The organism is Gulosibacter macacae (assembly GCF_003865375.1).
GTDB lineage: Bacteria > Actinomycetota > Actinomycetes > Actinomycetales > Microbacteriaceae > Gulosibacter > Gulosibacter macacae.
Map to the genome: position 1 here is coordinate 57,672 of NZ_RQVS01000002.1, position 115,343 is coordinate 173,014.

97 protein-coding genes, 1 tRNA gene and 2 pseudogenes (2 of these 100 cut by a window edge) are annotated in these 115,343 nt (G+C 64.8%); 50 read left to right on the plus strand and 50 right to left on the minus strand.

Translation table 11 applies throughout. The annotated features are described in order from the left end of the window. Positions 1-1,395 carry the 3' end of a bifunctional metallophosphatase/5'-nucleotidase gene (locus EG850_RS01830; RefSeq protein ID WP_124969267.1) on the plus strand. It extends 1,407 nt beyond the left edge of the window, so only the last 1,395 of its 2,802 coding nucleotides appear in the window; its start codon lies beyond the left edge, outside the window; its stop codon occupies positions 1,393-1,395. An 82-nt stretch (positions 1,396-1,477) separates the two neighbouring features. On the opposite strand, the gene radA is transcribed toward EG850_RS01830, so the two are convergent. After that, positions 1,478-2,815: a DNA repair protein RadA gene (radA, locus tag EG850_RS01835; protein WP_124969269.1), complete on the minus strand. Its 1,338-nt coding sequence runs from the start codon at positions 2,813-2,815 to the stop codon at positions 1,478-1,480. A gap of 62 nt (positions 2,816-2,877) precedes the next feature. Between radA and EG850_RS01840 the strand changes: the two genes are divergently transcribed. Continuing rightward, positions 2,878-3,819 carry a diacylglycerol/lipid kinase family protein gene (locus EG850_RS01840; RefSeq protein ID WP_124969271.1) on the plus strand — a complete coding sequence of 314 codons (942 nt, stop codon included), beginning with the start codon at positions 2,878-2,880 and terminating at the stop codon, positions 3,817-3,819. A 74-nt stretch (positions 3,820-3,893) separates the two neighbouring features. On the opposite strand, the gene EG850_RS01845 is transcribed toward EG850_RS01840, so the two are convergent. Then, positions 3,894-4,595: a TetR/AcrR family transcriptional regulator gene (locus EG850_RS01845; protein ID WP_124969273.1), complete on the minus strand. Its 702-nt coding sequence runs from the start codon at positions 4,593-4,595 to the stop codon at positions 3,894-3,896. Between EG850_RS01845 and EG850_RS01850 the strand changes: the two genes are divergently transcribed. From EG850_RS01850 to EG850_RS01865, 4 genes are all read left to right on the plus strand, one after another. Continuing rightward, positions 4,594-5,028, plus strand: a complete 435-nt coding sequence (locus tag EG850_RS01850) for an ester cyclase (RefSeq protein ID WP_124969275.1) — start codon at positions 4,594-4,596, stop codon at positions 5,026-5,028. The two genes, EG850_RS01845 and EG850_RS01850, sit on opposite strands and share 2 nt — an antisense overlap. Positions 5,029-5,092: 64 nt before the next feature. After that, a tRNA-Ser gene (locus tag EG850_RS01855) sits at positions 5,093-5,183 on the plus strand. Between the two features lie 202 nt (positions 5,184-5,385). Further along, positions 5,386-7,269, plus strand: a complete 1,884-nt coding sequence (locus EG850_RS01860) for an FAD-dependent monooxygenase (RefSeq protein WP_124969277.1) — start codon at positions 5,386-5,388, stop codon at positions 7,267-7,269. Between the two features lie 9 nt (positions 7,270-7,278). Beyond that, entirely contained in the window at positions 7,279-7,716 is a 438-nt protein-coding gene (locus tag EG850_RS01865; RefSeq protein WP_124969279.1) for a MarR family winged helix-turn-helix transcriptional regulator, read from the plus strand. Between the two features lie 178 nt (positions 7,717-7,894). On the opposite strand, the gene EG850_RS01870 is transcribed toward EG850_RS01865, so the two are convergent. Then, positions 7,895-10,306, minus strand: a complete 2,412-nt coding sequence (locus EG850_RS01870) for a M28 family peptidase (protein WP_124969281.1) — start codon at positions 10,304-10,306, stop codon at positions 7,895-7,897. A 423-nt stretch (positions 10,307-10,729) separates the two neighbouring features. Here EG850_RS01870 and EG850_RS01875 point away from each other — a divergent pair, with 423 nt between their 5' ends. Continuing rightward, the gene (locus EG850_RS01875) at positions 10,730-12,049 is read left to right on the plus strand and encodes an LPXTG cell wall anchor domain-containing protein (protein ID WP_214609492.1); all 1,320 of its coding nucleotides are present in this window, start codon (positions 10,730-10,732) and stop codon (positions 12,047-12,049) included. Positions 12,050-12,133: 84 nt separating this feature from the next. On the opposite strand, the gene EG850_RS01880 is transcribed toward EG850_RS01875, so the two are convergent. The 8 genes and pseudogenes from EG850_RS01880 to EG850_RS01915 all read right to left on the minus strand — a co-directional run bounded on the left by EG850_RS01880 (position 12,134) and on the right by EG850_RS01915 (position 17,920). Continuing rightward, complete coding sequence (locus tag EG850_RS01880; RefSeq protein WP_124969285.1) at positions 12,134-12,637, minus strand: macro domain-containing protein; 504 nt, start codon at positions 12,635-12,637, stop codon at positions 12,134-12,136. 5 nt (positions 12,638-12,642) lie between these two features. Then, positions 12,643-13,002 (minus strand): cupin domain-containing protein, encoded by a 360-nt coding sequence (locus EG850_RS01885; protein WP_124969287.1) that lies wholly within the window; start codon positions 13,000-13,002, stop codon positions 12,643-12,645. A gap of 130 nt (positions 13,003-13,132) precedes the next feature. Further along, positions 13,133-13,393, minus strand: a complete 261-nt coding sequence (locus tag EG850_RS01890) for a DUF6458 family protein (protein ID WP_124969289.1) — start codon at positions 13,391-13,393, stop codon at positions 13,133-13,135. Positions 13,394-13,633: 240 nt separating this feature from the next. After that, positions 13,634-13,780: pseudogene (locus EG850_RS01895) on the minus strand (amidohydrolase family protein); the annotation flags it as partial. Positions 13,781-13,792: 12 nt separating this feature from the next. Further along, positions 13,793-14,605, minus strand: a complete 813-nt coding sequence (locus EG850_RS01900; RefSeq protein WP_124969293.1) for an ABC transporter permease — start codon at positions 14,603-14,605, stop codon at positions 13,793-13,795. A 5-nt stretch (positions 14,606-14,610) separates the two neighbouring features. Further along, positions 14,611-15,438: an ABC transporter permease gene (locus tag EG850_RS01905; protein ID WP_124969295.1), complete on the minus strand. Its 828-nt coding sequence runs from the start codon at positions 15,436-15,438 to the stop codon at positions 14,611-14,613. Positions 15,439-15,567: 129 nt separating this feature from the next. Then, on the minus strand, positions 15,568-16,752 hold the full coding sequence (locus EG850_RS01910) for an extracellular solute-binding protein (RefSeq protein WP_124969297.1): 1,185 nt from the start codon (positions 16,750-16,752) through the stop codon (positions 15,568-15,570). Positions 16,753-16,858: 106 nt separating this feature from the next. Further along, positions 16,859-17,920 (minus strand): ABC transporter ATP-binding protein, encoded by a 1,062-nt coding sequence (locus tag EG850_RS01915; protein ID WP_124969299.1) that lies wholly within the window; start codon positions 17,918-17,920, stop codon positions 16,859-16,861. Positions 17,921-18,076: 156 nt separating this feature from the next. Here EG850_RS01915 and EG850_RS01920 point away from each other — a divergent pair, with 156 nt between their 5' ends. Together EG850_RS01920 and EG850_RS01925 are read left to right on the plus strand one after the other, a co-directional pair. After that, positions 18,077-18,856: a FadR/GntR family transcriptional regulator gene (locus EG850_RS01920; RefSeq protein ID WP_124969301.1), complete on the plus strand. Its 780-nt coding sequence runs from the start codon at positions 18,077-18,079 to the stop codon at positions 18,854-18,856. A 28-nt stretch (positions 18,857-18,884) separates the two neighbouring features. Next, positions 18,885-19,589: a cache domain-containing protein gene (locus EG850_RS01925; RefSeq protein ID WP_124969303.1), complete on the plus strand. Its 705-nt coding sequence runs from the start codon at positions 18,885-18,887 to the stop codon at positions 19,587-19,589. 59 nt (positions 19,590-19,648) lie between these two features. Here EG850_RS01925 and EG850_RS01930 read toward each other — a convergent pair whose 3' ends face one another. Next, positions 19,649-20,488 (minus strand): DUF1684 domain-containing protein, encoded by an 840-nt coding sequence (locus tag EG850_RS01930; protein ID WP_124969304.1) that lies wholly within the window; start codon positions 20,486-20,488, stop codon positions 19,649-19,651. Positions 20,489-20,603: 115 nt separating this feature from the next. Continuing rightward, a complete protein-coding gene (locus EG850_RS01935; protein ID WP_124969306.1) occupies positions 20,604-22,043 on the minus strand; it encodes an LssY C-terminal domain-containing protein in 1,440 nt (479 codons plus the stop codon). A gap of 104 nt (positions 22,044-22,147) precedes the next feature. Here EG850_RS01935 and EG850_RS01940 point away from each other — a divergent pair, with 104 nt between their 5' ends. The 6 genes from EG850_RS01940 to EG850_RS01965 are packed head-to-tail and all read left to right on the plus strand — an operon-like array spanning position 22,148 to position 30,548. Continuing rightward, positions 22,148-23,269 carry a PLP-dependent cysteine synthase family protein gene (locus EG850_RS01940; protein WP_235829171.1) on the plus strand — a complete coding sequence of 374 codons (1,122 nt, stop codon included), beginning with the start codon at positions 22,148-22,150 and terminating at the stop codon, positions 23,267-23,269. A 38-nt stretch (positions 23,270-23,307) separates the two neighbouring features. After that, on the plus strand, positions 23,308-26,013 hold the full coding sequence (locus EG850_RS01945) for an ABC transporter substrate-binding protein (protein ID WP_124969308.1): 2,706 nt from the start codon (positions 23,308-23,310) through the stop codon (positions 26,011-26,013). Further along, entirely contained in the window at positions 26,010-27,026 is a 1,017-nt protein-coding gene (locus tag EG850_RS01950) for an ABC transporter permease (protein WP_235829172.1), read from the plus strand. Before EG850_RS01945 ends, EG850_RS01950 begins: the two co-directional genes overlap by 4 nt. Further along, a complete protein-coding gene (locus EG850_RS01955; protein ID WP_124969310.1) occupies positions 27,023-27,883 on the plus strand; it encodes an ABC transporter permease in 861 nt (286 codons plus the stop codon). The genes EG850_RS01950 and EG850_RS01955 overlap by 4 nt, the downstream gene beginning before the upstream one ends. Beyond that, complete coding sequence (locus EG850_RS01960; RefSeq protein ID WP_124969312.1) at positions 27,880-29,454, plus strand: ATP-binding cassette domain-containing protein; 1,575 nt, start codon at positions 27,880-27,882, stop codon at positions 29,452-29,454. The genes EG850_RS01955 and EG850_RS01960 overlap by 4 nt, the downstream gene beginning before the upstream one ends. Further along, on the plus strand, positions 29,451-30,548 hold the full coding sequence (locus EG850_RS01965; protein ID WP_124969314.1) for a peptidase C39 family protein: 1,098 nt from the start codon (positions 29,451-29,453) through the stop codon (positions 30,546-30,548). Before EG850_RS01960 ends, EG850_RS01965 begins: the two co-directional genes overlap by 4 nt. Here EG850_RS01965 and EG850_RS01970 read toward each other — a convergent pair. Further along, the gene (locus EG850_RS01970; protein ID WP_124969316.1) at positions 30,472-31,602 is read right to left on the minus strand and encodes a flavin-containing monooxygenase; all 1,131 of its coding nucleotides are present in this window, start codon (positions 31,600-31,602) and stop codon (positions 30,472-30,474) included. The genes EG850_RS01965 and EG850_RS01970 overlap by 77 nt on opposite strands. A gap of 90 nt (positions 31,603-31,692) precedes the next feature. Between EG850_RS01970 and EG850_RS01975 the strand changes: the two genes are divergently transcribed. The 5 genes from EG850_RS01975 (at position 31,693) to EG850_RS01995 (ending at position 39,134) form a co-directional block, all read left to right on the plus strand. Continuing rightward, the gene (locus tag EG850_RS01975) at positions 31,693-33,543 is read left to right on the plus strand and encodes a BCCT family transporter (protein WP_124969318.1); all 1,851 of its coding nucleotides are present in this window, start codon (positions 31,693-31,695) and stop codon (positions 33,541-33,543) included. A gap of 83 nt (positions 33,544-33,626) precedes the next feature. Then, positions 33,627-34,700: an enoyl-CoA hydratase/isomerase family protein gene (locus tag EG850_RS01980; RefSeq protein WP_124969320.1), complete on the plus strand. Its 1,074-nt coding sequence runs from the start codon at positions 33,627-33,629 to the stop codon at positions 34,698-34,700. 189 nt (positions 34,701-34,889) lie between these two features. Further along, positions 34,890-36,329 carry an MFS transporter gene (locus EG850_RS01985; RefSeq protein WP_124969322.1) on the plus strand — a complete coding sequence of 480 codons (1,440 nt, stop codon included), beginning with the start codon at positions 34,890-34,892 and terminating at the stop codon, positions 36,327-36,329. A 260-nt stretch (positions 36,330-36,589) separates the two neighbouring features. Continuing rightward, positions 36,590-37,999 (plus strand): MFS transporter, encoded by a 1,410-nt coding sequence (locus tag EG850_RS01990; protein WP_124969324.1) that lies wholly within the window; start codon positions 36,590-36,592, stop codon positions 37,997-37,999. A 184-nt stretch (positions 38,000-38,183) separates the two neighbouring features. Further along, entirely contained in the window at positions 38,184-39,134 is a 951-nt protein-coding gene (locus tag EG850_RS01995) for a LysR substrate-binding domain-containing protein (protein WP_124969326.1), read from the plus strand. Positions 39,135-39,153: 19 nt separating this feature from the next. Here the strand turns inward: EG850_RS01995 and EG850_RS02000 are convergent, their stop codons facing one another. Together EG850_RS02000 and hpaH are read right to left on the minus strand one after the other, a co-directional pair. Continuing rightward, entirely contained in the window at positions 39,154-39,978 is an 825-nt protein-coding gene (locus EG850_RS02000) for an HpcH/HpaI aldolase family protein (RefSeq protein WP_124969328.1), read from the minus strand. Beyond that, positions 39,963-40,748: a 2-oxo-hept-4-ene-1,7-dioate hydratase gene (gene hpaH, locus EG850_RS02005; RefSeq protein WP_124969330.1), complete on the minus strand. Its 786-nt coding sequence runs from the start codon at positions 40,746-40,748 to the stop codon at positions 39,963-39,965. The genes EG850_RS02000 and hpaH overlap by 16 nt, the downstream gene beginning before the upstream one ends. A 194-nt stretch (positions 40,749-40,942) precedes the next feature. Between hpaH and EG850_RS02010 the strand changes: the two genes are divergently transcribed. Together EG850_RS02010 and EG850_RS02015 are read left to right on the plus strand one after the other, a co-directional pair. Then, on the plus strand, positions 40,943-43,798 hold the full coding sequence (locus tag EG850_RS02010; protein ID WP_124969332.1) for a helix-turn-helix transcriptional regulator: 2,856 nt from the start codon (positions 40,943-40,945) through the stop codon (positions 43,796-43,798). A 381-nt stretch (positions 43,799-44,179) separates the two neighbouring features. Next, entirely contained in the window at positions 44,180-47,125 is a 2,946-nt protein-coding gene (locus tag EG850_RS02015; RefSeq protein ID WP_185714905.1) for a DUF7507 domain-containing protein, read from the plus strand. A gap of 170 nt (positions 47,126-47,295) precedes the next feature. Here the strand turns inward: EG850_RS02015 and EG850_RS02020 are convergent, their stop codons facing one another. The 3 genes from EG850_RS02020 to EG850_RS02030 all read right to left on the minus strand — a co-directional run bounded on the left by EG850_RS02020 (position 47,296) and on the right by EG850_RS02030 (position 51,538). After that, positions 47,296-48,756, minus strand: a complete 1,461-nt coding sequence (locus tag EG850_RS02020) for an amidohydrolase (protein ID WP_124969336.1) — start codon at positions 48,754-48,756, stop codon at positions 47,296-47,298. Positions 48,757-48,795: 39 nt separating this feature from the next. Then, the gene (locus EG850_RS02025; protein WP_124969338.1) at positions 48,796-50,229 is read right to left on the minus strand and encodes an MFS transporter; all 1,434 of its coding nucleotides are present in this window, start codon (positions 50,227-50,229) and stop codon (positions 48,796-48,798) included. Positions 50,230-50,314: 85 nt separating this feature from the next. Further along, on the minus strand, positions 50,315-51,538 hold the full coding sequence (locus EG850_RS02030) for a M20 metallopeptidase family protein (protein WP_124969340.1): 1,224 nt from the start codon (positions 51,536-51,538) through the stop codon (positions 50,315-50,317). 163 nt (positions 51,539-51,701) lie between these two features. Here EG850_RS02030 and EG850_RS02035 point away from each other — a divergent pair, with 163 nt between their 5' ends. The 4 genes from EG850_RS02035 to EG850_RS02050 all read left to right on the plus strand — a co-directional run bounded on the left by EG850_RS02035 (position 51,702) and on the right by EG850_RS02050 (position 56,902). After that, a complete protein-coding gene (locus tag EG850_RS02035) occupies positions 51,702-52,805 on the plus strand; it encodes an Lrp/AsnC family transcriptional regulator (RefSeq protein WP_124969342.1) in 1,104 nt (367 codons plus the stop codon). A gap of 122 nt (positions 52,806-52,927) precedes the next feature. Continuing rightward, the gene (locus EG850_RS02040) at positions 52,928-53,716 is read left to right on the plus strand and encodes a DeoR/GlpR family DNA-binding transcription regulator (protein ID WP_235829173.1); all 789 of its coding nucleotides are present in this window, start codon (positions 52,928-52,930) and stop codon (positions 53,714-53,716) included. After that, positions 53,713-54,663: a 1-phosphofructokinase family hexose kinase gene (locus tag EG850_RS02045; protein WP_124969344.1), complete on the plus strand. Its 951-nt coding sequence runs from the start codon at positions 53,713-53,715 to the stop codon at positions 54,661-54,663. The genes EG850_RS02040 and EG850_RS02045 overlap by 4 nt, the downstream gene beginning before the upstream one ends. Positions 54,664-54,736: 73 nt before the next feature. After that, complete coding sequence (locus tag EG850_RS02050; protein ID WP_124969346.1) at positions 54,737-56,902, plus strand: PTS fructose transporter subunit IIABC; 2,166 nt, start codon at positions 54,737-54,739, stop codon at positions 56,900-56,902. Between the two features lie 219 nt (positions 56,903-57,121). Here EG850_RS02050 and EG850_RS02055 read toward each other — a convergent pair whose 3' ends face one another. From EG850_RS02055 to EG850_RS02075, 5 genes are all read right to left on the minus strand, one after another. Beyond that, complete coding sequence (locus EG850_RS02055; RefSeq protein ID WP_235829174.1) at positions 57,122-58,465, minus strand: MFS transporter; 1,344 nt, start codon at positions 58,463-58,465, stop codon at positions 57,122-57,124. Positions 58,466-58,665: 200 nt separating this feature from the next. Further along, positions 58,666-59,808, minus strand: coding sequence for a 3,4-dihydroxyphenylacetate 2,3-dioxygenase (gene hpaD / locus EG850_RS02060; RefSeq protein ID WP_124969348.1), 1,143 nt, complete (start codon positions 59,806-59,808; stop codon positions 58,666-58,668). A gap of 38 nt (positions 59,809-59,846) precedes the next feature. Further along, on the minus strand, positions 59,847-61,349 hold the full coding sequence (gene hpaE, locus EG850_RS02065) for a 5-carboxymethyl-2-hydroxymuconate semialdehyde dehydrogenase (protein WP_124969350.1): 1,503 nt from the start codon (positions 61,347-61,349) through the stop codon (positions 59,847-59,849). A 74-nt stretch (positions 61,350-61,423) separates the two neighbouring features. Then, complete coding sequence (locus tag EG850_RS02070) at positions 61,424-62,107, minus strand: GntR family transcriptional regulator (protein ID WP_124969352.1); 684 nt, start codon at positions 62,105-62,107, stop codon at positions 61,424-61,426. Then, complete coding sequence (locus tag EG850_RS02075) at positions 62,104-63,597, minus strand: fumarylacetoacetate hydrolase family protein (protein ID WP_124969354.1); 1,494 nt, start codon at positions 63,595-63,597, stop codon at positions 62,104-62,106. Before EG850_RS02075 ends, EG850_RS02070 begins: the two co-directional genes overlap by 4 nt. Before the next feature lie 265 nt (positions 63,598-63,862). Here EG850_RS02075 and EG850_RS02080 point away from each other — a divergent pair, with 265 nt between their 5' ends. After that, positions 63,863-64,465: a hypothetical protein gene (locus EG850_RS02080; RefSeq protein ID WP_124969356.1), complete on the plus strand. Its 603-nt coding sequence runs from the start codon at positions 63,863-63,865 to the stop codon at positions 64,463-64,465. Here the strand turns inward: EG850_RS02080 and EG850_RS02085 are convergent. Then, positions 64,462-65,160 (minus strand): Pr6Pr family membrane protein, encoded by a 699-nt coding sequence (locus EG850_RS02085; RefSeq protein WP_124969358.1) that lies wholly within the window; start codon positions 65,158-65,160, stop codon positions 64,462-64,464. The two genes, EG850_RS02080 and EG850_RS02085, sit on opposite strands and share 4 nt — an antisense overlap. A gap of 107 nt (positions 65,161-65,267) precedes the next feature. Then, the gene (locus EG850_RS02090) at positions 65,268-65,870 is read right to left on the minus strand and encodes a PadR family transcriptional regulator (protein ID WP_124969360.1); all 603 of its coding nucleotides are present in this window, start codon (positions 65,868-65,870) and stop codon (positions 65,268-65,270) included. Positions 65,871-66,019: 149 nt separating this feature from the next. Here EG850_RS02090 and EG850_RS02095 point away from each other — a divergent pair, with 149 nt between their 5' ends. From EG850_RS02095 to EG850_RS02105, 3 genes are all read left to right on the plus strand, one after another. Then, positions 66,020-67,138 carry an aromatic ring-hydroxylating dioxygenase subunit alpha gene (locus EG850_RS02095; protein WP_124969362.1) on the plus strand — a complete coding sequence of 373 codons (1,119 nt, stop codon included), beginning with the start codon at positions 66,020-66,022 and terminating at the stop codon, positions 67,136-67,138. Continuing rightward, complete coding sequence (locus EG850_RS02100; RefSeq protein ID WP_124969364.1) at positions 67,138-68,127, plus strand: PDR/VanB family oxidoreductase; 990 nt, start codon at positions 67,138-67,140, stop codon at positions 68,125-68,127. Before EG850_RS02095 ends, EG850_RS02100 begins: the two co-directional genes overlap by 1 nt. A gap of 66 nt (positions 68,128-68,193) precedes the next feature. Continuing rightward, the gene (locus EG850_RS02105; protein ID WP_124969366.1) at positions 68,194-69,552 is read left to right on the plus strand and encodes an MFS transporter; all 1,359 of its coding nucleotides are present in this window, start codon (positions 68,194-68,196) and stop codon (positions 69,550-69,552) included. A gap of 276 nt (positions 69,553-69,828) precedes the next feature. On the opposite strand, the gene EG850_RS02110 is transcribed toward EG850_RS02105, so the two are convergent. From EG850_RS02110 to EG850_RS02135, 6 genes are all read right to left on the minus strand, one after another. Next, entirely contained in the window at positions 69,829-70,659 is an 831-nt protein-coding gene (locus EG850_RS02110) for a hypothetical protein (RefSeq protein WP_124969368.1), read from the minus strand. Between the two features lie 174 nt (positions 70,660-70,833). Further along, on the minus strand, positions 70,834-71,469 hold the full coding sequence (locus tag EG850_RS02115) for a 3-oxoacid CoA-transferase subunit B (RefSeq protein ID WP_124969370.1): 636 nt from the start codon (positions 71,467-71,469) through the stop codon (positions 70,834-70,836). Continuing rightward, positions 71,466-72,194, minus strand: a complete 729-nt coding sequence (locus EG850_RS02120) for a 3-oxoacid CoA-transferase subunit A (RefSeq protein ID WP_124969372.1) — start codon at positions 72,192-72,194, stop codon at positions 71,466-71,468. The genes EG850_RS02115 and EG850_RS02120 overlap by 4 nt, the downstream gene beginning before the upstream one ends. 162 nt (positions 72,195-72,356) lie before the next feature. Further along, positions 72,357-72,773 carry an IclR family transcriptional regulator domain-containing protein gene (locus tag EG850_RS02125; protein ID WP_124969374.1) on the minus strand — a complete coding sequence of 139 codons (417 nt, stop codon included), beginning with the start codon at positions 72,771-72,773 and terminating at the stop codon, positions 72,357-72,359. Continuing rightward, positions 72,774-73,118: a helix-turn-helix domain-containing protein gene (locus tag EG850_RS02130; protein WP_124969376.1), complete on the minus strand. Its 345-nt coding sequence runs from the start codon at positions 73,116-73,118 to the stop codon at positions 72,774-72,776. It abuts the gene before it with no gap. A gap of 19 nt (positions 73,119-73,137) precedes the next feature. Next, entirely contained in the window at positions 73,138-73,605 is a 468-nt protein-coding gene (locus tag EG850_RS02135) for a MarR family winged helix-turn-helix transcriptional regulator (protein ID WP_124969378.1), read from the minus strand. Positions 73,606-73,849: 244 nt separating this feature from the next. Here EG850_RS02135 and EG850_RS13625 point away from each other — a divergent pair, with 244 nt between their 5' ends. The 5 genes from EG850_RS13625 to EG850_RS02155 are packed head-to-tail and all read left to right on the plus strand — an operon-like array spanning position 73,850 to position 77,399. After that, a complete protein-coding gene (locus tag EG850_RS13625) occupies positions 73,850-74,224 on the plus strand; it encodes an ABC transporter substrate-binding protein (RefSeq protein ID WP_268878147.1) in 375 nt (124 codons plus the stop codon). Then, on the plus strand, positions 74,208-74,843 hold the full coding sequence (locus EG850_RS13630; protein WP_268878148.1) for an ABC transporter substrate-binding protein: 636 nt from the start codon (positions 74,208-74,210) through the stop codon (positions 74,841-74,843). Before EG850_RS13625 ends, EG850_RS13630 begins: the two co-directional genes overlap by 17 nt. Next, positions 74,843-75,661, plus strand: coding sequence for an ABC transporter permease (locus EG850_RS02145; protein WP_235829175.1), 819 nt, complete (start codon positions 74,843-74,845; stop codon positions 75,659-75,661). The genes EG850_RS13630 and EG850_RS02145 overlap by 1 nt, the downstream gene beginning before the upstream one ends. Continuing rightward, positions 75,661-76,551 (plus strand): ABC transporter permease, encoded by an 891-nt coding sequence (locus EG850_RS02150; RefSeq protein WP_124969380.1) that lies wholly within the window; start codon positions 75,661-75,663, stop codon positions 76,549-76,551. Before EG850_RS02145 ends, EG850_RS02150 begins: the two co-directional genes overlap by 1 nt. Positions 76,552-76,559: 8 nt before the next feature. Beyond that, positions 76,560-77,399: an ABC transporter ATP-binding protein gene (locus EG850_RS02155; RefSeq protein WP_214609493.1), complete on the plus strand. Its 840-nt coding sequence runs from the start codon at positions 76,560-76,562 to the stop codon at positions 77,397-77,399. A 175-nt stretch (positions 77,400-77,574) separates the two neighbouring features. Here the strand turns inward: EG850_RS02155 and EG850_RS02160 are convergent, their stop codons facing one another. The 9 genes from EG850_RS02160 to EG850_RS02200 form a co-directional block, all read right to left on the minus strand. After that, positions 77,575-79,089 carry an aldehyde dehydrogenase family protein gene (locus tag EG850_RS02160; RefSeq protein WP_124969382.1) on the minus strand — a complete coding sequence of 505 codons (1,515 nt, stop codon included), beginning with the start codon at positions 79,087-79,089 and terminating at the stop codon, positions 77,575-77,577. Beyond that, on the minus strand, positions 79,086-79,814 hold the full coding sequence (locus tag EG850_RS02165) for an HD domain-containing protein (protein ID WP_124969384.1): 729 nt from the start codon (positions 79,812-79,814) through the stop codon (positions 79,086-79,088). The genes EG850_RS02160 and EG850_RS02165 overlap by 4 nt, the downstream gene beginning before the upstream one ends. Then, on the minus strand, positions 79,811-81,073 hold the full coding sequence (locus tag EG850_RS02170; RefSeq protein ID WP_124969386.1) for an NAD(P)/FAD-dependent oxidoreductase: 1,263 nt from the start codon (positions 81,071-81,073) through the stop codon (positions 79,811-79,813). Before EG850_RS02170 ends, EG850_RS02165 begins: the two co-directional genes overlap by 4 nt. Before the next feature lies 1 nt (position 81,074). Continuing rightward, entirely contained in the window at positions 81,075-81,395 is a 321-nt protein-coding gene (locus EG850_RS02175) for a 2Fe-2S iron-sulfur cluster-binding protein (RefSeq protein ID WP_124969388.1), read from the minus strand. 49 nt (positions 81,396-81,444) lie between these two features. Continuing rightward, on the minus strand, positions 81,445-82,224 hold the full coding sequence (locus EG850_RS02180; RefSeq protein ID WP_124969390.1) for an SDR family NAD(P)-dependent oxidoreductase: 780 nt from the start codon (positions 82,222-82,224) through the stop codon (positions 81,445-81,447). Then, positions 82,217-84,103, minus strand: coding sequence for a PEP-utilizing enzyme (locus EG850_RS02185; protein ID WP_124969392.1), 1,887 nt, complete (start codon positions 84,101-84,103; stop codon positions 82,217-82,219). Before EG850_RS02185 ends, EG850_RS02180 begins: the two co-directional genes overlap by 8 nt. 80 nt (positions 84,104-84,183) lie before the next feature. After that, positions 84,184-85,275 (minus strand): PEP/pyruvate-binding domain-containing protein, encoded by a 1,092-nt coding sequence (locus EG850_RS02190; protein WP_124969394.1) that lies wholly within the window; start codon positions 85,273-85,275, stop codon positions 84,184-84,186. Further along, positions 85,272-86,537 (minus strand): cytochrome P450, encoded by a 1,266-nt coding sequence (locus EG850_RS02195; protein WP_124969396.1) that lies wholly within the window; start codon positions 86,535-86,537, stop codon positions 85,272-85,274. The genes EG850_RS02190 and EG850_RS02195 overlap by 4 nt, the downstream gene beginning before the upstream one ends. Positions 86,538-86,686: 149 nt before the next feature. After that, entirely contained in the window at positions 86,687-87,523 is an 837-nt protein-coding gene (locus EG850_RS02200) for an IclR family transcriptional regulator (RefSeq protein WP_124969398.1), read from the minus strand. Between the two features lie 115 nt (positions 87,524-87,638). Between EG850_RS02200 and EG850_RS02205 the strand changes: the two genes are divergently transcribed. The 7 genes from EG850_RS02205 to EG850_RS02230 all read left to right on the plus strand — a co-directional run bounded on the left by EG850_RS02205 (position 87,639) and on the right by EG850_RS02230 (position 96,490). Then, positions 87,639-88,406, plus strand: a complete 768-nt coding sequence (locus tag EG850_RS02205; RefSeq protein WP_124969400.1) for an IclR family transcriptional regulator — start codon at positions 87,639-87,641, stop codon at positions 88,404-88,406. A 127-nt stretch (positions 88,407-88,533) separates the two neighbouring features. After that, a complete protein-coding gene (locus tag EG850_RS02210; RefSeq protein ID WP_124969402.1) occupies positions 88,534-89,730 on the plus strand; it encodes a 4-hydroxybenzoate 3-monooxygenase in 1,197 nt (398 codons plus the stop codon). A gap of 149 nt (positions 89,731-89,879) precedes the next feature. After that, on the plus strand, positions 89,880-90,020 hold the full coding sequence (locus tag EG850_RS13210; protein ID WP_185714907.1) for a hypothetical protein: 141 nt from the start codon (positions 89,880-89,882) through the stop codon (positions 90,018-90,020). A 22-nt stretch (positions 90,021-90,042) separates the two neighbouring features. Then, positions 90,043-90,834 carry an IclR family transcriptional regulator gene (locus EG850_RS02215; protein WP_124969404.1) on the plus strand — a complete coding sequence of 264 codons (792 nt, stop codon included), beginning with the start codon at positions 90,043-90,045 and terminating at the stop codon, positions 90,832-90,834. Between the two features lie 165 nt (positions 90,835-90,999). Continuing rightward, positions 91,000-91,962 carry a cyclase family protein gene (locus EG850_RS02220; RefSeq protein WP_124969406.1) on the plus strand — a complete coding sequence of 321 codons (963 nt, stop codon included), beginning with the start codon at positions 91,000-91,002 and terminating at the stop codon, positions 91,960-91,962. Then, a complete protein-coding gene (locus EG850_RS02225) occupies positions 91,959-92,726 on the plus strand; it encodes a 3-ketoacyl-ACP reductase (protein ID WP_185714908.1) in 768 nt (255 codons plus the stop codon). Before EG850_RS02220 ends, EG850_RS02225 begins: the two co-directional genes overlap by 4 nt. A gap of 215 nt (positions 92,727-92,941) precedes the next feature. Further along, positions 92,942-96,490: a bifunctional proline dehydrogenase/L-glutamate gamma-semialdehyde dehydrogenase gene (locus EG850_RS02230; RefSeq protein ID WP_235829176.1), complete on the plus strand. Its 3,549-nt coding sequence runs from the start codon at positions 92,942-92,944 to the stop codon at positions 96,488-96,490. Between the two features lie 86 nt (positions 96,491-96,576). Here the strand turns inward: EG850_RS02230 and EG850_RS02235 are convergent, their stop codons facing one another. Both EG850_RS02235 and EG850_RS02240 read right to left on the minus strand, forming a co-directional pair. Then, the gene (locus EG850_RS02235; protein WP_124969412.1) at positions 96,577-98,805 is read right to left on the minus strand and encodes an Orn/Lys/Arg family decarboxylase; all 2,229 of its coding nucleotides are present in this window, start codon (positions 98,803-98,805) and stop codon (positions 96,577-96,579) included. Between the two features lie 144 nt (positions 98,806-98,949). Continuing rightward, positions 98,950-99,420 (minus strand): MarR family winged helix-turn-helix transcriptional regulator, encoded by a 471-nt coding sequence (locus EG850_RS02240; RefSeq protein WP_124969414.1) that lies wholly within the window; start codon positions 99,418-99,420, stop codon positions 98,950-98,952. Positions 99,421-99,632: 212 nt separating this feature from the next. Here EG850_RS02240 and EG850_RS02245 point away from each other — a divergent pair, with 212 nt between their 5' ends. Next, on the plus strand, positions 99,633-100,568 hold the full coding sequence (locus EG850_RS02245; protein ID WP_185714909.1) for an AMP-binding protein: 936 nt from the start codon (positions 99,633-99,635) through the stop codon (positions 100,566-100,568). A 35-nt stretch (positions 100,569-100,603) separates the two neighbouring features. After that, positions 100,604-100,951 carry an AMP-binding protein gene (locus EG850_RS13635; protein WP_185714926.1) on the plus strand — a complete coding sequence of 116 codons (348 nt, stop codon included), beginning with the start codon at positions 100,604-100,606 and terminating at the stop codon, positions 100,949-100,951. On the opposite strand, the pseudogene EG850_RS02255 reads toward EG850_RS13635, so the two are convergent. Next, positions 100,861-101,291 (minus strand): annotated as a pseudogene (locus EG850_RS02255) (SDR family NAD(P)-dependent oxidoreductase); the annotation flags it as partial. The gene EG850_RS13635 and the pseudogene EG850_RS02255 sit on opposite strands and share 91 nt — an antisense overlap. A gap of 167 nt (positions 101,292-101,458) precedes the next feature. Here EG850_RS02255 and EG850_RS02260 point away from each other — a divergent pair. Next, complete coding sequence (locus tag EG850_RS02260) at positions 101,459-102,691, plus strand: MFS transporter (protein ID WP_124969420.1); 1,233 nt, start codon at positions 101,459-101,461, stop codon at positions 102,689-102,691. A gap of 59 nt (positions 102,692-102,750) precedes the next feature. Then, positions 102,751-104,178: a threonine synthase gene (gene thrC, locus EG850_RS02265; RefSeq protein ID WP_124969422.1), complete on the plus strand. Its 1,428-nt coding sequence runs from the start codon at positions 102,751-102,753 to the stop codon at positions 104,176-104,178. A 177-nt stretch (positions 104,179-104,355) separates the two neighbouring features. Here thrC and EG850_RS13640 read toward each other — a convergent pair whose 3' ends face one another. After that, a complete protein-coding gene (locus EG850_RS13640; RefSeq protein ID WP_268878149.1) occupies positions 104,356-104,487 on the minus strand; it encodes a hypothetical protein in 132 nt (43 codons plus the stop codon). A gap of 85 nt (positions 104,488-104,572) precedes the next feature. Between EG850_RS13640 and EG850_RS02270 the strand changes: the two genes are divergently transcribed. Next, complete coding sequence (locus EG850_RS02270) at positions 104,573-105,082, plus strand: hypothetical protein (protein ID WP_124969424.1); 510 nt, start codon at positions 104,573-104,575, stop codon at positions 105,080-105,082. Here EG850_RS02270 and EG850_RS02275 read toward each other — a convergent pair. Then, entirely contained in the window at positions 105,031-105,618 is a 588-nt protein-coding gene (locus EG850_RS02275; RefSeq protein WP_235829177.1) for a TetR/AcrR family transcriptional regulator, read from the minus strand. The genes EG850_RS02270 and EG850_RS02275 overlap by 52 nt on opposite strands. Positions 105,619-105,727: 109 nt before the next feature. Between EG850_RS02275 and EG850_RS02280 the strand changes: the two genes are divergently transcribed. Both EG850_RS02280 and EG850_RS02285 read left to right on the plus strand, forming a co-directional pair. Then, positions 105,728-106,690 (plus strand): AraC-like ligand-binding domain-containing protein, encoded by a 963-nt coding sequence (locus tag EG850_RS02280; protein ID WP_185714910.1) that lies wholly within the window; start codon positions 105,728-105,730, stop codon positions 106,688-106,690. A gap of 54 nt (positions 106,691-106,744) precedes the next feature. Continuing rightward, positions 106,745-108,256, plus strand: coding sequence for an APC family permease (locus tag EG850_RS02285; RefSeq protein ID WP_124969430.1), 1,512 nt, complete (start codon positions 106,745-106,747; stop codon positions 108,254-108,256). Positions 108,257-108,560: 304 nt separating this feature from the next. Here EG850_RS02285 and EG850_RS02290 read toward each other — a convergent pair whose 3' ends face one another. Both EG850_RS02290 and EG850_RS02295 read right to left on the minus strand, forming a co-directional pair. Continuing rightward, on the minus strand, positions 108,561-110,672 hold the full coding sequence (locus EG850_RS02290) for a primary-amine oxidase (RefSeq protein ID WP_124969432.1): 2,112 nt from the start codon (positions 110,670-110,672) through the stop codon (positions 108,561-108,563). Positions 110,673-110,807: 135 nt separating this feature from the next. Beyond that, positions 110,808-112,145, minus strand: coding sequence for a class-III pyridoxal-phosphate-dependent aminotransferase (locus tag EG850_RS02295; protein WP_124969434.1), 1,338 nt, complete (start codon positions 112,143-112,145; stop codon positions 110,808-110,810). A 92-nt stretch (positions 112,146-112,237) separates the two neighbouring features. Between EG850_RS02295 and EG850_RS02300 the strand changes: the two genes are divergently transcribed. After that, positions 112,238-113,086, plus strand: coding sequence for a MurR/RpiR family transcriptional regulator (locus tag EG850_RS02300; RefSeq protein WP_124969436.1), 849 nt, complete (start codon positions 112,238-112,240; stop codon positions 113,084-113,086). A gap of 34 nt (positions 113,087-113,120) precedes the next feature. Here the strand turns inward: EG850_RS02300 and EG850_RS02305 are convergent, their stop codons facing one another. Next, entirely contained in the window at positions 113,121-114,335 is a 1,215-nt protein-coding gene (locus EG850_RS02305) for a M20 metallopeptidase family protein (protein WP_124969438.1), read from the minus strand. Between the two features lie 30 nt (positions 114,336-114,365). After that, positions 114,366-115,343: the 3' portion of an amidohydrolase family protein gene (locus EG850_RS02310; protein WP_124969440.1), read on the minus strand. The gene runs 165 nt beyond the window's last position; only the last 978 of its 1,143 coding nucleotides appear in the window; its start codon lies off the right edge, out of view; it ends in the stop codon at positions 114,366-114,368.

Sequence of the window (115,343 nt, forward strand, 5' to 3'; positions counted from 1 at the left end):
GAGGGCAACGTGCCTTCGCGCCCGTACCTGCAGCTCGGCCTCTCGTCGAATGTGCAGTACACCTACGACGCCAACCTGCCCGAGGGCAACCGCATCACGTCGATCACCATCAATGGTGCACCGCTTGATTTCGCCGCAACTTACAAGGTGACCATGCCGTCGTTCCTCGCGGCTGGTGGCGACAACTTCCACGCGATCAAGGACGCCACGGCCAAGCACGACACCGGTTGGGTTGACCTCGACGCCTTCAAGTCGTACGTAGCTTCGCTGCCGAACAAGGAACTCAAGGACGACCCGTACCGCAACGGCTTCCAGGTTGAGGGCTACTTCGCCGAGGCGCCGACCGCTGACGCCTTCGCGGCGGCACCGGTGCTCGCCGCTGGTGACACCCACACCTTCACCGTGAAGAACGTGGACCTGCGCTCGACCGGTTTCATCGCGAACACCAATGTTGAGGCCTTCATCGACGAGATCCCGGTTGGCACCGCCACGATCACCGGTGTGACCGCGAACGGCGAGACCACGATGGCAGAGCTCACCATCACGGTTCCCACCAGCATCCCTGGTGGCCTCAACAATCTGCACCTCGTCGCGCAGCCCTCGGGTTCGTTCGTCGACCTGCCGATTTTTGTCACCAACCCGCAGATCACGGTCGACCCGAGCGTTGCTGCCCCTGGTGACGAGGTCACCGTGACGCTCACCGGCTTCGCCGCGAACGACGAGGTGCGCCTGGAACTCCACTCGAGTCCGGCAGTGCTTGGCACCGTCACCACCGACGCGAACGGTTCGGCAACCTTCACGTTCACGGTTCCGGCCGGCACCGAGCCCGGTGCGCACACGGTCGTCGCCTTCAGCTCGCTCAGCGAGACCGCTGAGGCCGCGATCACCATTGAGTACGCACCCGAACTCGCGGTCGAGAAGGACACCTACACCCAGGAAGAGTCGAAGTCTGGCGTGAATTACGCTGGCACCGGCTGGGTTCCGGACACCGCCTTGACCGTGTCGCTCACCGACCCGAACGGCGTCACCTCGGAGGTTTCGACCGGTACGGCTGACGCTGACGGCAACTTCGCGGGCAGCCTCACCTGGGCAACCTTCGATGGCGACACTGGTGAGCTCATCGAGGACAACCTGCCGTGGCCGGCCGGTGTCTACACCATCACCGTCACCCAGGGCGACCTCGTGAAGACCGTCACCTTCACGGTGCTCAACGCTGACGGTTCGGCTCCGGTGCCCCCGGCTCCGGGTGCGCCCGGCGCAACCGCTGGCTCCGGCTCGACCGGTGGCCTCGCGGTGACCGGTACCGAAGGTGGCCCGCTCACCATTGGTCTGGCCGCTGCGCTCCTCATCGCTGCCGCTGGCATCACCCTGATGCTGCGCCGCCGCAACGCGTAGTCACTGACGCACCGCTGGTGCCCGCATCCTGAACCGGATGCGGGCACCAGCCCGTTTCCGGGACGGCCTCGAGGGATGGCCGCTATTTCTTGGGTGGCTCGATGCCAAGCGACGCGATTGCATCGCTGAGCTTCTGCGCATCCGAACCAATCGGCTGGTTGAACCCAAGCCGCTTCGCCTCGGACACACGCTGCGACTCCGACACCACCTTGCGAATCTCACCGACGAGCGACACCTCACCGAACACCGCAACGCGCGGATCGATCGGGACCTTGCGGTGAGCCGATGCCAGCGCGATCGCAATCGCCAGGTCGGATGCTGGCTCCGTCAGCTTCACGCCGCCAACCGTCGAGACATAGACGTCGTAGTCGACGAACGGGATCTCACAGCGGCGCTCGAGCACCGCAAGCAACATTGCGACGCGGCTCGATTCGACGCCATTGACCACACGACGAGGGTTCGGTGAGTGGGTACTCGCCACGAGCGCCTGAATCTCCACCGGCAGCGCGCGGCGCCCCTCCAGCGCAATGGTGACGCAGGTGCCAGCCTCTGGCTCTTCTCGCGTACTCACGAACAGTGCCGAGGGATCGGGCACTTCGCGCATCCCATCGCCCTGCATCTCAAAGCAACCGATCTCGTCGGTCGGGCCGAAACGGTTCTTCAACGTGCGCACGAATCGCAGCGCGGTCTGCCGATCTCCCTCGATGTGCGCGACGACATCGACAAGGTGCTCGAGCAAGCGCGGACCCGCAACCTGTCCGTCTTTGGTTACGTGACCGACGATGATCACCGGGAGCTCCCGAGACTTCGCGAGCCGCACGAGTGCCGAAGCCACCTCACGCACCTGGCTCGGCTGCCCAGCAAGCGAGTCAATCTCGGCCGAGGCGACCGTCTGCACCGAGTCGACGATGAGGAGCGCCGGCTCGACCTCATCCACGTGGCCAAGAATCGTCGAAAGGTCAGATTCTGCGGCCAAATAGAGCGTCGGATGCAGTGCATTCGTGCGTTCTGCGCGCAGGCGCACTTGGTTGACCGACTCCTCGGCGCTCACATAGAGCACCTTCGCGCCAGTCGCCGCGACCTTCGATGCGGTCTCAATGAGCAGGGTCGACTTGCCAACACCCGGCTCGCCGCTGAGGAGGATCGCGGCACCCGGCACGATGCCCCCGCCGAGCACCCGGTCAAACTCACCGATCGTCGTTGGCCAATGCCGCGCCTCGCGCGGGGGAGTGTCGGTGATCGGCCGTGCCTTCGTCGTCGGCGTGAGCGGCTCAGCGCGAAACTGCACGCCCTGCTTCGTGCCGCGCTCAACAACGGTGCCCCAGGCCTGGCACTCGGGGCATCGCCCGACCCATTTCACGACCTCGTTACCGCACTCGGTGCAGACGTAATCGGGGCGCGCGCGGGTCTTCGAAGCCATGCATCCCAGCGTAGGTCGTGCCACCGACACTCTCGGTCGCCTGTGGATCGTAGGATGCGAGCGTGGCGAAATCACCAGTGAGCCAGGGGCGCGTGCTCGTGCTGCTCAACGCCGCATCCGGCACCGGCATCGACGCCGAAACGCTCGGCTACCTGCGTGCCCACGCGAGCGCGCGAGTGGGCACTTACGAACTCGTCGTCGTTGATGAGCCGGATGCATCCTCGCTACTCGCTCGCGCCCGTCACGAACTCGATCGCGGTGTTATCGCGGTCGTCGTGCGCGGTGGCGACGGCATGGTGCAGCTCGGCGTGAACCTCGTCGCGGGCACGCGCATCCCGCTCGGAATCGTGCCGGCTGGCAGCGGCAATGACTTCGCGCGTTCGGCGGGTATTCCGTATTCGCGGCGTTCGCGCACCGAGCAGCTTGATCGGCTCCTGCGCGCCCTCGAGCATCCGGATGCGTTTACTGAGTCGGTCGATGCCATGCGCGTGCGCTGCGGTGACCGCGAAGTGTGGGCGGCGAACTCGGTGAACTTCGGGTTCGATGCGCTCGTCAATGAGCGGGCGAACGTGCTGCGGCGGGTGCCCGGCACGCTGCGCTATATCGCGGCAATTCTGCTCGTGACCGGGTCGTTTGAAGCGCGCGAGTTTGTGGTGGCTTTCGACGATGAGGATGCGGCCACGCGCGAAGTCACGCTCGTCGCCGCGCTGAATGGCAAGTCAATGGGCGGCGGCATCAAGGTGGCGCCGCAGGCCGATCTCGCCGATGGGCTGTTGGATGTGCTCACGGTCGCCTCGCTGCCGCGCATAGGTTTCTTGGCGGTGTTCCCGAGCGCAATGATCGGGATGCATACGCTTCTGCCGCAGGTTGCGTTGCGTCGGGTGCGCCGCATGAAGGTGGTGGGGCCTGCCGAGTTGCCGGTGTACGCCGATGGTGAGCCGCTCGGGCACGGTGGGTTCGAGGTCGAAGTGGTGCCGGGGGCGTGGCGGCTATTGCGGGCGTGATTGTGGGGGATGGGATCGCCTCGATCTGGTGAGTGTCCCTCAAGATGAGGGGAGCTCGCCGTGTTCGAGGGAGCTCACCCGGCCACCAGCACCCCGCGCAACAGCTTCGCAAGCCACTCTTCGTACGCGTTGGCCGTCCAGCCACACCGCCGCACTAGCCGGTCGTACACCTCGGGGGAGTTGAGCGCCCACACTGCATCGACTGCGTGCTCGAGGCTGAGACCGACCTTGAGTCCAAAGCGCTCGGCGAACGCGCCAATGGCACCCGCGGTGCCGCGGCGGCGCTCGTCCTCGACCTGGTTCATGAACTCATCCGCGCCGTCACCACCGACTCCCGGCTGCGTGACGGCGCCGAGGAGTGGGCCCACTCGGTCATAGACGATTCGGCACCAGGATGCGTAGTGGTCGATGAAGGTGCCCGCGTCGTCTGTTTCGAACATCCGACGGAAGGCGGGGCGTTCGGCGAGCGGCACGGGTTCGTCGTCGCCAGCGAGCGTGATGTCGTAGCAGGCCTTGAGGACTTCGGCTTTGCCGCCGATCGAGTTGTAGATCGTCTGCGGGCTCACCTTGGCGGTGCGGGCGAGTGCGGCGATGGTGAGGGCCGTGAAGCCGCCGCGAACGAGCAGCTCGTGGGCGGCGGCGAGGATGCGGGCACGCGTCGCCCGCGCCGCTTCGATTCGCGCCGAATTGTCATATTCACGTCTTGAAATGCCCACACCTTTCGCTGGAACATTATTCCATTGGATGCTCGTTCCAGTGAAAGGGTAATCGATCATGACCACTAACCCCGCCGAAGCCGCCGCCCTGCGCATCCAGGATGCGATCAACTCGGGCGACCTGTCTGGTCTAGCTGACTGTGTCACCGCTGACTTTGTCGATCATGGGGCACGCGCCTCGATACCTCCCGGCCCCGAGGGGTACCGCCGGGCACTCACCTTCGTGACGCAGGTGCTGGGCATCACCTACACGCTTGACGACCTCATCACCACGCCAGACCGCATTGTGATTCGTGCCACCGGTCACGGTGTCGGCGTTGCTGAAGTGCACGGACCTGCGGCCGCGGGCCGCGAGTATTCGATGCCGTCAATTCACATCTACCGGACCGAGGACGATCGGCTCGCCGAGCACTGGGCGGTGCGTGACGAAGTGGCCGTATTGCAGCAGCTCGGGTTGATGCCTGAAAGGCGGCCGCCGGGCGCCCGAGAGTAGCGCGGCAAGCACTTCACCAACTTCGATTTGCGCTGCACGGCTGCGATGTGTGAAACTGGACGACGGTGACGTGTCCGAGCGGCCGAAGGTGCGACACTCGAAATGTCGTGTGCGGTACCCCCGCACCGTGGGTTCAAATCCCACCGTCACCGCCAGAGAAACCCCCGAGCAATCGGGGGTTTCTTCATTTTCTCAGGTCGCAGTGTGTGCGCTGGGGGCGGAAATTGGCGCGGCGCTTACGAAGCTTTCGGCCGGTCCCGCAGGGATCACTATTGCGCACAACCCTCATCGTGTAATAGTTGGTGTACTGACTAATTCCAGCCGCATCCGTGTGGCCCGTGATCAAAGGAGATCGCTTTGCAGTTCTATCGCGACGGGTACCGACCCGGAGACCCCGAAATCGAGCCCGCCGCACCCCAAGCGCAGCAGCGTCCCGAGCGCATCCCCGCCGAAGTCGACGTACTCATCGTGGGCACCGGCCCCGCCGGCACCGTCCTCGCCGCGCAACTCGCCGCGTTCCCGGAGATCAACACCCGCATCGTTGAGCGTCGCGAGGGTCCGCTTCAAGTCGGCCAAGCCGACGGTGTCGCCTGCCGCACCGTCGAAATGTTTGAGGCATTCGGCCTCGCCCAGGGCCTATTGCGTGAGGCATATTGGGTCAACGAAGTGCGCTTCTGGGGCCCCTCAGCCGCCGATCGCAACCACATCGAGCGCACCGGCTGGGTCGAAGACACCCCCGAAGGCCTCAGCGAAATGCCGCACGTCATCGTCAACCAGGCGCGAATGCAGCAATATCTCCTCGACAAGGCCGCAAAGTCGGCGAGCAAGCTCGAACCCAACTACGGCGTCGAATTCGTGACCCTCGAGGTTGGCGAGGGCGAGCATCCGGTCGCAGTCACCCTGCGCGAAGGTGACGAAGAATTTACCGTGCGCGCCAAGTACGTCGTCGGCTGCGACGGGGCCCGCAGTAATGTGCGTCGCGCCATCGGCCGCAAGCTCGAGGGCGATGCGGCGAACCACGCTTGGGGTGTCATGGACGTGCTCGCCGTCACCGACTTCCCCGATTGGCGCACGAAGAACGTGATCCAATCGGCCGGTAAGGGGAGCCTCCTCATGATTCCCCGCGAGGGCGGCAATATGGTGCGCCTCTACGTCGACCTCGGCGAGGTTCAAGCGGGCGACCGCAGCATCCGGGACACCACGGTCGAGCAGCTCACCGAGGTCGCGAACGCGATCCTGCATCCCTATTCGATCGATGTGCGCTCGGTGGCGTGGTCGTCGGTCTACGAAGTCGGCCAGCGCCTCGCGGCCTCATTCGACGATGTGCCGATCGACGACGCCAGCGGCCGCCTGCCGCACGTCTTCATCGCGGGCGACGCCTGCCACACGCACTCGGCGAAGGCCGGCCAGGGCATGAACGTCTCGATGCAGGATGCGTTCAACCTCGGTTGGAAACTCGCGACCGTGCTCCGCGGCAACGCGGATGCATCGCTCCTGCACTCGTACTCGGCCGAACGTCAGTCGGTGGCCCAAGACCTCATCGACTTCGACAAGCACTGGTCGCACTTCATTGCCCAGCCGACGTTCGACCCCGAGCATCCCGAACTCGGCGGGAACACCGCCGAAGAAATGCGCGAGGAGTTTGCGCGCCAGGGGCGCTACACGGCAGGCCTCGCAACAAAGTACGAGCCCTCGGCACTCACCGGCGCGGGGGAACATCAGGCGCTCGCGACCGGATTCGGTATCGGCGAGCGCTTCCACTCCGCTCCGGTGACGCGAGTGGCGGATGCCCGGCGCATGGAACTCGGGCACGCCCACCAATCAGACGGTCGCTGGCGCGCGTACCTGTTTGCGGGCGAGGATGCATCCTCGCTCGTTGAGCTTGCCGCGTGGCTCGGTGACGACGCCGCCTCGCCGCTGCGTCGCTTCACGCCTGTCGGTGCCGACATCGACGCGCTCGTCGATGTGCACGCGATCTTCCGCACGGGCCACCACGAAGTGGAAATCAGCGCGCTGCCAGCGGTGCTACTGCCGCAGACGGGACCCCTGCGCATCCAAGATTGGGAGAAGGTGTGGGCGCTCGACCCCAAGCGCGATATCTTCGCCGAGCGTGGCATTGATGCCGAGGGTGCGCTGGTGATTGTGCGCCCCGACCAATACGTCGCGAACGTGCTCCCGCTCAGCGCGCGCGACGAGATCGCGAGCTTCTTTGCGGGGATCTTCATCGCGCCCGCGTCCTAGGCTGGGCCCATGACCGCGCGCCCATACGATGCTGAGCCCTACCGTCACACGGGCTATCTCATTCGGCGGGCGCAACAGAAGCACGCGGCGGCCTGGGCGCGCATCGTCTCGCGTGAGACCTCGAGCGTGCAGTATTCGATACTCGTCACGCTCGAGCGTCTCGGCGAGGCGAGCCAGCGGGAGCTCTGCGATGAGGCTGATCTTGATCGCTCGACCATCGCTGATCTCGTGCGGCGGATGGAGCGGCGTGGGCTGCTCACGAGGCAACGCGCGGAAGACGATGCCCGGCGCAATAACGTGGTGCTCACGGAGCTTGGGCGCGCGGAGCATCGGCGCTTGCTGCCCCTCGTTGAACAGGTCGAGCAGGTGCTCACGGGCGAACTCACGGATGCGGACCGCGAGCGGTTGCGCGGGTTGCTGCGCGAGCTCCTCGGGGATGCGCTGTAGCCGTGGCTCCTCCGCGTACGAATCTGTGCCTCTCACAGCATCATCTCCTCCTCAGGAGGAGATAGATCGCTGAGAGGCACAGATTCGTACATGTCCTGCGTGAAGCGGCCCTGTTTCACCTCGCCAGGCACGAATGTGGGCCCGAAGCACTGCTTCGAGCCCACATCCGCGTGGTCAACTACTCAGCCGAACCGCGTCGGTGCGCATAGAGCGCCGCGCCAGCCACGATTGCTGCCATGGCAGCAATCAGGCCGAGGATCGGCGAACCGTCAGCACCCGTGCGAGCGAGGTCTCCGCTCGTCGCTGGGGATGCAGGTGGCACCGGCACGCTCAGCGCTGCTGAGCCAACCGGGTCAGTGCCGATCACCGTGCCGCCGCCTGCGCTGTCGTCGGCAAGATCAACCGTCACTTCGGCGCCAACATTGCCGGCCACATCGACGGCGCGGAACGTCACCTTCTTCGCCTCCGCGGGAATCGACAAGGTGCCCTCGAGCACTGTCCACTCGCCGTCATCGAAGCGCATCTCGATGCGTTGGACGCCCGAGGTCGCGTCGCTCGCATCCACGAGGATGGTCGTCGAATCGCTCGGGTCGACAACCGCAGTAACTTCCGGTGCAACCGTGTCGATCTTCACGACGAGCGACTCGGTCGTGGTGTTGCCCGCGGTATCGCTCGCGCGCACCTCGATCGTGTGCTCGCCCTCATCGGTGATCTCGAACGGCCCGACATAGGGCTGCCACTCGCCATCACCAATGCGGTACTCAACCGTGAGCTGTGTGCCGCCAGCGGCCGAACGCGCGGCTACCGCGGGAGCAACATCGCGGTCATCGCTCGCTTCGACGGTCACCGTCACCGGCGAGGTGAGGTGCCAGCCGGATGCCGCAGCGGCCGGGTCGACGGTCATCGCGATCGTTGGCGCCGTCGTGTCGACGACCAGGTTGAGCGTGACCTCGGTGTCACCGCTCACGGCGACATCAGCGACAAGGCCGCTGGCACCGTTCTCGGCAACCGCAGCCACGCTGCAATTCAGCGACGGTGCGAGGGTCGTGACGATACCGCTGTCGTCGGTGATGCCCGCATCCCGCCACGACTCATCGCCTGCGCACTGCATCGCGACCTGCACACCCACGGCAGGTGCGCCGTGCTCGTCGAGCACGGTTACCTTGAGATCGTTCGCGGCCGCGCTGAACGCGGATGCGCCCACAATCTGGCCAGCCACGCCGAGTTTCTCTGCCGACACATTCGCCATCGTGTCGCTCGGGCGGTGGTAGTCGGGTTCGAGACCGAACGTCGACGGCGGAGCCCAGTACATCCAGCTGAAGACCGCGGCCGGAATGCCGCGTTCACCGAATGGCTGGTGGTCACTGCCGGTCATGCGGCCAATGTCGAGCGGGCCGAAACCGAGCGCTTCGGAGGTGCCAGCGGCCTGCTCGAGCACGGCATTGGTCACGCCGTTGTAGCTGTGACCCCAGAAGGTCCACGGCCGGTCTTCGGTGGTGTGCGGTGTGCCGACCATGTCCATCTGCCAGACACCAATGATGCGCTCGATGTCTGCGGCGGTGAGGCTATTGGCGTGGAAGCGCGAGCCAAGCAGGCCCGACTCTTCGCCACCCCAGCCCGCGATGCGAATCTCGGTGTCGAGCGGATAGAGCGAGGCGATGCGCGCGATCTCGAGCATGACGCCAACACCGGAGGCATCGTCGTTGGCGCCGGGGCTGCCAACAACCGAGTCAATGTGCGAGGTGACATACACGATCGGCGCGTTCGCAGCATCCTCGCCTGTTGCCGGCCGGGTGCCGATGATACTGAGGCCGGGGAGCTGGTCGTAGGCCGTGTGCAACGTCAGCGTGAGGGGCGCTTCGGCAAGCAGGGTGCGGATGCGCTCACCGTGCACGGTACCGCCTGAGACGACCGGGATGCTCTGGGCAGTCGTGAGCGTGCCCACATTCTGGGTCGCCCCGTTCGGCGTGGTGGGCGTGAGAATGATGCCGGCGGCGCCGGCCGCAGCGATCTCGACAATGAGTGCGTTTCGAGCCGCCGCGTTCGCCGGGTAGTTGGCGAGCACGATTTCGCCGGTCACGTCGACACCGGTGAGATCGCCCGCACCGACATCGATGACGGATGCGGTGATCGGCGCATCGGCGCCGGTGATCGCACCGTTCGTGGCCGCGCGGAACTGCCAGATTGGCCCGCCCGGAAGTTCGCGATCGGAGGTGGCGATGCCGTAGCGCGGCGCAGTCACGGGGAAGTTCTCGAAGGTGATGTCGTAGCCATACTCTTCGAGCACCGATTGCACATAATCGGCCGCGGCCTGCTCGCCGACGGTGCCGGTGGCGCGCGGGCCGATCTCGACCGCGAGCTGGCGCACGTGCTCGTAGGCCGCATCCTGATCGAACTGTGCCGCAAACTCGGCTTCGAACCCGGGCTCGAGCAACCCCGATTCAATGGCGTTGATTGCTGCGGGTGGCGCGTAGGGAGTTTCGGCTGCGAATGCTACCTGCGGGGCGAAGAGTAGTGCGCTCGCGGCGAGAAGCGCGGTGCCGGCGAGGAGAGGTCGTCGCCGAGCGGGTGGAGCTTCACTCAGTTTCATCTAGTTACGTCCTTAACATCGTGGATGCGGCAGCACTGAACGGGGCATAACTCAGGACGAGTCGACACTCCGGCGTGCCGCCTCCGAACGAACTTCGCTGTTCGTTCCCTCCGCCATGACCTGATCGGCGCACCGAGTCCGTGTCGTAGCCGGTCGCGCGTGTAGCGCGCCGTTTGGGCAGTCTGGCCGGAGTTGGCAGTCAAGTCAACGCGCGTGATTTTCGGTGACAAATTGCCAGGTGGTTTCGCGAAAACATTGGCGCTGGCTAGACAGATTGCACGTCTGTGCAAATCTTCAAGACTTCTTTACCTGGGCAACAGCTGTCGATATGCCCAGTGTGTTCTGTGCGTGAAGTTGGATGCAGACACTTTTTAGCCGCGGTGCGCCGCGACGATCGGCAAAGGTGTGAAGTTGAAGCGAATGATGACGAAGCTCGCCGCAGTGGCGCTCGGGCTCGGCGTACTCCTTGGCGCGCCAGCATTGGCGAGTGCGCAGGTGCAACCCGCTGAAGGGACGATTCTCTTCCAGAAGATCGATGAGCACGGGCGTGTTGTTCCGGGCGCCGAGTTTGACCTGCAGTTTTGCTACTCGCGCGACGATGAGCCGTGGAGCTGTGGGCCGTATGACGGCGACCTGTCGTGGTTCAATGGCACAGATACGCCCGGATCCGATGGTGACCAAGAGCCGTACCGCTCGCTCACCAAGACCGGGTTCAGCGACGCGTTTACCACGTGGGTTCCGGTGCGCGGCGGCTGGTCGGAGCCCATCGAGCTGTGCCTCGGCATTCGCGAAACTGGCGCCCCCACAGGCTACCTGCCGGCATCGGTGAAAGCATCGGAACCGGCGCTCGTGTGCCGTGGTCCCGGCGGCTGGACGGTCGAAAACGCGATCAACTCTGCCACTGAGAATCGCGATGCCGTTTCAGTTACCTTCGCCGGTGACGACACCGTCTACGGTCCTGGCCTGGGTGCCTGGACGGTGGTGAGTACTGAAGACCCCTTCTACACGGTATTCACACTGCAGAATGACCCGTACCCCACCACGGTGCAGAAGGTTGACGCCGACGGCGAACTCCTCGCCGGTGCGACCTTCGAAGGTGAGTCGTGCGTGCGCTGGGATGAAGACACCGAGTGGACCTGCGAGAGCCTCAGTGAGGAGACCCTTGCTGATCTCGCATCGGGTCTGATGACCCTCGAAGCAACGACAGAAGGTCGGGCATTCTTCAGCGATGAGCAGTTCGCGGCGTTCCAGGCGCAACTTGAGGAGTCGGGTGCCGACCACCCCTATGCCGAAACAAACGTATTCGTGGCGCCGGTTGATGAGTGTGTCGCGATTCGCGAAACCGCAGCGCCCGACGGTTACGAGGCCAAGTCGGCCCCGGTGGTCGTCTGCAAGAGCAAGACTGGTTGGACCACCGCGTACGCCGAGGAACTCGGCTTCGTAGGCCACTTCGACGACGCTGAGGTGGCACCGACGCTTGGTGACTGGGTGATTGACAACGTGCTGGACGCAGATGGTCTCGCGGTCTCGTCGAGTTTCACGCTGAGCAACGTGCCGGTTCCCGCATCCGAGACCCCGGTGCCCCCGGTCGCCCCGGCGCCCTCGGCCTCACCGACGCCGGTTGCCGACCAACCCGCACTTGCCGCCACCGGTGCCGAGTCGCTCATGCCACTCGCCTTCATCGGCCTCGCGATTGTCGCCAGTGGAGTGCTTATCCTGCGCCGCCGCTCGGCCGAGCAGTAACGCACGCCAAAGCGCGGCGGCTCACCTTTTGGTGGGTCGCCGCGCTTTCGTGTTTCGAAGATACGGCGCCAGCGCTGTCGGCGGCTACGCCCGTAGGAGCTGCGCTTCGATCGTGCGCAGTGCATCATCGTGCGGCGTGACGAGCGTGACTTCGCGCACCTGCGTCGGCGACGCCGCGAGTGTCTGCACTGCGGTCGTAACGGCGGTGTCGAGGTCCCAGCCGTAGGCGCCAGCACCAATGATCGCGAACGCCACGGTCGCTGCGCCGAGCTCGTCTGCCACCTCGAGCGACCGTCGATAACAGGATGCGAGAAGGCTCCGGTCGGTCTCGCCAGCGTGCCGGTTCGGTCCGACGGTGTGAATGACCCACTTTGCAGGGAGGTCACCTGCCGTGGTCCAGCCCGCATCGCCGGTCGCGAGTCCGTGCGGGAATCGCGAGATGCACTGTGTGAGGATGCTCGCCCCACCCACTCGGTGAATCGCGCCGTCGACGCCGCTGCCGCCGCGCATCTCGCGCGAGGCCGCATTGACCAGCGCATCCACGTGTTGCTGAGTGATGTCGCCGAGTACGGCGGTGATGAGCGTCATCGGCGCTACTCCTGCCGCTTGCCGATCTGCATCCCGGGCTTGCGAGTGTGCACGGTGAGGTAGCGCAGGCCGTTCGGCCCGGCGGTGAACCCGCGCACCGAACCCTTCGGCAGCCAGACGATATCGCCGACGGTCACCTCGAGATCACCCGCATCCGTGTCGACGGTGCCCGAGCCGCCGGCGACATGGATGAGCACATCGAGATCGGGGCCTTCGTGCATCGCGATGCCGTCGCAAGGATGCAGCTGGATGAGGTTCGCGTCGAGGCCCCGCCCTGGCTCGGCGAGCTTCCATGCGGCTCCCGAGACCGTCGCGTCGTTCGCGGAGGTCGCGAGGATGCGGGGCTGGGTTGTATCGGGATGCATGGTGGCTCCTTCGCGTAGCTGTGGGGCCACTGTTGCACGTTGGCCTGCGACGCCGATGCGGATTGGCCGGAAACAGTTTCGGTCTCGGCAATCAGTTGATCGCCGAGACCGAAGCGCGGTGAGGTTGATGCTAGAGCACCTCATCACCTGACTGCGAGTGCTCGGTGCGCGTCACGCGCTCGCCGGTCGCGGGGTCGACGGCAGAACGCTGCGTCGAACTTGCGCTGCGACGGCGGAAGAGCAAGGCGAGCCCGATGATCGACACCACGACACCCGCACCCATGAGGATGTAGCCGATCATCGTGAGGTCCACGCCGGACAGCTGGAAATCGACGGCATACACAAGAATGGCGCCGATCACGATCAGAAATACGCCGAATCCGATACTCATTTCAGCATCCTTTCGATTGGTGTCATCGCGGCCGGTCGGCACGACGCGGCCACTTTAGGCGATATCCATGCGCAAACATCGAATTTGTTGACGACTTTTGCGAATTCGTTAGTTTGTGTCCTGGCGCACTAAACCGCGCGCTCCCGACTAAACCGCGCGCTGCAGCGGGCGGTTTAGTCGGGAGCGCGCGGATTAGCGATGGCTGGATGCGCACCTCAGCTTGGAGATGGTGCAGTGCGGCTAGTTCATGCGCTCGCCGGCGAACCAGGTCTCGCGCACCTGGGTGAGGTGAATCTCTGCCACTGGTACCGAGAACACGTCCCGATCGACGAGGATGAAATCGGCCGACTTGCCGACCTCGAGCGTGCCAGTGACCGCATCCACGCCGAGCGCCCGCGCCTAGCTCGCCTCGCCGGTGTCGCGCGAGAGGCGCTGCGAGGCCCACACGGGAATGAGCGAGAGCAGGATGAGCACCGTCGCGACCACGTTCACGACGTTCGCCTCATTCGGCCTCGCCATCGTGTTCATGATCCACAACGGCACGGTGTCGACACCCGGAGGAGCGGTGAAGATGGTCACCACCACCTCGTCGAAGCTCAACGCAAAGGCGAGCAAACCACCGGCTGCAAACGCCGAACGGAACTGCGGGAAGGTGATGAGCCGGAACGTCTGCCAAGGCGTGGCGCCGAGGTCGCGAGATGCCTCTTCAATGCCCGGGTTCATCCGATTCAACCGCGCAAACACGTTGTTGAAGACCATGACGATACAGAACGTGCCGTGCGCGATGATGAGGCCGAGGTAACCAACGTGGATGCCGATTGGTTCGAGCAGGTTGTTGTAGGTGTTGTTGAGCGCGACACCGGTGACCACACCGGGTAGCGCGATCGGCAGCACCACGAGCAGATTCACGGCATTGCGGCCGAAGAAGGCAAAACGTTGCAGCGCGAAGGCCACGAGCGTGCCGAGCACGAGCGCAATGGCCGTCGCACCGAGCGCCACGAGCACGGAGTTGCCGACGGCCTTGCGCACCGGCTCGCTCGTGAACGCGACCTCCCACCACTGGGTTGAGAACTCGGCCACCGGCCAGGTCGGGATGCGTGCGGCGTTGAAGGCGTTGATCACCACCATGAGCAGTGGCACGTACATGAACGCCATGATCGCCACGACGATCAGGCCGAGGAAGATCTTTGCGGGACGCGAGAGTCGAAGCACTAGGATCACATCCTCTCGAGTGCGCCAGAGCGGCGCACGCTGACGAGATACACCACGACGAACACGATCGGCACGACCGAGAAGGCGGCCGCGAGTGGCGGGTTGAGGTTGATATTCGAGGCGATGACGCTGCCGATCATCTGCGTGGAACCGCCGACGAATTTCGCGGCGATGTAGTCGCCGAGGCTGAGCGAGAAGGTGAAGACGCTGCCGGCGATGATGGCGGGCTTGATGAGCGGTAGCACCACGGTGCGGATTGTGTGCCAAGAGCGGGCGCCGAGATCGGCTGACGCGTCGAACACATTCTTCGGGATCTGCGCGACCGCAGTGAACACCGGCACGGCCATGTACGGGAACCAGAGGTACACGAGTGTGAGCACGACCGTGAACATCGTGAACCCTGGCCCGGATATGCCGAGCGGGGCGAGCATCCAGTTCACAAAGCCGGTCTCGTTGAAGGTGACGCGCATCGCGAGCACCTTGACGAGGTAGCCGGCCCACAGCGGCAGCGTCACGCCGACGGCGAGGAGCGCCTGTAGCCACGGGCTCGCGACTTTCGCCATGAACAGCCCCAGCGGCACGGCGAACAGGATGCAGATGAGCGTCACTGCGGCGGCGATCAGCAGGGTGCGCAGCGAGGTGCTGAGATAGGCCGGGTTGACGATGAGTTGTTCGAAGTTGCGCAGGGTGAAGCCCGGCTTCACCTTCGAGGTGAACGGGTCGGTCGTCCAGAACGCCGTGATGATCAGCATCACGAGCGAGAAGATGTAAATGCCGATGAGCCAAGTGAGCGGCAGGGCGAGCAACCCGGCGAGTTGCAGGCGGCGTTTCATGGGGCGTCCGTTCGTGGGGGTCTTGCGAACCTGAGCCTTCCCGCCGAACCCGAGCGTTGTAGGGCTCAGGTTCGGCGGGATGGCTCATCTAGAGGGGTCAGGTTTGGCCGGAAGGCTCCGTGCCAAGCCTTACTTCACAGTGAGCCAGGCCTCGGTCCACTGTTGGAAGTTGGTGCAGGTGACGTCGGTGCGACCGTCAACACACTGCTCAACGGGGGTGGTCCAGAACCAGACGTTCTTGAAGTACTCCTCGTCGGTGGCGTGGTAGTAGTCGCAGTGCTCCTTGGCCTCTGCGCTCGTGTCACAGAACGCGGCGTTCGCGGGAGCCATACCGAAGTTCATCGCGATGGCACCGTTGACCTCGGGTGACGAGGTGTAGTTCATCCAGAGGTAGGCGCAGTTCGGGTTCTTCGACTGCGAGGAGATCATCCAGGCGTCAGACCAACCGGTCGAACCTTCCTTCGGGAGCACGCTCTCGAACTTCGGGTCTTCGGTGAGCTTGCGCAACACTTCCCACGAGGTGCCGGCGACGGTGGTGCCGCCGACGAACGAGGTGATCTGCGCGGCCGGGTCGGCCCAGTACTCCGAGACGATGCCGTTCTGCGTCTTGAGCAGGTCAATGGCGGCAGCCAGCTGCGTCTCGTCGAGTGCGTAGGGGTTCGTGATGCCGAGCTCGGGCTTGGTCGACATGAGGTAGACGGCCGCGTCAGCGATGTAGATCGGGGCGTCGTAGGCGATGACCTTGCCGGCGTAGGGGCTGTCTTCTTCCCACACGATGCTCCAGCTATCGGGCGTCTCGGTGACCACCTCGGTGTTGTACTGGAGGATGTTCGCACCGCGGCCAATCGGCACGCCGTACGACTTGCCGTTGATGGTGTCGTACACCTGGCCCTTCATGCCCTCAACGATGTCGTCACCGAAGTTCGGCACGAGTTCGAGGTTGATCGGCGCGACGTCGCCACCGACGATGAGGCGCAGGCTCGCGTCGCCCGAGGCCGACACGAGGTCGTAGTCGCCCGTGCGCATGAGCTGCACCATCTCGTCAGAGGTACCGGCAACTCGACGGTTCACGGTGCATCCGGTTTCGGCGGTGAACGCGTCGCTCCAGGCGGGCTCAACAAAGCCACTCCAGGCGACGATGTTGACCTGGCCCTCGCCCTCGCCGAGCGATTCGAGCATGGGCACTTCGGGTACGTCAATCGACAGACCGCCGGCTGCGTCGCCGCCGCCGGTGCCACCGCCATTGCTACAGCCGGTGAGCAGAAGGGCTGCGGCCGCGACTGCGGCTGCGACCTTGATGGGACGAGATTTCATGGGGCACTCCTTTGTGCGGAAATGTCGTGACTGGATGGGGTCGGGGGATGGGCAGGGATGGGGGACCAGCGCGGGCGGTGAGGGAACTGCCGTGACGGAACTGCCGTTAAGGAACAACAGACGCGTGGTCGGCGGTCCACACCGCGAGCACGCGCTCACCGCGCTGGAGGAGTTCGTCTTGCTCGGGGTGGTGAGCGTTTTGCACCGAGGCGATCATCCGCATCCCGTTGTCGGTGTCGACGACGTAGCGGGTGGCGGGCCCGGTGTAGACGATTTCGGCGACCGTGCCGGGCAGGGCATGCTCGTGGTCGCCGACGGTGGCGTCGGGCGTGAGCAGTCGCACCCGTTCGGGGCGGATGCTCACGGTCGCGCCGCTGGCCCCGACGGTTTCGGCGGGGATGAGATTTGAGAGGCCGAGGAAGCGTGCCACGAAGTCGGTTTGCGGGTGCTCATACACTTCGCGGGCGGTGCCGACCTGTTCGATCTTGCCGTTGTTGAACACGGCCACGCGGTCGCTCAGCGTGAGCGCTTCTTCCTGGTCGTGGGTGACGAAGATGAAGGTGATGCCGACGCGGCGCTGGATCTGCTTGAGCTCGATCTGCATTTCTTCGCGCAGCTGCTTGTCGAGTGCACCGAGCGGTTCGTCGAGCAGCAGCACTTCGGGCTCGAGGATGAGGGCACGCGCGAGTGCGATGCGTTGCCGCTGGCCACCGGAGAGCTGGTTCGGTAGACGGTCGCCGACGTGGCCGAGGCGCACTTTCTCGAGCGTTTCTTGCACTCGGGTGGCGCGTTCGGCTTTCGAGACGCGGCGCACTTTGAGGCCGTAGCCGACGTTCTCGGCGATCGTGAGGTGCGGGAAGAGGGCGTAGTCCTGGAAGACCGTGTTGACGCGGCGGTCGTAGGGCGGCACATTCGTGACGTCGACGCCGCCGAGCTCGATCGTCCCCGAGGTTGGCTCTTCGAAGCCGGCGATCATCCGCAGCACCGTGGTCTTGCCCGAGCCCGATGGTCCGAGCATCGAAACAAATTCGCCCGCGGCGACGTCGAGGTCGAGGTCGTGCACTGCCGAGGTGTCGCCGAAGGTCTTCGTCACGTTGCGCAGGCGTACAGTGCCGGCGCTCGGCTGGTCGGTCTGCCGACTGCGTTCGCGCGCCTGCGTCTTCGTCATCGCATTTCTCCTTGGAACATCGTTGTTTCTCAGAAGTTGTTCGATAAACTATGACATCAAATGTCATATTGCAACCGCTGGGCAATGGCGCTCAGGGAGATGTGATCGACTCGATAGTTCGCGGAACACACGACGCTCGAAAGGGACCATCGCGCCATGACCACGACGGCGAACGACGTTCGCGGGCCGGTGCGCCTTGAGCGCGCACTGTTCCAAGCCCTCGGCGATGACAGTCGCCCGGCGCTGGTCGAACGCCGCCTCAGCGAAGGCATCATGAGCGGGATGCTGCCGGCGGGCGAGCGGCTGCCCTCCGAGAACGAACTCGCGGCGACGTTTGGGGTGTCAGCCACGACCGTGCGCGAGGCGCTCGGCTCTCTGCGTGCGCGCGGTCTCATCGTCACGGTGCGCGGGCGGCATGGCGGCAGTTATGTGGATGCATCCGCCGACCCGATCGTGTTCGCTCGGGAGGCGCTCGCCGAGACCACGCTCGTGGCGCTGCGCGATATGGGCGTGCATCACGCGACCATTGCCGCCGGATGCGTGCGCTTGGCCGCGCGACGAGCGACCACCACGGAAGCAGAGCGTTTGCGTGAGCGGCTCGCGGCAATCGGCGAGGATGATCTCGGTCAGTGGCGGCACTCGATTGACGATTTGCTCACCGAGATCGCAGCCCTTGGGCAATCGTCGCGACTTACGCGCGACCTCATGCAAGGGTTGCTTGAACTCTCGCCCTATCTGCGCTTGCTCGACACGGATGCGGAAGCGCGAGCGGAGCAGCGCGCGGGCATTGCTGAGATGCTCGTGGCAATTGCCGCGCGGCAGGAGCTTGAGGCAATGGCGGCGTGCGAACTCTTCGTGAAGCGCATCATTGACCGGCTCGTGCGGCTACGGCTCGGCTCCTCTCGCTCGCGAGAATCTGGCGACCTACAATTTTGAAACCGATCCAATTTTTCAGGGGGCAATGATGCCGACCACTGTTACGGCGCTCGCGGCAGCATCCGCGCTTGTTGACGACTATTTTGGTCGTGCCATTGAGGCGTTGCGTGCGGCGGTGCTCACGTTTGGTATCGAGCTTGACCGCGAATTCGACCGCGGCGGGGTGAAGCCGGCCAAGCTTGACCAACTCGTCGAGCCGTATTCCGAGCAATTGCGGGCGCTCGAATCGGCGCGGGTATTTGGTTCGGGGTTTGTCGCGGCGAAGGGTGCCTTTGGTGACACCGCCGGGCATCTTTCGTGGTGGCAGGGCGACCCGGTGCGGAAGCTCTTGCTCGCGGCCCAATCGGTAAATAAGGAACACATCGATTACACGGCGCACGAGTGGTTCCGGGTGCCAGCCGAGACTGGGCGCTCGCACACGGTGGGGCCGTACGTCGACTACCTCTGCAATGACGAATACACGGTGACGGTGGCGGTCCCGGTCGTGCTCGAGCGCGGTTTCGTCGGTGTGATGGCGCTGGATGTGTTGGTCGACTCGGCAGAGCGGGAGCTGTGGCCGCGGCTGGCTGAACTCGGTGACAAGCTCGTCGTCGCGAACCGATCGGGACGGGTGCTCGTGTCGACTGATGACCGCTATGAGACGGGCGACACGGTGCCCGAGCATGAGTTGCTCGGGGTGCGCGACGACGCCGGTGACGACCACGCCTTTGTCGTGCTCGCGACCTCGGCCTAGGCCAACCTTCTGGTTGGTCGAGTAGCGATGCGTATCGAGACCCGCTGGAAGGCCGACCCCTACGCGCTCAACCGCTCCCGCGGGATCCGCTCGCCAGCCTCAATCGCCACCGGCAACTGGTTCTCGGCCGGCGGCAGCGGGCAGGTCGCAAAGTCGGTGTACGCGCACGGCATGTTCACCGCACGGTTGAAGTCGAGCACGACGCTGCCATCCGAGCGCGGCTCCTCAATATTGAGTGAGCGCGTCGCGGCATACGTCGTCACGCCACTCGTCGCATCCCGGAAAAGCGCGAAGAGCGAACCCTTGACGCCGCCGTTAAATACCGTGAGTGAAAGCGGCTCGTCGTCAATGACGAACTCGACCACGCCCGGTGATTCGTACACGTGCGAGAGTCCCGAAAGTGCTGCATTCACCGTCACCGGTCGCGGCTCGTCGAACGGCTCGTACTGGCCCGAGATCACCCAATCGGGGTCTGGCTCAAACGTCGGTGTGCCCTGGTAGTCAACGCGCAGCGGCGCCTCCGGGTCGCGCGGCCGCATGATGACGTGACCGCTGCGCTTGGCGAGCTCGATCTTGCGGTCGCCCCAATCCACAATGAGGCTCGCTCGCTCGGGCATCGGTCCGAGATTGAAGCGACCGACAACCGGCTCGCCGTTGAACGACATCTCTGCTGCCGCATCCTGGTCTTCGACCTCAACGATGACGCCAGCGTCGGTGACCGACCACACACCCGGCACTCCGTCGATACGACGCGGCGTTGCGTCGAGCACCTGCAGGTCAGTCACGGTGAGGAAGCCGTGGGGCGAAGCGCGGTGGCGCTCGTAGTCGTCGTGCCAGGCTTGCCACTCGACGATGAATGACTCGTCGGCGATGATGGCGGCGGGGTTCGTGTGCGGCATGTCGGCTCCAGGTGAACGGACTCGGATGCGGTTACGTGTGACCAAGCGGGGGTTTTGCTGGTCAGAACCTAGATGGTACGCCCGGAATCATGACTATGCGAAGTGAGTGGGCTGGTTACGCCTTGACCTTGCGCCGACGTAGCCGCTGGCGGCGCGCCCGCACGAACTCCCGGGATGCGGCGCTCGACACTGCGAGGAGTGCCGCCACGAGCAAGAGCGCATTGCCGAGATCGATGAGGAGGCCCCAGCGTCCGGCAGATTCGAGCGATGAGACGCTGAGCACACCGACCGCGGCGACGAGCAGCACGGTCATGAGGGTCACCCGGGCGATGCGACCGCCGCGCATGGCGAGGAGGGCCACCACGAACTGCAGGAGCACGATGATGATGCTCGCCACGATGACCGTGAGCCAGAACGCGCGTGAGTTGTCGTCGGTGACGATGCCGAGTTCGGGGAGGATCGAGCCGGGCAGGTCGATGTTGAGCACGTGCTCCATGTTTTGCAGCTGCCAGAGAAACCGGCCCATGCCGACAACCGCGGCGATCATGGCGAGCAGGCAGCCGGCGACGAGTGCGAGCGGGCGATGCTCCCAGATATCGCGGGCGACCTCTTCTGGGGCGAAGTCGTGGCCGGTGGAATCGAGGATGAGCGCGCGAGATTCCTGCTCAAGCGACGGATCGATTGGCAGCGAGCGCACATCAATGATCGGCAGATCGCCGTCGGTGATGATCGAATCGCCGCCGCCGTTGCGCGAGTGGTAGCCGGTCGAGAAGTCCTCGATGACGGTGACCCGCACATCCTCGTTGCCGGTCGTGACGGTCTCGACGATGTGGTCGCGTTCGATGTCGGTGTTTTCGTCGATCTTGTGGGTGATCTGCAGGGTGAACAGCGAGAACCCAATGGCGCGGTCGTAGGTGCCGGCCGCGAGCCAGTCGACGCGGCGGCCGCCGGGAAGGAGCCAGCCCGCAGGGCAGCGCCAGAAGCGCACGTGGTGGCGCTTACCGGGGTTGCCGTCGACCTCTTGCTGGTAGGCGAAGTCTTGTTTGCGGCCGAAGAGGAAAAGCGGTGAGACCGGGGCTTCGTCGTAGCTGCGGCCGCTGATGGTGGCGGTAACGATGCGCCAGGTGGACTGCGCGGTGATGTCGTCGGCGCGGGTCCAGCCGGCGTCGAGCATGGCGCGGTGTACCTGCGATTCGGTGCCGGTGAGAGCAACGTTGACCGGGTCGCCGAGTAGGCCGTCAGAAGTGCGAGTGCGGCCGATGAAGTAGTTGGGTACGTAGATGCTCGAGAGGATGCGGTGCAATCGCGGGAGCGTGAGGTACGCCGCGATCAACCAGCCAACGAGGAGCACGACGGCGTACCAGCCCCAGCCAAAGCTCGCGCCGTGCACCAGGATGCTCACGCCAAGCCAGACGCTGACGACGCCCGAGGCGAGAAAGAAGAAGCGGTCGGTGGCGGAGGCATCGGTGACGTATTGCCGTTGCACCGCGAATGAGCGGCGTTGGACGCGGTCGTCGTGGGCAGCGGAGTCGCGTAGCCGGGCCGATTTGCTCACCCCTCTATTGTGGCGCACTGCGAACCACGCGCTGAGATGCACTCAAATGACGCCACTTGGCCGAGGTGAAGGCATGCTTGAGGTGATACCGCGGGAGGAACCCAATGACTGCGTCACTCACCATGCTTGACACGTACGACCGTAGCGACGACCGAGCTCGGGCATGGATCGCCCGCTCCGTGCGACTCATCGAAGCCGACGCCAGGCGTTCCGCCGACACGCATCTGCTCAAGCTCGACCTTCCCGAGCAATGGGGCATCGACGTGTATTTCAAGGATGAGTCGACGCATCCGACCGGCAGTCTCAAGCACCGACTCGCACGGTCACTGTTTCTCTATGCGCTCGTGAATGGCTGGCTACGCGAGGGTGCACCCGTCATCGAAGCGTCAAGTGGCTCGACTGCCGTGAGTGAAGCGCACTTCGCTCGGCTCATTGGCGTGCCATTCATCGCCGTCATCCCTCGAGGCACCTCGGCTGAGAAAGTACGGCTCATCGAGGCCGCCGGTGGTCGCTGTCACGAAGTCGGCAGGGCGGATGCGCTGAGCGAAGAAGCTGCTCGCCTCGCGCACGAACTCGGTGGCCACTTCCTCGACCAATTCACCTACGCCGAGCGGGCGACTGACTGGCGCGGTAACAACAACATCGCCGAATCGGTACATGAGCAGCTTCGGCTTGAACGGCATCCGATGCCTGCTTGGATCGTTGTCGGTGCCGGTACCGGCGGCACTTCGGCGACCTTCGGTCGACACCTGCGGTATCGCGAGCATGACACTCGACTCTGTGTCGTGGATGTTGAAGGTTCGGCGTTCTACGACGGGTGGCGAGAACGAGACGGCTCGATTCAAGGGCCTGGTGGTTCCTGTGTGGAGGGCATCGGTCGCCCGGGCGTCGAAGCGAGCTTCATCGGCGATGTCATCGAGCGCATGATTCGAGTTCCGGATGCGGCTTCGATTGCGGGGGCGCGTCTGCTCGCCGATCGATTTGGTCGACCGGTCGGCGGCTCGACGGGCACCAATCTGGTCGGGGTTGCGATGCTCGTCAACGAGATGCGGGCGTCGGGGAAACAGGGATCGATCGTCACCCTGCTCTGCGATTCCGGCGACCGCTATCTCGACACCCTGTACGACGATGAGTGGGTGTCTTCGCGAGGTATCGACCTCGAGTCATGGCGGCGTGAGCTGGAAATCGCGCTTCCGAAGCGCCGTGACCAGATCGTTGGCGTCTAGGGCTCGCACGAATGGCCATCAATCCATAAGGTTGGGTTATGGTAGGCCCCGTCGAAGACGACGCGCTTTATGACGCGTATGCCTATCGCGTGCTCGACGCAATTCGTCGGAGCGGTTCAATCTCGGCGGCGGCCCGAGAACTCTGCGTAAGCCAACCGAACATCACGCAGTTCGTGCAGCGGCTTGAACGGCGCCTCGGTACGGCGCTTGTCGAGCGAACAGGTCGTACCGCTCGGCTCACCGAAGCTGGCGCGGTGTTCGCAGATCAGGCTCCCGCGGTGGAGGCCGCGATGCGCACGGCCGCACGACGCTTCAACGAGTTGCGGTCTGATTCCTCGAACACCTCGCCGTTGCGGGTGGCGGCAGTGTCCGCACTGATCACCTCGCTCATCCCCGCGTTCGTGACCCGGTTCTCTGAAGCTTGGCCAGGCAACCAACTCGTGGTGTGTGAAGCCGACCGAGCGGAGTGCATCCGATTGGTCGCTGAAGGTGAAGTCGATGTCGCACTGACTATTGAGCCAACCGGCAATCTTGCCGAAGACGCGCGGCTCTATCCGGTGGTGCTCGAAACCGAGGAGGCACTCCTCGCGTTGCCGCCAACCATCGCGACTTCGCGAAGCCGGATGCGGCTCGACGAGGTCGTGCGGTTGGGATTACCGCTCATCGGCGAACGTGAGCTTGCGTCACACCTCAAGGCCGATCTTGAGGTAGCCACGCGCGCGCAACGCAACGGTTGGTCTTTCGGATCCTCGCCAACGGTCGCTGACCGTCAACCTTGCGATCATCAGGGTTTTGGGGCTGCACGTTCGACCGAGACGGTGTTGGCACTGGTCGAAGCTGGGCTTGGGTTCGGAGTGTTGCCTGCCACGAATGCGCGAATGAGCACGATGCGGCGACGTGTTCGGCTCGTGCACCTCGAGCCGATTCTGCGCGTTCGCACGATCGCGACAACGCTCATCGGTGCGCACAATCGCCACGAGGTCGCCGGAGCGCTGCAGGCGCTCGCAGAGGTGGCGCTCGAGGGCCGTCCCACGCAAACGAGCGCGGCTGACCGACTGCGCCGTACTCACCTGCCCCGCAGCCTCATGACTCGCTCGCGAGGAATGACTGACCCTCACCACCCCGGTTACACCCAAACAAGGAGTTCCGACATGACCACGAGAACCACCACCCGACTCTTACGCGCCGGGGCGGTGACGGCCGCAACCGTGATCGCACTGGCGGGATGCGCCTCGCCCGGTGCCACTGAGGTTGGTCCCGATACCGGTGAACAAATCAGTGAAATCACCGTCGCCCTTCCGGGTTCGATTTCGAGCCTCTACGTCGGCCAAGAAGCGGGCATCCTCAACTATTACCTCGCTTCGGTGGCGCAGGAGGGTCTCGTGACGATTGACGCGAGCGGAGCCATCCAACCCGCCTTGGCCGAGAAGTGGGAGCAGACCGACGACACGACCTATGTCTACGATCTCCGCGCCGACGCCGAGTTCCAGGACGGTACGCCCGTCACCGCTGACGATGTCGTATTCAGCCTGGAGATGGCGCAAGACCCCGAGAAATCACCGGGCCTGTCGTACTACCTCACCGATGTCACCTCGATTGAGAAGACCGGGGATGCGCAGGTCACCGTGAAGCTGGGCGCACCGAACGCGGCATTTGCCGCGAACATGTCGAGTGCCGGTGCCGCCTTCATTACCTCGAAGGCGTTCTGGGAAGCCAATGAAGGCACCGTTGGCTCGAGCTCGTCACTCGTATTGGGCACCGGCCCGTATCAGGTGACCGAATTTGTCCCCGACTCACACGTCACCTATGAACGTGTGGATACCTGGTGGGGCGAGGCACCGAAGGTCGAGAAGATCACGGTGAAGTTCATCCCCGATGAGTCGACTCGACTGCTCGCAGCGAAATCGGGCGAAGTTGATGTTGCCTTCAACGTGCCGCTTCAGCAGGCCACACAGTGGGAAGCACTCGACAATATGCGCGTTGAGTACACCAACGACCTCAGCTACGTCGGGTTGTTCTTCAACACCTCGATGGCGCCGTTCGATGACCCGATGGTGCGGGAAGCAATCGCCCAGTCAGTTGATCGTGAGGGCATCGTTGAAAGCCTCTTGCGTGGTCACGGTGAAGTGGCCACGGCGATCATGACGCCGGAATCGATGGGTGGGGCGTACACGCCGGAGGAAGCTCGCACCAAGTTGGGCGAGATTCCGCAGTGGAACTTCGACCTTGAGGCGGCCAAGGCGGCACTGGCCGCATCGAACCACCCGGATGGCTTTACCGCTGAAATCCTCGCGCCGGCAACCGGTCCGCACCTGGTCAAGGCGGCACAATCGCTTGCCGAAAACCTCGGCAAGATTGGCATCACCCTCAATGTGCGCGAGGTGCCGATTGAAGAGTGGCTTGCCTCGCTCGACAGCCATGGCATCGGATTCATGTGGTACTTCTCCACGCTCGGCGACCCGGCTGAGATCCCGTCATACCTGCTTGGTGCGGGGAACTTCACGACTCACGAGAACCCGGCGATTGTTGATCTGCTCACCCGGTCGAACGCCGAGACTGACCTCAAGACTCGAATCGACCTGTTGGTCGAGGTTGAGACACTCCGGGCGGCCGATGTCGTGAATGTGCCGCTGTGGTGGGGACAATCGGCGACCGCCTTCAAGAAAGACCTGGGCGTGAACGACCTGTCTGCCTTCACCTTCGTGTCGACCTGGCCTGCGCAGCTGTACCGAGCTGGCACGTGACCCAACTCAGCACGTCGCCGCTGCCACCCTCGCGCAACGTGTGCGGGGGTGGCAGCGGTGCGCGCCTGTTGCGCACGGTGGTGGTGAGATTGCTTGGCGTCGTCGGCGTGCTACTCGTGCTTTCGATCGTCGTCTTTGCACTGCTGCACCTGGCACCCGGTGATCTCGTGCGCACGCTGCTGGGTAATCGCCCGGCGAATCCCGAAGCGATCGCCGCGATTCGCGAGCGCTATCACCTCGATGATCCGGCGTGGATGCAGTACCTGCGCTGGCTGGGTGGAGTCGTCACGGGAGACCTCGGCACCTCAATTCGTCTGCAGATTCCGGTCACCGACGCGATTGGCGCGCGCGCCGCCACCACCTTCTGGTTGTGCCTCCTCGCCTTCGTGATTTCGGTTGCCGTCGCGATACCACTCGGAGTACGTGGCGCGGTGCATCCAGGCGGGTTCATCGACCGAATCGCCACGGGCTTCGGCATCGTGGGCATCTCGGCGCCAACCTTCGCCGTGGGTGTGCTGCTGCTGTACGTGTTCGCCTACTACGTGCCGATCTTTCCCGTTTACGGTGCAGGATCAGGCTTCCTCTCGAACCTCTACCACCTGGTCTTGCCAGCGATCTCGTTGTCCACCGGTCTCGGTGCCATTCTGCTCAAGCTCACTCGCACTGCCATGCTCAGCGAGCTGCGTCAGGACTATGTCACCGCGTTGCGCGCCCACGGCGTTGGTGAGCGACGCGTGATCAAGGTCGCCATGCGTAACGCGGCCATTCCAATCGTCACCGCGGCCAGCCTGGTCCTCACCTTTCTCGTGGGTGGCACGCTGCTCGCCGAGACAATCTTCGCGTTGCCAGGGCTTGGCAAGCTCCTGCAAGACTCCGTCATGTACAAAGACCTCCCAGTGGTGCAGGGGGTGACGCTCCTCGTCGCGGCGCTCATTGCGCTCATTGCCCTGCTTGCTGACCTCAGCTACGTCGCCCTTGACGCGAGAGTTCGACACCGTGAGGTTGGCTCATGAAGCGCGCACTGCCAGGTACCCGCACAATCACCCTGCGGCGGCCACCGAAGCGACGCCCACTGGTCCTCGTGGCGATCTGCCTTGCCATCCTTGCGGTCGCCGCAATCTTCGCCGTGATTGGGCCGCTCGTGGCCCCGAACGCGACAGAGCAAGACATCCTTGTGGGCAGTCTGCCTCCTGGCTTTCCTGGCCACCCGCTTGGCACCGACGAGCTCGGCCGCGACATTTTGCAGCTCACCATCGCTGGCACGACCTCAGCGCTCGTCGGTCCGGTGCTCGTTGCGCTTGGCTCCATGGTGCTCGGTATCGTGCTCGGTTCGCTGGCCGGATACGAACGTGGCTGGGTTGACCTCCTCGTTGCCCGCTGGACCGACCTGCTTTTCGCGCTGCCCGTCTTGCTCATGGCGGTGGTGGTCGCGGGCATCCTTGGCGCCGGCTATTGGACGACGGTGCTCTTGCTCATCGTCCTGTTCTCGCCGAGTGATATTCGGGTGGTGCGCGCCGGGGTGCTCGAACAATCAACGCGGCCGTACATTGAAGCTGCGCAGATGCTCGGGCTGTCGCGCTGGCGAATCATGTTCCGCCACCTCTTGCCCAACGTCGCACCATTGATCATTACCAACACCATGCTCAATGTCGCGTTCGCGCTGGTCGCGTTCTCGTCGCTGTCGTTCTTGGGTGTTGGGGTGCCGCCGAACTCGGCAGACTGGGGCCGCCAACTCGCCGACGGCCGCTTCCTGGTGTTTGAGAACCCAGCCGCAGCTGTCGTGCCTGCGGTGCTCATCATCGCGGTCGCGTTTGCGGCCAACGTTGTCGGCGACTGGCTTGGCGAACGACTTACCCGGGAGCGCACATGACTCGGCAGATTCGCATCCGCGGCCTCGCGGTTGACGGCCCCGATGGCCGTTCGTTCGTCAGTGAAATCGACGCGAGCATCCCGGTTGGTGGCACCGTCGCGCTCATTGGTGAGTCGGGGTCGGGGAAGACCCTCAGTGCGAAAACCCTCGTCGGGCTCTTGCCTGACGGGTTCACCGGTCGCGGACTGCTCGACATCGACGATGAGCAGATTGACCTGCGCGACGGTGGCGGCGACTGGCGCAAGGTGCGCGGTGGGCTCGTCACGCTCGTGTTGCAAGACCCATTCACGAGCCTCAGCCCGGTGCACCGCATTGGTCCCCAGATTGGCTGGACCCTCGATGCCCACGAACCCACCCTCACTGATTCTGCGCGCGCGCAGCGCATTCGCGACGCGCTTGTTGAAGTGCGGCTCGACCCGAGCGTGGCGCGATCGTATCCCCATGAACTCTCCGGTGGGATGCGGCAGCGTGCGGCAATTGCCGCGGCGCTCGCGGCGTCACCACGTCTGCTCATCGCCGACGAGCCCACGACCGCGCTTGACGCGAGCAACCAATCAGAGATTTTGGATCTGCTCGATCGACTCAAACGCGAACGCGGGCTGGGAGTGCTGCTCATCACCCACGACCTCGGGATGGTGCGCGATCGCAGCGATGAAGTGCTGGTGATGAATGCCGGTGAGGTGGTCGAGCGTGGCGCCACCGATGCTGTGCTCGCGAACCCGCAAGACGACTACACGCGATCGCTGATCTCGGCAGACCCACTCATGGCGATTCGAACTGGTGGATTGACCGCGCTCGCGACCGCGGCCGTTGCCGCTACGGAGGTGCCGGTGCTCGCTGCCCATGGACTTGAAAAGTCCTTCGGCGATCGGCAGGTGCTGCGGGGTGTCGATCTCACCGCGCACGCGGGGGAGATTGTGGGCATCGTGGGGGAGTCAGGCTCGGGAAAGACCACGCTCGTGCGCTGTATCGCAGGCCTTGCTGCCGAGGATGCGGGCACCATCTCGTTCTCGGGGCACGCTGTGCGGCCTGGGCGCGCAGACCGCAAGCCCGAGCAGGCTCAGATCGTTTTTCAAGACCCCTATTCCTCGCTCAACCCGACGTTTACCGTGGGCCAGACGCTTGCCGAAGCGCTGAGTGTTGCGGGTCGGCCGCGAACCGATGCCGTCGAGCTACTTGCCCGCGTCGGACTCGATGAGTCTTTCCTGGAGCGGCGCCCGGCAAGGCTCTCGGGTGGGCAACGACAACGCGTCGCCATCGCCCGGGCGCTGGCCGTACGGCCGCAATTGCTCATCTGCGACGAATCAGTTTCGGCGCTCGACGTCTCAGTGCAAGCCCGCATCCTTAATCTCTTGCGTGAGCTTCGGGATGAACTCAATCTCGCCATTGTGCTCATCTCCCACGACCTCGGTGTCGTGCTCTCAACCGCAGACCGAGTGCTCGTGCTCCGCGACGGGCAGGTAGTCGAAGAGGGCCGAACCCAGCAGGTCTTTGCGGAGCCCCAGCATCCCTACACCCAGACCCTGCTCGCTGCCGCACTCGGGAGCGACCACCAAGAGGAGCCGTCATGACGTTTCGAGCGCTCGACGCCGTGAACTTAGATGCCGAAGCGCTGGCGGTCGCTGTGCCCTGGCTACCGGGCCCCTTTGCCGATGCCTGGTCACGTTCGCGTAAGCACTACCAGCCTCGCCTTTTGGTGAGTGACCGCGCCGTGGTGTTGGTGACGCAACGGCCAGCTACGGTGCAACTCAAGGTGGTGGCAAGCGCCTGGGCGGCGGGATCGGGTGCAGAGGCGGTTGACGGCGTCGTGGCATTCGCGCGTGGCGAGGGCATGGCTCGACTGGTGTGGGAGGTGCCGATTCCGGAACCTGACGGCGAACGCGGTGCGGGCAGTGTGCATCCTCATGAACTCGAATCCTTACTCGAGGCATCTGGGGCAACCCAGCTGCGGATGTCATATGCGTCGGCACCAGGGTCGACCGGGGTACGCGGATGGGTGCATGACTTCAGTGACATCGGGCATGAGCAGCTGCCGTACTACGCGCAAACCACCGACTTCACCTGCGGCGCGGTGACGGCGCTGCTGGCGGTGAACCAACTCGACGATTCGGCTGGTTTGCAGGGGCGGTCTCGTGAACTCGATCGGGCGAACGAGCTCGCGTTCTGGCGGCGGGCGACGAACTTTCCTGCCGTTGACCCGCTGGGCCTTCTCGTCGAACTGCATGAAGAGGTTCGGGGCAGGGTCGGGCTCGAAGCCTGGATCAGCGTCGAGGGCCCAACGTTGCTCGAGTGGGTCGAGCCCGGGTTCGATCGCGACACCAAGGTGCTGCTACAGGAAGAATCAGCCCGGCAGGCGCTGGATGCAGGGCTTTCGGTGCATCGAGAATGGGTTGCAATCAGCGAAATCGCGCGTGAGGTGCGGGCCGGTGCCATGGTGATCATGCTCATTGATGAGCGTCCGATGCATGACGACCCGACACCGCACTGGGTGCTGTGGCATGCCGTTGGTGATGGGCTGGTGTTGGTGCAGGATCCGTGGATCAACGCCGAAGAGGGTGAAACCTGGCTTGATGGTCACGACCTGGCGATCACCTTCGATGAGTTTGAGCGGATGGCGCGCTGGGGCGATCCTGCCTATCGGGCGTTCGTGGTGATTCGGCCATAGAGCCGAGTCGCTTCACCGCACGCAGAGCAGCCTTGCGGCCCGCGCGCGTGGCGCCGATCGTCGAGGCAGACGAGGCATAGCCCACGAGCAGGATGCGCGGGTCCTTCACCACTTCCACCACATCATGGGTGCGCACACCGCCGCCCGGCTCGCGCAGGCGCAGGGGAGCGAGGTGATCGAGCGCGGGACGGAACCCGGTCGCCCAGAGAATCGCATCCGCCTGCACGCGCTTACCCGACTCGAACACCACCGCATCCGGTTCGATGTGGTCAATGCGGCCGTCCGAGACGAGGCGACCGCGCTCGCGGGCCGCGACATACGGCGGCCACTGCGGGATGCCGGTGTTGCGCACCACGCTGTGGGGCACGAGCCCTGCCGACGCGCGCTCATCGACGCGACGCTCGACGGCAATGCCCCATTTCTCGTCGAAGGGACGCTCGACCCAGTCCGGGTCGCGGCGGGTCGACCAGGTGGTTTCGGCACCAGCCTCTTCAAGTAACAGGATGAACTGCACGGCCGAGAGTCCACCGCCGACGACCACGACATGCTGGCCGCGGAACTCCTCCGCATCCCAAAAATCAACGGTGCGCAACTGCCGCCCAGCGAATGTGGATGCACCGCGAGTCGCGGGCACGAACGGTCGCGTCCAGGTGCCGGTCGCGTTGATGACGAGGCGGGAATCCCAACTGCGGTTGCCGGCGCTGATGCGCAGCGGCGCATCCGGTTCGTCGCCGAGAGACTCGACGCTGTCAACGAGCACTGGGCGAATAATTGGGAGCTCGAACTCGCGCTCATAGGCGTCGTAGTAGCGCGTGACGACGGCGGATGAGGGTTCGTTCGGGTCAGGGGCGCCGAGGGGGAGGCCCGGCAGATCGTGAATGCCGTGGGCGTAGTCGAAGGTGAGGGCGGGCCAGCGATGACGCCAGGCTCCGCCCGGCCCCTCGTTGGCGTCGAGCACGACAAAGTCGCGCCATGGCTCGAGTCCGCGTCGGCGCAACCAATAGGCGGCGGTGAGTCCCGCCTGACCCGCACCGATGACCACGACCTGCAACATTGTTGACCTCCTGTTCATGCGAACGCATGAACGTCGCACTGTGTTCCCGCGCCGCGACCCGGAAAGTGCAGAGCAATTAATCTCGAAGGCATGACCCCGCCGATTCAGAAAGAACCTGCCCGAATCCCAGTTCGTCACGTGCTCAGCGACTTGTCGCGTGGACTTGCCCGTGACGAGGGAGTGCATCCCGCGCTCATCCCCGGTATCGGCGTTGAAGACACCGGGCGCAAGTTCGCGACCAATCGTTGGGTATTCGCGATCGCTGCCGGCTTCGTCATTGCCTTCATCAGCTGGGGCATCGCCGACACCGCAGGGATGGGTGCGGTTGCGTCAACCGCGTTGCACTGGGTGTCGACCAACTTCGGCTGGTTCTTCTCACTCCTCACCGTGTGCGTATTCGTGTTCATGCTCGTGGTGGGCTTCGGGCCCTTCGGCGGCATTCGACTTGGCGCCGACGATGAAGAACCCGAATTCGGCCGCATGTCGTGGATCGCCATGCTGTTCTCTGCGGGCATGGGCATTGGGCTGCTGTTCTTCGGCCCCTACGAGCCGCTCGAGTACTTCCTCAATGTGCCGCCCGAGTTCGGTGTCGATGGCGGCAGCAGCGAGGCGATGCACTCGGCGATGGCACAGACCCTGTTCCACTGGGGTCCTATGGCGTGGGCCTACTACGCCCTCGTCGGCGGTGCGATCGCGTATGCCGCATATCGGCGCGGTCGTTCGCCGCTGATCTCATCGATCTTCGAGCCAATCTTCGGCGAACGCACCCGCGGTCCCCTCGGCGGTGCGATCGACGTGTTCGCGATTCTCGTGACCCTCTTTGGTACGGCAGTTTCTCTCGGCATCGGTGCGCTACAGATTGGTCGCGGCATTGAGATCGTCGGTGGCATCGGCCCAGTGGGCAATGGCGTGATTATCGCAATCATGGCGGTGCTCACCTGCCTCTTCATTATTTCGGCGGTGTCGGGAGTGAAGCGCGGTATTCGCCTACTTTCGAACATCAACCTCGTCATCGCGAGCGCGCTTGGGCTGTTCGTCTTCCTGGCCGGGCCGACGCTCTTTCTGCTCAATTTCATCCCCGCGAGCGTGTTCGCCTTCATCGACGAACTCAGCACCATGCTCATGCGTTCGGCTGCTCAGGGACCCGACTCTGCGGCGTTCATGGAGACCTGGACGACGTACTACTGGGCCTGGTGGGTGTCGTGGACGCCGTTCGTCGGCATGTTTATTGCGAAGATCTCGCGCGGCCGCACGCTCCGCGAGTTCGTGCTCGTCGTCATCGTGGTGCCGTCGGTGGTTTGCCTGGTGTGGTTTGGCACGTTCGGGGGCACGACGATGTGGCTCGAGTCGACCGGTCGAGCCGTTTCGGCGGCAGGCAACCCACAAGACGTGATGTTCGCCATGTTCGACCAGCTGCCGTTCGGCATCGTGAGTTCAGTGATTGCGATGGTGTCGATCATCATCTTCTTCGTCACGAGCGCTGATTCGGCCTCGATTGTCATGGGGTCGATGTCGCAGAACGGTCGCCCGGTGCCGACGAAGTGGGTGACGATCGCCTGGGGCGTTGCGCTTGCCGGTATCGCGACGGTGCTGCTCCTTGCTGGTGGCCAGGATGCGCTTGATTCGTTGCAGGCGCTCGTCACGATTTCGGCATTGCCGTTTGCGGTGATCGTGTTCGGCATCATGTTTGCGTGGGGTCGCGACCTCGCCACTGATCCCTACATGCTGCGGCGCCGATTCGCCGAGGTCGCGATCGAAGAGGGCGTGCGGCGCGGCATTGCTGAGCACGGAGATGATTTCGTGTTCGAGTCAGGGCAGGTGGAGCCTGAGCAGGGCGCGGGTGCCTGGCTCGACACTGATGATCCGGCACTTACTGAGTGGTACACGGATGCGGTGGAATCTGCCGAGCAAGCCGAGCAAACCCAGGAGGCCGAGAAGTAGCTCCTGACGATGCGGTTTCGAAGGGTGCCGCTCAGCGGCCCTTCGGACCACGCGCCCAACCGCCTCGGCCTACCCTCGAGTCCATGACCGAATCCCAAGAATTCGACCAGGTGCTATTCGACCGCCGCGGCCCCGGCGGTCGACTCGGCGTCATCACGCTCAACCGGCCGAAGCAACTCAACGCGCTCACCTACGCAATGATTCGGGCGATTGCGCGCCAGCTCGACGACTGGCGCGACGACGACACGCTTGAGCAGATCGTGCTCGTCGGTGCTGGCGATCGGGGCCTGTGCGCCGGGGGCGATATCGCCGAGATCCGCAGCGACATTGTCGAAGGAGATGGCGGCATTACCGCCGACTTCCTCGCCGACGAATACCGCCTCGATGCCTCGACAAGCGACTACCCGAAGCCCTATATCGCGATCATGGACGGCCTCACCTTCGGCGGTGGCGTCGGACTCTCAGGGCACAGCACTCGCCGCATCGTGACGGAGCGCTCGCAGATCTCCATGCCCGAAACTGCGATCGGATTCACACCAGACATCGGGGGTACCTGGCTCCTCAGTCGGATGCCCGGGCAGACCGGCCTCCACACTGCGCTCACGTCGGCCCGGCTCAGTGCTGGTGACGCGATCGCGACCGGCTGGGCCGATCACTTTGTGCCGCGTGACGACCTCGATGCGCTCCTCACTGCGCTCGAAACCGAACCGGCCGACGGCGCGATCGCGCGATTTGCGCAGGAGCCGCCTGTCGCCCCCATCCTCGCCGAACGGGCCTGGATTGACGACGCTTACAGCGCGGCGACGGCGAGCGAAATTGTCGCCCGTCTCGACGAACTCGGCGAAACGCATCCGGGTGCTAAGGATGCGGCAGTCAAGATACGCCGTGCCTCGCCGACCGCGATCGCCGCGACGCTTGAACTCGTGCGCCGGAACCGCGAGGCAAGCGAACTTCGCGCGGCCATCGACCTCGAGTACCGGGTGGGGATGCGACTGGTCTTCGCCCACGACTTCCTCGAGGGGGTGCGGGCGCTCGTCGTCGACAAGGACAAGTCGCCGAAATGGCAGCCGGCCACGCTCGCCGAAGTTGACCAGGAGCGCATCCGCCTTCTCTTTGCACGCCAGGATGCGTTTGAAATTGACTGGCGGCAAAGTTAGCGGAAGACAAAGAACACCGGGTCATTCCACAGGAAAGCTGGGTGGAGCCGCATATTCGGAAGATTTTCCGGAGAAGCTCCGCGTCTTTATCGTCTTTTGCGCGATGGGCAAACTGTATACGATTTCGTATAGCACATAGTCCACACGACACGTGTGTGCACTGCGCCCCGACAAAGGAGTCCCCAGCTCATGACCCAAACCACCCCTGCCGACGAGCGCCGTCTCGCCGGCGAGCGACGCCGCATCATCGGCTCAGTCGTTGTCGGTACCACCGTCGAGTGGTATGACTTTTTCGTTTACGCCTCGGTCGCCGGCATCGTGTTCTCGAAGGTCTTCTTCGGCCCGGCCACCGAAGGTAACGAGGGCCTCGGCGCGATCTTCGCGTTCCTCACCGTTGGTATCTCATTCCTCTTCCGCCCGCTCGGTGCCTTCCTCGCCGGCCACTACGGCGACAAGATCGGCCGCAAGCCGATGCTCGTGATCACGCTGCTCCTTATGGGTGTGGCCACGACGCTCATCGGCCTCCTCCCCACCTACAACGGCACCCCGGGTGACTGGTTCGGCGGCATCGGCGTCGCAGCCCCCATCCTGCTGCTCCTCCTGCGCGTCCTCCAGGGCATCTCGGCCGGTGGTGAATGGGGCGGCGCGGTGCTGCTCGCAACTGAGCACGCTCCCACCGAAAAGCGCGGCCGCTTCGGCATGTTCCCGCAGCTCGGTGTGCCGTTCGGCATGATCCTTGCCTCGGGCATGGTGGCCCTCGTCACCGCACTCACTGGCGACAACTTCGCCGTGTGGGGCTGGCGCATCCCGTTCCTCTTCTCGGTCGTGCTCGTGGTCGTCGGCTTCATCGTCCGCTCGTCGGTCGAAGAGTCGCCGGTCTACAAGGAGATCGCCGACGTACAGAAGCAGGAATCGGCCCCGATCGTCACCCTCTTCCGCAAGCACGGCCTCACCGTGGCCCTGCTCGCAGCCCTGTTCATTGGTAACAACGCCGCGGGCTACATGACCACCGGTGGTTACATCCAGCGCTACGCGACGAACAAGGAAACCGGCCTCGGCATGGACATCACCTTCGTCATGCTTGCGGTGCTCGGTGCCGCCGCCATGTGGGCGCTCGTCACCTATATTGCCGGTCACATTGCCGACCGCATCGGCCGCAAGAAGACCTTCCTCATCGGCTACGGTCTGCAGCTCGTCACCGTGTGGTTGCTGTTCGCGATGGTGCAGACGGCCAACCCGGTCATGGTGGTGATGGGCCTACTCATCTACGCCATCCCGCTCGGTCTGCAGTACGGCCCGATTGCCGTTTGGTACGTCGAGTCGTACCCGGCGTCGGTGCGCTTCTCGGGTGTCTCCATTGCCTACGCACTCGGCGCCATCGTCGGTGGCGCGTTCGCGCCGACCATCGCCGAGTGGCTCATGCAGACCTTCGGCAACGTCTACGCGATCTCGACCTACCTCTTCATCGCAACCCTGATCAGCCTCGCGGCCGCGATCATCCTCAAGGACCGCACGGGCATCCCGCTCACGCACAAGTTCGAGGAGCAGGGCGGTTTCCAGACCTGGAAGCCCGGCGACCCGACGCAGGAAGAGCTCGCCACGGCGACCTCCCCCTTCCGCAGCATTTAGGGGCAACACACCCCAGTGCAGCACCCGGATGCGGGCGAAACCTTCACGGTTTCGCCCGCATTTGCGGTTTGGACGACGAACTCAGCAACGTTCTTCGGCAAACCCGTGAATGATGCGGAATTCTCCGGAATAACTTACTGACCGTTCGGTAGTGATCTACTGTCAGTACATCGGACGATGTCGTCCGGCGCAGCATCCTGATCCCCGCCCTCACGGGCACGCTGCACCCCCACCCCGCATTCAAGACACTGGAGTCCTGCATGACCGCACCCGCAACCACCACTAACGGTGTGACTTCGAAGGCCGAGCAGCGCCGCGTGCTGCTCGCGACCATCGTTGGTACGACTGTCGAGTGGTACGACTTCTTCATCTACGCCTTCATGGCAGCGCTGATCTTCCAGCCGCTGTTCTTCTCGGCACTCGGTGAGTCGGCCGGCACGCTCGTGTCGTTCGCCTCGATCGGTCTGTCGTTCCTCTTCCGTCCGCTCGGTGCCTTCCTCGCCGGGCACTTCGGTGACAAGTTCGGCCGCAAGCCCGTGCTCATCGCGACCCTCATCCTCATGGGTGCGGCGACCTCGCTCATCGGTCTCCTCCCGACCGGCGACCTCGCCTCGGTCTCGGCGTTCGCGCTCATCTTCCTCCGCATCCTCCAGGGTGTTTCGGCTGGTGGCGAGTGGGGTGGCGCGGCCCTGATGGCCGTTGAGACCGCTTCGCCCGGCAACCGTAACCGCGCCGGTGCGTGGCCGCAGCTGGGTGTGCCGTTCGGCATGCTGCTCGCAACCGCGATGCTCACCATCCTGCAGAACGCCTTCGGTAAGGAAGGCTTCCAAGAAGGCGGCTGGCGTATTGCCTTCCTCTTCTCGATCGTGCTCATCGCGATCGGCTACGTCATCCGTCGCGCCGTTGAAGAGTCGCCGGTGTTCAAGCAGATCGCCGAGGCAAAGGCGAAGCAGTCGGCGCCGATCGGCGTGCTGTTCAAGCGCTTCCCGCTCATCGTGCTCTTCGCTGCCATGGTGTTCGCCGGTGACAACGCTGTTGGCTACATGCTCGTTGGTGGTGTCGTCTCGAAGTATGCCTCGACCCCGCTCGACAAGGGTGGCCTCGTGGGCATGGACCCCGGCACCGTGAGCCTCATGCTCAACATTGCCGCCATCTCGTGGGCAATCTTCACCTACGCGGGTGCTTGGCTCGCCGACCTCATCGGTGCCAAGAAGGTCTTCATCATCGGTTACATCTTGATGATCCCGGCCGTGATTGCGCTCTTCCCGCTCGTGATCATGGGTGGCGAGAACCCGATCTGGCTCGTGCTCGGCACCAGCCTCCTCGGCATCCCGCTCGGTTTCTGCTACGGCCCGCTCTCGGCCTGGTACGCCGAAGTGTTCCCCGCTTCGGTGCGCTTCTCAGGCGTCTCGATCACCTACGCGATCGGTGCGATCATCGGTGGTGCGTTCGCTCCGCTCATCGTGCAGGCGATCTTCCAGGCGAACAACAACGCTTGGGAAGGCGCAGCCGTCTACCTCGTCATCATGTGTGTTGTGGGTCTGGTCGGTTCGCTCGCTCTGCGCAACCGCAAGGGCATCCCGCTCGGCCAGGACATGGAAGACTCCGGCAAGTGGGACGACTGGAAGCCGGGCGACCCGATTCCGGCTGGCGTCAAGGAAGCTCACTAGTTTCACTCGTCTTGGCCCCGCTCAGCATGTTTGCTGGGCGGGGCCAAGCCCGTTTCCACGCGGTTGATCTGCGCGGAAGTGCCATTTGGGGCACGATGATGCTCTTGGTGGCATCATCGGCCCGAAATTGGCACCTTTCCGCAGACGAATCTGCCCCGCCGCACCTCTTGCTTACGATGGAGGCATGTTTGAGGATGTGCCACCGATCCCGAGCCCGGACGTCACGCTCCGGCAGCTCGAGTGTTTCGTGGCCGTCGCCGAGGCGGGCACGATCACCGGAGCCGCTGCCCGCATCCACTCTTCTGGCTCGGCAGTGTCGGATGCCGTGACCTCACTCGAGCGCGCAATCGGCGTACCGCTGATGATTCGGCGCCGCTCGCAGGGCGTTACGCTGACGACCACTGGCGAGTCAATCGTCGCCCTTGCCCGCGAGGTGCTCGCCCGGTCGACCGAGCTGGAATCGCTCGCCCGCGGTGATGAAAAGCACGCGGCGCCCGTGCGCATTGGCGCGTTTCACACTCTGGCACCGACGCTCCTGCCGCGGCTCATCAGCCAATTCACGCAGCGGCACCCGGACGCAGAAATCGCCTATGTGCTCGACGATCAAGCCGGTCTCGCCGAGCGTCTGGGCTCGGGCGAACTCGATGTGGCGGTCGTCTATGACCTCGACTTCCCGCTCGAATATGAGCGCACGCGGCTCCTGCGATCGCGCGCGGTCGCCGTGTTGCCGGTCGGGCACCGGCTGGCCGAACGTGCATCCGTGCAATTGCGGGAACTCGCTGACGAGCCGTTCATCCTGCACGACACGACCCCGAGTCGGCAGTACGTGATCGAGATCCTCAACGAGGCCGAAGTGAGCCCCGCAAAGATTCACGCGACGACGAATTACGACCTTTGTCGCTCGCTCGTTGGTGAGGGGCTCGGCTGGTCACTCCTCATGAGCCGTCGCTTCGCGCCGATGACCTGGGGCGGCACCGAAGTCGTTGAGGTACCGGTGCAACCGGCGGTGTCGTCACTTTCGGTGGTGGTCGCGGCGCGCAATGAACCGCATCCGCCGCGCGTGCTCGACCTCATCGCTTCAGCGCGCACCACGAGCCGCGAGCTCATGGGCACCGGCTTCTCGGCCTACCCCTGATCTCGCGGCTCGCGAACCGCTAGTAGCTCGCGCGCTCCGCGTCGTTGACGCTGCCGAGGCGTGCCGCGATGAAGTCGTCCGCGAGCTTCTCAGAGCCGCGCGCGAGCATCGCGACATCGGCACCGACGAGGATGAAGTCCATCCCCTCGTCGAGGTACTGGTTCGCAAGTGCCGGGTCGAAGGCGTTGATACCGACGGGCTTGCCGGCAGCCTTTGCGGCAACGATCGACTCGCGCACACAGGCCACCACATCCGGGTGCCCCTGCTGGCCAATGAGACCCATCGAAGCCGCGAGGTCACTCGGGCCAATGAAGATCGCATCCACACCGTCGGTGCCGACAATCTCAGCGACGTTCTCGACCGCCTGTGCGGTCTCGATCTGCACCGTGAGCGAGACGAACTCGTCGTTCGCGCGGGTGAGATAGTTCTCGACTCGGTTCCAGCGGGCCCCGCGCGCAAGCGCTGAACCCACTCCGCGCATGCCCTGCGGCGGGTAACGCACGGCTTGCACCGCGGCCACCGCATCCTCAGGGGTGTTGACCATCGGCACGAGCAGGTTCTGCACGCCGAGGTCGAGGTATTGCTTGATGGTGACCGAGTTGTTCTCGGGCACCCGCACCACCGGCGTCACCGGGTAGGCGGCAACCGCCTGCAGCTGCAGCTGAATCGACTCGAGGCTGAGCGGTGAGTGCTCACCGTCGATGAGTAGCCAGTCAAGGCCCGAGCCGGCGCAAATCTCGGCGACGAGCGGCGAGCCCGAGCAGACCCACATCCCGGCAAGGCCGCGCTCGGCCTTCGCGAGCTGCGCAGAGAAGGTTTCGGGTAGGTTTAGATGAATCGGCATGCGATGGTTCCCATTCGTCCGTAGTCGCAGAGCACCGAGTCGCCCTTTTCAACCCACATCGGGCGGGTGAACGAGCCGGCGAGGATGATCTCGCCCGCTTCGAGGCGCGAGCCGTGCTGGTGGAACTTGTTTGCGAGCCAGGCCACACCGGTGGCCGGGTGGTTGAGCACTGCCGCGGCCACGCCTGACTCCTCGATCGTTTCGTTCTTGTAGAGGAGGGCCGAGACCCAGCGCAGGTCAATCTCGTCGGGGCGCATCGGGTTGCCGCCAAGCACCATGCCACCGTAGGCCGCGTTATCGCTGATCGTGTCGACAATTGTGCGGCCCTCGAGCTCGATGTGCGAGTTAAGAATTTCGAGGGCTGGCGTAACAAACTCGGTCGCACGAATCACGTCAAAGAGGTTGCAATTCGGGCCCTCGAGAGGCTTGTTGAGTACGAACGCGAGCTCGACCTCAATACGCACATTCGTGAACTTGTCGTGCGGGATGACCGAACCGTTTTCGTAGACTGTGTCGTCGAACATGACGCCGTAGTCGGGCTCAGTAATGCCGGTTGCCTGCTGCATCGCCTTAGAGGTGAGGCCGATCTTGCGGCCCACGAGTCGACGGCCGGCCGCGATCTCACGGTCGCGCCAGCGGCCCTGAATCGCGTAGGAATCCTCGACAGTGGCGTCGGGGTAGCGGGCGGTGATGCGGGGAATGAGCGTGCGCGTGCGGTCAGCCTCAGCGAGTTCTGCGGCGATGGCATCGAGCTGTGATTCGGCGAGCATGTATCTATCTTGCCAGGATGCAGGTGGCGCGGAGACGTGCCCGCAGTACAGTGAATACATCTGGACTTTGTGAAGGTTTGCTTCAGTTTGGTTCTGGAGTGCTGTAGTCACGATCGCTTGTGTCGCACTCCATAGTCCAGTCCGCACGATAGGCCGCTCGCTCGGCCATTTTGGCATTGGATGGGGGAGGTGCCATGGGTGTCGTACACATCACTCAGCGCGCCCTCGAGTCGCCCACGACCGCGCGCGTTCGCGTTGCTGAAGAACTGCTCGCGGAAGCGATGGCAACCGACGGCGGCCTCATCGTCGTTCGCGGATTACGCGGCACTGGAGTCTCGCGCATGCTTCGTAACTTCATTGAGCAAGCCACCGCGCGCGGGTTCGAGGTCGCAGCGGTGCGTCCCGACGACTCTGAGCGAGACCTGCGGCTCTCAACCATTGACCGCATCTACTTCGAGGCGAGCTGGTTGCGCAATTGCCACCCGCGCCTCGGCGATGATGTGGATGCGCTGACGGCCGCACGCGCGCTTGTCGCCGATACGCTCGCTGCCGAGCCGGTACCGCTCGAGGCCGCACCAGCGAGGATGCTCGTCATCGACGGGCTTGAGGTCTGCGACGAGACGAGTGCGGTGGCCCTGCGTTATGCCATTCCGCGGCTCATTCGTCGCGGCGTTGCCGTCGTGATCGGCGACCACATCTGTGCCTCGAACACGCACGCTGACCAGTTCGCGGTGCTCGCAGCCCAACATGCCACCGACCGCCTGCTCGTGCTCGATGACCTCGGCAACGATGAGATTGTCGCCTATGTGCGTGAGCGCACGGGACGCTGCATCGGACTCGATCTTGCCGATCGCATCCGGCTGCAAACCGCGGGCCGATTCGCGGCACTGGCTGCCTACGTCGACGCGCTCGACCTGCGCGAACACGCGGACGCGGTGGCGATTCGTTCGCTGCCGCGCACCACCTCGGCTCGGGTGCTCCCGCGCGATCCCGAAATCATCGCCTCGCTGCCAAGTCGGGTACGGCTGGCGGCCGAGATGTGTGCGATCGCGCGAAAGGGCGTCGACGCTGCCACGTTCGTGGCTGCGGCCGAAGCGCACGGCATTGAGCGGCCGACCGACGCTCCCGCCGACAACGGCCTCGTCGTGTGGAACCCACTCGTCGGCGAACTCTTGCTCGTAGATCCGCTGGCGGCTGACGATCTCATTGCCCTTGCTGATGCTGATCGGCTGCGTGACCTGCATCGCTTTCTCGCCGAGGCGAGCGAGGGGGTGGAAGCGGAACTGCACCGGCTCGCGAGCCTCAGCGAACTCGATGCCACCGCGGCCGCGCAGGTGGTCTGCCGCGCGCGTGACCTCGAGGCATTCGGTGACCCCGAATCGGCGTTGAAACTGCTTGAAGTTGCGATCGACCGCGTGGCCGACGGTGACGCGAAGCGTGATCTGCTGGTCGCGTTTGGGCGAATCGGGGTGCGCAATCGGCGCTCGGCAGCGCTCATGTCGCCGCCACCGGTAATGATTCCGCGTGCCTCCACGGATACTGCGCTCGGGCACCTCGCGGTCTGGTATCGCTCGCTCCGCCCAGGGCTCGAAGCCGAAGCTGCCGCGATGCGACGCGAATACCTGGCCGGTGCCGCCATTGACCTCGATCACAAGTTCCTGCGAGCCGACATTGCTCTCCTCGATTTCCTCGAGGTGTTGCGCTCGGCGCGGGGCTCCGACGAGAGCGCTGAGGTGCTCATCGCTGCCGACTCGGCGCGGGCGCACCTTGAAGATGTCGCAGGATGCACACCCCATGACCCCGACCTCGCCTGGCTTGATACTGTGGCGCGGCTCGTGTTCGTGGATGCGTTGCGGACGCTCTGGTGCGTGCGCGCCGGTGAGATTCGCGGGGGAGCGGAGACGATCACCACACTCGCGGATGACCTCTCGTCACGCGCGCACGAACTCTCGACCAGCTCACCCGAACGAGCTGATGTGCTCACCGTCGCGGCCGCCCTGCGTGCCGACCTCGACGACCTCGACGTGGCTGCGCACTTGATTGCCGATGCCGAGGCTTCGGCGGCACGAGCCAGCCGACCCACCCAACTCCCCGGCACCCGCATCACGATCGCGATGGACGTGGCGCTCCGCCGCGGGCAATGGGATGCAGTAGAAGAACGACTCAAGCACGTCGAACCGATCGGCTGCGGCCGAGTTGATCAGCCGCTCGCGCGGGCTCAGCACTTCGTCGCCGCGCTCCTCGCCGCGCATCGTGGTGACATCCAGGCCGCAGAACATGGTCTGGCGATCGCGAAGGTCGCGGCGTCGCCCGGCTTCGTGCTCTACGCGGGCGCATTGCCGGACTACGTCGAGGCGGTCGTGGTGCTGTATCGCGACGGGCCTGAGGCTGCGCTGCGCGTGGTCGACCGGGTCGAAGCGACGCCGTCAGCTGATTCGGCCGTGCGGATGCTGCCCCTGCGCATCGAGTTGCTCGCGCATTTGCACCGACTCGATGACCTCCGCGACGCTGCCGACAGCTACGTCGTCGTCGCGCAATCTCATCTGCGCCCGAATAACGCCCAAGGCCACCTCGCGGAGGCTTATTCCGCACACCTCGAGGGCGACACTGATCGCGCGGCAGCTGCGGCGCTCGCCGCAATCGAGCGATCGCACTCACCGATGCTCGCCGCCCGCGCACACCTCCTCCTCGCTGAAGTGGCGAGCGAGCAGCCCTGCGAGCAAGCGGAAGTGCTCGCGCGCATCGAGGCCGCCCGGCAAGCCTTCGACGAGCTGGGTGCGGTCGAAGCCGCATCCGATTGCGAGCGAATAGCCCGAGAACGACGTGAGGCGGCTGCCGAGCGACTCCAAAGCCTCAGCGAACGTGAACGCGATGTCGCGACGCTCGCCGCGACCGGCGCGAAGAATCGCGAGATCGCCGCACGCCTGCACATTAGCGAGGCGACGGTCGCGTTCCACATGACGAATGTGCTCTCGAAGCTGGGGCTGTCGAGCCGACTTCAAATCGGCAACGCCCTCGGCGAGGATGCGCATCCCGGTTCGCGGTCGTAGCTTCAGCAGGTTTCTGCAAGTGCGAAGTTCTGGGTCACCTTCGAGGTGACCTTCGAGGTTCAGCGTGAAGCCTTCGAGGTCGCCTCGTGGGGCCATTCGAGGAGGGTGCTTGAGGGCTGCGGGTTCTCGTGTCTGTTTCGGTGCATCCGGCCCCTGAGCGCCCCAGCGCATTCGTAGCCTTCACAGAAGGACACCAGCTCGCGGTCAGGAATTGGCGCGTCACTCGCACTGAGTCACCCGCCGGAAACCGCGATGCGCAGTCCGGCATGACCGCGCCCGCGATCGTGCCTTCTACCGCAGACGCGGCTGGAATGAGGAGAGACTCCAGTGACCGATGTTTTGATGCCGACGCGATCGCCTTCGCGCTGGCGCAGAATCGCGGTGAGTGCGGCAGCTGTCGGCCTCATCGCAGCCCCGCTCACCCTCGTGAACGCGGGCGCCGCCCTCGCTGTTGATGTTGGCAATGTTGAAGCACGCATCACCAACCATCTGGGTTACCCGGATGCGACGAACACGACCGATGGCAGCGCTACTGGCAATTGCATCCGCTATGCCCCCGGTGGCGACGCGACGAGCAGTGATTGGGTCGGCAGCGGTGCGGAAGCGCTCACCGCCCATGGCGCGACTAATGGCAACTGCCCGACTAGCCTGAGCACGGCGACCCAGAGCGCCCTCGGGTTCGCACCGGGGGCCGGTGGTGAGCTGCCGCTTGGTGGCGTCGCGAGTCTTGGCACGATCACGCACTACAACAATCCGGTGAGGGTGACCAGCGAGTACTTCCGCGGCAACATTGAGGTGCGCACTGCGGAGCTGCTCGATGAGGATGGTGCCGCGGCCGTCTTCGAGTTCCCCTGGTTCATGCACGAAACGCCGAACAGCCCGGGCGATGTCGACGACTTCACGCGCATCACGGTGCAATCGCCCGAGACGATTGTGCACATCTCCGACGGTGTCGGTGGCACAAAGCCCTACCGCATGGTCGTGGCTGGGTTTGCGACGAGTGCTGACGCCTGTGCTGCGGGGAACTACACGAACGAGTGGCTCACGAAGGAGGGTACGACAACCACGGCGACGATGTGTGGTCAGCTCACCCAGGTGCGTTCGCTCGAAATCGAAAAGAAGGTCGAACTGCCCGCCGGGTTTACTGGCACGGTGCCTGAGTTTGGCTTTACCGCGTCCTCGACGATGGCGAACCTCGACGGCGTTGACACCTTCTGGAACGGTAACTTCTCGCTTACCCCAACGGCAAGCTCCTCGGCGTCCACCGAAGCCCAGGATGTGCTCGTGCCGAACCAGGTCGTCACGGTCACCGAGAACGCCGTCGACGGCTGGGAACTCGCCAAAATTGAGTGCTCGGGCGTGGGCGTTTCGACCAGCGGCTCGACCATCACCTTCGCCGGTGAAGAAGTCGCGACTCAGGCCGACCTCCCGGCGAAGTGCACCGTGACGAACCGTCCGATTGTGCAGCCCCTCACCATCGAGAAGAGCGTCGCCAACCTCGCCTATGTGCAGGACTACGAGTGGACGATCACGAAGACCGTTGACCCGGACGGCACGCTCACGAACCCCGCCGAGAGCGGCACGGAGTTCGACTACCAGGTCACGGTGACGCCGGATGCGACCACGAAGCGCGATGGCACGTACACGACGAACCTCACGGTGACCAACCCGAACGCCTTCCCGGTGAGCGGTGTCACGCTCGCCGACGAGAAGTGCACGGTGGCCGGTGCTGACGCGAACTTCGACCTGGCGGCAAATGAGGCGAAGAGCATCTCGCTTGACTGCACGGCCGACGAGGTTGCTGCCACGACGAACACGGCGACGCTAAGCTGGACCGATCCCTATGGAACGGCGGGCAATGCATCCTCGAACGAAGCGACCGTTGACTTCGCGAACGCGACCGTCACCCCCGGCAACAACGCCGAGGTCACCGTCACCGACACCTTCCCCGAGTTCGCGGCTGCCCACGGCACCGTCAAGGTGAAGGCCGCCGATGGTCCCGCCTCGTTCGACTACGCCGTGACCCACACTTCGGCCGTTGGTACCTGTGAGCAGTTCACGAACACCGCGACGATTGTCGAGACCGAGCAAAGCGCATCTACCGATGCGAAGGTCTGCAACCAGGCCGCGCTTGAGACCTCGAAGAATGTCGTGCTCGACCTTGAGCGCACCTACTCGTGGAGCATCGACAAGAGCGCGAACGCGTCGACGGTCGTCGTTGACCCGGCAACCGGTAAGGCCGAAGCCGAGTACACCGTGACCGTGACCGAGGGTGAAGCGAGCGACGACCACTGGTCGATGACCGGCGTGATCACCGTCGTGAACCCGAACGACTACAAGGATGCGACGGTCACCGTCACGGACACCACGAACATCGGCGGCGGTGCCATCTGCACCGTTGAGAACGGCGTGGATGCAGTGATTCCGGCCGGCGACTCGGTCGACTTCGCCTACAACTGCTCGATTCCGGAGCAGCCGCTCTACGACGGCACGAACACTGCCACCGTGGTGTGGGCGGATGCGACTGAGGACTCGGTGTTCACCGCCGAATTCACCGCCGCCGATTGGAAGCTCGACGAGAAGGTCAAGGAGACCACGGTGACCGACACCTTCCCCGAGTTTGCAGAGCTGGAAGGCACGACCATCGTGTGGTCGGAGGCTGGCAAGACGCACGAGTTCACCTACACCCACGAGTTCGCGGCGGATGAGCTGCCCGAGCCCGGTCAGTGCAACCTCGTGACCAACACCGCGAGCCTGAGCACCGGCGGGGTCGCAACCGCTGATGTCGATGTTTGCTCGGGCCTCCTCTCGCTCGTGAAGTCGGCCGATGTCACGAGTGGTGTCAAGGTCGGCGACAAGGTGACCTACACCTTCGTGGCGACGAACGAGAGCGCGAGCCTCTCGCTCACCGATGTCGCGATCACCGACCTCGAGGCGCAGTTCACCGGTGGCGGCGAGCTCTCGGCACTCAGCTGCGATGCTGAGGCGCCGGTCACGCTCGCCCCGGGCGAGAAGCTGACCTGCACCGCGGAGTACACCGTGGTTGAGGCTGACCTCGATGCCGGAAAGATCGACAACGTGGCCGAAGCCACCTCGAACGAGACGCCCAAGGTGACCGATGACGAGACGGTGACCACGGCCGACAAGCCCGTGCCGCCGACGACCGCCCCGGTCCCGCCGACTGAGGCTGCACCCGTGGCGCCGAAGCCGGGTAGCACGCTGCCCTCGACCGGTGCTGACGCCAACTACGTCTGGATCGGTGGCCTTGCGCTCGTGCTCGTGGCCGCTGGTGTGGTGCTTGCGGTGAAGAAGCGCCGTGACGCGTAGGTAGCGTCGTAAGAGGCGGCCCCTGCATCCTTCAACGGATGCAGGGGCCGCCTCTTACGTGCCGATCGCGCGGCAAAGGTGGGCGTCGTGGCGAAGTACCCCACGCATGGGTGGGGTACTTCGCCACGAGAGGGCCAGTTGCGGCTCGCGGCTGCGAAAGCGTGGGCGGGCTACGCCTCGTAGACGATGTCGCCGTTGATGAGGGTGGTCACCACGCGCGGGTTCACCTCGAGCGGGTTGCCATCGAGCAGGATGAGGTCGGCCACATCGCCCACCTCGATTGGTCCGCGGCCATCGGTCGAGGCCCACAGCGCATCCGAGCGGTCAAGAGCCTGCTCGCCATGCCAGGGTCCCGCCGCCTCGTGCCCGAAGGGTTCGCGTAGCACTGCCGCATCGATCTCAAGCCACGGGTCGAATGCCGATACCGGCGCATCTGAGCCGAACGCCAGCTCCACCCCAGCCTCGAGCATCGACCGCAATGCGAAGGTGCGCTCGGTGCGGTCAGCCCACACGCGGTCCATCACCGGCGCATCATCGAGCAGATGCGCGGGCTGCACGCTCGCCACCACGCCAAGCGCAGCCATGCGCTGCAGATCGGCGAAGCGCATGAGCTGGGCATGCTCGACCGAGCCGCGCGCACCCGTCGCCGCAAACGCATCCAAGGCAATGCCGACCGCCGCGTCGCCGATTGCATGCAGGGCGATGTCGAGACCATGCTCGGTCGCGCGACCAAGCAGACGCTCGAGTTCGTCGGCGGGCACCGATTGCACACCGCAGGGATGCGCGACCCGCGCCGGCAGATCGAGATAGGGCTCGCAGCAGTGGGCAGTGAGCGTGCCGAGCGCGCCGTCAGAAATGATCTTGAGCGGACCCATGGTCACGAGCGGTGTGATCGCATCACGCGTACGCAGCCCCGCCGCGATCGTGGCCTCGAGCTGGTCGGGGTAGACGCCGCTACGCACCCGCAGGGGTGGCGCCCCCGCAGCTTCGCGGCGACGCCAGGCAGCGAGGTTGCCGCCGAACTCGAGGTCGACGATGCCGACGACCCCGAGCGCGTGCGCGGCCGTGATCGCGGCGGCCTCGGCCTCATCGGTAAGCGCGGCATCGCGACCGAGCTCACCGAGTCGGGGGAACACCGCAAACCACTCGGCTTCTTCGAGCGCCCGCTCGTGCGGCGGGAGGCCCAGACCCGCGAGCGCGGCCGAGTTGAGCCAGCCGTTGTGGCCATCGCCCGAGATGAGCACGACCGCGCGCCCGTGCGAGACCGCATCCAGATCGGCCACGAGTGGCGCATCCGGCCACACCGAAGCGCGGTGTCCCCATGAGGTGACGACGAGGCCGTCGTCGGGCAGGGCGCGAATGTGCGCATCCACCCGCTCGAGTGCCTCGGCCGCCGTCGCCGTGCCGGCGAGATCAAGCCGGCCCTGTAGCGCCACCCACTGGCCAAAGTGCACATGCTTATCCCACAGACCCGGCATGAGGCTGCGGCCCGCGGCATCAAGCACGCGCTCGCCATCGACCGGAGTCAGGGCGCCGATCTCGGTGACGCGACCTCCCCGCATCCGCACATCGACGGGGTCGCCGAGGCTCGTGCGGCCAACGAGGCGAGTGCGTTGAATGAGCAGATCCATGGGATGCGTTGCCTTTCTGAGCGGGTTGATAGCGCGAGGTTACGCGCTTACCTTGTCGACGGGGCTGACGGTCTTCGGCGTCTTGCCGGTGTACTCGTGGGTCTCATCGCTGAGGATGCGGCCGCGAGTCTCGGGCAGGGTGAGCACCGTGAGTGCCGAGATGGCAAGGAGCACGATGACGTAGATCGCGAACGAGGTTGCGCCGAAGTTCGTGGCCATCCAAGTCTGGAGATACGGTGCCGTGCCGCCGAAGATAGCGGTCGCGACCGCGAGCGGCACGGCGACGCCAGTGGTGCGCATCCGGGTGGGGAAGAGCTCGGCCATAACCGCCGGGCTGATCGAGGTGAGCGCGGTGAGGAACACGCTCGCGACGAGCATGGCGATGAAGAGGTTCACCGGATTGCCGTCGATCAGTGAGGTCATCGGGATGATCGTGGCCATGAGACCGACGAGGCCGAAGAGCATCACCGGGCGGCGGCCGATGCGGTCAGAGAGCGCGCCCCAGGCGGGCAGCATGGCAATGAAGAGGAAGTTCGCGGCGACACCGGCGATGAGCACGGCGGTCGGGTCGGCTCCGAGTACCGAAATCGAGTAGGCCGAGGTAGCGACGACCCAGTAGTAGTAGGCGACGGTGGCGCCGACGACAAGACCAATCACCTGGATGACCGAGCGGCGCATGGTCCACATGTCTCGCCAGATGTTCGGGCGCTCGACGAGCGCGGGCTTCTCAGTCTTCTCGGGCTTTTCGGTGGCTTCTGCCTCGACGACCGAAATCGATTCGGTGAATGCCTGGGTCTCTGACATATTGCGGCGCATCCACAGTGCGTAAAGACCGCCGAGGGCCGCGATGATGAACGGGATGCGCCAGCCCCAGGCGAACATGTCTTCTCGCGTGAGGAGGGCGCTGAGCACCGCGCCGAGCACGAGGCCCATGACGGCGCCGAAGGTGCCGGTGGCGTAGATGAGCGACGACCACAGGCCGCGGCGCTCGGCCGGAGCCTGCTCGCTGAGGTACGAACCTGCGGCTGGCTGCTCGCCGCCGTAGGCGAGGCCTTGCAGTAGGCGCGCGATCACGAGGATGACCGAGGCGGCCACGCCGATCTGCGCGTAGGGCGGGCAGATCGCGATGATGAGGCCGGCAATCGAGATGAGGATGACGGTGAGTGCCATTGTGGTCTTGCGGCCCAGGCGATCACCGAGACGACCGAAGAGGTAACCGCCGATGGGTCGGGCGATGAATCCGGCAGCGAAGACGACGAGCGCGGCGAGGAAGGCCGACACCGTGTCTGAGGGGTCGAAGAAGCTGGCCGCGAAGAACGGGGCGAAGGTCGAGTAGATCGACCAGTCGAACCATTCGAGCGTGTTGCCGATGCCGGTGCCCGTGAGCGAGCGGCGGCGGTCAGTGCGAGCCGACACGGTGCGTGCTGGTGCGGTAGCTGCTGAGGTTGTTGATGCAGAGCCGGATGCGGACATGGTTGCCTTTCAGGGTCGTCGGCGTCGTTGCCGACAGGGGAGTGGGTGCCGGAGGGTTCCGGAAGATGGGGAAGTTTGGTGAGGCTTAGCCGGCGAGTTGCGCGAGGCGGCGCATTGCAATTTCGGCGTAGAGCGTCGTGCCGTCAACGAGGGCTTCATCGGCGTAGCGCGCTTCGGGGCTGTGGTTGAAGGCCGCGGTGGTCGGACCGACATCGGCCGGGGTGGCGCCGAGGCCGATGAACGAGCCTGGGATTTCGGCGAGCACATGCGAGAAGTCTTCGGAACCGGCGAACGGCTGCGGCAAGAACTCGAACCGATCCTCACCGAACACCTCACCGACGGTGGCGGCAACGAATTCGGTTTCGGATGCATCCGTGATCGTTGCGGGGTAGCCGGTGACGTGCTCGACCTCGACGCTCGCGCCGTGGGCCGCGGCGATGCCCTCGAGCAGGCGATCAACCTCGCCGTGGAAGCGCTCGCGGGTTTCGGGAGACCAGAAGCGCACCGAGGCGGCAAAGCGGGCAATGCTCGGAATCGCGTTCGGGGCCGCGAGATCGCCCGCAGCAATCGCGCCCACGGTGCAGACGAGCGGGTCAAACACATCGAAGCGGCGGGTGACGAACGATTGCAGCGCAAGCACCATCTCGCAGGCGATCGGCACCGGGTCAACGGCATCCTGCGGGCGCGAGGCGTGGCCACCGCGACCCACGACATTGACCCGCAGGCCATCGGCGGCCGCGAGCATGGGGCCCGAACGGCTCACGAACTTGCCGAGCGGCACGCCCGAGGCGAACACGTGCATCCCGTAGGCAGCATCGGGCCGACGACCGGCGGCGTTGAGCACGCCCTCGCGAATCATCACCGCGGCGCCATCGTGCATCTCTTCGCCGGGCTGGAACATGAACACCACGTCGCCGCGCAGCGCATCGCGGTGCTCGGCGAGCACGCGCGCGGCGCCCGCGAGCATGGCGGTGTGCAGGTCGTGTCCGCAGGCGTGCATGACACCGGGCACCTGCGAGCGATAGGGGAGGTCGTTCTGCTCATCGACGGCAAGCGCATCCATATCGGCGCGCAGGAGCACGACCGGAGCATCCTGTTCGGCGCGTGCCCCGCCGCGTAGCACTGCGACGATCGAGGTGGTGTCGGTGCCGGTGGTGATTTCCAGACCCAGGTCGGCGAGTTCGTCGAGCACGCGCGATTGCGTGCGGGGCAGGTCGAGTCCGAGTTCCGGGTAGCGGTGCAGCTCGTGGCGAAGCGCGCGGATGCGGTCTTCGTGCTGGGCTGCGGTGGTGCGAAGGTTGATCGCCATCGGGCTGCCTCCTCGTCGAGGGCTTGAACAGGTGGGGCCGGGGGAGCGACCCCGATGCATCCACGATCGTGCTGGTCATGCGCGCCCGTCCCGCCAAGACAGTGAGATCAGTCAGAATTGATCGTGCTAGCGAAAGATTCCGCCAAAGTGAGCGAGATTGACCATGCTTCTGCTCGATGAGATTGACCTGCAGCTCGTGCACCTGCTGCAGATTGCGCCCCGGGTGTCGTGGCGGGATGCGGCGACGATTGTGCCGCGCTCGGCGACCGCGCTCGCGGCACGCTGGGCGAAGTTGGCCGATGACGGAGTCGTGTGGCTCAGCGCAACGCGCGATCTCGCGAGGGAGCGGCGGCTGGGTGCGCTTGTCGACATTGATGTCGATCTCGGGAGGCGCGAAGCGGTCATCTCGAGGTTGCTTGCCGACCCGCGGGTGGTGGGACTCAATGAGGGTGCCGTCGTGGGGCGATTGCATGTGACGCTGTTCGCCGATGCTGAGGGTGAGCTTGCGGCGGTGCTGCTCGATGAGTTGCCGCAGCTACCGGGGGTGGTGCAGGCGCGGGCGCGACCGCTCGTGCGGGTGCACGTTGAAGGCGGCAGTTGGCGGCTGGATGCGCTTGATGCGGCGCAGCGGCGGGATGCGGCTGCGCTTGCGGGGGTGCTTCGAGAGCCTCAGCACGCGGAGGTCGGTGGTGCTCAGCCCACGGAGAGCCGCGGTGCTCAGCACACGGAGGGTGGCGGTGCTCAACACGCGGAAGTCGGTGGTGGTCGGCAAGCGTCGGCGGGGGCGGAACGAGAGTCGCTGCGGGATCGAGTGCTGGAACAGCTCCTTGCTGACCCGCGCGCGAGCGCCGAAGAGATTGCCCGGGCAATCGGTGCGCCTGCGGCCACGGTGCGGCGGCACCTGCGTGCGGTGCTGAGTTCTGGTGCGGTACGCATCCGCTGTGAAAGCGTGCTCGACGGCGCTGGTTGGCCGCTCGAGCGCAGTTGGCTCCTGCGCGTGCCGGCCCGCCGCATCCCTTCGCTGGCAAATGAACTTGCCCGAGAACGTGAGGTGCGCCTTTGTGCCGAGCTCCACGATCGCGCGAATCTCGCGGTGACGGCGGTGCATCGCACCCGCGCCGCCGCGGCAGCGTTTGAGGCGCGGCTGCTCGAACTCGAGCCGAGTGCCGAACTCGTGGAAGTGCTCACGCACCTGCGCACCCGCAAGCGCATGGGTCGTGAACTGGATGCGCGCGGGCATGCGCTGGCGGCTCGCGCCCCCGAGTAGAAATGTGGGAATGTGTGGGAATATGTGAGAAAGTCTTGCATTCCCACTGAATCGGGGGTTTACTGAAGGTATCCGGGCGATGGCGCCGCGAGCGCACCGCCACATCCCACCGCACTGCCGCGATGAGAGGTACCCCTATGTACGTCGCCGAACGCCACGAACGCATCCTCGAGCTGCTCGCTGCTGAGGGGCGAGTGCGGGTCGGGCAACTCGCCGCACAATTTGACGTAGCCGAAGAGACCATCCGCCGCGACCTCTCGACACTCGAACAAGCAGGCCTCGCGCACCGCGTGCACGGCGGGGCCGTGCCATTCGGTGTCGGCGTCACCACCGAATCAGAGCTTGCTACTCGTCTCACCGAGCATGCCGACGAGAAGCGCCGCATCGCCGCGCGCGCCCTCGGCCTCATCCCGAGCGGCACCCCGAGCGTCTTCATCGACGCCGGTTCCACGACGCTCGCGCTTGCGAGTGCGCTTGCCGCCGAAGCGCCGGCGGGGATGCGCCTGCTCACCAACTCAGTGCCCGTGGCTGTTGCGCTCGGCGAACGTGCCGACCTCGAGGTGGATGTGGTCGGCGGCACGCTGCGCGGACTCACCCGGGCGCTCGTCGGGCCAGAAACCGAGCGGGCACTTGGCGAGCTGCGCGTCGACATCGCCTTCATCGGCACGAACGGCATCTCTGCCGAACACGGGTTCTCGACGCCCGACCAGCTCGAAGCCGCAACCAAGCGGGCCATCGTCGGGGCGGCACGCATCCCCGTCGTGCTCGCCGACGCGACGAAGTTTGGGCAAGAACTCTTGCACCGCTTCGCCGCGATCAGCGACATCGCCACCATCGTCACCGACGCGCCGCCGCCCGCCGCGCTCGCCGGTGCCCTGCTCGATGCGGGCACGGAGGTCGTGCTCGCATGATCGTTACCCTCACCGCCAATCCCTCAATCGACCGCACCGTTACGATCGACGCGCCCGTGACCCGCGGCGCCGTGCACCGCGTTTCGGCCCCCACCGACCTCGCCGCAGGAAAGGGTGCCAATGTCTCGCGGGTGCTTCGTGCCGCGGGCGTGAAGTCGCTCGCGATCTTCCCAGCGCCGCGCGGGCACGAGTACCTCGCCGGCATCGAAGCGCACGGGCTCACCGCTCTCGCCACCCCCGCCGACGGCGTGCGCACGAACCTCACCATCACCGAGGCCGACGGCACCACGACGAAGTTCAACCAGCCGGGGGCAGCGCTGTCCGCGACGCAACTCGCGGCCCTCGAAGACTCACTCATTGAGGCCGCGGCTGACGCCGATTGGGTCGTGCTCGCCGGATCCCTGCCGCCTGGCGTCGCACCCGAGTGGTACGCCTCGCTCGTCGCGCGCCTGCATGACGCCGGTGCGCGCGTCGCTGTGGACACCTCTGGCGCGCCGCTTGCCGCCTTCGCGACGGCCGCGACGATGCCCGATCTCATGAAGCCAAACGCCCACGAACTCGCCGAGCTTGTCGGCGGCAACGGGGATGCACTTGAAGCTGCGGTTGCCCACGGCGACTTCGCCTCAGTGCGCGACGCAGCTGGTCGCCTTGTGCGCCGGGGCGTTGCGATGGTGCTCACCACCCTCGGTGCTGCCGGGGCGCTCCTCTCGACCGCCGAGGGGGACTGGTTCGCCGCATCCCCGCCGATCACCCCGCGCAGCACTGTGGGGGCCGGTGATTCGAGCCTGGCCGGGTTCCTCATTGCCCTGAGCAATGGTGCGAATGCGGCGGAGGCGCTGCGACACGCAGTTGCCTCCGGTAGCGCCGCCACCGCGCTCGCGGGCACGGGAGTGCCGACGCCCGCCGATCTTGACCTCGACGGCACGACCGTCACACCGCTCGACTGAGCGCATCCCAATATTCGGCGCTCGCCGCCACCACTTCGCCGCGGCAACCGCGGCACCCCTGAAAGGAACCCACATGTCAACGACTGGGATCATCACTCCCGAGCTCGTCGCACTCGACGCTGACCTCGGCGCAACGAAGGCTGAGGTGATCGGCTCGCTCGCGTCGCTCGTTGCCGCGGCCGGTCGCGCCGAAGCTGATGGTTTGACTGCCGACGCACTCAAGCGCGAGGCGCAGGGCGCCACTGGCATGGGCAGCGGCATCGCCATTCCGCACTGCCGCTCGGCCGCCGTCTCGCAAGCCTCGCTCGCATTTGCCCGACTCAACCCGGCGGTCGACTTCGACTCGCCCGACGGTCCGGCCGACCTCGCCTTCATGATCGCTGCCCCCGAGGGCGCGAACGATGAGCACCTCGTGCTGTTGTCGCGTCTGGCAGGCAAGCTCGTGCGCGCTGAGTTTCTCGCGGCTCTACGCGCGGCAACCTCGCCTGCCGAGATCGTCGCACTCGTCGAGGATGCGGTGCGCGACCCGAGTGCGCCGGCTGCCGCTCCCGCTGCGGGTGCTGGCGCGGGTGCTGGCGAGGAGTCTGCGGTGACGTCCGGTGCGACAACTGGAGCAGCAGCCGGGATCGCAGCCGCTGGGATCTCAGTCGCTGAGACCGACTCGGCCACCGCCGCATCCGCTGGAACTTCTTCGTCGGCAGGCACGGCCGCATCCGCCGGAACTGCCAGCGGCGCCGTCACTGCCGTCAGCGCCACCGCCGCACCCAAGCGCCGCATCGTCGCCGTCACCGCCTGCCCGACCGGCATCGCGCACACCTTTATGGCGGCCGACGCCATCAAACAGGCCGCTGAAGCTCGCGATGACGTGGAGGTCTTCGTCGAGCCGCAGGGCTCGGCCGGCTATCAACCACTCGCTGACGACATCATCGCTGGCGCCGATGCCGTGATCCTCGCGACCGACGTCGGTGTGCGCGATCGCGAGCGCTTCGTCGGCAAGCCCGGCGTCGAAAGTGGCGTGAAGCGCGGCGTAAGCGACCCGGCCGGACTCATCAACGACGCCCTCGCGGCGATCGACGCACCCGGCGGCCACCGCATCGGCGGCGGCTCCGGTGCATCCGAGTTGGCAAACGCGGCCACCTCAGGGTCAGATGCCGGCAAGCTCGGCTGGGGCAAGCGCATCCAGCAGGCGCTCATGACCGGTGTCTCGTACATGATCCCGTTCGTGGCCGCGGGCGGTCTGCTCATTGCGCTCGCGTTCCTCATGGGTGGGTTCAACATCACCAATGAGGCACCCGACATCCTGGCGAACAACTCACTGAGTAACCTGCCCGAGGGCGGATTGCTCACTTACCTCGCCGCGGTGTTCGCGGCCGTCGGTGGTCTCGCGATCGGCTTCCTCGTGCCGGCGCTTTCGGGCTATATCGCCTATGCCATTGCCGGGCGACCCGGCATTGCGCCCGGCTTCGTCGGCGGCGCGATTGCCGTGGCGGTGAACGCCGGCTTCCTTGGTGGTCTCGTCACGGGTCTTCTTGCCGGATTCATCGCGCTCTACATCTCGAGCTGGAAGGTGCCGCGCTGGCTCGCCGGGCTCATGCCGGTGGTGATCATTCCGCTCGTGACGACGGCGGTGGTGGGCCTGCTCATGTACCTGTTGCTTGGTGCGCCGCTTGCCGCGCTCATGGCCGGCCTTACGAACTTCCTCAACGGACTCAGCGGTGGTTCGGCGGTGCTCCTCGGCGTCATTCTCGGTGTAATGATGTGCTTCGACCTCGGTGGACCGGTGAACAAGGCCGCCTACCTCTTCGGTTCGGCGGGTCTGTCGGCCGGCACCGAAGCATCCATGATGATCATGGCGGCGGTCATGGCCGGTGGCATGGTGCCGCCACTCGCCCTGGCACTCGCGAGCACAGTGCGCAGCAAGCTGTTCACCGCATCCGAGCGCGAGAACGGCCGCGCGGCGTGGCTACTCGGTGCCGCGTTCATCTCAGAAGGCGCGATTCCGTTCGCGGCGGCCGACCCGCTGCGCGTCATCCCCTCGATGATGCTCGGCGGCGCGGTGACCGGTGGTCTCACGATGGCGCTCGGCGTTACGTTGCGTGCACCGCACGGCGGCATCTTTGTCGCTTTCGCGATCGATCCGCTCTGGGCGTTCCTCGTGGCGCTCGTCGCCGGCGTGCTCGTGGCCGCGCTCGCGGTGATCGTGCTCAAGTCGCTGCGAAAGACGCCCCTCGCGGCGTAGCGCGATCCGCGTCGCTCGCTAATCCGCGCGCTGCCGCCTAAACCGGGTGTCAGCGGTAGCGCCTCGCCTCGAGTCGCACGCGGATTAGCCGCTGGAGGTGGCCCGGTGCCGCGCGTCCCGGCATCCGGGCACACTCTGCGCACTAAACCGCTTGCTCCCGACTAAACCGCGCGCTGCAGCGCGCGGTTTAGTCGGGAGCGAGCGGATTAGTGGATGCGGCTACTTGCGGTCGAGTTCCGCGCGCTCGAGCGTGTCAAGCACGCCGGTCGCGAGCTCATCCTTCGTGCGCGTCTTCGTGCCCGAGAGCGCAATGCCACCGATGAGGCCAACGATCGCGAAGGCGAAGAAGCCCCACGGGTAGGCGAGTCCCGCGCCGAGGAGCGTGCCGCCAACGATCGGACCCGAAATCGCGCCGAGGCGACCCACGCCGGCACTGCCGCCGAGGGCAGTGGCGCGCACCCGCGAGGGGTGGTTCGCGGCGACGAACGCGTACACGAGCACCTGCGACGAGAACACGAACGCACCGGTGACGAAGATGAGCACGTAGACGCCCAGCAGCGGCAGCTTGATTGCGAGCGCGGCAAGCAGCGCCGCCGAGCCGAGGAACCAGATGATGCCGGCGATGCGTGGCGTGATGCGGTCGCCGATCCAGCCGGCAACGAGCAGGCCGATGATGCCGCCGAGGTTGAGGATCACGAGGAAGCCGAGCGCGTTGCCGAGGTCGTATTCGGCGGCGCGCATGATCTGCGGCAGCCAGGTGTTGAGGCCATACACGAGCAACAGGCCCATGAACGAGGCCACCCAGATGAGCACTGTGTTGCGCACGAACGGCTTCGCGAGGAGCAACTTCGTGCCAACGGCAGCCTGGCCCGCCGGCACCGAGCCGTCGAGGTGCATCGGGTCGAGCTCGATGCCGTAGTGGTTCGCGACCTTCTTTGCATCCTCAAGGCGGCCGTGCGAAGCGAGATAGTCGGGAGACTCCGGCAGGAAGATGATCATGAGCGGCACCAGGATGAGCGAGGGCAGACCGCCGATGATGAACATTTCGCGCCAGCCGCCGCCACCTTCCTGGGCAACGAGCAGGGCGAGGAGTGCGGTGAGCACGGCACCGACGTGGTAGCCGGTCATCGTGAGCGTCGTTGCAAACGAACCGCGGTGGGATGGGCTGAACTCGGTCATCATCGAAATCGCCGTCGGCAGGCAACCACCGAGGCCGACGCCGGCCGCGAAGCGCAGGACCGCCATCGTGTACGGGTCGTTCACGAAGCCGGTGGCGAAGGTGAGGATTGAGAACGCAATCACTGCGCCGATGAGGAGCTTGCGTCGGCCGAAGCGGTCAGTTGCCCAACCCATGGCGAGCGCACCGAGCATCATGCCGAACAGGCCGAGCGTGGCGATAAAGGTTCCGGTGGCCGCGTCGACCGCGAGGTTCGGGTCGTCGATGAGCATCGGCATGGCCGCACCGAGCACCACGGCGTCGAAGCCGTCGAGCATGACTGCGATCCAGCACAGCGGGGTGATCCACGCCCGGTGGCGTAGGACGAGGGAGCGGGTTTGCGTCACGTTGGTGTGTCTCCGATTGCGTCGTTGCGAATCTCGCTGGGGGAGGTCTTCGGGGTGCCGAGGCCGCGGGTGACGCTAACACGTCTTTGGCAGGCGTATGCAAAATCATCCCATTCATTGGGAATTTCCGCGCTGCCGAATTGACAAGGCCGGGTGGATGCGTATGCATCCACCCGGCCTTGTTGGCTCAGTCGGTCGACTTAGAGCTGGTTGCCGAGCTTGAAGCCCTCGGTGGTGTCGCCCTTGCGGGTGTACGAGAAGCCGTCGGCGCCGATGGTTGCCTCGAGCTCCGACGCGTCGGTGCGAGCCACGACCGGCTGCGGGTTGCCGTCGAGGTCGAGCACGAGCGAAGCGTCGGTGTACCACGACGGCACAACCGGGTTGCCCCACCAGTCACGACGCTGGTTGTCGTGCACATCCCAGGTGACGACCGGGTTGTCCGGGTCGCCGGTGTAGTAGTCCTGGGTGTAGATCTCGACGCGGTGGCCGTCCGGGTCGCGGAGGTAGAGGTAGAACGCGTTCGAGACGCCGTGGCGGCCGGGGCCACGCTCGATGTGGTCGCTGAGGCGCAGCGCACCGAGCTTGTCGCAGATGGCGAGGATGTTGTGCTTCTCGTGCGTCGAGAAGGCAACGTGGTGCATGCGCGGGCCATCGCCACCGGTGGTGGCGGTGTCGTGCACGGTGGGCTTGGCGCGCAGCCAGGCCGCGTACACGGTGCCCTCTTCATCCTGGATGTCTTCGGTGACGCGGAAGCCGAGGTCCTGGTAGTGGCGCACGGCGCGCGGCACGTCGGGGGTCACCTGGTTGAAGTGGTCGAGACGCACGAGCGCACCCGGGGTGTAGAGGTCGTAGCGCCAGGCGAGACGCTCGACGTGCTCGGTCTCGTAGAAGAACTCGAACGGGAAGCCGAGCGGGTCGGTGACGCGCACCGAGTCGCCGATGCCCTTGGTGAAGCCCTCAGCCTTGCGCTCGGTGCGGCAGCCAAGTTCCTTATAGAACGCCTCAGCCTTGTCGACGTCTTCGGGGGTGCGCACGCGGTACGAGAATGCGGCGACGGCGGCGACGGGGCCCTGGCGGAGCACGAGGTTGTGGTGGATGAACTCCTCAATCGAGCGGAGGTAGACGGCGTTGTCGTCTTCCTCGGTCACGGTGAGGCCGAGTACGTCGACGTAGAACTCGCGCGACTTGGCGAGGTCGGTGACGACGAGCTCCATGTAGGCGCAGCGCAGGATGTCCGGGGCCGGAGCCTCGGGGGTCTGCACGGGGTTGTCGGTGTGGATCGGAGCTTCCTTGGTGACGTAGAAGCCCGACGAGGTCAGGGTGCGTTCGTTGAGTTCAGACATGTTCAGCGTCCTTGCTTGTTGTGCTGGTGGATGGGGGATTACTTCTTGCCCGCGCCGAATCGGGGCGAGTGCGCTTCGTTGAGCGTGATCTGGATCGACTGCGAGGTCGTGTAGAAGTCGACCGAGCGGTAGCCGCCCTCGCGGCCGAGGCCCGACGCCTTGACGCCACCGAACGGGGTGCGCAGGTCACGCACGTTGTTCGAGTTGAGCCAGACCATGCCCGACTCGATGCCGTTGGCGAAGTTGTGTGCGCGCTTGAGGTTCGAGGTCCACACGTAGGCGGCGAGGCCGTACTTCGTGTTGTTCGCGAGCTCGAGTGCCTCTTCGTCGGTGTCGAACGGGGTGATCGCAACGACCGGGCCGAAGATCTCTTCCTGGAAGATGCGTGCATCCGGAGCGACATCGGCGAACACGGTCGGGGCGACGTAATTGCCCTCGTTCTCGAAGCCTTCGGCGCGGCCACCACCGGCGAGCAGGCGACCTTCGGTCTTGCCGATCTCGATGTAGCTCATGACCTTGTCGAAGTGGGTGGGGTGCACGAGCGAGCCGACCTCAGTGGCCGGGTCTGACGGCACGCCGACGACGATGTTGCGCGCACGCTCGGCGTAGCGCTCGATGAAGTCGTCGTAGATCTCGCGCTGCACGAGCACGCGCGAACCGGCGGTGCAACGCTCGCCGTTCAGCGAGAAGACGCTGAAGACGGTCGCGTCGAGGGCCTCCTCGATGTCGGCGTCAGCGAAGACGACCGAGGGGCTCTTGCCACCGAGCTCGAGCGAGAGGCCCTTGAGGAAGGGCGCGGCGTTGGTCGAGAGGGTCGCGCCGGTCGAGGAGTCGCCGGTGAACGAGATGAGCGGCACATCGGGGTGCTTGACGAGACGGTCACCCGCGACGCCACCCGAACCGGTGATGAGGTTGAACACACCCTCGGGCACGCCGGCTTCGGCGAAGATCTCGGGCCACAGGGCGGCCGAGAGCGGGGTGTAGCTCGCGGGCTTGAGCACGACGGTGTTACCGGTGGCAAGCGCCGGGGCGAGCTTCCACGACTCCTGCATGAACGGCACGTTCCAGGGGGTGATCAGACCTGCGACACCAATCGGCTTGCGGTTGACGTAGTTGATCTGGCGGCCGGGAACCTTGGTGACGTTGTCGTGCTGCGAGACGATGAGGTCGGCGAAGAAGCGGAAGTTCTCGGCGGCGCGGCGAGCCTGGCCCTTGGCCTGGGTGATCGGCAGACCCGAGTCGTAGCTCTCGATGAGGGCGAGCTGGTCGTCGCGCGACTCGACGATGTCGGCAACCTTGTGCAGGATGCGCGAGCGCTCGCGGGGGAGCATGGTCGGCCACGGGCCCTCGTCGAAGGCGCGCTTCGCGGCGGCAACGGCGCGGTCAACGTCTTCGGGCTGCGCCGATGCGGCCTGGATGTAGACCTCGTTGGTTGCGGGGTCGATAACGTCGAAGGTGGCGCCACCGGTGGCGTCAACGAACTCGCCGTCGATGTACAGCTGGATCTTCTCGGGCAGGCCTTCCGGCTTGGTCTGAGTCATATTCGCCCTCCAATGGCGGTTGAATGATGCGGATTTGGTTCGTCGGATGAAGTTGGGGTTCGGTTGCGCGCGGTCTACGACGGCGCGATGGCCTCGAGCACTGCGGTCATTGTGTTGAACCGGTGCTGACGGGCGGCCTGCTCAATTTGGGCAACGGCTGCGCCGGTGCGGATGAGGTCGAGCAGGTTGTCGTGTTCGTCGACCGAGGCTGAGGTGCGGGCCGGCACGAACGCGAAAGCAGATTCGCGCATGGTTTCGAGCCGGTGCCAGCCGCGGCGGACAAGATCGGTGATGTGTTCGTTGGTGCAGTGCTGGAAGAGCACATCGTGGAAGTCGTGGTTGAGCTTGGTGAAACGGGCCGGGTCGAGCGCGCCGGTGGTGATCATCTCGCGCATCTCGGCGTTGATCATGCCCGCTTCGTTGAGGTCGGCATCCGTGAGGAACGGTGCCGACAGGGCCGTCGCGAACCCTTCAACGAGACCGAGGGTCTCCATGGTGTCGCGGTAGACGCCGCGGTCAAGCATCGTCACCTGAGCACCGATGTTGTGCTGGTAAGTGACAGCGCCTTCGGCCTCGAGTCGTCGAATCGCCTCGCGCACCGGCACCGTCGAGACTCCAAGTTCGCGCGCGATCTGACCGAGCACGAGCCGGTACCCGGGCGAGAAATCGCCCGAGGTGATGCGGTCGCGCAGGTAGTCGTAGGCGAGTTGCGACTTCGAGACTTCGGATGCGGGGGTGGCGGCGGCTACGGGAGTCACTGGTTGCTCTTCCACTCCTCGTAACGGGCCTTCCACTCTGCGTTCGGCGGGAAGAGTCCGTCTACGGCGTTGCCGTCTTTGACCTGGTCGAAGACCCAGCCGTCCTGGCGCTCCTGCTCGTAGGCGTCGTTGACGACCTCTTCGAACAGTGCCGGGGGAATTACGATGACGCCATCGTCGTCGCCGACAATGATGTCGCCGGGCTGCACGGTGGTGCCACCGCAGGCGATGGTGCCGTCGATTTCCCACGGCACGTGGCGGCGGCCGAGTACGGCCGGGTGGTTCGACGAGGAGTAGACCGGCAGGCCGAGTTCGGCGACTGCGGCCGAGTCGCGCACGCCACCGTCGGTGACGACGCCGACCGCGCCGAGGAGCTGGGCGCGCAGGGCGAGCACGTCACCGAGGGTGCCGGTGCCCTTTTCGCCGCGGGCTTCCATGACGACGACATCGCCGTCTTGCACCGAGTCCATGGCGCGCTTCTGGGCGTTGTAGCCGCCGCCAAACTTCTTGAAAAGGTCTTCGCGGTTCGGTACGTAGCGCAGGGTCTTGGCGTAGCCGAGGATGCGGGTGCCGGGGTGGTTGTTGGTCACACCATCGATCGAGCAGTTCGTGATGCCGCGCTTGTGCATCTGCGCCCAGAGCGTGGCCACGGCGGTCTCCTGCACCTTCGCGCGGAGTTCATCCGTGATTGCCGAGCGCAGGGGAGCGAGGCCGGCAGCTTCGCGCGAGCCCCAGGCTTCGGCGCGCTGGTTGTCGTCGACCTTGGCCTGAGCGCCGAAAGGTGAGATCGGGAATTCGCTCTCGACGACCTTCGAGACAAGTCGGCCCGTGGTCGGAGCACCTGCGGCAGTCGGGGCGTCAACTTCAACCTCGACGACGTCGCCGGGCACGGCCACGCTCGAGCCGGCCGGGGTGCCGGTGAGGATGATGTCGCCGGCTTCGAGGGTCATGAGCGCCGAGAGGTCGGCGACGAGTTGGCCGAAGGGGAAGACAAGGCCTTCAGTGGTGTCGTCCTGCACGAGGTTGCCATTGACCCAGGTGCGCACGCGCAGGGCGGTCGGGTCGAGACCTTCGGCGGGAATGACTGCCGGGCCGAGCGGCGTGTAGCCGTCGCCCGACTTGTTCTTCACGTTCGAGCCCTTGTCGGCGTGACGCAGGTCGTAGAGGCCCCAGTCGTTTGCGGCGGTGATGCCCGAAATCTTCGACCAACCCTCTTCGGGGGTGACGCGGCGGCAGGTCTCGCCAACGATGAGCGCGATCTCGCCTTCGAAGGCGAGGAGTTCGGTGCCGAGTGGACGCTCGACGGTCGAGCCGGTGTTCGCAATCGAGGTGCCGGCCTTGATGAAGTAGCCGGGGTGCTGCGGCGAGCGGCCGCGCTGGGCGATGCGCGAGGGGTAGTTGAGGTGCAGCGCCACGATCTTGCCGGGTCGGTTCTCGGCGGCGGTGAAGTCGGTCGGCACGGGAAGAGTCGGCTCAGTGTCGAACGTCATTGCTGGGGAACCTCCACGTAGATGAAAGGGGCCGCGTCGCTGCGGCTGATATACGAAATCATATACGATCCCCTGCGGTGCGCAAGAGGTGATTTCTGAGAGCAACTTTTCCACCCGCATCCGAGTGATTGCCCAGAGCGCGGCGGCCTGAAATCTCGGCAACCGAAGTCGTTCGGTGGGTGGATGCATCCAAAATGGACGTTCGCAAAACTGGGGCGACCGTCGTGTGGATGGCGCGGCAGAGCGTTCGATGAGGAGCAAGAACATGACGACCGAAACTGCCCGATCAGACGAGCGAACTGTTTCACGTCGGGATGCGCTGCCGGCGCGACTCGGCGCCACCGTGCCGATCGTCGGTGGCATTGTGTTTGTCACCTCATATGCGGCGGAACTGGGTGAAGCGTGGCGCTGGCCGCTCACGATTGCCATCGTCGTGCTCGCGCTGATCGCGCTCTATTTCCTCTGGGTGCGGCCAAGCAGCCTCGGCCCCATGGCGCCGCCGCCGAACGCGTCGTTCGCGAAGGAGCAGGCGCGAATGGGCATCACCCACACCGTGAGCGTCGTGGCGATGATTGTGGGTATCTCGCTGCTGTCGCAACTCGCCGAGGCAAATGGGATGGGGCACCTGCGCCCCTCGATCATCGCCGCGCTCGTCGGTCTGCACTTCTTCCCATTTGCGTGGGCATTTCGCGTGCGCATGATCGCGGGCCTCGCTGTGGTCGTCTCAGCGCTCGGCATCATCGGTGTGATTGTGGGCATCGTGGCCGGTGCGCCCTGGGCGGCAGTGTTCGCGGTGATCGCTGGCTTCGCGCAGGTCACCGTGGTGGCGCTCTGGGCGGCGGGGAAGCTCTGGCTGAATCGCGGCTAGTGCTTGGACTTGCGGTGCGCGAGGGCAACCCGCATATTGCCAAGCACGTGCAGCAGGAGTGCGATCACGAGAAAGGCTACGAGCACCATGGCGGTGGTCTGTAGCACCGCGCCCCAACCTCCCGGCTTCGTCGGGTCGAGGAAGCCGTAGGGGTACCAATTCACCATGGCCCCGCGCATCCAGGTGTAGCCAAGAAAGGCGAGCGGGTAGAGCACCCACGCAAGTGGGCGGACCCAGGTGCCGCGGAGCGTCATGGTGATGAGGAGCCAGCCGAGGAGCGCGGCGATCGGCGTGAATCGGTGCAGGGCAAGGTTCTCCCAGCCGAGATCCCAGCGGGCGTTCTCGCCGGGTTCAGCGACAAGGAGGGCGTAGATGATGCCGGTCATCACCGCGTAGAACGAAAGCGCGCCGCGCAGGTCATCCCACCACCTGGGGAGTCGGTCGCGGCTAATGAGCGCGCTAATGATGCAGGCGATGCCGAAGGCGAAGTTGCCCTGGTTGGTGAACTGCGACATCGACTCGGCCATGGTGTTGTCGGTGAGGCCGTTGGCCGAGCGCCACACGTTCGAGACGACCGCCGCAATGGCGAGGGTGCCGAGCGCGAAGGTGAGTAGCCGAATCCACGGCCGATCAGGATGCAGCGCGCGGTTCGTGCGCGGGAAGCGGTTGATTGCGGGCAGCCTCGTTGCGTGCATGCCCCCACTCTGGCGCAATTGGCGTCATTTGGTTGTCGTGACGTCACTAGATTGCCGACACTGCATCCAAATGACGCCAATTGAACGGCGAATGTTGGCGGAAGCGGTCACTCTTGGAAGTTGAGGGGGCCTTCGTAGTCGCCCAACTCCTCCAGGCAGGCCTCTGCCCAGGCAATTTCGGCCTCCGCGCGCGCAATCGTGCCTTGGTGTGACATGCGCTTGAAGCTGCGCACCCGTTCGACATCGCTCGCGGTGTAGTGCTTGAGTCGCTCGTGCAACGTGGGGTGGTCGCCGGTGTCGATCCAAGCGAGTTGGTCGAGGGCGCGTTCTCGCTCGCTCTGCCAATGGATGCGATGAGCCTCGAAGTGTGCGCGCGCGGCATCCGCCGTGGCCCACTCCAGATAGGCCGACTTGAGGCGCGCTGGATCACGTTCGGCCTGATATTTCAGGGGCTCACGTTGCCATGCGTGCATCGCCTCGTAGCCGCGGGTGGTGACGACGTACTCACGCTTCGTTGCGCCCTTCGTACCCCAGGGCACATCGCGACCATCGATGAGTCCTTCCGCCTCCATGCGCCGCAGCTCGGGATAGATCTGTGAGCTTGGGGCATTCCACACATGCCCGACTGAGCCTTCAAACTGCTTCACCGTGTCGTAGCCGGTCATTGGCTGCGTCGACAACAGGAACAGCAGGGCTGCGCGAAGGCTCATGGTGGGCTCCAACTCAAGAGAACTAGCTCGATCGTGCCACGTTCGAAGAAGTTTGGATGCGACACTTGCAACTATCTATATAGATAGTTAGTCTGGGGTCGCGGCTCAGCGACGAGCTCGCATCCTCTCGAATGCAGTTGGAGCAAGCTATGACGACGACGTCACCAAGTCCCGTGCCCACACCAAGCGCCGACCGCGTCATCACGACGGCGAAGATCTTCCCGCATCCCAGAAATGCCTGGTACGTCGCGGCTTGGGATCACGAGGTCACCCGCGCGCCGATGGCACGCACCATCGCGAAGACGCCAATGGCCTTCTATCGCACCCAAGACGGTCGCGCCGTCGCGCTTGCTGACGCGTGCTGGCACCGCCTGGCGCCGCTTTCGAAGGGCAAGCTCTTCGGCGACGACATCCAGTGCCCCTACCACGGCCTGCGCTATAACCCCGCAGGCCGCTGTACCTTCATGCCCGCTCAAGAGACGCTCAACCCCTCGGCAACGGTGCCGAGCTACCCGGTTGTTGAGCGCGACCGCTTCATCTGGGTGTGGCCCGGCGACCCCGAGCTGGCCGACCCGCGCCTCGTGCCCGATATGCACCAGATGTCATCGCCCGAGTGGGCCGGTGACGGCAAGCTCATCGACGCAGGCTGCAACTACCAGCTCGTGCTCGACAACCTCATGGACCTCACCCACGAAGAATTCGTGCATTCCTCGTCGATCGGCCAGGAAGAGCTCTCGGAAGCCGAGTTCGAAGTAACCCATGATGAAAACACCGTGACGGTGGCTCGCTGGATGCGTAACATCGACGCTCCGCCGTTCTGGGCGAAGAACATGCGCGACAAGTTCCCCGACTTCGAGGGCAAGGTCGACCGCTGGCAGATCATCACCTACCAGTTCCCGTCAACCATCTGCATTGACGTGGGCGTTGCGAAGGCCGGTAGCGGCGCACCCGAAGGTGACCGCAGTCAGGGGGTCAACGGGTTCGTGATGAACACGATCACGCCGAAGTCTGACCGTACCTGCCATTACTTCTGGGCCTTCATGCGTAACTACCGCCTCGACAGCCAGCTGATCACGACTCAGCTACGTGAAGGCGTGCACGGTGTCTTCGGCGAAGACGAAGAGATGCTCATCGCGCAGCAAGAAGCTATTGAGGCGAACCCCGGCCACGAGTTCTACAGCCTCAACATCGATGCAGGTGGCATGTGGGTGCGCCGCCTCCTTGAGGCAGCGCTCGCCGCCGAGAGTCGTCTCGAGGCGATCGACTAATGGTTGCCGGCAACACGACTCATTGGCAGCAGGTCGAGGTGACGGGAGTCGGCGACATTGCCGACCGCATCCGCCGCATCGAACTACATTGCGAATTGCCCACGCGAGTGCGCGCGGGCGAGCACTTGGATGTGCGCATCCCGACCGCCGACGGCCTGCTTGAGCGCTCCTACTCGATCGTTGATGCGAGCGCCGATGGAACGACCGTCGCGCTCTCGGTGCTGCACACCCGAGACTCGCGAGGTGGAAGTGCCGCGATGCACGCGCTCAAGCCGGGCGACTGCTTCGAGGCAAGTACGCCTATTCAGGACTTCCCGTTGCGTGTCGGCGCCCCGCAATACGTGTTGCTCGCCGGCGGCATCGGCATCACGGCCATTTCGAGCATCGCGGATGCGTTGCGCCGAGTCGACGCCGAATACCGCATTGTGTACGTCGGCCGCAGTCGCGAGGCAATGGCCTATCTCGACCGGCTTAGGGAAGTGCACGGTGACCGGCTCGTCGTGCACGCCGACGACGTCGATGGCCGTTTCAACGTGGGTGAACTCGTCGCAAGTATCGAGCGGGGCACCGAGCTCTATATGTGCGGCCCGATTCGACTCATGGATGCAGTGCGTCGCGCCTGGCTCGACAGCCCGCTCGATCCGACCGACCTGCGCTACGAGACCTTCGGTAACTCGGGCTGGTTCGACCCCGAACCCTTCGATGTGGAGATTCCCTCATTGGGGTTCCGCGGCACAGTGGAGTCCGACGAGTCGATGCTCGAGTCGCTCGAGCGCCAAGGCGTTGACCTCATGTTCGACTGCCGTAAGGGCGAGTGCGGACTCTGCGAGGTCAAGGTCACGAAGCTGCGCGGCCAACTCGACCACCGGGATGTGTTCCTCTCAACTCGTCAGCACGCGGCGGCCGATCGCATGAACTGCTGCGTCTCGCGCGCAGTTCGCGCCACCGGCGACGACGAACGCGCGCTCATCACGATCAACGCCAACTAACTCCGCCCCATCCTGTTTTGCAACTTCACCCGGCAACGGTGCCGGGTCGTCTTGAATGGACAACCTATGAACCTGCGTGAACTCATTGATTCATCGCCGATGCGCGGCGGCCAGTGGGCCATCCTCATCGTCTGTACCTTCCTCAATGCACTCGACGGTTACGACGTGCTCGCAATGGCGTTCACCGCCAACCCGGTGAGTCAAGAATTCGGACTTTCGGGAACTGAACTCGGCTTCTTGCTCAGCGCCGGACTTATCGGCATGGCGGTCGGTGCCGTGGGCTTCGGCCCGCTCGCCGACGTCATCGGTCGCCGTCGCACCCTGCTCATCGCTCTCGTGGTGAATGCGCTTGGCCTCTTCCTTTCGGCGACCGCCGGATCAATGGGTGAATTGCTCGCTTGGCGCGTAGTCACCGGTCTCGGTGTCGGCGGTATCCTCGCGAGCGCCACGGTGCTCGTGAGCGAGTACGCGAATGTGCGCCGCCGCGGTCTCGCCATCAGCATCTTCACCGCCGGATATCCGCTTGGTGCCACCCTCGGCGGCATGGCAGCCGCTTGGCTTATCGCCAATGTTGGCTGGCATGCGGTATTCCTGCTCGGTGGCATCCTGACGGTAGTGAGCATCGTGCTTGTTGCGTTGCTGCTCCCGGAATCAATCGACTACCTCGCACAGAAGCCGACCCCCGCAAACGCCAAGCGCGCGGAGCGAATTGCGGTGCGCCTTGGCCACGGCGAAGGAGCGGTGCTACCGGAACCCGTCGTTGACCCGTCCGAAGGGGCCGGCGTTGGTGCAGTGTTCGCGCCACGTTACCGCCTCAACACGATCATGGTGTGGATCACCTTCTTCATCGTGATGTTCGGCTTCTACTTCGCAAATTCGTGGACCCCGAAGCTCGTTGTCGCCTCGGGCATGAGCGAGCAGCAGGGCATCATGGCCGGCATCATGATCACGACCGGCGGCATCATTGGTGCCGTGCTTTATGGGGTCTTCACTGCACGCTGGCCAGCACGCTTTGTGTTTGCCGGGTTCGTGGCGCTCGGTGCGGTGATGCTCTGCGTGTTCATCCTGTCAACCGACATCATCTGGCTCGCCTTCGGTAGCGCGCTGCTCGTCGGCACGCTCATGAACGGCGCGGTGTCGGGTCTTTACACCGTGGCGCCGAACGCCTACGGTCCACGCGTGCGCTCGACCGGTGTCGGTGTCGCGCTCGGTGTCGGCCGTGCCGGTGCGATCCTCGCGCCGATCATCGTGGGCGCCTTCTTGGACGCAGGCTGGACGCCAACCCATCTCTACATCGGTGTCGCCATCATCGTGCTCTTCGCGGTGTTCGCGATCATCCGTATCAAGCCGTACGTGCCGTCTGACGACACCCGCGCCGTCGGCACTGTGGATGCACCTGAGCCAGTGATCGTGCGCGGCGCCTAGCGCGCATCCTCGCCGCAATTGGCGGCATTTGGTTGTCGTGGCGTCACTAGATTGCCGACACTGCAACCAAATGCCGCCAATTGTGCGTCGCTGAGGTCAACTTGCGAGCGGGAAGTCGAGTGGACGGCCAAAGAGCACGGGCCAATGCGGTGATACCCGCCGGGGGAGCGGTTCAACCCGCCAAGTACCCCGCGGGGCGGGGCGGTCTGCAGCCCGCGCAAGCATCGTGCTGAGCAACGAGATCAACCGATCAGGTTCGAATTGGTGTGACCACATCTACCGGGAAAGCTCCCATCCCAGCTCGACAATCCCGAACTCGCGGTTCTTCTCCTTGCGGATGGCGCCTTCGGGGTCGCCATTGGCGAGGCCTTTGCCGTCGTACTTATTGAGGCCATCGCACTCACCCAGGGCGCCGAATTCGGGCCAGCCGAAATCCACCCGTCCCAAGAATTTTCCGTACTCGTCGTAGATCGAGATTTGCAGCACCGGTGTCGGAAGCCCCGATTGCAACATGACGAAGCGACTCCACGACTCGGCAAAGCTCTCGGCACGATCGGACGCGTTCGCCTTGAGCCAGCGAAGCTTCATCGCATTGCGGCCGGATGTCGGCAGAACTTCTGGGTCAAATCCCTGTCGCATGGCGGCATCCGTGGCAGCGAGCAACTCGTGCATCGGCAAGAAATCCGCGAGATCACGGATGGTGCGTTCAAGCGTGGTGACTTGCATCCCATAGCGCGTCGTTACCTCGAAAGGTGAGATCTCGGCTCGGCGGATGCGCACCCACGCAGTTGTGCGGCCGTTCGTGGCACGGGTGAAGGTCACGGGCTCGGCAAGCCGAGACTTGAGCAGGGGCAATCGATAGAGGTTTGCTGCGCTTGAGCCGCTCACGACGCCAGCTACTCGAGTGGATGCGGCTAGCGTCGACGCCACATGTCGCAGTTCCGCAGGGTGCGGTGTGGAGTTCAGCTGCGCGGCGTCCAGGAATGCACCCGGGGAGACGCGGATGAAATCGCCACGCTTGACTGCTGCGCGGAGTTTGCTGGGAGTCAAGCCGAGTGCACGGAGGTCGCCGTCGAAGTGGAGGTACATGCCGACAGTGGAGCGCATCCGCGAGAAAGGTGGATGTCATTGGGCCGCCCCTGTGGATAAATGAATTTCCACAAGCCATGCGGTTGGCCTGCCAGAGCCACCTCCCGCAATTGGCGTCATTTGGTTGCCGTGTCGGCAACATGGTGACGACACCGCAACCAAATGACGCCAATTGGCGCGGAAAGCGTTGCGCTACATGAGTTGCAGGCCCGTGAGGGCCTCCAGCTCCTCGCGGGTGGTGGTGCCGAAGAGCTCCCGCACAGCAAACCCACCCGGCACCACGTCGAACACGGCACGGTCGGTGTAGACGCGGGTCACGCATCCCACTCCGGTCAGGGGATACGAGCACGACGCCACGAGCTTCGACTCGCCCGATTTCGTGAGGAGGTCAGTCATGACGAACACCGATTTCGCCCCGAGCGCGAGATCCATCGCCCCGCCAATTGCCGGAATCGCTCCGGGCTTGCCCGTTGACCAGTTCGCGAGATCGCCGCGCTGCGAAACTTGGAACGCCCCGAGCACGCAGACATCGAGGTGCCCGCCGCGCATCATCGCGAACGAATCAGCATGGTGAAAATAGGATGCGCCCACAAGCTCAGTCACCGGCTGCTTGCCGGCGTTCATCAGGTCGGGATCTTCGAACCCGGCCGCGGGCGCCGGGCCCATGCCGAGCATCCCGTTTTCGGTGTGCAGGATGATCTCGCGGCCTTCCGGCAACGCATCGGCGACGAGCGTTGGCGCACCAATGCCGAGATTCACGATCGAGCCTTCGGGGATGTCCGCGGCAATGCGCGCAGCAAGCGCGCGGCGGTCGAGACGGTCAGTCACTGTTCTGCTCCTTCACTCGCGAGTGGTCCGCCGACGAACTCGCCGTCGCGCAACCACGCACGCTCGCCCACGGCCACAACTCGGTCGACAAAGATGCCCGGGGTGACCACGCGCTCCGGATCTATCGCACCGAGCGGCACCACCTCGTCGACCTGCGCCACCGTTACCGCGGCCGCCGTTGCCATAATCGGCCCGAAGTTGCGGGCGGTCTTGCGGAACTCGAGGTTGCCCCAGCGGTCACCGCGAAGCGCAGAAATGAGCGCGACATCGCCGGTGATCGGATACTCGAGCAGGTAGTCGCGGCCGTCAATGGTGCGCGTCTCTTTGCCATCGGCGAGCGGTGTGCCAACGGCGGTTGGTGAGTAAAACGCGCCAATACCGGCGCCACCGGCGCGGATGCGTTCGGCGAGGTTCCCCTGCGGCACGAGTTCCAGCTCGATTTCGCCGGCGAGATAGAGCTCGTCGAACACCCACGAATCGTGTTGACGGGGGAATGAGCACACGATCTTGCGCACGCGGTGGGCGGCGAGCAATGCTGCGAGGCCGGTGTCGCCACTGCCGGCGTTGTTGTTCACGATGGTGAGGTCGTTCGCGCCGGAATCGATGAGCGCGTCTATGAGTTGGGTTGGTTGGCCTGCGAGGCCAAAGCCACCGATGAGAATCGTTAATCCATCTCGGATATCGGCCACCGCGTCGGCCGCCGAAGCAACCTGCTTGTCGATCACGTACCGCGTCCCCTTTCTCTGCTGCGAAGTCCGCAACGTTGCGGAATTGAAGGTGAGCCTGACACGATTGCCGCTTCACGCGTCAGTGAACAACCCGCTCATTGGGTTGAACGACGGAGATGAAACCCAATCAGCGGGTTAGGCATCTTGGTGCCAAGGCGCTCAACTACGCTGCAAATCGGCCACAATCCCGGCAATCGCCTGCCGCAATAGGCGCGCATAGCGGTCAATATCTCGATGCCGGTGATGTGAGGCAATCGACACGGCGGCGGCGGGGAGACCAGCAACTCCCGGCAACGCCATGCCAAGCGACCAACTCCCGAGACTCATCTCGCCTGAAGTGAGCGAGTAACCGCGGTCGCGAGCCTCGTCGAGATCTTGCCGCAGCGCATCCGGGTCAATGATCGTGCGCGTGGTCTCTTTCACGAGGGGCGCGCGCAGATACTCGTCGAGCCAGGACTCCGGCTGCGCGAGCAGCAGTGCTTTGCCAACCCCGGTCGCATGCAGAGCGTGCCGACCGCCCGCGCGCGAGATCGTCGGCACCGATCCAGGCCCCGCCACGCGCGTCACATAGAGCACCTAGGCGCTCGCGGGCACATCGCCAACAAGCACACCGAGGTGGATGCTCTCGCCGGTCTCTTCGTAGAGCCACACGAGATGGGGGAGTGCCGCCTCGCGCAATCGCAGCGAGAGCGGGCTCAGCTCGCCAAGTTCCCAAAGCCGGGTGCCGAGGGCGTACTGATCGCGGTCGAGACGCTCGAGCATCCCGGTGGCCGTGAGCTCGCGCACGATGCGCTGCACGCTTGATTGTGGGATGCCCGTGAGTCGCACGATCTCGACCTGCGAGCGCGCGGGATGGTCGAGATCGAAGGTGCCGAGAATGAGCAGGATGCGGTCGAGCATCCCCGGCGGCGGCGTGGGCATGGCGCCATCTTACGGAGCGCTAGGCGGGTAGTTCTGGAGCCAATCCGTGCGAGAGTCCGAGCTCAGCGCCATTGCGCAAGACGTGGATGAGGGTGGCGCGTAATTCTGCCCGCTGCGCATCACTGAGCCCATCGAACACGATCGACTCCAGGTTGCGGGCGAGGGGAGCGAGTTCGGTCACCGTCGTGAGTCCGAGTTCGGTGAGTTCGAGGCGCTTAAGACGACGATCGGTGGGGTCGATGTAGCGGTGCACGAGTCCGCGCTCGACGAGACGGCGAGTGAGTTGCGCGATAGTGGCGCGGTCAAAGTCGAGGCGGCTGCCGAGGTCGGCCTGGCAGATTCCGGGGTGGCGATCGAGGGTGGAGAGTACGGCGAATTGCACATTCGTCACCTCGGCCGAAACGTGGCGCGCCCAAGCCGCGCGTTGCACCTGCAGGCCACGCCGCAATAGGTGACCCGTGTATTCAATTGGGTCGGCAACAGCCATTTCGCATCCTCCATTGCCGCGGCATCGTTGCCGGGCACGATTACTCAACCTACTCGAATGCGACAGCAATGGCGCATTCCACGGATTTGTTTTAGTTCTTCCTCGCTAATTCGGTTGGACCGTTTGTGTACTAACGATTTACTGTCAGCGTGCTACTGGAAATGCACTCCACGCGGATGGAGTTCGAACGGTCGCAGACGAAAGCAACGTTGCTTTCGACACGCTCAGTCTCAAAGGAGAAGACATGCGCAAACTGATCTCAGCCGTTGCTGCTGCAGCAGCCGTGACGCTCGCCCTTGCGGGTTGTGCAGGCGGCGGCGGCACCCCCGCAGGCACCGCCGGCGCTGACGGAGCCACGTCTGGCGCCGCTGGCGGCGAACTCACCCCCATCAAGGTCGGTGTTATTCCGATCGTTGACGTCGCCCCCGTCTACCTCGCGCAGGAACTCGGCTACTTCGCCGAGGAGGGTCTCGACGTCACCCTCGAACTCGCGCAAGGTGGCGCCGCCATCGTGCCGTCGGTCGTCTCGGGCGACTACCAGTTCGGCTTCGGCAACGTCACTTCGCAGGTGCTCGCCATCAGCCAGGGCGTGCCGCTGCAGGGTGTCCGGCGCCGGTAACTTCACCACCGGCACGAACCCGGATGCTGGTGGCGTCGTTGTTCCCGCCGACTCCGACATTCAGACGGCCGCTGACCTCGCCGGACACACCATTGCGGTGAACACCCTCAACAACATCGGTGACATCACCGTGCGTGAGGCCGTCGAGAAGGCTGGCGGCGACCCGTCGAGCATCAACTTCGTCGAGATGGGCTTCCCGGACATGCCGGCGGCTGTCACCGGCGGTCAGGTTGACGCCGCTTGGGTGGTCGAGCCGCACCTCACCCGCGTGATCGAGGCCGGCGCCCGCGTCGTGTCGTGGAACTGGGCCGAGACTGACCCGAACCTGATCATCTCGACCTACTTCACGAGCCAGCAGTACGCCGAAGCCAACCCCGAGATCGTCGCCTCGTTCAAGGCGGCGCTCGACAAGGCCCTCACCCACGCCGCTGAGAACCCCGAAGCTGCCAAGGACATCCTGGACAACTACACCGACATCGACGCCACCATCAAGGAAAAGATGACGATGCCGAAGTTCACCCCGGAGGTTTCGGCCGCCGACATCCAGCTGCACGCTGACCTCGCCCTGAAGTACGGCCTCGTCAAGGAGCCGGTCGACATTTCGGTGCTGGTTCCGTAGTGACTGTCACCAGTGGTCTCGCGCGTAAGCGTAGTGACAAGGCTGCGTCGAGCATCCCCAATTGGGTGCTCGGCGCGGCCGGTGTCGCCACGCTCCTCGTGCTGCTCGAGATACTGCCGCGCATTGGCGTAGTCGACTCGCGGTTCTTGCCGCCGGTGTCGGAAATGTTCCTGGCACTCGGCACTCTCGCACAGAACGCAAGTTTCTGGCTTGCGCTGCTGCACACCCTTGTCACCTGGGCCAGTGGTCTCGCGATCACGATCATCCTTGGCGTGATCATCGGCATCCTCCTCGGCAACATCAAGTGGCTGCGCGATTTCACTGCCTCGACGATCGAGTTCCTGCGTCCCGTTCCCTCGGTGGCGCTCATCCCCGTGGCCGTACTACTGTTCGGCCCGAACATGACGGCCACGCTCTTCCTCGTGATCTACGCGGCGTTCTGGCAGGTGCTCATCCAGGTAATGGCCGGTGTGCAGGATGTCGACCCGGTCGTGGCCGACACTGCACGCTCGTACCGCTTTAGTCAGGCCACCCGCCTGCGCACGGTGATCTGGCCAACCACCTTGCCCTACGCCATGACCGGCGCGCGCCTCGCGGCATCGGTCGCGCTCGTGCTCGCCGTCACCGGTGAGTTGCTCGTAAGTGGTGAAGGCATTGGCGGCCTCCTCGCACGCGCCCGTGAATCGGGTGCCGTGGCAAATATGTATGGCTACATCATCGTGACCGGTGCCCTGGGTCTGCTTGTCAACCAGCTTGCTCGCGGCATTGAGAGCAAGACCCTCTTCTGGCACCCCTCGATGCGGAAGGAGTCGAACTAATGGCTAAGCGTCAGGACACTCCCACTCGCGGCTTCCGCATCCCCGCCTCGGCTTCGGCCTCGACCCCGGCTTCACACAAGCAACCCGGCAAGGGCTTCGGTGCACTCGTCTACCAGACGCTCGCGCTGGTGGGCCTTCCGGCGCTGCTGCTCTTCGGCTGGTGGCTCATTTCGAAGGACTCGACGAACTACCTCAACGTGCCACTCACCACGATTGCCGAGAAGTTTTGGCCGACGTGGTTCGCCGGTGAGACCTTCGGCGAAACTCGGTTCGTGCGCGATGTAATTCCGTCGCTCTTCCGGGTGCTCGCTGGTTTCGGCCTCGCGCTGGTCATCGGTATCGGCCTCGGCGTCATCATCGGCATGTCGGCGCGACTGCGCGCCTTCATCGAGCCGGTGCTCGAGTTCTTCCGCGCCATCCCGCCGCCGGTGCTCGTGCCGATCTTCATGCTCTTCATGGGCATCGGCAACGAGATGAAGATCGTCGTCATTGCGATCGGCTGTCTCTGGCCGATCCTCCTCAACACCGTTGAGGGCGTGCGCGGTCTCGATTCAGTGCTTGGCGACACGACCCGCTCGTATCGTTTCTCGAGCTGGGGGCGTCTGTGGAACTACGTGCTCCCGGGCGCCAGCCCGCAGATCGTCACCGGTGCCCGCCAGTCGCTGTCGATCGGCATCATCCTCATGGTGATTAGCGAGATGTTCGCGGCGGCTGATGGCCTCGGCTTCAGCGTCGTTCAGTTCCAGCGCAGCTTCGCGATCGCCGAAATGTGGGGCGGCGTGTTCCTGCTCGGCCTCATGGGCCTGCTGCTCGCCTACATCTTCCGGCTCATCACCGACTCAATTCTCAAGTGGTACTACGGGTACCTCCAAGCTCAGCGTGAAGGGTAACCAACGACATGTCTGCTGAAGAAACCCCTACGAGCACCGCTCCGGCAATGCTCGAGGTGAAGGGTCTGGGCAAGACCTACACCGGTCGCGGTGAGCCCGTTGAGGCCATCCGTGAAATCGACTTCGAAGTGAAAGCTGGCGAGTTCGTCTGCATCGTGGGTCCCTCGGGTGCCGGTAAGACGACGCTGCTGCGTGCACTCGCGGGCCTGCTTGCCCCGAGCAAGGGCACCGTCACGCTCGACGGTAAGCAGGTCACCGAGCCGCCCGTGGGCCTTGCCCTCGTGCAACAGGAATACGGCCGCTCGCTGTTTCCCTGGCTCACGGTCGCGCAGAACATCGAACTGCCGCTCAAAGAGAAGCGCGTACCGGCTGCCCGCCGTCGCGAACTCGTGCAGCAGTCACTGGATGCAGTGAGCCTGTCGGGCGACGGCGCCAAGTACCCGTGGCAGCTTTCGGGCGGTATGCAGCAGCGTGTCGCGATCGCACGTGCCGTTGCGTACGAGCCGAAGGTGCTCATCATGGATGAGCCGTTCGCGGCGGTCGATGCCCAGACCCGGTTCGAGCTCGAAGACCTCGTGCGCGAACTGTGGAGCAAGCTCGGCGTCACGGTACTGTTCGTGACCCACGACATCGACGAGTCGGTCTACCTTGCCGAGCGCGTGGTCGTGCTGTCGGGGCGTCCCACGGTCGTGCTCGAAGACGTCAAGATCGACCTGCCCGTCGTGCGCGACCAGCTCGAAACCCGCGCCACCCCGCGGTTTGCCGAGCTGCGTGCGCACGTGTACGAGCTCGTGCAGGCCGCGAAGCGCGGTGCGCGCACCGTCGATGAGGCGAAGCTGAGCCACTAGGCGACGGCGCAGGCGTCGCATCGCGACGCCTGGCACTCACTAATCCGCCCGCTCCCGACTATTCCGCGCGCTGCAGCGCGCGGAATAGTCGGGAGCGGGCGGATTAGCGTTCACGATGTTGGCCGCCACGCATCATGCGTGGCGGCCAATACGCGTCGTGGCCTAGGGCAGCGATCTAAAGCCGGTGAATTGATTTCGGGCTGAGGTAGGCGGCAAGCCCCTCCAGGCCGTACTCAACTCCGAGACCAGAATCGTGCCGACCACCGAAGGGTGCCGAGTGGTTCGAGGCGAAGAAGTTCACGCCTACCGAGCCCGAGTCGACGCGCTCTGCCACGGCCTGCGCTGCATCCTCATCAGCGCCGAACACTATTCCGCCGAGACCAAACTCGGTGTTGTTAGCGAGCGCAACCGCCTCATCGACATCGCGGTAGCGCAGCACCGTGAGCACTGGTCCAAAGATCTCTTCGCGAGCGATACGCATCTCGGGGGTGACGTCGGCGAAGACCGTCGGTTCGATGAAGAATCCGTCGGCAAGGTGGCCGCCGAGCTGGGCGGGTCGGCCACCCGTCGTCGCTCGCGCGCCCTCCGCCAAGCCGGCTTCGAGGTAGCTCAATACCGTGTCGTACTGGGCCCGGTTGGCGACAGGTCCGAAGACCGTGTTCGGGTCGAACGGGTCGCCGAGCGGTGCCTGCCCAATAGTTTCGGTGACGAGATCGACGATTTCGTCATAGCGCGACTCTGGCGCAAGGATGCGGGTCGAGATGTAGCAGGTTTGGCCGGTGTTGCGCAGGCAAGAACGGATGAGGCGCTGCTGAAGCGTCGCCGCATCCGCGTCTGGGAGCACGATCGCACTTGACTTGCCGCCAAGTTCAAGCGTGACCGGTCGCAGAAGCTCCCCAGCCGCAGCCGCGATCTTGCGACCGACAGGTGTTGAGCCGGTGAACGCCACCTTGTCGATGCCAGGGTGACGAACGAGTGCATCACCCATGCGGCCTGAACCGGTGATGAGGTTGATCACTTCGGCCGGCACACCAGCGGCCACGGCCGCCTCAACAATGAAGCGAATCGACAGCGGCGTCGGTGAGGCCGGCTTGATCACCACGGTGCACCCGGCGAGGAGTGCCGGCGCGAGCTTGATCACGACCAGATTGATCGGGAAGTTCCACGGGGCAATCAGGGCGCAGACGCCGACCGGGTCCTGCCGAACAATGGAGCGTGAGCGGCCCGTTGGCCCGCCGTTCGGGAACGGCCGCACATCATCGCGTTCAAGGTGCGGCGCAAGCGAAGCGAAGTAGCGGAAGATGCCCGCTGCATTCGCCGCCGCACCACTTGACTCCGCCACCGGCGAGCCGTTTTCGCGAGTGTTGGTGAGCGAAAGCTCATCGGCGCGGCGTTCAATTTCGTCAGCAATACGCAAGAGCACCTGCGCACGCTCGGAAGGCGCGAGGCCTGACCACTTGCCGTCGTCAAATGCGCGTCGCGCCGCGCCCACCGCGGCGTCAACATCGCTCGCATCGCCGCTCGGCACCGATCCCCAGACCTCGCCAGTTGCTGGGTCAGTCACCTGGTTGCGTTCGTTGCTGTGGGCGGTGCGCCACTGACCATCAATGAAGTGGTTCGCGACGTGCTGATAGGGGAGGTCTGCGGCGCGGGCGCGCAGCTCAGGAACAATCGAGACGGTCGAATTCACTGTGCGTCCTCTCGAATTGGTTCAGGACGAAGCACCTCAGTGCGGAGCAGTTCCGCCGATCGCTCAAGATCGGCAATGGCCATTTCGTAGCCGGCCTGCGAGATGAGCTCGGGCACAATCTCGCTGCGCAGCCGGTCGACATAGCTCGTGGGGTCGGTACCGAACCACGACGAGGCGAGCGCAATTCCTACCTGGTCGAAGCGCCAGAGCCGATCGGCGTCGCGCATAAGCGCATCCTCGAGCGAATAGGCGGTGGGCCGGGTGTCGTGACCGTCAATAATCGCGGTGACGCGCTCGATAAAATCGTTGCTGTAGCCGAGGGGTGGCAGCACTTCGCGAGCAATCTCGCAGCCCTGGTGTTCGTGCTCGTAGCGAATGCGAGCCTTGCGCCAATCGCCCGCGAATCCCTCCGAGATGATGCGCGACTCGTCGACGCGGCCCCAGCCGGTGTCGTGCAGGAGGGTCGCGACGAGCACGACCTCAGCATCTGCCTCGGGATGCGCCACGCACAGGCGCTCCGCGTAAGCGAGCGAGATTGGCAGGTGAATATCGTTGCTGCGCGCCCGAGTCTCGGGCAACACCGCACGCCAGATCGGGTCAAACATCGCGCGGTCCGCGGGTGTCATGGAGATTGGTCGGGTATCAATTGGACCCGACGCAGGGATGCGCGCCGCGCGGTAGCTGTCGGCGAATGTGCCAGTCGTAGCAGGATCGGTGAAGGTCATGCCTCTGCCTTTCGAAGGAGGCTCTTGAGGGGGACGTCGATGTCGCCTGCCTCGTCAGCCGGAATCTGTTCTCCGCGGGTGAGTGCCCCGCGGACGGCCATGAAGTCGACCGGTGAGTTGATGCAATCGGCGGCGATGATGCGGCCGTCGCGGTAGTAGAGCGCGGTGAACTTGTCGCGAGTGGGGTCTTGGCGAATGACCGTCTGGTCATAGCCGAGGTTGAGACCCGCGATCTGCAATTTGAGATCGGCCTGGTTCGACCAGAACCAGGGGATACCGACATATTCCTCATGGCGACCGACAAGCGAGTAGGCCGCGACCTTGGCGTGCTCGATGGCGTTGTTCACGCTCTCGAGGCGGATGCGTTCATCCGCTGGCGCGCCAGGCACAGGGTTTGGGATATTCGCTACATCGCCAACCGCGATCGTGGTGCCGTCGGAGGCAATCGCGTACTCGTCCACCACGATTCCGTTATTGATCTCAAGACCAAGCGCTTCGGCAAGTTCGGTGTTCGGAATGACGCCAATTCCTACGAGCACAATTTGCGCGGGGATGCGCTTACCGTCTTCGAGCTCGACTTCGGCAACCCTGCCAGTCTCTGCATCCGCGTGAAAACCTGCAAGCCGCACGTTGAGGCGAATGTCGAGACCGCGCTGGCGATGGGCTTCGAGGAAATAGTCGGCGGTCTCCGGCCCAACGGCACGGCCAACGAGCCGCGGCCCATGTTCGAGTAGGGTGACGCGCTTCCCCATACCGTGCAGGCTGGAAGCAGCCTCGAGGCCAATGAACCCGCCGCCAATCACCACTACATCGCTCGCGTCATCAACGACCGACTTGAGCTCGAGCGCGTCATCGGCGTTCCGCAACGTGAGCACACCGGGGAGTTCGGCACCGGGCAAATCGAGCTTCCGGGCCCGCGCGCCCACAGCGAGTGCGAGACGGGTGAACGGGAATTGCGCACCTGAGCGGGCGTGTGCCACTCCCGAACCGTCATCGGCTCGGGTGATCGACTCGATGCGCTCATCCTTGATGAGTCGGATGCCCTCGTTCTCCCAGAACTCGTTTGAGCGGAAGATGAGCTTTTCTTTGTCGATCGTGCCCTGCAAGAACTCTTTTGAGAGCGCGGGGCGCTGATACGGTCGGTGATTTTCATCGCCGAGAAGGGTGATCTCACCCTCGTACCCCACGCCGCGTAGCGACACGGCGAGCTGCACGCCTGCCTGGCTAGCGCCAATAATGAGCATGTGGTCGGTAGTCATCTCAGACCTGCGTTTCCGGGGTCGTCACGTGAAGCTTGACGCCATCGCAAAGCTTGATCTGGCACGACAGACGTGAGTTGTCTGCGCGGTCAACGGCCGTGCCCCAGAGCATCTCGTCTTCCATGCCCTCCATCGGGGGCAACGAGTCGAGCTCGTCTTCGCGCACAAACACGTGGCAGGTCGCGCAGGAGAGCGATCCGCCGCATTCGCCGACGATGCCGGGAACACCGTTACGTACCGCGGTTTCCATGACCGAGTCGCCGGCGACACCCTCGATCTCGCGGGTGGTGCCTTCGTGGTCGGTGAATTGGATGAGGGGCATGAGCTGTCCTTCGAAGTCAGGTTGGGCCGAGATTTGGTCGAGTGGCCCGTTAGATAAATTGCCGACCGCCGTCGACGACGAGAGTCTGGCCAGTGATGAAGCCGCTGGCAGAGTCAGTAAGGAAGAGCACGGCACCGACAATGTCGTCGGGCTGGCTGGCACGCTTCAGCGAGCCGCGGTCGACGCCGTAGCTGGCAGCGTCGGCCATGAGCCCGTAGCTCGCTTCGGTGAGTGTGAATCCGGGAGCCACCGCATTTACGGTGACGCCTCGTTCGCCGAGTTCCTTGGCGAGCACTCGCGTGAGCGCGATTACACCGCCCTTGGAGGCGACGTAGTGAGCCCAGTTGGCCGACCCCGAAAACACGGTGGCGCTCGAGAGATTGACGATGCTGGAGCCCTCACCGAGGTAGGGGCTCACTGCACGGCTCATAAGCCAGGGTCCCTTGAGGTTGACGCCCATGACGAGGTCCCACTCTTCAGGGTCGAGTTCTTCGAATGGCGCGCGGGTGACGGTGGCGTAGATGGCCGCGTTGTTCACCAGGATGCGTATGCTTCCGCCTCCGAAATCGGCCGCCTTGGCTGCGGCCTGCGCAGTGCTGTCGGCATCGGTGACATCGACGAACACACTCGTGGCAGTGCCGCCAGCTTCGCTGATGAGCTTCGCGGTCTCGGCCGCGCCATCGACATTGCGGTCGGCGCAGACCACGCGTTCACCGCGCTCAGCGAAGGCGAGAGCGAAGGCTCGGCCGAGGCCGCCGGCGGCACCCGTGATGAGGGTGGCGCCGGCGACTGCGGCCGCGTCGGTCGAAGCCGTGGTCGGGTTAGACATGGGCGTGGCCGTGCTCGTGGTTGTGGCTATGTGCGCTCGGCCCGGCTACGGCCGGCTCGTCGAGAATCTCAACGGTGCCCTTGGTGCCGTCGACCCGCAGCAGTTGGCCATTGCGAATCGTGGTTGACGCCGAGCCGGTACCGGTAACGGCCGGCAGGCCGTACTCGCGGCAGACGATGGCAGCGTGGCTCATCATGCCGCCGATGTCGGTGACGGTGGCGGCGATGCGACCGAAGATCGGGCCCCACGACGGCGCGGTGACCGGCGCGACGAGAATCTCGCCATCCTGCACCTCGCTGAGCTGACTCGCATCCATGATGACTCGGGCCTTGCCCTCGACAACACCGGGCGAGGCGGCCATGCCGCGCAGTCCGGTAGCGGCATTCGGGTCGTCACCGGCGGCGAGCCACTGCTCGACCTGTTCGGTGGTGATGCCCCAGAGCATTCGGGTAAACGGCTCGGTAATCGACGCCGGCGGCGTGTTCAGCGCAGGTGCCGGGCGGGCAGTCTTGAGCGCTTCGACGATGCCCTTGCGTCGCTCGATCTCTTCGGGCCAGTACACCGGGCCGATCGGGCCGCCGGGTGCGCCAACGCCCCAGGCGGTGACGAGGTCGAAGAGGGCGTCGCGCACCTCGTTGCGGCCGAGGTAGAGCAAGTCATTCGGTTCGGCCCAGAAGCCCTCGGCGTGGAACAAGCGCGAAAGCTCGCGTACCTTGCGCCAGAACACACCCATGGTCCAGTGCTCGATGTAGAAGTTGTGGTTCTCAACGTAGGGGTAGCACTGCGCTGCGAGGCCGCGTTTCTGGTCGAAGGCGATGAGGTCGTCGCCTTCCAACAGCTCGCGGTATTCGTCGATGATGCGGTCGCGCTCTTCGATAAGCGCGGCCACCGGGCGCATGATTTCCTGTCCGAGGTCAACGCGGCGAATGTAGTCGGCGATGAACCCGAGCGGAATCTCCTGGTTTTCGTTCCAATACTGGTCGTGGCCGTAGAAGCCGTTGCCGGTGGTGAAGTTGAACCACGGTTCCTTTGCCTGCTCGTAACGCTCGAGCCAAGCGGTGCCGTGCGGGGTCGCGGCAATGCGGGCAAGGGTGCCTTCAACGTCATCCGTGTTCTCGAACGCTGCCTGCAGGCCGAGTTGGCTGGCGAGCACGGCGAGCTGCTTCAGCTCATCGTCGGGGCGGAAGAGTTCCATGTCGACGCCCTGCACCATCGAGGCAATCGACTGGTCGGGAATAGAGGGGAAGACCTCCTTACAGAAGTTGAAGAAGTCGAGGTAGGCGATGTAGCCGAGGTTGAGGAACTCGAAGTGGTACTGCCAGTTCTGGTAGGCGAGCTGGATGAGGCGGTCGTAGTTTTCGAGCAGCTGCTCCGAACCATCCTTGGCGACACCGTCGCGAATATCGGCGAGCGGCACCATGGCCGGTGGCTTGCGGAAAGTAAGCGTTTCCATCTCGGCGATCGTGCCGCGTACCTTCGAGTGCCACTGGTCGAGCAGGCGCGGCCAGTTTTCGAAGTAGTAGCCCACGCGCTCCTGGAAGTGCGGCACCCTGTCGGCAATCTGCTCTTCGGGCACCGGCACCGGGCTCATGTAGAGGTAGCCGAGGTGGATGCGGAACTCGATGCCGTTCGCGTTCGGAATGATCAGGTGCCGGGCGTTGTACTGGCCGAGGCACTTGACCGCGAACTCACCACCGATGGTTTCAAACGGCTTGAAGACGGTGGGCCAGTGCTGCGAGTCGCAGAACCAGAACTTCGCATCCTCTTCTTCGCGCAGGGCGTCTTGGAAGACGAGGTAGTAGGGGTAGATCTTCTCCCAGCCTTCGGCTCCGGCTGGTACCGGGAGCTCGGACGGCTTCGGGAACGACTTCATTGACATGAGGGTCCTTTCGAGGGCACGACGGTGTGCCCCGATGGCTAAGGAATGTGGTGATCGTTGGGATGCAGGTGATGCTGCGGTTAGTTCACGCGGGGAGCCGCGAACTTCATGACTGAGGAGAGGTCGAACGCCGCGGTGGCGGGTGTCGAGCCACTCGATGAGCGGGATGCTTTTGGCTTTGCCGAGTGCACCGTTTCGGGTCGCGCCTGTAGCAGGAGTACGTTCTCGCCGGCTGGCAGATCGCCGTCTATGGCCCATTCGACGTCTTGTGGGACGCGATAGTGCTTTTCGGCGCGCTTGGCGAGGTTCGCTACGGCGAGCACCTCGTCGCTTGAGAGGCATCGCTGGGCGCGGCGCTTCTCATTGACCTCACGCTGGACGAGCTTCGAGCCGGCCGGATCAACCACGAGTTCAGCGTGCTTGTCGCCGATGCGCTCATCGATTACCTGCAGGGTGACTTTGTCGAGGCGCAGGTTGTCGGGGGTCACCTCGCCCGAGACCACCATTTCGCCGACGCCGTACGAGGCATCGATGACGATCTTTGAGCGGTCGCCGTTGGCTGGATCGATGGTCATCGCGACACCCGAGGTCTTCGCGTTCACCATCTTTTGCACAACCACGGCCATCGAAAGTCCGTCGTTGGGAATGTTGTTGCGCAGGCGGTAGATGATCGCGCGGCTCGTGTAGAGCGAGGCGAAGCACTTGCGGATGTGGATACCGACCTCGTCAAACCCGTTGATCCACAGGTAGGTGTCCTGCTGGCCGGCGAAAGATGCATCCGGCAGGTCTTCGGCGGTCGCGCTCGAGCGCACAGCGACCGGCACTGGTTCGGCGAACTTCGACTGCAGTTGCTCATACGCGGCAATAGTTTGCTCGCGAATGTGCAGCGGCATCGGCTTAGACGTAATCTCTTCGCGAATCTGGGCAGCAACGCGCTCAACTTCGTCGACATTATTGGCGTCGAGTCCGTCGAGTAGCTGGTGGATGTCGTCGGCGATGCCGGCTTCGGCGATGAAGTCATCGAATTGGTGGGTAGTGACGACGAATCCTGGAGGGACGGGCATCCCGGCGGCGGTCATGGTGACCAGCGAGGAGCCCTTGCCGCCAAGTTCAGCGAGGGTGGGAGGCGTACCGCCGTCAAAGAACTGGATGTAGCGGGTGTCGATGGTCATGCGCGGGCACCTTCCCAGGTCACAGGCATAGAGGTGGGTACGCGAAACGAGATGTTCTCTCGGAATTCGATGTCCTCGGGGCGATCGGCCTCCAGGTAGGGCGCGCGCGTCGCGATCTCTTCGAGGGCGATCTTCGCCTGCAGCTTCGCGAGCATGTTGCCGAGGCAGTAATGGATGCCGAAGCCGAACGAGAGGTGCTCGCGCGCATTCTTGCGGTGGATGTCGAGCTCATCCGGGTTTTCAAAGTGGCTCTCGTCGCGGTTCGCTGAGCCCATGACGAGCAACAGGCCGTCGCCTTCCTTGATGGCGACACCGCCAACTTCGGTATCGCGGGTTGCCTTGCGGCGCCAAGCGACGATCGAACCCGAATAACGCAGTACTTCGTCGATCGCGCCGGGGATCAGTTTGGGGTCGTCAAGAATCTCTTGCCACTGCTTGCGGTCGGCGAGGAGCACTCGGCAGGCATTGGTGATGAGCGTGGTCGTCGTCTCATGTCCGGCGAACAAGAGCGAGTAACAAACCGAGGCGATCTCGTGATCGGTGATCTCGGCGCCCTCATCCTGGGCGCGAACGAGGTCAGCAACGAGGTTGTCGCCACCCTCTCGGTGGGCCCGCTCGACGAGCGCGAGGCATTGCTGCCAGTACTCGACGAGATTGTGAGCGTGGGGCACCTGCTCTTCATCGCTGAGATCGCCCCAGGTCATTGCCGCGCGCGAGTCGCTCCAGCGCTTGTAGTCATCGATGCGGGCGAGGTCTTCGCCGATCAGTGTGAGGATGGTGATGGTCGGCAGCTCGTAGGCGACGTCGCGCAGGATGTCAGCGTCACTGGCGCCACGTTCGAGCATCCCATCGATGAGACGGGCGACGTTCTCACGGATGAACGGCTCGAGTACCTTGTATCGGCGCGGCGTGAAAGCGCGCTGCACGACACTGCGGATGCGAGTGTGCGTCGGGGGAGTGCGCGCGCTAAGTCCCGAGTACGCCGTGAACCCGCCCTCAGTCATGATGCGCTTGGCCTCGGCACCGCGCTCGCGGACCGGCGCCTGGGCGTTCTCGCTCGAAAACGTCTCCCAGTCGTTGAAGACAGCCTTGATGTCGTAATAGCGGGTGACGATCCACAGCCCCACTCGCTCGTCGAAGACAACCGGAGCCTCATCGCGAAGTCGAGCGTAGGAAGGGAAGGGGTTCTTCATCTCGAAGGGTTCGTAGCCGTGCGCGGCCGCACCGTGTGCGACGGGGCATCCGCTCGTCGTCGATGACATGCATTCTCCTAGTCCGAAGGAGCTCTACATTGAGCTCCCGAAGGTGACTATGAGTGTGGGCGCGGTGCGATCGATCGCCACTATGCAAATTCCACTCAGTGGAAACGAGTTTCTAGGCCGGCCTCCCGAATCCTGCAGTTGCGACGGTGCTACTCGGGCGATGGACTGCTCGCCGACGGCTTTGTTCGGGCCGCAGCTCCCACATCCATACCTGAGCGCAGTAGCGACTCAAGCGGAATAGGCGTCGTCGCCCGCTCGATGCGTTCGCTTACATTTCGCAACGTGGGCACATGCGCCGTGAGCTGGGATGCGGTTGCGGTTTGCATCACGAGCCCAACACCGGCTCCAATGCGGCCGGTGTGAAACACCGGCACCGCGACCGAGCAGGAGCCGGCGCGCACCTCGTCGATGGTGATTGCGAATCCGAGCTTGCGGATGCGATCGAGTTCAAGCCGCAGCAGCTTCGGGTCAGTCACCGTGCGTGGGGTACGTGATTCAAGCGGCCGACGCAAATACGCCTCGCGCACTTCGGGAGTCTCGTGAGCGAGGATGACCTTGCCCACTGCGGTTGCATGCATAGGCAAGCGGCCTCCGACGCGGGAGGCGCGAGGCACTCGGCGCAGCCCGTAGATGCGGTCGATGTAGAGCACGTCCATGCCGTCGCGAATGGCGAGGTGCGAGGTTTCGCCGGTCAGCGCATAGAGGTCTTGGAGGTACGGCCGTACGGTGTCGCGCAGGGCTCGACCGGCGTTTTGCGCGAGTTCCCAGAGCCGCAGCCCAACCTGATAGCGGTCGTTCGCATCGCGCGAAATTGCGCCCCATTCCTCGAGCTCTGCGGCCAGTCGGTGCGTGGTACTCAGGGGCAACCCCGCCGTTGCCGCCAGGTCAGTGAGGCTCAACGAGCGCTGGCCCGACTCGAATGCGGCGAGGATCGCGAGCACCTTCGAGGTCACGGTGCGCCCAGGCTCGCCGCTGCCTCCTGCCACTGGGTCTCCTTCGACGCGGTTGGGTTGGATGCGGTGCCCACATGCTAGTTCGCGGTATGCGCCACGGCCGCGCGAATGCAGGCAAGTCGCGGCGAAATGCGCTGAGATCGAGGCTATGGCCAATTCCGCATCCGGTGACTCCATGCTCGACCGCCTCGTGCGCGTGCTCGAGTCGTTTGACACCGGCCGCCCGACGCAGACGATCGCAGACCTCGCGCGCCGCGCGGACCTGCCGCTGTCGACGGCGTATCGCTTCGTCGGTGAACTCGTTGAACGGGGCCTGCTTGAACGAGACGAGTCGGGCGAAGTTCGCATTGGGATGCACCTGTGGGAGCTCACGACGCGCGGCTCTCGAGCGCTCGAATTGCGTCGCCTCGCACTGCCGAGCATGGGACGGGTGCAGGCGCGCTTGCGCGAACACACCCAGCTCGCGGTGCTCGAAGGCGACTCGGCACTGTTCATCGAGCGTCTGAGCGGAGCCTCGTCGGGCGCAAACATCACTCGCGTGGCCGGAAGGCTACCGCTCCACGCCTCCTCGTCGGGGCTTGTGCTCCTTGCGTACGCGCCCGCTGAGGTGCGTGAGCGCATCCTGGCAGGTCCCCTCTTGCCCGTCGCCGACGAGACGATCACCGATCCCGATCAGCTGCGACGCACGCTCGCGCATGTTCGTGAGCGTGGTCACGTGCGCGCGCTCGGCTCGATCGAGCATCACTCGCTCGGCATCGCGGTGCCGGTTGACGACGGCTCGGGTCGCGTCATTGCGGCGCTCTCGGCGGTCTTGCCGCGCGAGTACCCAAACCCGGATGCGGCCCTCGCCGTACTCGTGCGCGGCGCCAAAGAGATCACGGCGGCGATCGCCGGCCGCGAGGGCGTCGCGAACTAACCTGCGGGTGCGGTACCCGAATTTTCTTCCCGATGAATGGGAATGCTCGACCAGATCGCCTGCGCGTAGCCAAGACTTTCGCAAGTACCCAGTCGGGGAGCAGCTTCAGTCAGTCAAAGGAGACGTCATGACCACCATCCGTACCCAGGTCGGCATCATCGGCGCCGGTCCCGCAGGCCTCCTGCTCGGCGAAATGCTTGAGCGCGAGGGCATCTCGTCGGTCATCATCGACACCCGCACCCGCGAAGACATCGAACAGACGATCCGCGCCGGCATCCTCGAGCAGTCAACGATCGACGTGCTCGACGCCATCGTGCCGAACCACCGCGCCCGCACCGCCGGCTACCGCCACGAGGGCATCGAACTCGACTTTGACGGTGCCGGTCACCGCATCGACTTCGAAGCGCTCGTCGGCCAGGCCGTCTACCTCTACCCGCAGCACGAAGTGCTCATCGACCTCCTCGTCGCCGCGGATGCGCGCAACGCTGATATCCGTCTTGAGGTCACCGCAAACGACGTCGTCGACCTCGACACCGCGACCCCGCGCATCCTCGCCACCACCAAGGACGGCGAGCCCCTCGAGATCGTCTGCGACTTTGTTGTCGGCGCCGATGGCACCCGCGGAATCTCGCGCGCGCTCGTCAATGGCGCCCGCCGCGAGGGCCACTTCCGCGAGTACCCCTTCGCCTGGTTCGGCATCCTGACCGAGGCCGCACCGAGTGCCCCCGAACTCATCTACGCCGCCTCGGAGCGCGGCTTCGCGCTCATTAGCCAGCGCAACGAGACCGTGCAACGCATGTACCTGCAGTGCGACCCCGAGATGCCGGTCGATGCGATGACCGACGACGAGATCTGGGATGAGTTTCAGGCTCGCGTGCCTGCCACTGAGCTCAAGCGCGGGCCGATCTTCCAGCGCGATGTGCTCCGCTTCCGCTCGTTCGTTGCGGCGAAGCTGCGTAACGGCCCGATGTTCCTTGTTGGTGACTCGGCTCACACGGTGCCGCCGACCGGTGCCAAGGGCATGAACGTGGCCGTGGCCGACGTCGTCCTCCTTAACCGCGCGCTGCGCGAGCACTACGCGGGCGGCGGCGACGCCTTCCTCGACAGCTACGAAGAGGATGCGCTCGTGCGCATTTGGAAGGCCCAGCACTTCTCGTACTGGATGACCTCGATGCTCCACGCAGCTCCCAACGAGACGAGCTACGACCACAACCGCCGCATCGCGGAATTGCGCACCGTCACCGACTCGGAGGCCGGCCGCAAGTTCCTCGCTGAGGGCTACACCGGCTGGCAGTTCGCCGGTTGGGAGCCCGTCGAGAAGTAGCGTTCGCGCGCACTCAATCCAACTTACCCCTGTCGATCTGCGGATCGACAGGGGCAAGTTAGTTTCCCAGGATCCTCAAGTAAGTCCGAGTCTCGAACTCGACTCCCTCGCCAAAGATCCCGATAAATGGACTCAAGGAGAGTGGCTTAATGGGGAGCAATCACGAAGTCGCCGGCCAGACCGCGATCATCACCGGCGCCGGAAGCGGCATCGGTGCCGCCACGGCCATCCTGATGACTTTTGTGGTTGGTGGGTCGACATGGATGCGCACCCCGATAGTGTCGGCATAGCTGCCACGTGAAGGAGGACCGCATGACTGAGCCCACCGACCAGACCCCGGTCTCGGGTGTGCTGCCGCGCATCCACGTGCTGCTCACACGCATCTCGGCAAGCGGGCGTCACGGCATCCGCCTCAAAGATCTCGCCGAAGAGACCGGCATCGCCCGCCCGACCGTGCACCGGATGCTGCAGGACCTCAGCGCCGTCGGCTACGTCTCGCAGCTCGAGAACAAGCACTACGTGCTTGGCGAAGAACTCTTCTGGCTGGGACTCGCCGCACCCTTCACCTTCCCGGCGATGCCGGCGCTGCGGGTGCTCGCTGATTCCCTCGCGCTCACCACCGGTGACACGGTTTACGTCTCAATGCGTGTGCCTGGTGGCGTGCGTTACCTCCTGCGCGCTGAGGGCGACTATCCGCTGCAATCGAAGGTGGTCACCCCGGGCGACTTCAAGCCGTTCACTTCCAGCTACACCGGGCTCGCGATGCTCGGCACCATGCCGCCCGATCTGCAGGAATCGGCGATTGAGCATCTGCAACTCACCGGCATCGTCGCCGAGATCGACCGACCGACGTTGCGCGACGAATTGCGTGCGGCGGTGGCGAGTGTGGGCACGCAAGGTTGGCTCACCGGCGCGAATCTTGTGATGCCCGGGCTTTCGGGAATCGGCGCCCCGGTGCCGGTGGCCTCGGGCCTACCGATTGCGGCCGTGTCGATCTCGGCGGCGGAGATGCGCATCACCCCGGAGCGCGCGGCGAAGCTGGCGCCTGAACTGCTCAACACGGCCCGCCGGATGGGGCACGCGATTTCACAGGTGCGTCGCTAGGCGGTCTCGAAACGGCGTGGAGTTCGGTGAATGGACTATCGCGCATTGATGTATTGCGGGCGGCTTCCGTTGATGCGTAGCATTTGAGCAGTATTCGTGCCGAGCTGATGCATCCTGCGCAAGCACTGGAGTTCAATTATCGGAACTATCGCGCAAGGGGGCGCAATGAACGCATCCGAGGTCATGCACATTGGCGAGCTGCTCAAGAACTCGCCGCGCAATTGGGGCAAGTGGGGTGACGACGATGAAGTTGGCGCGCTCAACTATCTCGACACCGCCGAGGTGCTGCGCGGGGCGACCGCAATCCGCTCCGGCAAGACCTTCACGCTTGCGATCCCGATGGCAAACCCCGCGGGGGATCCGCTCTGGCCGGGGCGTCAGCCCGCATCCCGGTACAACGTGCTCGATCGCGGTGATTTTGCCGCCGGCGCCGGCCCGGCGATCCCCGGCGGTAACGAGTATGCCGACGACATCATGGTCATCTACAACCAGGGCTCGAGCCAGGTCGATGCCCTCGGCCACGTGTGGTACGACAACGAACTCTACAACGGCTACCCGGCCGAGACCACCGCGCACACGCTGACGAAAGCGAGCATCCTGCCGATTGCCGAGCGCGGCATCGTCGGCCGCGGCGTGCTCATCGATATGGCGCGACACCGTGGCAAGGCCTCGCTCGCGAAGGGCGAAACCTTCACGCATGACGACTTGCTCGCGGCAGCGGAGGCGCAGGGTGTCGAGATCTCGCCGCGAAGCATCCTGGTCATTCGCACCGGATTCATTGGCTCGTTCTGGCGCGAGGGCGCGGCCGAGTTCTACCGCGACTTCAACGAACCGGGGCTCGTCTACAGTCCCGAGCTCGTCGAGTGGTTCCAGCGCATGGAGATTCCGGCGCTCGTCACCGACACCATCGCGAATGAGGTGACGGTTGATCCGAATACCGGCATCAGCCTGCCGCTGCACTCAGCGCTCATGCGCAACCTTGGTGTGACGTTCAGCGAGATCATGTCGCTCGATGGGCTCGCTGAAGATTGCGCAGCCGATGGCCAGTGGGAGTTTCTCTATGTGGCGGCGCCGTTGAAGGTCTTCGGCGGGACCGGCTCGCCTGTCAATCCGGTGGTGATCAAGTGACCCGGCAAGTTGCGCTTGTGACCGGCGCGCGCCAGGGACTCGGGCAGGGTGCGGCGGTATCGCTCGCGCGTCGCGGCTTCGACCTTGTGCTCGTGGATGTGGTTGATGATTTGAGCGAGACAGTCGAGCTCGTTGAGGCCGAGGGGGCTGCGGTGCGCGTGCTCACGGCAGATCTCGCCGATGTGGCCGGGCACTCGGCACTTGTCGATGCCGCCTGGGATGCGTTTGGGCGCGTCGACTGCCTCGTGAACAATGCGGGTCTCGCGATGCGGCCGCTGACTGACCTGCTCGACATCACGCCCGAGGCCTATGACCGGGTCGTCGACGTGAACCAGCGCGGCACCTTCTTTCTCACGCAGGCGGTGGCAAAGCGGATGATCGCGGCGGGTGGCGATGGCGGGCATCGCTCGATCATCACCGTGAGTTCGATCGCCGCGCGGATGGTGAGCACACTGCGCTCGCCATACAACCTGTCGAAGACGGCGCTGAGCATGATGACCGAGCTTTTTGCGGTGCGTTTGGCTGAGGAGGGGATTGCGGCCTATGAGGTGCGGCCCGGTTATATGCGCACGGCGATGACCGCATCCGCGGTGCCGGAAGAGCTCACCCGCAGTATTGAGGCCGGGCGGGTGCCGGCTCGCCGATGGGGTACGCCCGACGACGTCGGCCAGACCATCGCGACTTTGGCCGCGGGGGAGCTGCCCTTCTCGACCGGCCAGGCGATCTGGATCGACGGCGGCCTGCACATGCACCAGGCCGACTGAGTCCCGCGCCTCGTGCCAAGGCCTGCTTGTCGTTTTGGGTGTGCCGAGGTTCTTTAGGTGTGCTGAGGTTCTCGAAGCACCGCAACTGGTCCTCTCGTGACAAAGTGGCCCACCCATGGGTGGGCCACTTCGCCACGAGAGGGTGACTTGCGACGAACCCGCGCGATCAGCCCACACTCAGCCCGCGACCGGCCCGGCGGATGAGGATAGCCAGCATGAGCAATGGCGCCTCCGACTTCCACGACCTCGCCCCGCGCGCGGTCGACACCGTCCGTGAATGGCTTGCTGAGGCCGAACGCATCCCCGTCGACCCGGCCGGTGAACAACTCGCGAGGCTCCTGCGCGATCCGAACGGCCTCAGCTTCGCGGTCGGCTTTGTCGACGGCGTAATCCGCCCAGAAGACCCCGAAGTTGCCGCCGCCAACCTGCAACGCCTCACCGCCGAAACCCCAGGCTTCCTGCCCGCACCACTCCGGGCGGCCGCGGGCGTCGGCGGCACCCTCGCCCCGCGCATCCCGGGCATCGTCGTACCCATCGCCCGACGCGTACTACGTCAGCTCGTCGGCCACCTCATCCTCGACGCCAGCGACGTACGGCTTGGCCCGGCACTACGCAAGCTCAATCGCGACGGCAACAAACTCAACCTCAACCTGCTCGGCGAAGCCGTGCTCGGCGATCGCGAAGCCACCCGCCGCCTCGAACGCACCACCAAGCTCCTCAGGCGTCCCGACGTCGACTACGTCTCCATCAAAGTGTCGGCAACCACCGCCCCGCACCAGCCCTGGGGGTTCGCCGATGCCGTCACCGAAACCGTCGACCGGCTGCTCCCGCTGTTCAGCTACGCAGCCGCAGCCAAGACCCCGAAGTTCATCAACCTCGACATGGAGGAGTACCGCGATCTCGAGTTCACGATCGCGGTGTTCATGCGCCTCCTGAGCCAGCCCGCGCTCAAACAGCTCGAAGCAGGACTCGTGCTCCAGACCTATCTGCCAAATGCACTCGGAGCCATGCAACGCCTGCAGGCCTGGGCATCCTCGCGCGTGAACGCTGGCGGCGCACCCATCAAAGTGCGCCTCGTCAAGGGCGCGAATCTGCCCATGGAACGCGTCGACGCCGAGGTGCACGGTTGGCCACTCGCGACATACCACGCCAAGGTCGACACGGATGCGAACTACAAGCGGGTGCTCGACTGGGCACTCACTCCCGAGCACACCGCGAATGTGCGACTCGGCATCGCCGGTCACAACCTCTTCGACGTCGCGCTCGCCTGGCTCGTCGCCGAACGTCGCGGCGTCACTGCAGCCATTGAGTTCGAGATGCTCCTCGGTATGGCGACCCAGCAGGCCGAGGTCGTGCGTCGGCACGTCGGCGGGCTGCGGCTCTACACGCCGATCGTGCATCCGGGCGAGTTCGATGTGGCGATCGCCTACCTCGTGCGCCGGCTCGAAGAAGGCGCGGCAAGTGACAACTTCATGTCGGCAGTGTTCGAGCTCGCCGACAACGAGCGGCTCTTTGCCCGCGAACGCGACTGCTTCCTCACCTCGATCGAAGAGATGGCCGCCGCCACCCCGAACTCGCACCGGGCGCAGGATCGCACGCGCCCCGCATCCCCAGCCCTGCGCTACGGCTTCGAGAACGCGCCTGATTCCGACCCGGCGATGATCGCGAATCAGGCCTGGGCCGAGGTTATTCGCGAGCACATCGCGACCTCGCAACTCGGTGAAGGCACTCGCGCGGCAAATACTGTGGCGACGAGCGAAGAATTGGATGCACGCATCCAAGCCGCGCTCGACTCCGGTTGGGGTGCGTGGTCGGCAGACGAACGGGCGGATGCGCTGCATGCCGTTGGTGACGAACTCGAGCGCCGCCGCGCCGAGCTCATCGAAGTCGCGGCGGCCGAGTGCGGGAAGACGCTCGACCAGGCCGATGTCGAAGTTTCAGAGGCGGTCGACTTCGCGCACTACTACGCCGAACGCGCCCGCGAGCTCGAACGCATTGACGGCGCCCGTTTCTCGCCCGCGAAGCTCATTGCGGTGACGCCACCGTGGAACTTCCCGCTCGCAATTCCGGCCGGGTCGACGCTGGCGGCGCTCGCGGCGGGCGCGCCGGCGATCTTGAAGCCGGCATCCGCCGCCTCGAGGTGTGGCGCCTTGCTTGCTGAGGCGATCTGGCAGGCGGTGCCGCGGGAGGCGATGCAATACGTGCAATTTGCTGAACGTGAGCTCGGCTCGAAGCTCATCGCCGACGAGGCGGTCGAACGGGTCATTCTCACCGGCGGCTACGAGACAGCCGAGGCGTTTCGAAGCATCCGGCCCGAGGTCGAACTGCTCGCTGAAACGAGCGGGAAAAACGCGATCATCATCACCCCGAGTGCCGACTACGACCTCGCGGTGCGCGATGTCATCGCCTCGGCGTTCGGCCACGCGGGACAGAAGTGCTCAGCGGCCTCGCTCGTGATTCTCGTGGGCCAGGCGGGTGCATCGAAGCGGTTGCGCGATCAACTCGTCGATGGGGTGCGCTCGCTGCGGGTCGGACCGCCGAGTGATGCGCTCGCGAAAATGGGGCCGATCATCGCGCCCGCCTCAGGCAAGCTCTTGCGTGGACTGTCGGTGCTGGGTGAGGGCGAGAACTGGGTGCTTGAGCCGCGTCCGCTCGATAAGGCCGGGATACTCTGGTCGCCCGGCCTGCGCGCGGGCGTGCGGCGGGGGAGCGAGTACCACCTCACCGAGTACTTCGGCCCGATTCTTGGTGTGATGCGGGTTGACACCCTCGACGAGGCGATCGAGGCGGTGAATGAAGTCGACTATGGACTCACCTCGGGGCTGCACTCGCGCGATGCCGAGGAGATTGCGCGCTGGCTCGAGCGGGTGCAGGCCGGCAACCTTTACGTGAATCGCGGGATTACCGGAGCAATCGTGCAACGCCAGCCCTTCGGCGGCTGGAAGAAGTCGGTGGTCGGTGCGACCGTGAAAGCGGGCGGTCCGAACTACCTCTTCGGCCTTGGTAATTGGGATGCGGCGGAGGCCGTCGACGGCGCAACTCCCGTCGAGCCTCGGGTCGTCGCGCTGCTGGATGCGGTGGGCGACGATCTCGCGCGGGGTGAGGATCGCGCGCTGAGGCCCACGAAGCGTGAGACCGGTGCTTCGAGTGCCTCAGCACACGGGCTGGATGGTGCCCTGAGGTTCTCGAAGGGCGAGGTGGGTGGTGCTTCGAGTGCCTCAGCACGCGGCGGAGGGCACCTGGCTCGGGCCGCCGCATCCGATGAAGCGGCCTGGCAGACCGAGTTCAGCCAGAACCGCGATGTGCAGGGCCTGGCGGCCGAGCGCAATGTCTTCCGCTATCTTCCGGTGACCGCTCCGGTGCAACTCCGTGTCGCGGAGGGCGAGCCGATCGAACACGCGCTTCGCCTCGCCCTCGCGGGTCTGCGTGCGGGCGCACCCTTCGTGCTCTCCACGGCCGAGGCGCTGCCGCCCGAAGCCATGCGCATCCTGCACACGTCGCAATTGCCGTGTGTGATCGAGACCGACGCGGAGTTCCGCATCCGGGTGCCGAAGTTGCGCGGACGCTTGCGATTCATCGGGTCGGATGCGGAATACCGCGCGGTCGCGGCAGCGTCGGGCTCACCCGAGCTCGCAATCTGGCGCCGCCGAGTCACCGAATCTGGCCGGCTCGAGCTGTTGCCATTCCTGCATGAGCAGGCGGTGTCGATCACGGCCCACCGGTACGGCTCACCTGATCCGCTGGTGGCAGAGGTGCTTGCCTAGCGACAAGTCCCCCTCTCGTGGCGAACTCCCCCACCCATGGGTGGGGGAGTTCGCCACGAGAGGGCCACTTGCGGGCCGCGATCGCCTTACTCGCGGATGCAGGCGACCGTGCGGGTGCCGTCCGACGCCAGGCCGTGGGTGTCGCCCGAAAAGCCGGGGAACTCATCCACCAAGAGCGACTCCACCCGCAGGTACTCGACGATGAGTTCCGACACCCGCTCACCCGGCACGACCAGCGGAATGCCCGGTGGGTAGGGCGTGAGCAGCACTGCGGTCGTGCGTCCGGCGAGCTCCGCGATCGGCACGTGCTCGACTTCGCCGTCGATCATTGCGGCCCACGCATCGGCCGGCAGCATCGTCATCTCGGGGTCGTCGAGGTAGATGTCGGTCGAGAGGTTCGCGAAGTCATGCTCGCGGTAGGCGGCGTGCATCTCGTCGCAGAGATCACGGAGGCGGCGTCCACGGTATTCGGGATGCTCCGCCACGAACCGAGGCATCACCAGTCGTAGCCCCGCGTTTTGGTCGTAGGCACGCTTGAATCGGTGCAACTCGGCAATGAGGGTGTTCCACCGGCCCTTCGTCACCCCGATCGTGAACAGCACGAACAGTGAGTAGAGGCCAATCTTCTCAACGACGATGCCGTGCTCGGCAAGGTACTTCGCGAGCACTGGGCCGGGAATACCCCTATCGGCAAACTCACCATTCACCGAGAGGCCCGGTGTCGTGAGCGTCACCTTGAGCGGGTCGAGCATGGTGAAACCGTCGTCGACTGAGCCGTCGAAGCCGTGCCAATCGTCACCCGGGCGAAGGAGCCAGTCCTCGCGCTGCAACGCGCCATCCGAGAGCGCCGATTCCGGACCCCACACGTCGAACCACCAGTCGCCTTCAGGTAGTTCGCGACCGATGCGCGAGATCGCGCGACGAAACTCGAGGGCCTCCGTCAATGCATCCTCGACGAGTGCCCGGCCACCAACGCCACGCATCATCTCGGCCGAAACATCGCAGCTCGCGATGATCGCGTACTGCGGCGAGGTCGAGGTGTGCATGAGGTACGACTCGTTGAAGATGTCGCGGTCGAGGTGACGCGTCTCGGAATCCTGCACGAGAATCTGCGAGGCCTGCGAGAGCCCGGCGAGCAGCTTGTGCGTCGACTGCGTCGCATAGACGAGCGAGTCGGTCGTGCGCTCGCGGCGGTCGTCGACCGCGTGCATCCCGGCATAGAGCTCGTGGAACGCCGCGTGCGGCACCCACGCCTCGTCGAAGTGCAGGGCGGTGACGTGGCCGTCGAGCGTGCGCTTGATCTCATCGGCGTCGTAGAGGATGCCGTCGTAGGTCGATTGCGTCAGCGTGAGAATGCGCGGGGTTGCGTCGCCGTCTTCAATAAATGGATGCGCCTCGATGCGCCGGCGAATCTCGGCCGGGTCGAACTCACTGCGGGGAATCGGCCCGATGATGCCGGCGCGGTTGCGGGTCGGCTGCAGGTAGATGGGCACAGCGCCGGTGAGCATGAGCGAGTGCAGGATCGACTTGTGGCAGTTACGGTCGACGAGCACGACATCGCCCGCGCCCACGCAGGAGTTCCAGACGATCTTGTTTGAGGTCGAGGTGCCGTTCGTCACAAAGAAGAGGTGGTCGGCGCGGAAGGTTTCGGAGGCGCGCACCTCGGAGTCGGCAACGGGACCCGAGTGGTCAAGCAACTGGCCGAGTTCTTTCACCGAGCTCGACACATCCGAGCGCAGCAGGTTTTCGCCGAAGAAGTTGTGGAAGAGCGTGCCGACCGGCGACTTCAAGAAGGCCGTGCCACCCGAGTGACCGGGGGAGTGCCAGGAGTAGGCCCCGTCGTCGGCGTAGTGGATGAGCGCCTTGAAAAACGGCGGCGCCATCTTGGCGAGGTAGTTCGCGGCCTCGCGCTGAATCGAGCGGGCGGCGAATTGCGGGGTGTCTTCGTGGGCGTTGACGACGCCTTCGATCTCGCTGAGCACGTCAACCGGGATGCGCCGGGCCGTGAGCTGCTCGCCGAACAGATAAATTGGCAGGCGCTCGTTCTGGCCGCGCACGACGCGCACGAATTCGCGCAATGCGAGCATGGGTGCCTCATCGTCACCGCGCAGCGCGCGCGGGTCGACCACGTAGACGACCGCCGAATTGTCGGTGGTGAGGCGACCGTACGAGGTCGCATCGTCAACGGCGTGGATGCGCTCGACGGCGGTTCCTGAGGCGATGAATGCCTCTTCGAGGGCATCGAGGGCTTGCCAGGTTTCGGGCGCGGGGGTGACGGAGTTCGTCACAATGGCGATGGGGAATGCGGCGCTCATGCTGTCCTTCGTGGGGTCAGTCAACTGGCCGCTTCGTCGCGACCACTTGCCGAGCATATCGGCCCGAACCCAAAGATGTGAACGACATTCACTGCGTTGACCAGGGCAAGAGGCCCGGTTGCACGCTCGAAGATGGTGGCGCTGCTAGTCCTGCGCCGCCACCAGGCGCTGGAGGAAAGCCACGAGTTGCTGATGTTCTGCTTCAGTGAATCCGCTCGCGAAGGTGATGTCGGTGCCGCGCACCACCTTCTCGATTTCGGCGCGGCGTTCACGTCCGAGCTTCGTGGGAACGACGAGCTTGGTGCGGCGGTCGTTCGGGTCGGGTGTGCGCTCGACGAGTCCCTGCGTCTCGAGCTCGTCAATGAGTGGTACGAGCTGGCTCGGGTCAAGCGAGATCGCGACTGCGAGCTCGCGCTGGTTTGCCGGCGGGAAATCGCAAGTGATCGAGAGCAGTGAGTAGGTGCGCACGCGCATCCCGAGTGGCTCAAGCGCGTTCCGAGCATGGCGGCTGGCGATTGACCCCGCCTTGGCGAGCAGGAAGCCGACATCGGCGTCAATGCCCACATCGTCGAGCCGTGCATCCTGTTTTTCAACAGTCGCGTCGATCTTGGTCATGGTGAATCCTCAGTAACAATAGTTGACGATATCAATGATTAATGGTCTCATTGATTTCGTCACTGCGGGGCATAGGCGCCCCGCTAGCCTGAACGATGCGAGCGCGCCTCGCAAGGCGGTGGCTAGCAAGTCGATGAGGACTTTCTCCTCGCAAGCGTCCGGGAGGCGATGTGCGCAATCAAGGTCTTGGCTCATGGATTCACCGTCAGCGAGTGAAGTCGCGCGACCGTGTCGCGATCATTCACGGCGATCGACAGATCACCTATGACGCCCTCGCCGAGCGCATCGACCGGCTCTCGAATGCGTTGCACGAACGCGGAGTGCGCAAGGGTGACCGCGTCGCCTATCTCGGTGGCAATCACATTGCCTTCCTTGAGACTTTCTTTGCCTGCGGCCAGCTCGGGGCGATCATCGTGCCGATCAACACTCGCAGCGCACCGCCTGAGATCGAGTACGTGCTCGATGACTCGGCGACCGAGGTGCTCGTCTTTGACACTCGGATGCGTGACCTCGCCCGCGCGGGCAGTTGGTCGTCGGGTGTGCGCCATCGTCTGCACATTGACGGCGAGGCGTATGAAGCGGTCGAGTCGTACGAGGATGCCTTGCAGGCTGGCTCGCCGAAGACTCGCGATGACCTTGTCACCCGCGCCGACCCGGCGATGATTCTCTACACCTCCGGCACGACCGGTCGGCCGAAGGGTGCGGTGCTCACGCACGGCAACTTCACCTGGAATTCGATGAACGTGCTCGTTGACTATGACCTCACTTCCTCGTCGACGACGCTGTTGATTGCACCGATGTTCCACGGTGCATCGCTCGGAATGGGTGCACTCCCGACGCTGCTCAAGGGTGGCCGGCTCGTGCTCCACAATGAATTTGTTCCTGCTGACGTGCTGAGCGACATTGCGCACCACCAGGTGACCCTGCTCAGTGGCGTGCCGACGACTTTCCAGTTGCTTGCGGAGCATCCTGATTGGGAGGCGGCAGACCTTTCGAGCCTGCAGATGATCTCGTGCGGTGGCAGTCAGCTTCCGCGACGGGTCTCGGATGCCTATGTGAACCGCGGCATCGCCTTTTCGATGAAGTACGGCATGACCGAAACTTCACCTACACGCCGCCCAGGTACGCCGGTGAGTACGAGGGGGTAAGTGGCCTTTCGCACTTCTTCACCGATGTGCGCATCATGAACGAGGAAGGCGAGTTCTTGCCTGCGCGCGAAGTGGGCAAAATCGTCATCGAGGGTCCGAACGTCATTCCCGAGTACTGGCGCAAGCCTGAGGCGACCGCCGAGTCGCGTCGCGGCGAGTGGTTCCGCTCGGGTTACTTCGGTTACCTGGATGCGGATGGTTTCCTTTACGTCTCGGCTCGCGCGAAAGACATGATCATTTCGGGTGGCGAGAACATCTACCCGGCGGCGATCGAGCAGATGCTCATGGAGATCGCCGATCTCGACTGGCCGAAGTTGCCGTACTGGCCGGTGGGCGAGCCGATCGGGATGATGCGGCCAGCGACGCCGTTCTCCTTGAAGTAGCGGAACGCTTCGCGGCCGACGAGGAAGGTGCCGCGCCGGTGCACCTTGATGACGAGGTCGAAGTCTTCAGCGGTCATCTTGAGGACCGACTTGTCGCGGAGGATGCCCGCGTTGTTCACGACGATGTCGAGGCCACCGAAGGTGACGACGGCGACGGCGTTGCCGCCGGCGTAAGTGATGGTCTTGACTGCCTCGGCGGCGGTGGCTTCGTTGACGTCATTGATGACGACGGATGCGCCGCGGCGCGCGAGTTCCTGGGCGTAGGCGAGTCCGAGGCCCTGTCCCGAGCCAGTGTAACGATGGCAACCTTGCCGGCGAGGGGCGTGGCGTTGTCGGTCATGCGTTCTCTCCTTTGAGACGTGTCTGGTGGAATATTCGCATTCCCAACCAGCTTGGGTTCTGCGCCGGAGCACCCGCCCCGTTAAGTCAATGAAAGTCCAAATCATTGAAAATGTCAACGGAAATGATTGATGCTGTAGTCGATACCCTGGGCGGTATGCTCGGCTCATGACCGCAACCGACCTCACTGCATTCAACCGCGACGAGGTGCAACGCCGCACCCTCCGGGTCGTCGTAGCCAGTCAGGTGCTCGGTGGTGCGGGCCTCGCCGCGGGCATCTCGGTCGGCGCACTCCTCGCCGAAGAAATGCTCGACACCGGCGGGCTCGCGGGCCTCCCGACGGCGCTCTTCACCCTCGGCTCAGCGCTGTCGGCCTTCCTCGTCGGCCGCTTCACCCAGCGACTCGGCCGCCGCTACGGCCTCGGTCTCGGCTTCGCGGCGGGTGGTATCGGTGCCATCGGCGTGGTCATCGCGGCCGTGACCGGCAGCATCCCGCTACTTTTTGCATCCCTCTTTATCTATGGCGCCGGCACCGCCACAAACCTGCAGGCCCGCTACGCCGGCACCGATCTCGCGACCCCGCAGACGCGGGCGAAGGCCGTGAGCGTGGCGATGGTGTCGACGACGCTTGGCGCAGTCGCGGGCCCGAACCTCATCGCGCCGCTCGGTCGCCTCGCCGACAGCCTCGGCATCCCCACGCTCGCGGGACCCTTCCTGCTTGCGGCCGCGGCCTACCTCGCGGCCGGTGCCGTGTTCCTGATCTTTCTCAAGCCCGACCCGTATCTGCTCGCCCGCGCGCTCGATGTTGCCGAGCATCCGGCCACCGATGCCGCCCCGTCGAAACCCGGCCGCGGAGCCTGGGTCGGCGGCATCGTCATGGCGCTCGGACACATTGCCATGGTGGCGATCATGACGATGACGCCAGTGCACATGCGGGCGCACGGCCACGGCCTGGATGCGGTGGGGCTCGTGATCGGGCTTCACATCGGCGCGATGTACCTGCCCTCGCTCGTCACTGGCGTGCTCGTTGACCGCTATGGCCGCATCCCGATGGCGATCGCGTCGGGCGTGACGCTGCTGGCAGCCGGGATCGTCGCCGCCGTTGCCCCGGCCGAATCGCTCGGCCTACTCATCCTGGCGCTCACGCTGCTCGGCCTCGGCTGGAACTTCGGCCTCATCGCCGGCACCTCGCTTGTCGTCGACGCGACCGTGCCGGCGAATCGGCCCCGCACTCAGGGCACGATCGACGTCGGCATCGCGCTTGCTGGCGCCGGGGCCGGGCTTGGTTCTGGCGTTGTTGCGAGTGCGCTGAGTTTCGCCGCTCTCTCGTTTATTGGTGGGATGCTCGCCCTCGCGCTCGTGCCCACGCTCCTGTTCGTGCGCCCGCGCCGCACCGCGTGACCGCCGTCGCCTAGGATTCCTCTAGTACGCAAGCGGCAACGATCGACCGAGGAGCACCCGTGCAGTTCATCTCCACCCGTGGCGGCACCGAACCGAAGGACTACTGCGAGGTGCTCCTTGAGGGGCTCGCCGCCGATGGTGGCCTCGTCGTCCCCGAGTATCTGCCCGAAGTGAGTGCCGAGACCTTCGAGTCGTGGCGCGCGCTGAGCTATCCCGAGCTTGCCACCGAGGTCATCGGCCTGTTCGCGACCGACATTCCCCGCGACGAACTCGCGCGCATGTGCGCTTCGGCGTACGACGCATCCCGGTTCCCGAACCGCGCCATCGTGCCGCTGCGTGATATTGGCGCGGGAATGACGCTCGTGGGGCTCTCGGAAGGCCCGACGCTCGCCTTCAAAGACATGGCGATGCAGTTCCTCGGCGAGGCGATCGAGTACGCTCTCGGCCGCGAAGACCGCGTGCTCAATGTGCTCGGCGCAACCTCGGGCGACACCGGCTCGGCTGCGGAGCACGCGTTGCACGGCCGCGACCGCGTCTCGGTGTTCATGCTCTCACCGCAGGGGCGCATGAGCCCCTTCCAGCGCGCGCAGATGTACTCGCTGCTCGATGACAACATCCACAACATTGCGATCGAGGGCGTGTTTGACGACTGCCAGCACCTCGTGAAGCAGCTCAGCGAAGACCTCGAGTTCAAGAACGAGTTCAATCTCGGTGCGGTGAACTCGATCAACTTCGGCCGCATCTCGGCGCAGATCGTCTACTACGTGTGGGCGTGGTTGCGCGCGAGTGATGGGGTGGATGCTGCCGATCGCGCCGACTTCAAGGTCTCGTTCGCCGTGCCCTCGGGCAACTTCGGCAATATCCTCTCGGGCTTCTATGCGAGCAAGCTCGGGGTGCCGGTGGAGCGCCTCGTGCTCGCCTCGAACGAGAACAATGTGCTCGATGAGTTCTTCCGCACGGGCTGGTACCGCCCGCGTTCAGCTGCGAACACGCTTGCGACGTCGAGCCCGTCGATGGACGTGTCGAAGGCCTCGAACCTTGAGCGCTTCGTGTTTGAGCTGGTGGGTCGCGACCCGGCGCGCGTTGCTGAAGCCTGGCGCGAATTGGCTGCCCAGGGCGCGATCGATTTCACCGTCGAGCAGCTTCGTTTCGCGGATGAGTTCCGCATTGTGAGCGGCACGAGCACCCACGCCGATCGCCTCGCCACCATTCATGAGGTGGCTGAGCGGGAGGGCGTGCTCATTGATCCGCACACGGCTGATGGTGTGCACGTGGCGGCTGACTTTGTCGAAGAGGGCGTGCCGATGCTCGTGCTCGAGACGGCGAAGCCCGAGAAGTTTGCTGCGACGATGGCTGAGGCGCTCGGTCGCGAGCTCGAGCCGAGCGCCGAGCACCAGGAACTGCTCGACGCGCCCCAGCGCGTGCTCAACATGCCGAACGACGAGGATGCGCTGCGCCTATTCATTGCCGAGCACGCGCTGAGCTAGCGGCCGCGTCCCGCGCCCGCCCGCGCTCGTGCGGGCACCCGCGCTCGCGCCCGCCTGCGCCACGCAGCGCAGCGCAGCACGCTGAGGCTCTCGAAGCGCCCCATGGATCACCACTAATCCGCGCGCTCCCGACTAATCCGCCCGTTGCAGCGCGCGGTTTTGTCGGGAGCGCGCGGTTTAGCGAAGCTGGCTCGTCGCGAGCGCGCGTGGTCGGCCGACACCACGGCACACGGATGCGCGCAGGAGTGCCAGCGCGGTCCACGTTTCGCGCGCCTGCATCGCCGCCTCAGGGCAGTGACTTTCACGCATCCATGCGTTATTCTCTACGCACGTAGAGTAAACGCGAGCGCGTGGTCAGCGTCGACCGCCGCAGCGTTTCGCGGGAGGTGCGTGCATGTCTGCAATCGATGCCGGGTTTCGGCGTACAGCGACGGTCGCCTGGCTGCCGCTGAGCGGCGGCCGCTGGGTCGCGCTACCTGCGCTCGCAGGCATCGCCGCGCACGTGTGGATCTTGCTCGCGCATCCCCACGGCGAAGTGCTCGCGGCGGTCATGATCGCCATGACCCTCGTCTGCTCGTGGTGCGTCGTCGACCTGCTCGCCCGGCCGAGCGGCCGCGGCCTGCGCATGATCGTCATCATGGCGGCGGTCATGGCGGTGCTCCACCTTGGCCTCATTGTTGGGATGCCCGGGGCGCTCGGCTCCGCAACGCACGTCCACGGGGCGGCGGCACCAATGCCCGCGCTGGCTCCGAGCGATGACGGCGGCATGACCGCACAAATGCTTGGCCTCATCGTGATCGAGATCGTGATCGCCTATTCGGCCGCCTTCGCACTACGTCGCCGCGCGCGAGTTCAGTCGGAGGGACGCACGCCCACGAGCCCCTCGAGCAAGGTGGCAAGTTGAGCTTCGTAGCCTTCGGCAGTCGCGCGATTCGGATTCAGCGCCGCAGTAATCTGCGCCCCGAGCAGGAATTGCAGCAGCACATCGGCGGCTGCCGTCTGGTCACGGCTCGGATCAATCTGCGTCAACCAATCGATCAGCCACTCGCGCCACATCCCCATCGAGGTGATGTGCTGATCCTGTGCCGCCGGGATGTTCTCGGCCGCACCCCAGAACGCCACCACCACGCGAGCCTCGTCGATACGCGTGGCGTCGAGGGGCAGCACCTCGCGACAAAAGCGCGTCAGCGCATCCAACCCAGACTCATCGTCGTGCGCGGCCGAAGCGCGATCATTCGTCTGCTCGAACACAAACTGGTACGTCGCGCGCAAGAGATCGTTCTTCGTCGCGAAGTACGGCTTGAGCGCCCCATTCGCATAGCCCGCCTCGGCCGCGATCTCGCGCATCGTCGCACTCTCGAAGCCATGCCGCGCAATGATGCGCCAGGTCGCGCGCACGATCTCGGCCCGGCGCGCGTCGTGGTCGACGATCTTCGGCACTCCGCACCACTCCTTCGCTACCCCGGCGCGAACACTCGCCGCCGTCCCCTCATTGTCCCATCTCAGCCAGCGCGGCCCTCGCGGCCGACTCGAACGAAGGGCCGTCACCATGCTCACTCTTGACGAATTTCAGTCCGCCGTCGACGAATCGTTCGTGCCGCTCGAGATTCGAGCGAAGCATCCTCAGTCGTTTCTAGGTGCCATCTCGCAAGTCGAGGTGCACGGCGTCACCTTCACTGAAGTGTGCGGCGCACCACACAGTGCCGAGCGCACTGCCGCGCTCATCGACCGCCAACCGGGCCACTACTACAAGGTGAGCTTGCAATTGGCCGGCTCCGGTACCGTGCACCAGGCCGGACGCACCGTGCAACTCAGCGTCGGCGACCTCACGATCTACGACGCATCCCGCCCCTACCGGCTCGACTTCAGTGAGCCCTACCGCCTCCTCGTCGTGCAACTTCCGCACGATCGGATGCGGCTCTCGTCACGAGCGACCGAGCAGATGACCGCGGTGCGCTTCGCCGCGGGTGAGGGGCTCGGCCGGGTCGTATCGCCCTACCTCGCCTCACTCGGCGAGCACTTCGCGGAGTTGCGCGGCCCCGCTGGCGCGACGCTCGCGCGGAACGCAGTTGACCTGCTCAGCACGCTGCTCGCCACCCACCTCGAGTCAAGCGAACGGCAGGTCGGCCCGCGCCGCGAACTCTTCGAGCGGGCCTGCGAAGCCATCGACGCCGAACTCGGTGACTCGACCCTCACCCCATCGCGCATCGCCGAGCGGGTGTTCATTTCGGTGCGGCACCTGCACTGCCTCTTCAGCGAACAGGGCGAAACGGTCACCTCCTACCTGCGCCACCGACGTCTCGAACGGTGCTATCAAGACCTGCTTGACGCCAACGCATCCGAACTTTCAATTGCCGCAATCGGCACCCGCTGGGGTTTCAAGGATGCGGCCCATTTCAGCCGGTCATTCAAAGCTGCCTATGGCGAGTCCCCTAGTGAAGTGCGGCGCGGGCTGGCCACGCGCGCCCAGGCAAAACCACTGCCGCAGTGGTCAACCGCGCGGGCCGCCTGAGTCGCAAACTGGGATCAATAATCCCTCCGGCCCCTCACACAAAGGAGTGTGCTCATGGCCTCATCGACTCCGGTCGCCGACGCCTCGGCGACCACGCACGATCCGCGCCGCAAGCTCGGCGTCATCTCGATCGCGCTCATGATCATCGCGGCCTCGGCGCCGCTCACCGCCGTCGGCGGCGGCTTCACCACGAGCTTCGCGGTCTCGGGCAACCTCGGCGTGCCGCTCTCGTTCTTCATCCTCGTGGCGGTGTTCATCATCTTCGCGTTCGGGTACGCAGCAATGAGCCGCTTCATTGACAACGCGGGCGCGTTCTACGCCTATGTGGCGCAGGGGCTCAACCGCTCGCTCGGCATCGGTGCCTCGATGGTCGCGCTTGTCGCCTACAACCTCATGCAGATCGGCATCAACGCGATCTTCGGCTTCTCGGTCGCCGACCTGTTCGCCTCGGTGTTCGGCTGGGAAACCCCGTGGTGGGTGTGGAGCATGTTCGGCATCGCCATCGTGGGTCTGCTCGGGGTGAACCGCATCGACCTTTCGGCGAAGGTGCTCGGCATCGTGGTGGCGCTCGAATTCCTCGTGGTGCTCGTGTTCGACATCGTTGCGATCATTGCCCAGCCCGAGGGTGTTTCGGCTCGTGGCTTGTTGCCGGCCGACCTCTTTGGCCCCGGCGTCGGTGTCGCCTTCTCGTTCGGTGTCGCCGCCTTCATGGGCTTCGAATCAGCGGCCATCTACTCGCGCGAAGCGAAAGACCCGAAGCGCACGATCGGCCGCGCGACGATGCTCGCTATCGCCGTCGGCGGTATCTTCTACGGTCTATCGGCCTGGGCGATGACCGTTGCTGTGGGCCCGAGCCAGGTCGTTGAGGTCGCCGCGACGCAGGGCCCCGGCCTCGTCTTCGGGGTGCTCGCAGAGCACGCCGGCACGATCTTCGCCGACATCGCGAACGTGATGTTCGTGACGAGTATCTTCGCGGCGCTCCTCAGCTTCCACAACGCCGTGGCGCGCTACTTCTCGACGCTTGGCCGCGAGGGAGTTTTGCCCGGATGGTTGGGGGCGCAGCGCGCGCTGCACGGTGCGCCCTGGGCCGGATCGGTGACGCAATCGGTGCTCGGCATTGTGGTGCTCTTCGTGTTCATCCTCGCGGAGTCGGCCATGACCGCCGGCTGGCCCGCCGAAATCACGCCGCTCTACCCGGTGCTCACCATGTTCACCTGGCTCACCTCATCGGGGGCGGCTGGCCTCACCTTCCTCATGGCGATCGTCGCAGTTGCCGTGATCGGCTACTTCTGGCGTAACCACCGTGGTGTGGGGGTGTGGAGTCGGTTGATTGCCCCGGCCATTGCCGCAGTCGCGCTCATCGTGCTGTTTGTGCTCATGCTCATGTACTTCAACCTGCTGCTCGGGCAGGTGGATGAGAACGGCGAGACCTTCAGCACCTGGCTCACCTGGTTCTTCCCGACGTTGCTCATCTTGCCGCTGTTCCTCGGACTTCTGTGGGCACAGCGGATGCGACTGCGCACGCCGGAGCGCTTCGCACAGGTTGGACACGGGTCGCACGACTAGCTGCCTGGCTGGTGAAACGGGGTTCCCTGCGGGGAACCCCGTTTTGCTGTTGCGCGATCTGCGTTTTTTGGGCGGAGGAGGCTGCTGGGTGGATCATCGACCCGAAAAGCGCAGATCGCGCAACGCGCCCACCCCGCAAACGCCCTCTCCGCCCCGGTCACTTCTGCGCGGAAGTGCCATTTCACGGTCGATGATGCCGCTGGGCGCATCGTGATGCCCGAATCGGCACTTCCGCGCAGGTGCCCCCTCCCCGGAAACGCCAACGGGGGCGGATGCCGCAGCATCCGCCCCCGCCAATCAGCGTCTACGCCTTGGGTTTCTCCCCAAAGAACGGCACCTCGTCGTCGCGGCCGTGGTCGCAGGTGCACCCTTCACCGCATCCACCCTCGGCCGGCACGGCATCGTCGTTACCCGCGGGGCGCGGCTCACCGCTGCCGCAGCACGACGACTCCTCCGCGTCGCTCGCGCAGCATGAGCCGCCCATCTCTGAAACCTCCGGTACATCGAGCGCGGGGTTGCGGTCGAAGAAGCCGTACGGCTTGAACTCGAAGTGGTAGCGGTCGACCGGCATGATCGGCCAGTCCTCAAGCCGTGGGAAGTGCGTCGGGCCAAACGAGTGCCAGACGACAATGTCGCCACCGTCAACATCTTCACCGTTGACATAGCTCGGCAGACCCGCCCCGCCAGCGTGCTGGTTCGGGTAGTCGCCAGCCGGCCAGTATTCGCCCGCGTTGAACTTCGTCACCCAGGTCGTCTTCGTCGCAAATGCGGCGCGCTTCGACACAAACGCCTCGGGGTCAGCGAGCAGCGACGGCGTGTTCTGTGGCACGAGCTGGTAGCTCGTGGGCGTGCCGACGTAGTTCTTGCGGCCCTTCGACACGACGTGCCAGGTGCGACCCACTTCAGCCTTCGCATCCCGGCCGCCCTCTTCGGTGAGACGCGTGCGGCTGAGCGTGAACGCGTTGCCGTAGGGGTTCTGCTCGCCCATCGGGATGCGAACCGCATCCACTTCGTCAACCGCGTTGTTCGCACCGTCGATCTCAACGTCGAGACGCGCGCAGAAAATGTGCTGGTGGTAGGGCGCATAGAGTCCGGGAGCGATCTCGTTGCGGTGCGCCTCAATCTGGCCGGGCACGCCCGAGCCGTTGTAGACGATGCCGGTGGCCTTCGCCTCGACCTCAATGGTGCCGTCGAGGTAGAAGTACCAGTAGAAGCCGTAGTCGTAGTTGCCGATGGTCGCGAAGTACGACACCACGAGTCGGCGCTGACGGCGCACATCGGGCTTGAAGCCGAGTTCGGTGTGCTTCCAGAGCACGCCGTAGTCCTCTTCATGCATGCAGACGGCCTGCGGAATCGTCAGCGGCGTGCCGTCGTCGTTCGCAACCGTCGCGTCGAAGTAGTGAATGACGCCGAGGCAATCGCAACCGAGCGCAAGGCTGTTTGCGTTCTTGCCGAGGTGGTATTCGCCCGCGTCGAAGTAGCTGATCCAGTAGCGGTTGATGCTCGTGTCGCCATAGGGCACGACCATCTCGGGCACCGAGCCGCGGTAGAGAATCGGGCGGTCTTCGTCGCCGTCGCGGAAGCTCACCTGGTTGAGCACGAGCCCCTCGCGCTGGTTGAACCCGATGCGCATCTTCCAGCGCTGCCAGGTCACCTCGCTGCCATCGACGTGGAAGCTCGGACCCTGCGGCTGGGTGATGTCGAGCGGCATGAGGTCGTCGCGCACCTCACCGATGGTCTCGCGGTCGTAGGCGCCCGAGACGGACGCAGTTTCGATGCCCGGTTCATCCAGAATCGAAACGACCTCGCCGGTCGTGAGATTGAGCGTCGTGAGCAGGCCCTCAACCGGATGCGCCCACTGGCTGTCGTTGGCGTGGTCACGCAGGAAGGTGATCGAGCGGATCATGCGCTGGCCGACCTCTTCTTCGTAGTCGAAGAAGCCGGGCGCGAGCGGGCCGATGTAGGCGAGGTCGATCTGCTCCTGCGTGAACCCGCGGCCTCGCATGGCGGCCTGCCACTTCTCGCTCTTCTTGACGAGCTCTTCAGCCTTCATGAACTCGGTCCAGGTGTACGGCGGCTGGCCGTAGGGGTGCACATCAGATGCGACCTTGCGCTCATCGACGATGGCGCCGGTGCCGAGCGACACGGTGTATTCGGTGCTTACGCCAGTGTCGGGCTCGAGCACGACGAACAGGATGCGGCGGTCAAAGTCGCCACCGGTGAAGGCGCGGACGTCGTCCTTCGGTGGTTCGACCGGCAGGACGGTCGGGAAAAGGCTCGTCTCGGTGAGCTTGCCGGCGGCCTCGAGGATGCTGCGACCCGCCGAAATCTCGTCGGGGGTGAGCATGTCGAGGGGATGCTGGGCTTGGGTAATGCGGGAAACCCGCTTGCCATGAGTGTGCGTGCGATCAGGCATGTCAACCTCCTTGTTGTCGCGCTCGTGCGCGTCCTGCCGCCAGTATCCTTCGGCGTGCGGAGGCCTATCGAGGGGCACTGCGCATCCAAGCCAGCCGAGGCAACGACTTGGCACTCCGAGACAACTCGCGCCGAGCTACCAGCCGGAGAACGCCTCGAGCGCTTCGGGCGGCACGAGCCCCGCTACTGCATCATCAATTGCCTGCAGGATGCGCTCGGTACCGAGGTGCAGATCGGCCGCCGAAATCGTAAGCGGTGGCGTGCACTCGAGCACGTTGCCGCGCACGACGTAGAGCACGCATCCAAGTTCCCAAGCGCGGTAAATTGCCATGGCAGCTAGGGTATCGTCGGGGTTGCCATCGCGGTCGACGAGTTCGAGTCCGTGCAAGAGTCCTCGGCCGCGGCATTGCGCCAAATGGGATGCGCCGATGCGATCGCTCGCGCGATAGCCGGCCACGAGTTCTCGGAACTCTGCGCCACGGGCAGCTACATTGGCGAGCGTCGTCTCGTTGGTGAGCACCTGGATCGCGGCGCTTGCCGCCGCGCACGACACAGGGTTGCCGGCCGCAGTGAGGAGGGCTGAGGCCACAGGCTCGCCGAGAAGCGACACATCGGCGACCACTGCCGAGACCGGCAAGCCGCCACCGAGTGCCTTTCCGAGCGTGACCACGTCGGGGAGCACATTGTCTTGTTCATAGGCGAAGCGCACGCCGGTGCGGCCGAGGCCTGCCTTGACCTCGTCGAGCACGAGCAGGGCGCCGTGTTCGTCGCAGGCCTCGCGCAATCCTGAGATGAATCCGTTTGGCGGCACAAGCACCCCGCCGTCGCACTGGACAGCCTCGACAAGGATCCCTGCGACGTCTCCACGCGCGAGTTCAACCGCCACCCGAGTGAGCACATCAGTAAGCTTGGTTTCGGTGGTCGGATAGGGGAGTAGCGTCGCTTCGGGCGCGTCGGTGCCGGGCTCGATGCCGATGCCAGACACCTGCTGCGAGAGCCCGAGTCCGCCGTGATAGCTGCCGGTAAACGAGAGGATGCGGTGGCGTCCTGTCGCGTGCCGCATCGCCCGCACCGCGACATCGTTCGCGTCGGTGCCGGCGAGGCCAAGGTACGCGCGGCGGTCATCGCCGCGCGTAGGCACCAGGTCAAGGAGCTGTTCGGCAAGTTGAGTTGAAGCGGAGGTCGCTGACGACAGCACCGACGCCCCCGCTTGGTCGGCGATCGCATCACTCACGGCAGCAACGACATCGGGATGCGCGTGGCCAGTGCCCGATGCCGTCCAACTCGCCGAAAAGTCGATGAGCTCGCGACCGGAGGCGGCGATCAACCGGGAATCTCGGCCTCCGCAGACCGCCAGCGGGAAGAATCGCAGCTGTTCGACACCGGCAATGACATCACTGTCACGGTCGTAGGCGGCGAGCTCGACGGCGCGCTCGGATTCGGCGAGGGGGAGGTGCGTGGGTGAAGTAGTCATGAACGAACTCCTTAGTTGACCAGGTGGAAAGCTGCGGTGCGGACATAGCGGCCCGAAGACCGCGACCATGCGCAGATGGCAGGATGGGAGACATGGCAGATCCCGCGACTCGACCCGGCATTGGTGAACTTCTCACCTCGGGTGACGCGCGGCTTACACCGTCTGAGCGGCGCGTGGCTCGAGCATTGCTGGCGGACTATCCGGCTGCGGGTCTCGATACGGTCGCGACTCTCGCAGAGTTGGCTGGAGTGAGCGGGCCCACGGTGGTGCGCTTCGTGAAATCGCTCGGCTTCGATTCGTTCCGCGAGTTCCAAGACATGTTGCGTGGCGAGCTTGGCGCCCGTGAGGCTTCGGCGCTGTCGCAGGCCAGTCGCGCCCGCGGCGACGAGCGGGCAGTGCTCACCGAGGGTGTTGCCGCCACTCTTTCGGCGCTTTCGCCTACCGAGCTCGTGCAGGCCGTGAAACTGCTCGCAAGCCCGAGGCGCCGAATCGTCACCATGGGCGGCGACTACTCGCAGATCGCAGCCGATCACCTCCTGCTGCAATTGGCTCCTGTGCGTCCGAACGTCAGCGCACTGCCAAATGCCGGAGTGCTTGCTGCCGCCGCGATCGCCGACATTCGTGCCGGCGACGTCTGGTGCGTCTTCGACGTGCGTCGTTACCAGTTGAGGATGCAACGCATCGCCGAGGCGGCAAAGGCCGCGGGTGCCGAAATCATCCTGTTCACGGACCGCTGGCTTTCGCCGATTGCCGGGAGTGCCGATGTGGTCCTGACCGCACACGTTGAAGCGGCTGGGCCAACTGATACGGCCGTGCCGCTTCTCGCCGTCGTTGAAGTCGTCTGTGATGGCGTGGAGCGCGCGCTCGGCGATGCCTCGGTCGAGCGGTTGAGCACGGTCGATCCGCTGCGGCGCCGTATTGATGGCCCCGAGCGCTACTAGGCGACGCTGATGAGCTCGCGACAATGATGCACACTCACTGCTCTCGAGCGCGGATGCTTTCGACTGCTGCCAGGTAGCCCGCGAGCATGGTGTTGGCCACTCGCAGCACGGCATCTTCGTCGGGGAGGAAAGTCGAGTCGTGCAGTGACGGACCGGCCATGAGGTCGTCCGCATCACCGACACCGACAAAGCACATCACCGAGGGAAACTCCTCGCTAAAGAACGAGAAATCGTCGGCGCCGAGCGAACGCATCGGCTCGGCCGGAACTAACCCGAATCCGGGCAACAATCGATCAATTGCCTGACTCAGTGCCGCATCGTTGGCGAGCACCGGCTCACCCTCGGTGTGCCTCGTCGTCGCGGTCACCCCGTACGACGCGGCCTGGCCCTCGGCGAAGCGAGCAACTGCATCCGCGATGCGCTGTGCGTCGCCGATGCCGGTCGTCCGCACCGTAGCGAGCAAGCGGCCCTCGGCAGGCAGGACGTTGGCCGCTCCGCTATCGGCAATGAGCCGACCGACACTGAGGAGCGCCGGCGCCAGCGGATCCACCGTGCGACGCACGACCTCGGGAAGCCCGAGCGCGATGCTCGACAGCGCCGCGACCACATCGCTCGCGTGGTGGGGGTAGGCACCGTGGCCACCTTTGCCCGTCACGATGACCTCGAGTTCGCCGGCGGCGGCGTTGACGGCACCGGCGCCGGTAGCCACGCTGCCGCGGGGAACACGAGGATGCACGTGGGCACCGATCGCGTGCACGACACCTTCATCGGCAAGCACGCCACTGCGCTGAATATCGAGGGCGCCCGAGGGGTATGCCTCTTCGCGAGGCTGAAGGACCGGGATCAGCGCATAGGGCAGCTCGAGAGTCGACGCCGCACGTACGAGTGCGGCGAGCGCTGCCAGGTGCACATCGTGACCGCAGGCATGCATATTGCCGGTGGTCGACGCGAATTCGACGCCGGTCGCTTCGACGACCGGGAGCGCATCCAATTCGCCACGAATGGCGATGGCTGGGCCCGATGCGGGACCGAGTCGACCAATGCCACCGGTGTCGGCTACATGGCGCACCGTGAGACCCGTGGCTTGCGCAAAGCGATCGCGGGTATCGGCTTCATCGCCCGAGACCCGAGGAGTAGCGTGCAGTTCGCGGCGAAACGCACGCGCAAACTCGCCTTCGGCCACGAGAGCCTCGTGCCACTGCCGCGCGAGTGTACTGAGGTCGTGATGGGTGAGCGTGGAGTCACTCATGAGCAATCCTTCCCGGGGAGAACCCCGTGGCTAGTCGAGCCGGTAAGCGCGGCGTGCATTGCGGTGGCCGATGAGGTCGGCAACTCGCGAGGCCTCGGCCACCGGCCAGTCGTCGAGCTCGATGAACCTGTCGAGCGCGGCACTGAGGCCTCGACGAAACAGCAGAGTGCCGAGGGTATAGAGCTCGGCTGCCCCAAACGCGTCAGTAGAGAACAGGATCTTGCCGAACGGTGCGAGTTCGAGCGACTCCGCAATGACTGCTTCAGAGCGTGAGCCCGTGTAGTTGATCGCGAGTCCGACATCGAAGTAGACGTGCGGGAACACATCGGCGAGATAGCCCGCTTCGCGATGGAAGGGATAGCAATGCAGCAGCATGAACCGGGCACCGGAATCAACACTTGCTCGCAGAAGACGCGTGAGAAGCAGCGGGTTGCAACGGTGCAGATCGACATCGTCATCGCCGTACCCAATATGCAACTGAATGGCCGCGCAGCGGTCGATCGCGTGCCACAGCAGCATCCGAATGATCGCGGGGTTCGCGAGGCGTGGCCACGAACCGTCGAACCCGGCGAACCAAGTCTCGACAGCATCCTGCAGCTCAACCGGCGAAGGTCGCGTCGGGTCGAAGTCGAGACCGCAACGGTAGGCGGCGATCGACTTTACGCCGATCGCGGACTCGAGTCGGGTGTCGATTTCAGCGCGAATGGCTTCGGCGAAACCGCTGGCCGGTTCGCCAGCGGCGTGCATCCTCGTGGCAACCTCTTCGGCAAGCCGCTCGAGGCGTACGATCTCGTGCACTGCGGCAGCGGCGACCTCCGCTGTTTCGGCAACCTCGGTGATCGTGCCGGGTGCGTGCCCCGATTCGATGCCGTAGGTACCGATACCGGTCGCACGCATGAGACGTCGGTTGACTTCGTCAAATCCGAGTTCCCGGCGACGGGCAAGATAGGCATCTGGTTCGGCGAATGGCTCGAGATCGAGCAGCGGCGCGCAGTGGCGGCGGATGCC

Coding starts and splice junctions, on each gene's coding strand:
- radA (WP_124969269.1), bottom strand. CDS start 2,815: ATGGCTTCGAAGACCCGCGCGCGCCCCGATTACGTCTGCACCGAGTGC.
- EG850_RS01850 (WP_124969275.1), top strand. CDS start 4,594: ATGACCACTAACCCCGCCGAAGCCGCCGCCCTGCGCATCCAGGATGCG.
- EG850_RS01845 (WP_124969273.1), bottom strand. CDS start 4,595: ATGATCGATTACCCTTTCACTGGAACGAGCATCCAATGGAATAATGTT.
- EG850_RS01865 (WP_124969279.1), top strand. CDS start 7,279: ATGACCGCGCGCCCATACGATGCTGAGCCCTACCGTCACACGGGCTAT.
- EG850_RS01870 (WP_124969281.1), bottom strand. CDS start 10,306: ATGAAACTGAGTGAAGCTCCACCCGCTCGGCGACGACCTCTCCTCGCC.
- EG850_RS01875 (WP_214609492.1), top strand. CDS start 10,730: ATGACGAAGCTCGCCGCAGTGGCGCTCGGGCTCGGCGTACTCCTTGGC.
- EG850_RS01880 (WP_124969285.1), bottom strand. CDS start 12,637: ATGACGCTCATCACCGCCGTACTCGGCGACATCACTCAGCAACACGTG.
- EG850_RS01885 (WP_124969287.1), bottom strand. CDS start 13,002: ATGCATCCCGATACAACCCAGCCCCGCATCCTCGCGACCTCCGCGAAC.
- EG850_RS01890 (WP_124969289.1), bottom strand. CDS start 13,393: ATGAGTATCGGATTCGGCGTATTTCTGATCGTGATCGGCGCCATTCTT.
- EG850_RS01905 (WP_124969295.1), bottom strand. CDS start 15,438: ATGAAACGCCGCCTGCAACTCGCCGGGTTGCTCGCCCTGCCGCTCACT.
- EG850_RS01910 (WP_124969297.1), bottom strand. CDS start 16,752: ATGAAATCTCGTCCCATCAAGGTCGCAGCCGCAGTCGCGGCCGCAGCC.
- EG850_RS01915 (WP_124969299.1), bottom strand. CDS start 17,920: ATGACGAAGACGCAGGCGCGCGAACGCAGTCGGCAGACCGACCAGCCG.
- EG850_RS01920 (WP_124969301.1), top strand. CDS start 18,077: ATGACCACGACGGCGAACGACGTTCGCGGGCCGGTGCGCCTTGAGCGC.
- EG850_RS01925 (WP_124969303.1), top strand. CDS start 18,885: ATGCCGACCACTGTTACGGCGCTCGCGGCAGCATCCGCGCTTGTTGAC.
- EG850_RS01930 (WP_124969304.1), bottom strand. CDS start 20,488: ATGCCGCACACGAACCCCGCCGCCATCATCGCCGACGAGTCATTCATC.
- EG850_RS01940 (WP_235829171.1), top strand. CDS start 22,148: ATGACTGCGTCACTCACCATGCTTGACACGTACGACCGTAGCGACGAC.
- EG850_RS01945 (WP_124969308.1), top strand. CDS start 23,308: ATGGTAGGCCCCGTCGAAGACGACGCGCTTTATGACGCGTATGCCTAT.
- EG850_RS01955 (WP_124969310.1), top strand. CDS start 27,023: ATGAAGCGCGCACTGCCAGGTACCCGCACAATCACCCTGCGGCGGCCA.
- EG850_RS01960 (WP_124969312.1), top strand. CDS start 27,880: ATGACTCGGCAGATTCGCATCCGCGGCCTCGCGGTTGACGGCCCCGAT.
- EG850_RS01965 (WP_124969314.1), top strand. CDS start 29,451: ATGACGTTTCGAGCGCTCGACGCCGTGAACTTAGATGCCGAAGCGCTG.
- EG850_RS01970 (WP_124969316.1), bottom strand. CDS start 31,602: ATGTTGCAGGTCGTGGTCATCGGTGCGGGTCAGGCGGGACTCACCGCC.
- EG850_RS01975 (WP_124969318.1), top strand. CDS start 31,693: ATGACCCCGCCGATTCAGAAAGAACCTGCCCGAATCCCAGTTCGTCAC.
- EG850_RS01980 (WP_124969320.1), top strand. CDS start 33,627: ATGACCGAATCCCAAGAATTCGACCAGGTGCTATTCGACCGCCGCGGC.
- EG850_RS01985 (WP_124969322.1), top strand. CDS start 34,890: ATGACCCAAACCACCCCTGCCGACGAGCGCCGTCTCGCCGGCGAGCGA.
- EG850_RS01990 (WP_124969324.1), top strand. CDS start 36,590: ATGACCGCACCCGCAACCACCACTAACGGTGTGACTTCGAAGGCCGAG.
- EG850_RS01995 (WP_124969326.1), top strand. CDS start 38,184: ATGTTTGAGGATGTGCCACCGATCCCGAGCCCGGACGTCACGCTCCGG.
- EG850_RS02000 (WP_124969328.1), bottom strand. CDS start 39,978: ATGCCGATTCATCTAAACCTACCCGAAACCTTCTCTGCGCAGCTCGCG.
- hpaH (WP_124969330.1), bottom strand. CDS start 40,748: ATGCTCGCCGAATCACAGCTCGATGCCATCGCCGCAGAACTCGCTGAG.
- EG850_RS02010 (WP_124969332.1), top strand. CDS start 40,943: ATGGGTGTCGTACACATCACTCAGCGCGCCCTCGAGTCGCCCACGACC.
- EG850_RS02020 (WP_124969336.1), bottom strand. CDS start 48,756: ATGGATCTGCTCATTCAACGCACTCGCCTCGTTGGCCGCACGAGCCTC.
- EG850_RS02025 (WP_124969338.1), bottom strand. CDS start 50,229: ATGTCCGCATCCGGCTCTGCATCAACAACCTCAGCAGCTACCGCACCA.
- EG850_RS02030 (WP_124969340.1), bottom strand. CDS start 51,538: ATGGCGATCAACCTTCGCACCACCGCAGCCCAGCACGAAGACCGCATC.
- EG850_RS02035 (WP_124969342.1), top strand. CDS start 51,702: ATGCTTCTGCTCGATGAGATTGACCTGCAGCTCGTGCACCTGCTGCAG.
- EG850_RS02040 (WP_235829173.1), top strand. CDS start 52,928: ATGAGAGGTACCCCTATGTACGTCGCCGAACGCCACGAACGCATCCTC.
- EG850_RS02045 (WP_124969344.1), top strand. CDS start 53,713: ATGATCGTTACCCTCACCGCCAATCCCTCAATCGACCGCACCGTTACG.
- EG850_RS02050 (WP_124969346.1), top strand. CDS start 54,737: ATGTCAACGACTGGGATCATCACTCCCGAGCTCGTCGCACTCGACGCT.
- hpaD (WP_124969348.1), bottom strand. CDS start 59,808: ATGTCTGAACTCAACGAACGCACCCTGACCTCGTCGGGCTTCTACGTC.
- hpaE (WP_124969350.1), bottom strand. CDS start 61,349: ATGACTCAGACCAAGCCGGAAGGCCTGCCCGAGAAGATCCAGCTGTAC.
- EG850_RS02075 (WP_124969354.1), bottom strand. CDS start 63,597: ATGACGTTCGACACTGAGCCGACTCTTCCCGTGCCGACCGACTTCACC.
- EG850_RS02080 (WP_124969356.1), top strand. CDS start 63,863: ATGACGACCGAAACTGCCCGATCAGACGAGCGAACTGTTTCACGTCGG.
- EG850_RS02085 (WP_124969358.1), bottom strand. CDS start 65,160: ATGCACGCAACGAGGCTGCCCGCAATCAACCGCTTCCCGCGCACGAAC.
- EG850_RS02090 (WP_124969360.1), bottom strand. CDS start 65,870: ATGAGCCTTCGCGCAGCCCTGCTGTTCCTGTTGTCGACGCAGCCAATG.
- EG850_RS02095 (WP_124969362.1), top strand. CDS start 66,020: ATGACGACGACGTCACCAAGTCCCGTGCCCACACCAAGCGCCGACCGC.
- EG850_RS02100 (WP_124969364.1), top strand. CDS start 67,138: ATGGTTGCCGGCAACACGACTCATTGGCAGCAGGTCGAGGTGACGGGA.
- EG850_RS02105 (WP_124969366.1), top strand. CDS start 68,194: ATGAACCTGCGTGAACTCATTGATTCATCGCCGATGCGCGGCGGCCAG.
- EG850_RS02110 (WP_124969368.1), bottom strand. CDS start 70,659: ATGCGCTCCACTGTCGGCATGTACCTCCACTTCGACGGCGACCTCCGT.
- EG850_RS02130 (WP_124969376.1), bottom strand. CDS start 73,118: ATGCCCACGCCGCCGCCGGGGATGCTCGACCGCATCCTGCTCATTCTC.
- EG850_RS02135 (WP_124969378.1), bottom strand. CDS start 73,605: ATGGCTGTTGCCGACCCAATTGAATACACGGGTCACCTATTGCGGCGT.
- EG850_RS13625 (WP_268878147.1), top strand. CDS start 73,850: ATGCGCAAACTGATCTCAGCCGTTGCTGCTGCAGCAGCCGTGACGCTC.
- EG850_RS02150 (WP_124969380.1), top strand. CDS start 75,661: ATGGCTAAGCGTCAGGACACTCCCACTCGCGGCTTCCGCATCCCCGCC.
- EG850_RS02155 (WP_214609493.1), top strand. CDS start 76,560: ATGTCTGCTGAAGAAACCCCTACGAGCACCGCTCCGGCAATGCTCGAG.
- EG850_RS02165 (WP_124969384.1), bottom strand. CDS start 79,814: ATGACCTTCACCGATCCTGCTACGACTGGCACATTCGCCGACAGCTAC.
- EG850_RS02170 (WP_124969386.1), bottom strand. CDS start 81,073: ATGACTACCGACCACATGCTCATTATTGGCGCTAGCCAGGCAGGCGTG.
- EG850_RS02175 (WP_124969388.1), bottom strand. CDS start 81,395: ATGCCCCTCATCCAATTCACCGACCACGAAGGCACCACCCGCGAGATC.
- EG850_RS02180 (WP_124969390.1), bottom strand. CDS start 82,224: ATGTCTAACCCGACCACGGCTTCGACCGACGCGGCCGCAGTCGCCGGC.
- EG850_RS02185 (WP_124969392.1), bottom strand. CDS start 84,103: ATGTCAATGAAGTCGTTCCCGAAGCCGTCCGAGCTCCCGGTACCAGCC.
- EG850_RS02190 (WP_124969394.1), bottom strand. CDS start 85,275: ATGACCATCGACACCCGCTACATCCAGTTCTTTGACGGCGGTACGCCT.
- EG850_RS02195 (WP_124969396.1), bottom strand. CDS start 86,537: ATGTCATCGACGACGAGCGGATGCCCCGTCGCACACGGTGCGGCCGCG.
- EG850_RS02205 (WP_124969400.1), top strand. CDS start 87,639: ATGGCCAATTCCGCATCCGGTGACTCCATGCTCGACCGCCTCGTGCGC.
- EG850_RS02210 (WP_124969402.1), top strand. CDS start 88,534: ATGACCACCATCCGTACCCAGGTCGGCATCATCGGCGCCGGTCCCGCA.
- EG850_RS13210 (WP_185714907.1), top strand. CDS start 89,880: ATGGGGAGCAATCACGAAGTCGCCGGCCAGACCGCGATCATCACCGGC.
- EG850_RS02215 (WP_124969404.1), top strand. CDS start 90,043: ATGACTGAGCCCACCGACCAGACCCCGGTCTCGGGTGTGCTGCCGCGC.
- EG850_RS02220 (WP_124969406.1), top strand. CDS start 91,000: ATGAACGCATCCGAGGTCATGCACATTGGCGAGCTGCTCAAGAACTCG.
- EG850_RS02230 (WP_235829176.1), top strand. CDS start 92,942: ATGAGCAATGGCGCCTCCGACTTCCACGACCTCGCCCCGCGCGCGGTC.
- EG850_RS02235 (WP_124969412.1), bottom strand. CDS start 98,805: ATGAGCGCCGCATTCCCCATCGCCATTGTGACGAACTCCGTCACCCCC.
- EG850_RS02240 (WP_124969414.1), bottom strand. CDS start 99,420: ATGACCAAGATCGACGCGACTGTTGAAAAACAGGATGCACGGCTCGAC.
- EG850_RS13635 (WP_185714926.1), top strand. CDS start 100,604: ATGAACGAGGAAGGCGAGTTCTTGCCTGCGCGCGAAGTGGGCAAAATC.
- EG850_RS02260 (WP_124969420.1), top strand. CDS start 101,459: ATGACCGCAACCGACCTCACTGCATTCAACCGCGACGAGGTGCAACGC.
- EG850_RS13640 (WP_268878149.1), bottom strand. CDS start 104,487: ATGCGTGAAAGTCACTGCCCTGAGGCGGCGATGCAGGCGCGCGAAACG.
- EG850_RS02270 (WP_124969424.1), top strand. CDS start 104,573: ATGTCTGCAATCGATGCCGGGTTTCGGCGTACAGCGACGGTCGCCTGG.
- EG850_RS02280 (WP_185714910.1), top strand. CDS start 105,728: ATGCTCACTCTTGACGAATTTCAGTCCGCCGTCGACGAATCGTTCGTG.
- EG850_RS02285 (WP_124969430.1), top strand. CDS start 106,745: ATGGCCTCATCGACTCCGGTCGCCGACGCCTCGGCGACCACGCACGAT.
- EG850_RS02290 (WP_124969432.1), bottom strand. CDS start 110,672: ATGCCTGATCGCACGCACACTCATGGCAAGCGGGTTTCCCGCATTACC.
- EG850_RS02295 (WP_124969434.1), bottom strand. CDS start 112,145: ATGACTACTTCACCCACGCACCTCCCCCTCGCCGAATCCGAGCGCGCC.
- EG850_RS02300 (WP_124969436.1), top strand. CDS start 112,238: ATGGCAGATCCCGCGACTCGACCCGGCATTGGTGAACTTCTCACCTCG.
- EG850_RS02305 (WP_124969438.1), bottom strand. CDS start 114,335: ATGAGTGACTCCACGCTCACCCATCACGACCTCAGTACACTCGCGCGG.